Below are 115,343 nucleotides of genomic sequence, written 5' to 3' on the forward strand. Positions count from 1 at the left end.
ATCCTGAGATTGAAGCCTTCAAAAACCGCACTCTGACCCACAGCCACTTCCGCTATCTCTACCTCGATGCCCTTTACATTAAGGTGCGCGAAGAGGGCCGCGTGGTGTCCAAAGCGGTCTACCTAGCCCAAGGGGTCAACGAGGCCAACAAGCGCGAAATCATCGGCTTTTGGGTGTCAGAAGAAGAAAGCAAAGAGGCTTGGCTGACCTTCCTTCAATCCCTACGTGCCCGTGGTTTGAGCCAGCCCACCCTGATTATTTCAGATGCTCATTCTGGCCTCAGAGCAGCCATTCAGCACTGTTTTGTTGGCGTGCCTTGGCAACGTTGCGTCTTTCATTTCTTGTCTAACATTGTCGAGACCATTCCCAGAAAAGGAAGTCTAGAAGCACGCGCTAAGTTGAAGGCCATATTCCAGGCGCCCACCGCTGAACATGCAAGGCGGCTCAAGGAAGCTTTTGAGGCTTCTGTCGCGGATAATCCTCGCTATCAGAAGGCCTTAAAGGTTTTAGACGAGGGCTTTGAAGATGCCGTTCAGTTTATGATGGAGCCTGAGATTTACCATCCCAACTTGCGGACTACTAACTCTGTCGAACGTTTGAACCGTGAAATCAGACGACGAGATAAGGTCATTGGCGTCTACCCTAATGTCGCTTCTGCTGAGCGACTGATTGGCGCCATCCTCATTGATTTAAACGATGCTTGGCAGGCTAACGCACGCCCCTTCCTTGTCAACTTCACCAAACGCAAATAAGCTATAGGACAGCCTACAGATTTTTACACAGGATTTTGGACTTGACTCTGTTTCTGGCATTTTCCCGGGAGCTAGTGGTCCACTCGACGGAGTGGACCACTGGCTCAGGACTTTTCCTGGTTTTTGGCCTGTTTTGGGCGATTTCTGGGGAGCTAGTGGTCCACTCGACGGAGTGGACCACTAGCGCAGGGCTTTTCCTAGTTTGCGGCCTGTTTCTGGCCATTTCCGGGGAGCTAGTGGTCCACTCGACAGAGTGGACCACTGGCGCGGGACTTTTCCTGGTTTTCGGCCTGGTTCCGACGATTTCTTGGGAGCTAGTGGTCCACTCGGCGGAGTGGACCACTGGCGCGGGGATTTCCCTGGTTTTTGCCCTGTTTTGGGCCTTTTCCCGGGGAGCTAGTGGTCCACTCGACAGAGTGGACCACTGGCGCGGGACTCTTCCCAGATTTCGGTCTGTTTTCGGCGGTTGCTTAGAGGGTTTCCTGGCTATGGCGGCTACTTACTTGAGAGGATTTGCTGGTTATTACGGCGACTTATTTGACAGGATTTGCCGGCTAGCTGACTTAGCTACCCTATTTATCTATTACATAGATAAATAGGGTACGAGTTAGCAAAATTACGTGTCCAAAACTAAACAAAAAAGGGGCTGACGCCCCTTTTTCTTCCTATATATATTGATGAGCTTCCAACTGAGTGGCTACTAGCTTAGCCTGGAGGTCGGCACTGGCCTTGCCTTCTAGGCGCGTCAGGGGTTCTTTGGCGAAGTAACGGAGGGAGGCAACTACTTGCCCGCCGTTAACAAAGACTTCTAGCGAGCTGGCATCGAGCCAAAGGTCTAAATGCTTGAGCTCCTCTTCTAGCTGCATATGGCGCCATTCTTGCAGGCCGGTTAGCCAGTTGAAGCGAGCTAAACTTAGGCGGCCTTGAGCGGCCTGGTATTTGACCGTCACGTTATCATCCAAGAAGAGTTCCCAATCTGCTAGAGTCTCAAAATCAACTTGTACTCTTTGCGCCCGACCTGCCAGATCTAGGCGGAAGTCAGCCGAGGTCCAAGCCAGCGACTGGCTAGCTCCTGCCAAGCCCTCTAATTCTGCAATCGGTGTCTGATAGAGTTTGCCGTCTACTAGGCGTAACTGGCGCGGAATGGTCAGGTGATGAATCCAGTCGTCTTGACGGGTTGGGATAGCTGCCTCTTGGTCAGGCCAGGTAATGCCCATCCAAGAGTATTGGATGACCCGGCCATCAGGCGCCACAAAGGATTGAGGCGCATAGTATTCAAAGCCACGGTCACATTCTTTCATATCCGCAAAGTCCGCATTGTCGGGTAGGAAGCGGCCAGTCTGGCTATCCCAGGTCCCGACCAAGTAAGTGGTGTTAAAGATATTATGGTAGCTATCCCCAATTGGGTCGACCCCTTGCGGTGAGAAGATGAAGACAGCCTTATCCTGGCCTGTCACCTCATCTGTCAAGAAGACCATATCCGGGCACTCCCACATATAGCCCAGAGGCTGATCAAATTGGAAGATAGAACCGCGATAGTCCCAGTCTTTGAGGTCTTTAGAGAAGAAGGCTACGGTGTCGCCGGTCTTATCCAAGCGTTGGGCACCTAGCAACATCCACCAACCTTGGACGGTCGCATCATACCAGACCTTAGGATCCCGCACATGACCGGTATAGTCTGGCAACTGCTCAGTCACAGGGCCTAACTTGGTGAAATGAAGGCCGTCTGTCGAAGTCGCAATACATTGGTAGCTGGTCCGGCGACCTGCCTCGTCCTTGGTATTACCGGTATAGAAGAGGTAGAGGGTGTCCTCGTGGACGATGGCGCCACCCGAATAGACCCCGTTCTTATCGAACCAGTCATCAGACTTGAGGGCCACCGGCAACTGCTCATAGGTCACAAAATCCTTGGTCCGGACATGACCCCAGTATTTGGTAGAGTGGTCGGTCGCATACGGGTTATATTGGTAGAAAATATGATAGTAACCCTGGAAATAGCAGAGCCCGTTAGGGTCATTGAGTAGTCCCTGCTCAGGCGTCAGGTGGAAGTGTTGGGCGTAAGGCCCTTTGTTGCGGCTTGACATGGCTGGTCCTCCTTTTTGATTCTTATCTACTTTTATTATAGCACAGCTGCCAGCAGGCACCTATGAAAACAGGACGAGTTGCCCCGTCCTGTCATAAATCATGCTTGTGCTTAAGCTTGTTTGTCTTCTTTGTAACCGAAGGCGTAGGTCAAGCCAAACCCAATCCCGAAGCTGACTACCAGCACCAAGAGGTAAGCAAAGATATTGTTGAGGTAGAGTAAGACCCCTGGTAAAACAGTGACAGACATACCAGTCGCTGCCAATTTGAAGAGGCCTGCTAACCAACCACCCGCAGCCCCGGCAACGAGACCCATCACGAATGGTTTACCATAACGGAGGTTAACCCCGAAGATAGCTGGTTCGGTAATCCCTAGCAAGCAGGAAATACCTGAAGAGTATGCCAAGGCACGAACCTTGTGGTTAACTGTCTTGTAACCTACAGCGAAGGTTGCCCCTGCTTGCCCTGCCATGGCAGCAGTGAAGTAAGCATTCAGTGGGTTAGTCTTGTCGCCGTTAGTCAATAATTGTAACTCTAAGAAGTTGAAGATGTGGTGAATCCCGGTAACCACGATGATTTGTTGAACCCCACCGACGATGAGACCCGCTAAACCAAATGGCAAGGTCAAGATCTGCTTGGTTACGTCCAGTACGACTGTTTCCAAGGAGTGGAAGACTGGCCCAATAGCGAAGAGACCTAAGATAGACATTACCAAGAAGGTTAAGAATGGTGTCACAATCAAGTCGAAGGTATCCTTAACGTGGTCATGGAGCCATTTTTCAAGTTTAGCCCCGATTAAACCGACGAAGAAGGCTGGCAAGACGGTCCCTTGATAACCTACAACTGGAATGAAGCCGAAGAAAGTCAAGGCTTGCGCATCCCCACTTGCTACTGCATAAGCGTTAGGCAAGGCTGGGTTGACCATCATTAAACCAAGGACAATCCCTAAGACAGGGTTCCCGCCGAAGACCTTGAAGCTAGACCAAGCAACTAAGGCTGGTAAGAAGGCAAAGGCAGTATCGGTTAAGATTTGTGTATAAAGCAAGAAGTTTTGGTCGATTTGTTTAGGATCGGTTAAGCCAAAGAGGCCGATTACTTCTGGACGAGTGAGGACACCCCGAACCCCCATAAAGAGACCGGTTGCCACTAAGACAGGGATGATTGGTACGAAGACGTCCCCGAAGGTCCGAATCATACGTTGTAGGACATTCCCTTGTGGTTTAACTTCTTCTTTTTGGTCGGACTTGGTTACAGCGTTAACGCCCAAGGCTGATACTTCTTCATAGACCTTGTTGACCGTACCGGTTCCAAAAATAATTTGGTATTGACCAGAGTTGAAGAAAGCACCCATTACCTTGTCGGTATTTTCGATGGCTTCCTTATCAATCTTGGCTTCGTCTTTGACCATGACACGTAGACGAGTTGCGCAGTGTGCGACGCTAGAGATGTTTTCCTTACCACCTAGGTATTTGACAACATCTTGTGCGATTTCTTTAAATCCCATTTGTGTTCCTCCTTCATTCAGATGAGACTAAAATAATAATTGCCTGTAGAAAAGAAACCGGTTCTCTCCTAAGCCTTATTATACTTGGAATAGAACCGGTGTCAATATCATTAAATGTGAAAATGAAATCGTCGAGCTTTCATCTTAGGTTAGACAGCTGTGACCGACTGTCTAATTACAAGGGAAGTTTCGAGCTTGCGTTTGGTGGCCGTCTCATGGCCCTGGATTCTATCTAGCAGCATCTTGGTAGCAACATAGCCGGCATGACGATAAGGATATTCCACCGTGGTCAAACCAGGATAGATAGAAGAGCCTAGGACATTATTGCCAAAACCCGCAAAGTTAATTTGCTCAGGCACCTGATAGCCCGCCTCTAGGCAAGCCCGCATGGCACCAATGGCAATAATATCGGTCGCCCCCACAATCAGGCGCGGCTTATTGAGCAGCACTTGATCACGCGTCACCTGGTAGCCATCCATGAGGTTGAAGCCACAAGTATACTCGCGGAAGCTGGTATCCCCATACTTGAGGAATTCCTGCTTAATGGCATCCCGGCGCTTAATCCCCACAGCGGGGTCAGTCGTAGTCACCGTCAAGAAGTCCATATCCCGATGGCCCATGGCATAGAGATAGTCGGCCAACTGGCGACCTGCACTCTCCTCGTCGTAGTAGATGGTATTCTCGTCCAGGAATTCTTGGCCAATGGTCACAATGGGCACCTGGACATTCTCCAGTAGTTCAATAATCCGGTTGTCAGTGTGGGACATAAGGAAGATGACCCCGTCCATCTTGTTAACTTGGAAGGTTCTGAGGGCCTCTTCTTCCCGGCTGACCGAGAAATTAGAATTAATAATTAAAACCTGATAGTTATGTTGACGGAAAACTTCGTCAATTTCACTCAGGATACAGTTGGCTGAAAAACTATCAAGCCGCGGTATGATGACGCCAATCATACGGCTCTCCTTGGCTTTCAAGCTTTGGGCAAAAGAATTAGGTACGTAGCCGGTTTGCTTAATCACTGCCTCAATCTTGGCAGCTGTCTTCCGGCTGACGGAACCCCCGTTCAAATGTCTAGAAACCGTACTTTTGGCAACACCTGCTAATTTTGCAATATCATTAATCGTTGTCATTGTTACCCTCCTAGCGATTATCTAGCCTTCGCTGGTAGTGAGTAGCATAGAGCTTATGACAAGTGTGTCTTAGACCGCCCCAAGGGCGTCTAGACTGTATCTTACTAAAAATCTCTTACGCTTGCTTCACTTACATAATTCAACATTATCTTACATTAAATCCAATTAAATCCAAACGGAAAATACAAAAAAATGTCAAAAGATTGTGTATAATGCCCTGCCCACAAACTTTTGACGCCTATTTACCGTGCTTGAATTCGTTTTATGACTTAGAAACCCGCCCACTAGCTCTATGGCTGGTGATCAGATTTGTTCGTTATAAACGCTTCCTTTCATCCACACGCAAGTCCCTGGGGACCAACGTCAAATTCTCACGATTCATCAGTTGCGTCAGCACTCTTCACTTACTAGTTTGCGGTCCTCACCCCTTTAACTTGTGCCGTTTTGGGCCTAAGCGGGCCCTCTCGCTTAATCAGCATATCTATCCGGCGCCACCCCATTGGACTGGGTCACTGTCTGCCATTGGTTGGCCAGACTGGGCAAGTTATCCACTAGCTCACAGGGGTATGGTGCTTGGGATAGACCGGTATTATAACTAACACCGGTCACATCCTCCCCTTCTCGTGATGAGTATTCAAGATATTGCAGTTTCAATTTTGGAACTAGTTCCATCATAAACCGCTATTTTTACACTATTATTATGACATATTTATCTTACTTTTACAAGTATCTTCTCGAGTCAGCTGCCAGACCTTATCCCATCTAAAAAATACGAAGCTAAGTGCCGGCACTTAGCTTCGCAGAGGAGAATGACCCTAATGCTTAGGGATGAAAGCCACCGGTCACCGGGGTGACAAGGGCTGCCGTGGCAGTTTGGGTCGTCCCTTCCACCTGGATGGTGTAGGTCTGCCCGTCTACTAAGTCGACACTCGACATAATGACCGCTTGGAAATCCTTGTTGACTGTCTGACGCGCCACTTCCTTGCCATTGGCATCGAGGATGATAAGGGTTTGGCCTGCCGTCCCTGCTATGTTAGCAGTGATAGAAGCCTGGGTGGATCCTTGGGCGAAACCTTGCAGCATATCGGAGGTCCCTAGGGCCCAGACCGTGCCGCCTGTGATGGTAATGTCGCCCGTTGCATCGAGGGGGCCATTGCCGTCATGGACTGAGCCATTGACGACTAGGCTACCGCCACTAATGCTGACCGTTCCGTTGGAATCAATGCCGTCTCCTTCCGCATCAATGGTAAGGGTCCCACCTGCAAGGATGATTTGTAGGCTTGGGTCACTTTCTTCCTGGCCTCCTGGCGGCATGCCTCCAGGCCCTTGTCCACCTTGTGGTGGGGCTTGGCTAGCAGGTGGTGCTGGCGGTGTTTGGTTCTTGTCCTTGTTGGCTTGGTCGGGCTGACTGGTAGCTGCTGGGTCGGCAGTGGCCTGACTGTCGGGAGCGCTGGCGGTGGCTGAATCACTAGTGGCCTGGCTAGCAGAAGAGCTGGTGTCAGCTGAATTGCTTGTGGCTTGGCTAGCAGAAGGGCTGGTGTCAGCTGAATTGCTTGTGGCTTGGCTAGCAGAAGGGCTGGTGTCAGCTGAATTACTTGTGGCACTAGCTTCGGTAGTCTTGCTTGTAGCGCTCGTGTCTGTGGTCTTGCTAGAAGAACCAGCCGAAGCGTTGACCCCGTCATCGCTACTCTTGATGGTCACATCGCCACCTAGTTGACGGATGACGCGCGCTTCTAGGCCTTCCTCACTTTGGCTAACGGTGATGGTCCCGCCTTTAATGGTCAATTCATTGCCGGCATCCACCCCATCTTCGGTGGCCGCAATACTTAATTGCGTTGGATTGAGCGTCACATTAGCTCGTTCGGTCGTCTCGTCATGCTCAGCATGGAGACCGTCTTTGCCTGCTTCAATGGTCAGAGTGGCTGCCTCAATATCGAGGGCGCCCTCGGCCTTGAAGCCATGGTTGGCGGCTTTGACGGTATAAGTTCCGCCTAACACCTTGAGGTCGTCTTCCACCTCTAAGGCATTCTTGGTAAGGGCCGTGAGGGTCAAGCTGCCTGTCCCGTTCAGGGTCAGAGGCACCTGACTGTGGATGGTGGCTTTAACCTTTTCATCGTCGCTGGCCTGGCTTTCTGTCAAAGCATTCTGACTGCCTTCTGCTAGACTGATGACGACTTCATGGGCCTTGTTAATTTGTAGCAGGGTGCCCTCCCCTTCTAGGGTCAGGTTTTGAAAGACCAAGTGGACCTGGTCAGTGTCGGCAGCCTCTACCACTAGCTTGAGATTCTTGCCGCTACCGGTTAGGACGTAGGTGCCAGCTTGGCTGATGGTTAGCGTTTGGGCGCTGAAGCTGGCGCCTTGCCCTGTGACGGTGGCAGTCTGATCAGCCAAAGTCACCTGAGTAGCCTGGCTCTCATCATAGCTCGTTTGGGCCTGGAAACTGGTCACTGACTGACTTTCCTGCGCGCCCGACTGGGCTAAGGCTGGATAAGCCAGGGACATACTGGCGGTCAAGCTGATTAGGGTGGCGATAGTAAAACTTTTTCTCATGATATGGACCTCCCTTATTGGTCTTGCGTGTAGTAATCTTGGATTGTTTTAATAATGGGTTAAGTGATAGTCAGACGTCCCCTCTACCACTTAACTTGATTTCAGTATAGAGGTCCTAGTTAAAATTTACTTAAAATGCCGAAGGGAATTTTTTAGGTTAGGGAAAATAGGTCGGGCTTGGAAAAATCATTTTCCCTGGTCTTCCCGAGCTAGTGGGCCACTGACGCTTCTTGAACTCCTTGACTTTGGCCATTTTCTGCCTTTTCGCCTCGAGCTAGTGGTCCACTCTTCAAAGTGGACCACTGGCTACCCTTGATTCCCTGGTTTTCGGCCTCTTTCCGAACTTTCGCCCTGAGCTAGTGGTCCACTCTCCAGAGTGGATCACTAGCTACCCTTGAATCCCTGGTTTCCGGCCTCTTTCCGAACTTTCACCCTGAGCTAGTGGTCCACTCTCCAGAGTGGACCACTGGCTTCCCTTGATTCCCTGGTTTGAACCATTTTTCGTCCTTTCGCCCCGAGCTAGTGGTCCACTCTCCAAAGTGGACCACTAGCTATCCTTGAATCCCTTGGTTCTGGCCTCTTTTCGTCCTTTCACCCTGAGCTAGTGGTCCACTCTTCAGAGTGGACCACTGGCTCATAAGAATAGCGGGGCTTTTCAGACTATACAAAAAGCCCTCTTTCAATAGGCTATTGAAAGAGGGAGTAAACTTGATTAATTTGCTCGGCTATGGCGGCCAATCCAAAATGGCAGGTAAACAAGGAGGCCTAGTGCTGCAACGGCTAGCCAAATCAAGAGGCAGAGGCCCAAGTGAGACCAGTTACCCTGAGCTAGAACAGCAACCAAAAGGCTGTAGACCAGCAACTGCAGGACTAGAATCAAGGCCAGTACCGGACGCAAGGCTGGCACTAGGGCCTGCTGGCCAACCGGATAGAGGCGCTCTAGCGGATGGCGCAGAGGCTCTAGAGCTAGAGGCATGAGCTGAACTAGGGTCAAGACTGTGCTCAGCGCACCAGCTGCCACCCAGAGCCAGACTTGTTGACTGCTGACAATGACGAGGCTGAAGAAAATCAGCACCCGCAACCAGATACCGGAATAGGCAATATTGCGTACTAGATGGCGCAGGTAGAGGTAGGCGTAGCGGTTGCCCAGTCGACCAGACAGGCTCTTGAGGACACCATCCAGGTAAGCTCGTCGCTTAATGGGTGGAATCTGTTGGGGCACTTCTGCAAAGAGGGCCAACCAACGGTAGAGGCTGGCGCGACGGGCCTGCTCTTGGGCTACCAGGGCTTCAAACTCAATCCAATGTTGAGGTACTTTCCGGCAAGCCCACCAGATGTAGGCAGCACCCAGTAGGAGGGCCAAGGCCAAGAGGCCCAAAGCCAGGTTAGCCGGCAGCCACAAGCTTCCTGCTCCCAGCCCCGCCAAGGCTAAGGCTAACACCGGACCAGACAGGCCTTTAGGCAACAAGCCGCTATAAAAGCCCAAATAGCCTGCCCAGGCCACTAAAAACTTGGCACCTACCACATAGGCAATCAGGCAAAGGGCCTGGCTCAAAGACCAGCCAAGGGCCAAGCTAATCAGGGGTGCTAGCAGCAAGGTCACAACCGCCAAGACTAGGCTGGGAGCAAGGGCGCCTAGCCAGACGCCCCATTTCCATACAGCATGCCATTGATAACCGCGGGCGAAGAGATAGCTCTTGTCCGGCTCGTAGGTTAGAAGCAAGGGCCGGCCCCAAGCCAGGCCTGCCCACCAGACTAGCAAGCAGACCGCCGTCATCATGAGACCCAAACCTTGGGGCGGCTGGCTTTGCAGGGAGACCAGTAATTGTTGGTAATAGATACTGAAGAAACCAAAGGCCACCAAGAGGATGAGGGCCATGTGATCATTGAGAATGAGCCGGCTGTAGCGACTCATGGTCTTGGCAAAGTCGCGCAAGCGCCCCTGCCAGAGACTGTTCAAATCCTTCATGCCGTCACCTCGCGACTGGCCATTTGGATATAGAGTTGATCCAGACTAGCACCGGGCGCTTCTAAGGCTTCTTGCAAGTCCGTCAGGGTACCCTGAGCATAGAGGCGACCCGCCTGCATCATAAGGTAGGAGTCGGCTAGATTTTCCACCAAGCCTAGGACGTGAGTCGTCAAGAGGATGGCGCAGCCGGCTTGGGCGCGGGCCTGGAGAATGTCCTTGAATTGTTGAATGGCCAAGGGATCTAAGCCCAAGAAAGGCTCGTCAATAATCAGAAATTTGGCATCGGAGACCAGGGCGCAGACAATCATGACCTTTTGCTTCATGCCCTTAGAAAAATGGGTCGGGAACCAATCCAACTGCTTGTCCAAACGGAAGAGCTTGAGCAGGGGTTGGGCCCGTTCCATCACAACCGCCGGGTCCAGGCCGTAGCCCAGTGCCGTCAGTTCAAGGTGCTCGCGCAAGGTCAGGGCCTCATAGAGAATGGGTGTCTCAGGCACATAGGCTAGCTGGCTGGCGAAGGCCTGATGGTTTTCCTGCAGGCTGAGGCCATCCAGGGTGACCGTCCCGGCCTGGGGCTTGAGCAGCCCCAAGATGGTCTTGAGCAGGGTGGATTTGCCCGCCCCATTGAGACCAATCAGGGCCACAATTTGGCCCCACTCAATCTGGAAGTTAATGTCTTGGATGACCGGCACCTGGCGGTAACCACTGGCCAATCCAGATACAGAAATTGTCATAGTGTCTCTTCTCCTTCAGCTAGAATCACTTGCCAGGCAGCCAGGGCTAGGCTGGTCTTGGACTGTTGGGGCAGGAGAACTTCCTGACCCTGAGCCCCCAGGACATAGACCTGGTTCTTGTCAGAGTTGAAGCCGATGGCCGGGTTGGACACATCATTGGCGATGAGCCAGTCGGCCCCTTTTTTACTTAACTTAGCTCGGGCATGTTCTAGCAAATTCTGGGTTTCCGCCGCAAAGCCGATCAGGACTTGCTGGCGCTTGGTTTGGCCTAATTGAGCCAAAATATCTGGGTTTGCGACTAGGTCTAGTTGCCAGTCTGTCTGACCGGCCACCTTCTTAATCTTCTGATCATGGGGATACTTGACCCGATAGTCGCTGACGGCCGCAGCCATGACGACATAGTCCATTTGGTCATAGTGAGAGGTCATGGCCTGGGCCAATTCTTGGGCTGACGCCACCTCTTGGACTTGGACGCCTTCTGGTGGCAGGAGGCTGTGCGTGGTGGAGACCAAGGTGACGGTCGCCCCTAACCAGTCAGCCGCCTGGGCCATGGCATAGCCCATTTTGCCAGAAGAATCGTTGCTAATGTAACGGACTGGGTCAATGCGCTCGCGGGTGCCGCCAGCCGAGACAATGACCTGCTTGCCGGCTAAGCTTTGAGGCAAATGGGTCCGAGCATAGAGGCGCTCCACTTGGGCCACGATGCGATGGAGTTCAGGCAGGCGGCCTTTGCCTTCATAGCCTTCCGCTAAGAAACCTGTGTCAGGCTCCATAATAGTCAGGCCGTCTGCTCGCAGTTGGGCAAGGTTGCGCTGGGTCGCAGGGTTCTCGTACATGTGGACATTCATGGCCGGCACTACCAGAATAGGGGCCGTCACTGCCAAGAGGGTGGTAGTCACCACATCATCTGCCAGGCCGTGCGCCATTTTGGCCAGGCCGTTAGCGGTGGCTGGCACCACCAGGGCTAGGTCGCACCAGTCGGCCATGGCCACATGTTGGACTTGGCTAGGCTCCCGCTCGTCAAAAGTATGGGTGAGGACCGGACGTTTGGTCAGGACCTGCAAGGTCAGCGGCGTCACAAATTCCTGGGCCGACTGAGTCATAGCCACCTGAACTTGGGCGCCCTTTTTGATTAGCTGACGTACCAGCTCTGGCACCTTATAGGCCGCGATGCCCCCCATGACAAAGACACCGATTTTTACTTTTTCTAACACGCGGAGCCACCTCCAATCATTTTCCTTCTTATTTTAGCATATTCCAGCAAAAAAAGAGAGGCCCAGGCCTCTCCACCTTAAACACGACTGGCCATAGACGTCAATCTCCTCAAACGCGACTGGACAAGGTGGCCAGATAGACGTCAATCTCCTCCTGGCTGATATGGCCGATGCCGCCCAGGTTGTACCAAATAGGATTGAGGAAGCCCACATCCTTGAAGGTGCCGGCCATGGTCGTGCCCCGAATGGGGTCGCCAAAGACCTGCTCCAGGTCTTCCGTAGAAGCGGCTGAAGTCGTAAAAATGTAGGTCTTGCGCACCTGGCGGCTGGCTAGGAGGCGTTGATTTTCAGTCTCGAAGGCCGACTTAGGTAGCAGCACCTTATCCAGGAAGCCCCGCATAATGGCGGGCATGTCATACCACCAAATAGGATAGATGAAGATAATTTGTTCTGTCTGGTCCAAAATTTGGACATAGCGCTCTACCTGGGAATCGGTCGTCTTGCCTTCCCCATAGACGGCTAAGTCCGCGGCCGACAGAACCGGATTGAACTGGTCAGCATAGAGGTCGAGTACGGTCACCGGGTGGCCCTTGGCTTCTAGGGTGGCGACTAGGCGCTCCAAAATAGCATGGTTGAGACTGCCCTCATAGGGGTGGGCGTAAACAATGGTCGTTTGCATGGTCATCTTAGCACGTCCTTTCTCTGGGTTTGGTAGGGTTTTCCATATTGTAACATATTTTGGGGCTGATATTAAGTGAGGTGGACAGGTAGGGAGTGCGGTGGCTGGCGGAGCTAGTGGTCCACTCGACCGAGTGGGCCACTGGCTCATGGCTTTTGCACCCTTTTAGTCGCTTTTGGACACTTGACAGATCAGCTAGTGGTCCACTCGACCGAGTGGGCCACTGGCTCACGACTTTTGTGCCCTTTTAGTCGCTTTTAGGCACTCGCCAGCCTAGCTAGTGGTCCACTCTGCCGAGTGGACCACTGGCTCGCGACTTTTCCGTCTTTTTAGTCACTTTTGGGTACTTTCCAGCCTAGCTAGTGGTCCACTTGACGGAGTGGACCACTGGCTCGCGGCTTGGGCTCTTTTCTAATAGATTTTGGGAGCTCGCCGGGCTTGCTAGATTGGCTTTTTAGATACTGCCCCCCATAGCCTTGCTGCCACTCCCCTATTTATCTATTACATAGATAAATAGGGGGCAAGTCTCCCAAATTACGTGTCCAAAAGAGCACAATTTACACAAAAAAGACGAGGACAAGTCCTCGTCTTAAAATTAATTAGCGTTCAAGATCTACACGTTGGCTGACATAGTACATGATGACGGAGCCTAGTGTCAACATCACCAATTCGCTAGTGAAGAGTTGTGTGTAGGCTGCCCAGAAGCCAGCTTCTGCTACGCCTACCACCACCATCTCTAAGGCAATGACAAACATGGATAGGGAGAAGACCAGGGTCAAGACAGCGTAACGTATAATAGTTTGTGTCTTAGCGGATGCCCCTTTGGCAAAAAAGGCCACAACCAAGTCCCCAATCCAGCGTGCTAGCCATAGGAAGAGTAAGGTCTGCAAGGAGCCGACGATCATGTCAACTGGTCCATATTGATAGGCATTGACGATGAAGACCCCTAAGGTCAAGGCGTAGACATAGCGCTTGTTATAGAGACTGGTGAAGTTAAGCGTCTCTGCCAAGCGGAATTGAATCAAGCCAAAAGAATAAGGCAGAGTCAAGAAAGTCAAAACGATATAGAGGCCGGCAACTAAGCCTGCGCGGGTCAGCTCACGGCTGTCCTTCCAGTTGGGCCAGCTTAGCCAACTAGGTTTAAGATGGTTATTCATATAAGTTCCTCCTTTGTAGTCCGGCTCAGGCCGACTAGTACTTACTGCGACCAAAGGATGCTAAGTGTCGCAGGGGGCTGTCCCATCATGACAGCGACCCTATCTAGTCTACCATTTTCTGGTGATTTTGCAATAGCTAATTGACACAATCTCCGTTATAATGAAGGTATCAATGCCCAAGGAGGAGTCATTATGCCCCATCTATACTTTGCCAGCCCCCTCTTCACCGAAATGGAGCGGGCCTTCAACGCCCAAGTGGTCGCTAATCTACGCGCTCAAGTCCCTGGCCTAACCGTCTTCCTACCCCAGGAGCAAGAAGCCATCAACGATAAAAATGCCTACGCCGATTCCCAAATGATTGCCCGCTACGATACGGAAGCCGTCCTCAAGAGCGACGTCCTGGTGGCCGTCCTAGATGGGCAGTTGATTGACCCAGGCGTAGCCTCTGAAATCGGCATTGCCTATCAAGCCGGCATCCCGATTGTGGGCCTCTATACCGATGTCCGCCAACAAGGGGGCAGTCACCCTGAAAAGCTCAAGGCCTTGCAAGAGGTAGCCGAGTCTCAATTTAGCTATGTCAACCTCTACACGACTGGCCTCATTAAGCTAAGAGGCGAGATTGTGACGGCTTCTGCTGATCTGCCAGCTGCTGTCCAACGCCAACTGGCCCAAGTTGCCAAATAAATGAGCCAAGCCCGCTAAAATATGGTATGATAGTAGGGTATGCGTCAAGCTGACTTGACCCAACATGAACCAAGGAGGAAACACTTAAATGATCAACGTTTCAAACGTGAGCTTACTCTTTTCAGATCGTAAATTATTCGACGATGTGAACATTACCTTCACCCCTGGCAACTGCTACGGGGTCATTGGGGCCAACGGGGCAGGTAAATCAACCTTCCTGAAGATCTTGGCCGGCGAAATCGCGCCAACTACTGGGAATGTCTCCATGGATCCCCATGAGCGCCTAGCGGTCCTCAGCCAGAACCACTATGGTTTCGAAGACTTCACCGTTATCGAAACCGTGATGATGGGCCACAAGGAACTCTATGACATTATGAAAGAAAAAGACGCCATCTACGCTAAGGAAGACTTCAGCGATGAAGACGGTGTCCGCGCCGGCGAACTCGAAGCTGCCTTTGCTGAAATGGGCGGTTGGGAAGCCGAAGCCGAAGCTAGCAACATGCTGCAAGGCTTAGGTCTTGGCAAGGATCTTCACTACAGCTACATGCGCGAGCTGATTGAAGCCGACAAGATTAAGGTACTCTTGGCCCAAGCCCTCTTTGGCAAGCCAGACAACTTGCTCTTAGACGAGCCGACCAACGGTTTGGACGCAGCCGCTATCGAATGGCTAAGCGACTTCATCTTGAACTTCCCTAACACCGTCATCGTGGTCTCCCACGACCGTCACTTCTTGAACACGGTCTGCACCCACATGGCTGATGTGGACTTTGGGAAAATCAAGCTCTATGTCGGTAACTACGACTTCTGGCTCCAATCCAGCCAATTGGCTGCTAAGATGGCCGCTGACCAAAACGCTAAGAAGGAAGAGAAGATTAAGGAACTCCAAGCCTTCATCGCCCGCTTCTCAGCTAACGCTTCTAAATCCAAACAAGCAACTTCTCGTAAGAAGATGCTGGATAAGATTACCCTGGATGACATTCAACCATCCTCCCGTCGTTACCCATTCGTAGGCTTCACGCCAGAACGCGAAATCGGGAATGACTTACTACGGGTAGAAGGCCTCAGCAAAACCATCGATGGTGAGAAGGTCTTAGACAACATTACCTTCACCCTCCGTCGTGATGACAAGGTGGCCTTCCTCAGCCGTAACGACATCGCCCTCTCTGCCTTCTTCGACATTATCATGGGCAAGATGGAAGCAGACAGCGGTAGCTTCGAGTGGGGTGTGACCACTAGCCAAACCTACCTACCTAAGAACTCTGGCGACGAATTTGACGGCGTACACTTAAGTATCGTTGACTGGCTCCGTCAATACGCTAGCAAGGAAGAGAGCGACAACACCTTCTTGCGTAGCTTCTTGGGTCGTATGCTCTTCTCTGGTGAAGACGTGATGAAGGAAGTCAATGTCCTATCCGGGGGCGAGAAAGTTCGTTGCATGCTGTCTAAGATGATGCTATCTAAGGCTAACGTCTTGGTATTGGATCAACCAACCAACCACTTGGACTTGGAATCTATTACCGCACTTAACGACGGCCTCATTAAGTTCAAGGGCGCCATCCTCATGGCTTCCCACGACTACGAGGTCCTCAACACCACCTGTAACCGGGTCATCGAGTTGACGCCTAACGGGGCCTTCGACCGCATTGACACCACCTATGAAGAATACTTAGAAAACAAAGACGTGCAACAACGCGTTAATGACTTGTACCAAGGTAAATAAGCAATTTAAAAGAGGGCTGGCATGATGCCAGCCCTCTCCTTTTCCCCACAAAGAAAAGTCCCAATATATCATATATGATATATTGGGACTTTTTATTTCTAACGATAGAAGCCTTGCTCTGGGTCATAAGGGTGCCAGAGATCAGAACGAATCTGGTTGAAGGCCTCATAAACCCGTTGGGACAGGCGGCCTACTTGGTCGAAGCGCGCATCATAGTCATTCCAGGAGTTGGTGTAGACAGCAATGGAATAGCTGCCGTACTGGGTCACGAAGGTGGCCACGTCATTTTGCTCTGGGGCACCAAGACCTGACTTGTTCCAGGAATCTGTCTCATAGAGATAGGTCCGCAGGAAGGAATGGCTGTTGAGTCGCAACTTGTCAATGAGCATGGAATCCCATGGCTCGCCGTTAAGCTCATGGTTGGCGAGTTTGGCGAAAAGCCGGGCCGCATTATCGGGCGTGGTCTGGAAGCGGCCATTGTCGGTCTGGTAGTACTTACCTTCCAGATAGGTATCCAACATACCCAACTCATGGGCGTGCTGGGTCACAATGCCCCCGCCACCCACGGCTTCAATCAGCATATTAGCCGCCGTGTTATCACTATAGATGGCCACATAATCGACCAGCTCGTCCAAGCTATAAACCGTCCCCGCCGGTGACTCATTAATATGACCGGCACCCGGCACAATGTTCGAACCTTCCATGGCCATGGTCTGGCTTGGTTGGAGCTTGCCTTCCTTGTACTGGCGGTAAAGCTCGGTCAAGACATAGATTTTCTGGGTGCTAGCTGGGAAGAAGATTTGATTATCCACATCCACTTGGGCCATGGTCTCATTATCAACGAAGGAAGCCCCCGCCATAATGCCCATGCTATCGATTTCCTCGCGCATGATTTGTTGAACCGTATCAATGAGCTTACGTTCGCTATAGTTGGTTAAGACATAGTCTTGATAGGTCAAATCCTGACGAATCCAACCTAGATCTTGGTAACCGATGGCCACATGGAGCCAGGTCTGGTTATCGACTACGGCTTCCTCAGTCACTTCCATCGGAATATCCGCATACTTGTTGGTATTGGCTAGAAAGTAGGAATTAGGCTGGCCGGGGAAGTTGGACAGTAAGAGCCCATCCCGGCCGCGGTTGAGAATGGAATAACGAATGGACTGGCGGTCCACGTAATACATCGACTCACTCTTAGCCTTGAGGTAGACAAAGCGGGCTTGGTAACTTGGCACGAAGGACTGGATAAAGGTCGCCTCGTCAGCCCGTAGGCGAGCCGTTTCCTTATCGATGGTTGCCTGCTGATCCAAGCGGCCATCCTTATAGTAGGTCCACTCACTACCAGGTTGACCAAACCAACCCGTATAAGGCCGGCCATGGCGATAGAGATATTCCTCCTGCTGCTGGCCCCAATACCAGGCAAAGCCATTGGCATCCGTATCAGTTACCTGACGAACCCGCCGGGCAAAGGAAGTCTCGGTACGCTTATCTAATTCTTGCTTAGTAAAGTACTGGGCGCTAGGCGCTTGGTTTTCCGGTTGAATGTCGACCTGACGCAGGTCCTCAACCAATACCTCCCGCTGGGGATCCAGGTCCACCGTATAGGTATCCACCCAGTTGGCCGCCCGCGCCAAGTGCGAGCGCTCGGTCGATTGCTTCATTTGCGGCATGAGCCAGAGGAAAAAGGCTGCTGCTGCTAGCACCAGACCTGCCACCAAGCCCAGAGCTAATAAGTAGTAACGTTTATAGGAGCCAGGCGTCTGCTCTGTCCGCGTCTTCTTAGGCGCTTTCTGGCCCTTATGATTGGACCGGTACTGAGCTCGTGTTGGTTGACTCAAGCTGGCTGCCCCCCTTCTTGATTAGCCGGCGCAATCACAAAGCGGAAGCGCGGCAGGAAGTGTTGGAAGAGGGCCTCAGTGTAGGCTAAAGTCGGCATCATGACTTGGAAGTCTGGATAGGAGAAGCGTTCCCGCAGAGCAATCTCATCCGCCCCCTGGTTGACCGCACTGGACACGAGATAGGCGTCATAGTCTAACTCGGTCAGGCCGCCCCCTTGGTCAGCATACCACTGGCCAGCTACTAGGCGGAAGATATAGTCTTCCTCTAGGCTTTCCCGAATAGCATCTTGATCAAGCTGGGGATCTTCTTGGTTCATTTCCTTGAGTTGGCTGTAGACCACGGTGGCCATATCTTCAGCATCTAGAACATATTGAGCCGTTTCCGCAATATAAGAGGCTAGGAAAGGCAGGATATGTTGATAGAAGCGGGTCTGGATCTGGCTTTGGCGGAAGAGGTCCATGGCATAGTGCTTAAGATCGGTCAGGTTACTGACCCCTTGTAAGCCCAGTGCTGCCACCTGCTGGTCCGTCAGGTTAGCCTCTGGTTGATCTAGCTCAGGATAGGCCTGCTTGGCGACTTGATGGATAAAGACGCGGGCCACCTCTTCCCAAGAAGGTAAATGGATATCAAAGTAATAGTCTGGCACCTGCAAGGCAGTGATTGGCAGGTAATGACTGACTTGGTTCATGGCTAAGTCTCCTCTGTTCTGAATTCACTTTACCATTGTGGCAAATTTTCCCGGATTTAGCAAGGATTTTTGACTAATAAGGCCGGTCAATCGCCTCATTAAGTGGAGGGAGTAGGACTTGTTTGGCTCCTAGGCCTGCTAGCCCCACAATTTGTGTCGAATGGAGCACGTAATTTTGCTGACTCAGACCCTATTTATCTATGTAATAGATAAATAGGGTAAGCAAAAAACCTAGCCACTCTCAGGCTAGGTTTTACTGGTTAGCTTATTAATGAAGCACCTTATTCAGGAAGCTTTGGGTCCGTTCATGGCTTGGATGGCTGAAGAGTTCTTCAGGTGCACCTTCTTCGACGATAAAGCCACCGTCCATGAAGATAACGCGGTCGGCCACTTCACGGGCGAAGCCCATTTCGTGCGTGACCACAATCATGGTCATACCGTCTTCGGCTAAACGCTTCATAACGTCTAGAACATCGCCGACCATCTCAGGGTCCAGGGCAGAAGTTGGCTCATCGAAGAGCAGGACATCTGGTTGCATGGCCAAGGCCCGGGCGATGGCCACCCGTTGCTTTTGCCCACCAGACAGAGAGTTAGGCGCTACATGAGCCTTGTCGGCCAAGCCAACTGACTCTAAGAGATAGAGGGCTAGGGACTCGGCTTCCACCTTGGATAAGCCCTTTAGCTCCATAGGCGCTAGGGTGATGTTGTCCAAGACACTTAAGTGTGGGAAGAGGTTGAAGTGTTGGAAGACCATGCCGATATTCTGACGGATCTTGTTGATGTCTTCCTTAGGATCGGTAATGTCCACCCCATCTACGAAGACCTTGCCCCCGTTGATTTCTTCCATGCGGTTGAGGCAGCGTAACATGGTAGACTTACCGGAACCGGAAGGGCCGATGACACAGACTACTTCCCCTTGGTTGACGGTTAAATCAATGGACTTAAGCACGACGTTTTCGCCGTATTGTTTCTTGAGTCCGCGAACTAGGACTTTTGGCATTTCTTGGTTGAGTTCTGTCATCTTACTTCCCTCCTTCTAAACGTTTGGATAGGCGTGTTAAGGCCGTAATGACAATCAGGTACATGAGCCCGACAATCAACCACATAGAGCCAGATTGGTAGGTACGGGCGATAATGACGCTCCCGGTTTGAGTCAATTCGACCAAGCCGATAACTGACAGAATCGAGGTATCCTTAAGGGTAATGACGAATTGGTTGATGAAGGATGGAATCATGAGCTTAATGGCTTGAGGCAGGATAATCTTCTGCATGGTCTTACCATAGGAGAGTCCCAGACTGCGGCTGGCTTCCATCTGACCCTTGTCAATGGCTTGAATCCCCCCGCGGACAATTTCCGCCACATAGGCCGCCGCGTTGAGACTCAGGGTGGTAATCCCGGCCACTGCCGAGCTGAAACGCACGCCGGTCATTTGCGGAATCCCGAAGTAGATGAAGAAGGATAGGACAATCAAAGGCACCCCACGCATGAGGTCGACATAGACTGCGGCAATCCCACTCAACCAAGGGTTGGCTTGAACCCGCAAGAGGCCTAGGATAATCCCTAAGATTAGGGCTAGGGCCACTGAGATTAGCGCAATCCACAAGGTGGTGCCTAAACCTGACAAGAGGGCCGGCCCATTCTCAGCCAGTTGACCGAAGAAGGAATTTTGAGCGCTAGCTTCCGCATCCTCCCCAATATACTTATCTAAAATACTTTGGTACTTACCAGAAGATTTGAGGCTAGCCAAGCCACGGTTGAAGGCTGCCAAGAGCTCAGCATTCTTGCCTTTTTTAACCGCGAAACCGGTTTGGCTGGTTTCTAATTTTTCGCCAATGAGCTTAAGGCGGAGGTTACCATTCTTAATAGCATAGGCAATAACAGGCGCGTCTTCAATGGTCGCGTCACTGTTACCCGTTAAGACATCTTCATACATATTAGCCGAATCCTTGAAGGTCACCACGGTGAAGTTGTAATCATCCTTCAGCTTGTTAGCTAAGTCAGCTCCGGCAGTCCCGGTTTTAACCGCGATTTTCTTGCCGCGCAAGCCTTCTAAATCCGTGATCTTGCTGTCAGCGGCTACCGCGAATTGGAGACCGGACTCATAGTAGTTATCAGAGAAGTCGAAGCTGGCCTTGCGGGCATCGGTAATGGTCATACCGGCAATGGCGCCATCTACTTGATCACTCTCTAGGGCCTGAACAGCCGCAGCAAAGCCCAGGGGCTTGATTTCATAGGTGAAGCCTTCTGCTTCCGCAATGGCTGCTAGTAAGTCCATATCAATCCCCACATAATTACCTGAGGAGTCTTGGAATTCGAAGGGCGCAAAGGTTGTATCCGTCGCAATCACATAATGTTCAGCGGCCTTGACACTTGGTACTTGTAGGCCTAAGAAGACCACCAAGACCAGCATGAGCCTTTTAATCATATCTTTCATAAACTGGTTCACTCCTTTTATATACTCCAACAGTATAGAGGACGGTCCCAGACATTGCAAGGAAGAGGTAACAAGTTATGTTAGATTATCTAACATAAGGAGCCGCTTAAAGGTCTTTCTGGAACCAGGCCACATCCTGCCAAGCATCAAACTTATAACCCACCTTCTCGAATAAGGCTACTTGGTGATAGCCTTGCTTGAGGTGGAACTCCACGCTACCCTCACCAGGATAGGCCACACAGGCGGTCACCCGCCGAATGCCCTGCTGGCGCAGGGCTTCTTCTAGGGCCGCATAGAGCTTGGCCCCGATGCCCTGACCCCGGACTGAGCGTTTGAGATAGACGGAGACTTCGGCCACATACTGGTAGGCTGCTCTGGGGTGGAAGGCGGAGCCATAGGCATAGCCCACTACTTCCCCCTCCAATTCCGCCACCAAGTAGGGATAGTGGGCCAGGGTCTGCTTAATCCGCTGACGAAAACCTGACACAGAGGGTACTTCATACTCGAAGGAAATCACCGTCCGCTCCACATAAGGTCGGTAAATGGCCCTCAGGCTTGGGGCATCTTGTGGGTTGGCGGACCGAATAACGATTGACATGGCGGACATCCTCTCTGCGCTCTCTGGCTAAAGTTCCTTCTATTGTGCCATCCAGGCCTCTTAAATGCAAGCCAGGTGGCCTCAGCTTACACAATAGTAACCTGGCTGTAACCAAAAAAGGCTGAGATTTCAATCTCAGCCTTAAAAGCTAGCTTAACGGGCTTGCATCCAGCGTTGGAATTGCTCATCGCTGGCATAGACATAGTGGCCCTCTGCTACTTGATGTTGACTTAGGGGTGCATCGGTTGCCTCATGTTGATAAGGCTGACGTACACGTGTACTCTCACTAATTGGGTCCGGTTGAGGAACCGCTGATAGGAGGGAGCGGGTATAAGGGTGGACAGGGGAATGATAGAGATCGTGGGCTGGGCCTACTTCAACGATTTTACCAGCGTACATCACCGCAATGCGGTCACTAATGTACTTGACCATGGACAGGTCGTGGGCGATGAAGAGATAGGTCAGGCCACGTTCCTTCTGCAGGCGTTTGAGTAAGTTAACCACCTGGGCTTGAATGGACACGTCCAAGGCCGAAATGGGCTCATCGGCAATGATGAAGCGCGGCTTGAGCGCCAAGGCCCGGGCAATCCCTAGCCGTTGGCGTTGGCCCCCTGAAAACTCATGGGCATAACGATTGGCATGCTCGCGATTGAGACCGACCGCTTCCAGTAATTCGGCAATGCGGTCTGCCCGCTCCTGCTTATTGCGATAGAGGCCATGAATATCGAAGCCTTCGGCAATAATTTCTCCAGCGGTCATCCGCGGATTGAGGGAAGCATAAGGGTCTTGGAAGATCATTTGCACATCGCGGGCGAAGGCCTGGCGTTGCGACTGAGACTTGAGGTCTGAAACTGGCTTGCCGTCGAAGATGATTTGGCCGTCTGTGATGTCATAGAGACCGATAATGGAACGCCCCGTCGTGGACTTACCACAACCTGATTCCCCAACCAAGCCTAGGGTCTCCCCTTCGTAGACATCGAAGCTAATGCCGTCAACGGCCTTAATTGGTGCTGACTTCTTGCCAAAGTGTTGGACTAGGTTTTGGACTTCTAATAACTTCTTAGGCATGTGGCACCTCTTCTCTACGCGCTTGATAAGATTCAATCCGGTGGCGAATGACCTCAGGTAGTTCTACCTTAGGCGCCTCAGGATGGAGTAGCCAAGTTTTGGCATAGTGGCCAGGACTCACTTCATAGAAAGGCGGCTCTGCCTTGTAATCAATGGCCAGGGCGTAAGGGTTACGTGGCGCAAAGGCATCCCCTAGTGGCGGATTGATTAAGTTAGGTGGCGCACCTGGAATGGTATAGAGCTCTTCGCTATCTTCACTATCCAAGTCTGGCATAGAGCCCAATAGGCCCCAAGTATAAGGATGTTTAGGATTATAGAAAATGTCATGAGAAGAGCCATACTCGACGATTTGGCCGGCATACATAACCGCCACGCGGTCGGCCACATTGGCTACCACACCCAAGTCGTGGGTGATAAAGATAATGGCATTGCCGTTCTTCTCTTGAATTTTCTTCATGAGTTCCAGGATTTGCGCCTGGATGGTCACGTCTAAGGCGGTAGTTGGTTCATCCGCAATCAGGATTTTAGGCTCAGCGGCCAAAGCAATGGCGATGACCACCCGCTGCCGCATCCCACCAGAAAACTCGTGAGGATACTGCTTAAAGCGACGTTCTGGATCTGGAATTCCTACTTCTGCTAGGAGCTCAATGGCCCGTTGCTTAGCGGCTTCCTTGCTGACCCCTTTCTTGTGGGTCAGAATCACTTCCATGATTTGCTTACCTACTCGCATGGTAGGGTTAAGGGCCGTCATAGGGTCTTGGAAGATCATAGCGATTTCGTTACCACGGATGCTTTCCATTTCCCGTTCAGATAATTTGAGCAGGTCCTTACCCTCAAAGAGGATTTGGCCATCTTCATAACGACCCGCTGGCTGCGGAATAAGGCGCATCAAGGCATTAGAGGTTACACTCTTACCTGAGCCGGACTCCCCTACGATAGCCAGAGTCTCGCCCTTGGCCAAGGTGAAATCCACCCCCCGTACTGCCTGTACCAGGCCGGCATAAGTCTTGAAATTAATGCGGAGATTCTTTACTTCTAACAATGGTTCAGTCATGAGATCTCCCTACTTTCTTAATTTTGGATCCAGGGCATCCCGCAAGCCATCGCCAATGGTATTGAAGGCGAAGATGGTAATGGAGATGAGCAAGGCCGGGAAGATAAGCCGCCATGGCGCCGTTGCCAAGGCTTCGTTCCCTTCGGAGGCCATGGTCCCCCAGCTGGCCATGGGTTGGGTAACCCCCAAACCAAGATAGCTTAGGAAGGACTCGGTGAAGATTGCCCCCGGAATCGATAAGGTCATGGTGACGATGATGCCACCCAAGGCATTTGGAATCAAGTGGCGACGGATTAGGTGCCAAGTGCTAGCCCCCAAAGTCCGAGAAGCTAAGACATACTCCTGGTTCTTAATGGACAGGACTTCCCCCCGCACAATCCGGGCCATACGTACCCAGCCCGTCAAGGATAGGGCCACAATCATTGGCAGCAAGCCCTTGTCTAGGACCACCATAACTAGGACTACGACCAAGAGATAAGGCAAGGCAGTTAAGACGTCGGCAATCCGCATCATGACATCGTCCACACGTCCGCCTAAGACGCCGGCTGTTGCGCCCCAGAGGACGCCGATTACTAGGTCAATGACCGCCGCGATTAAGCCGATGAAGAGGGAGATACGGGCACCTACCCAGACACGGACGAAGACATCCCGTCCCAGGTTGTCGGTCCCGAAGAGATAGGTAGCATTTGGGGCCGTATTGTAAGAGCCGGTTTGATCACTAAAGCTAATTGGCCAGAACATAGGCACGAAAATAGCTAAGAGGGCGATGACCGCTAGCAAGGCCACGCTGAAGAGGGCCAGCTTGTTGCGGGCAAAGGTATGGAAGACTTGACCCCAGAAGGAAGTGGTTTTCTGGCTTAAGACGTCAGTCTGGTCTTCTTTGATCCCGACCAACTCAAAATCTTGGGCTGTATATTCTACTTGGCTCACGCTGACTCGCCTCCTTCTAACTTAATGCGTGGATCAATCCACATATAGACAATATCCACCACTAAGACTGCAAATAAGAGCAGGATGGAATAAAAGACGGTAGTCCCCATAATGACTGTGTAGTCACGGTTGGTAATGGACTTAACGAACTGGCCACCCAAACCTGGAATGGCGAAGATGTTTTCGACAATGAAGGAACCTGTGACAACCCCAGCTAAGAGTGGCCCTAAGTAGGACACAACTGGCAAGAGGGCATTCCGCAAGGTATGCTTGAAGACAATCTTCCACTTGCTAAGGCCTTTGGCCTTAGCTAGCTTGACATACTCGGAAGTATTCTGTTCCAACATACTAGAACGGGTTAATTTGGCAATATTCCCCATGAATCCTAAGCCCAAAGCCAAGGATGGTAGAATGGTGTAGTTGAATCCTTTCCAACCAGACACTGGGAACCAACCTAATTGTACGGCGAATAGGTATTGGATTAAACCTGCCAAGATAAAGGAAGGTACAGAAATCCCTAGCACCGCCACTACGGTCGCGGCATAGTCGCGCACCTTGTTATGGTAGGTAGCAGAAATGACCCCTAAGGTCGTCCCCAAACCAACGGCGATGACCAAGGCTTGCATCCCTAGGGCTAAGGATACTGGGAAACTCGAAAAGATGATATCGTTGGTTGAACGGCCCCGGTACTTCATGGAATAACCGAAGTCGAACTTGAGAATGCCCACTAGGTAATCTCTGAACTGGATATACCAAGGGTTGCTCAGGCCATACTGCTTGTTGAGCTGGGCTTGAATGTTAGCCGGCAAGGCCTTCTCGCTGGCAAATGGGTTCCCTGGTGCAATTCGCATCAGGAAGAAGGTCAAAGTGATAATACAGAATAAGGCAATGACCATATAGATTAGGCGCTTGAAGATATATTTGCGCATGTCTACTCCTCCTCTAATAATTTAAGGGCGGGGGATCAGTATAAACCCGACCTCTTATTTGCTACTTCTATTCTCTCATTAAAATCACGGCTTAAGATTTGTTTTACTAAGCGTGAGGATGACTCTCTGTCAGCTTTTTCGCCCCTCTTGCTGACCAAAAATCAATCGAAAGATTAAAAACACATGAATTAATTTTAATCTTAAATTCACCATTTGTCAATATTTTTTCCGAAAATGAGCGTTTTCATGACATAAAAATATCCCCTTGCTAAGCAAGGGGATGCTAGGAATCAGCCCTAATTCTTGGAGGTTTATTCTACCTCTAAGTATTTCAAATCAATCTTACCAAGTGGCGAAGTTGCTAAGCCCTTGATGTTGTCTTTCTTAACACTTACATGAGTATAGTCATAGATTGGAATAACTGGCATTTCGTCCATTAAGACTTTTTCAGCCTTCTTCAGAATTTCTAAACGTTTGTTAGCGTCTGTTTCTTTGGCTGCTTCTTCTAGGTACTTAGCGTAGTCTGCATTTTCCCAACCAGTGTAGTTGTTACCTGCATCAGCGCTACGGTATTGATCTAAGAAGGTTAAGGCATCGTTGAAGTCACCAGACCAACCTAAACGCGCCACTTGGAAGTCACCGGTCTTGAGACGATCTAAGTAAACTTGGAACTCAGAGTTGTCCAATTCTACCTTGATCCCTAAGTTCTTAGACCAACCTTCCTGGATGTATTGAGCGATAGCTGCGTGAGCTTCATTGGTGTTCATAGAAATCTTAACGGTCAATTCACTTGGGTCCTTGAGACCTAATTCTTGTAACCCTTTAGCCAAGTATTCTTTGGCGCCTTCATAGTCGGCATCCTTGAAGTAGTTAGCGTCTGCTTCGAAGCCAGTAACTGAGGCTGGCACAATCCCCTTAGCAGGTTTTTGTTCAGCCTTGGTAATGTTAGTTACCAAACCTTGACGGTCAATTGCTAAAGCCAAAGCCTTACGGATATTGACATTAGACATTACAGAGTCCTTGGTGTTGATTTTGTAGACGTAGATAGCAGATTGAGGCTCTACATTGAGAATCCCTTGTTTCTTGAAGCCTTCAAAAGAATCTAAAGACAAGGTCCCGAATGGTGCGCTGACAAAGTCAATTTCACCAGATTGGAACATCTTAGTAACCGTTGCATCAGACTCCACGATTTGCGCGTTGACACGGTCAACCTTGACATTGTCCTTATCCCAGTATTGGTCATTCTTCTCTAAGGCGATATCTGAGTTGTGGTTCCATTCAGCTAACTTGAAAGCCCCGTTAGTGACATACTTGTCGCTTAAGTCGTCAGCCCAGTCAGCATTAGCTTCTACCACTTTCTTGTTAACAGGTGCAAATGCATAGAAAGCAGTTAAGCTTAAGAAGTAAGCAGTTGGGTTAACCAACTTCACTTCTAAGGTCGTGTCGTCAACCGCTTTGACCCCAACTTGGTCTGCACTCCCTTTGCCTTCGTTGTAGGCTTGCGCCCCTTCGATAACGAAGAAGAGCCCTGCGTAGTCAGCCCCTGTTTCAGGATTGATGACACGTTTCCAGGCATATTCGAAGTCCCCTGCAGTAACAGGGTCCCCGTTAGACCATTTAGCGTCTGAACGTAGTTTGAAGGTATAGGTCTTGCCATCTTCGCTGACTTGCCAAGATTCGGCCACACCTGGCACTTGGCTCTTGAAGTCTTGCGATTCACGGGTCAAACCTTCGAAGACGTTATGGATGATGTTCCCGCTTGGCGCATCAGACGCTTTGGCTGGGTCGATGCTTGCCATTTCTGAGGAAACAACAGTGTTGACTTCTTTACCTTGAGCGTGTGCAGGCAAAGGTGTTGGTAAGCTTGCAGCCAAGGCTAAAAAGGCAGCGCCGGCTAACAAGGTTTTCTTGAGTACTTGTTTCATAAGTATCCTCCTAGGTTAAATTAAAATCACATGAGTTAATTTTAAGGGAACTCTGAACAAATGTCAATGCTTTTTTAATAGCAAAGATCAAGCCCTCTTGCTAGGCAAGAGGGCTTGATTAGTTATTTGTTAAATGGCGATGGCTCATAGAAAACCTGATGGAGATAAAGTCCCTGTGGCGGTGCCGTTGGCCCTGCTTCCTTGCGGTTCTGAACCTGGATTAAACGCTCAAGTTCATTGACAGGACGCAGCCCATCCCCAATTTGTAGGCTGGTCCCGACCAGAATCCGAATCATATTATAGAGGAACCCTGTCCCCCGGAACTGGAAGACCAGTTCCTGCTGGTCCCTATCTTCCCACACTCGGGCCAGATGAACGGTCCGTACCTTGTCTTCCTTATCGGTCTTGGTCGAACAGAAGCTAGTGAAGTCGTGGGTTCCCACCACTGCCTCCAAGGCTTGATTGATTCGATCTAAGTCATAGCGATAAGGATGGTGGAGACTGTAGAGACGTTTGAAGGGATTGGCATAGGCGCCTATATCCACCCGATAGCGATACTCCTTACCGATGGCATGGTAGCGGGCATGAAAATCATCAGCTACTCGGGCCACTGCTACTACCTTAATCGCCGGATCCAAGAGGGCATTGAGCGCTCTTTGCATGGCTTGTTGAGGCATAGGGGCAGGATAATCAAAATGTACTACCTGGCCCAAGGCATGGACACCTGAATCAGTCCGGCCTGACGCCACCGTAGGAATGGTCACACCTTCTGGGCACTTGGCCATTTTGATTAGAGCCGCGTCTAGATTGGCCTGAATAGAAGGGCCATTGGGCTGAACTTGGTAGCCGACAAAGCGACTACCGTCATAAGCGAGTTGAATGGCATAACGTGGCATAGCCTCACCCCACTGGCCAGAAACGGCTAGCTAATAAGGCTAAGGTCAGGACTAGCAAGGCCCAACGCACTTGTCTATCAGCTGGGCTGTAGGCCAACTGGCGATACTTGGTACGGCCTTCTGCTCCGCGATAGCCCCGCGCCTCCATGGCGGTTGCCATTTCTTCGGCCCGGTTGAAGGCAGAGATGAAAAGGGGCACTAAAATTGGTACGACAGCCTTCATTCTCTGCATGAGACTGCCTTGATCGAACTCTACCCCACGCGAGCGTTGGGCGTTCATAATTTTCTGGGCTTCATCCATGAGGGTTGGCACATAGCGCAAGGCGATAGCCAGCATGAGGGCCAACTCGTGGGCAGGGAAGCCAAAGCGAGCCAGTGGCCGCAAGAGATGTTCAATCCCGTCCGTTAGCTCCAGGGGCGCCGTCGTTAAGGTTAGAATAGTGGACATCATAATAATGAGGACCAGACGCATGAAGATAAAGGCCCCACTCTCCAGCCCTCCAGTCGAGAGGACAAAGGGTCCCCACTGCCAGAAGACATGGCCCCCATTAGTGAAGAGAATCTGGAAGACCACAGTGAAGAGAATCAGCCAAATCATGGGCTTGACCCCATTAATAAAGAACTTAAAGGAAAGACCGGTCAACTTAATAGCCAAGAGGGTAAAGAGCGCCAAAATGGCATACCCCAACCAGGAATCGGCTAAGAAGACCGCAAAAATAAAGTAGAAAGAAGCTAGCAACTTGGTCCGTGGATCCAGTCGATGGACCCAGGAATCCATATTAATATAGCGTCCCAGTAACATTTTATCCAACATGACCGGTCCCCTCCTTAGCTGGAAGATGGGCCATAAGCAAGTCGGCTAAGGCTTCAACGGTCAGGGGGGCCTGGTCAATTTCCAGGGCTTGGTCCCCTAAGCGCTCCTGTAATTTCTCCAGAAACTGCATGGAGCGGGGCACATCCAAGCGCCGTTGCCGTAGCCAATCCGTCTGGCTGAAGACCTGTTCAGGCGTACCTGTCTTAACCACCGTGCCCCCTTCCATGACAATGACATGGTCGGCATAGCGGGCCACGTCATCCATTTGGTGGCTGATTAAGACCAGGGTCAACTTGTCCTCTTTTTGCAGGCGCATGAACATATCCAACATTTGGGCTTGGCCTAGTGGGTCTAGGCCGGCAGTTGGCTCGTCTAAGACCAGCACTTGCGGTTCTAAGGCCAGAACACCGGCAATGGCCACCCGTCGCATTTGGCCCCCACTGAGATCGAAAGGCGAGCGCTCATAGAGGTCGGGACTGATGCCGACTAGAGCTAGTTTCTCCTTAGCTATGGCGAGAGCTTCCTCTTCCGAGACACCGAAATTCAAAGGTCCGAACATGACATCCTTGAGGACTGTCTCTTCGAAGAGCTGGGCTTCCGGGAATTGGAAGACGACACCGACCTGCTTACGCAAGGGCTTGAGGGAAGGTAACTTAGCCGTAGATGTAACCAAGACATCCCCTAGACGTACAGACCCCTTGGTTGGCTTAATCAAAACATTAAGGTGTTGAATCAAAGTCGACTTACCTGAACCCGTATGACCGATGACGGCAGTCACTTGATGGGCTGGAATGGTTAAATTCACGTCGAAGAGGGCCGCTACCTCAAAAGGCGTATTGGCATTGTAATGGTAACTTACTTGGTCAAATACAATGGTGTGATCCATGTCAATAAGGCCTCCTCATCGAGATAGTTATCCGGCACATCCAGTCCGCGGGCAGCTAGAGCGTCCTTAAGTTTCTGTGAAAAAGGTACATCCAAGCCCTGTTCCACTAATTGCTCACCCATTAGGAAGATTTCTTCTGGTTTCTTGTCTTGAACTAGGCGGCCGCCCTGCATCATGAGGATACGGTCAGCCAAGCTAGCTTCGTCCAAATCATGGGTAATGGAAATAACCGTCAGATTAAAGCGTTCCTTAATCTTACGGATGGCAGCAATCACTTCTTGGCGACCGTTAGGGTCCAACATAGAAGTCGCTTCATCCAAGATAATAATGTCAGGTCGTAAAGCCAAGATGCTAGCCAAGGCTACTCGTTGCTTCTGGCCACCCGATAGGCGAGCAGGCTCCTTGGCCTTAAATTCTGACATCCGAACCTCAGCCAGCGCCTCTTCGATCCGGGTGATCATCTCCTGGCGTGGCACTCCATTATTCTCCAAACCGAAGGCCACATCATCTTCTACCGTCGACCCAACAAACTGGTTATCAGGGTTCTGGAAGACCATGCCCACTGAGCGACGCGCTTCCCAAACGGTCTCTTCGTCAATAGTTAAATCCTTAATGGTTACCTGGCCTGCCGCAGGCACGAGGAGGCCATTCATAATTTTGGCTAGGGTAGACTTACCTGAGCCGTTTGGCCCAATAATGGCCACCCATTCGCCTTCCTTGATTTCTAGGGAGACATCGGTCAGGGAATTGACCTCGCTACCATAGTAACGAAAATCGATATGCGATAGTTTTACAACGCTTGCTGCCATGTCTGTTTCATCCTCTCTGCCCCTGGGGCCTCCTTGCTACTTTCATAGCTAAAGCCAGTTTCCTGCCTGGACTTAGCTATGAAAGCAACTCACCCCCTTACTCTACCACCTGGGGGCGTCACTTTCAAGAATTTGAGTATAAGTCCAAAAAAAAATCACTTTTACGATGATAGCTAGCGATTGGGGAAGCAGGGCTCCCCCAATCGTGCTATAGAGCTAGACCCTGTAGTTGGTTAGCAAGGCTACAGAATCGTCACACTCCTCATCATAAAGCGAATTCTCACTCTATTATACTAATTCGATGATTGCCATTGGGGCGCCATCACCACGACGTGGGCCGGTCTTCAAGACACGGGTGTAGCCACCTTGGCGGTCAGCGTAGCGCTCAGCGTACTCACCGAACAAACGAGTCAAGACACGTTCAACAACGACTTGATCCCCTTCAACGGTTGCGCTAGCAATCTCGTTACGCAAGAATGCTGCAGCACGACGGCGTGATGCTAAGTCACCTTTTTTACCTAAGGTAATCATTTGATCAACGAATTTACGTACTTCTTTGGCACGAGTTTCTGTGGTTTCGATACGGCCGTATACGATCACATCAGTAGTTAAGTCACGCAATAATGCGTTACGTTGTGCGCTCTTACGTCCTAATTTGCGGTATGCCATTATTCAGTTTCCTCCTTTGCTTTGAATATGAAATATCCTATACTAGTCGTCTTGGCGTAAGCTCAACTCAAGGTTAGCCAATTTTTGTTTGACTTCCTCTAATGATTTACGGCCAAGGTTACGTACTTTAATCATTTCTGCTTCTGATTTGTTAGTCAACTCTTGAATCGTGTTGATACCCGCGCGTTTCAAACAGTTGTATGAACGAACGGATAAGTCTAACTCTTCAATCGTCATGATTAACATTTTCTCTTTTTCAGCTTCTTCCTTCTCAACCATAATTTCAGTTTGACGCGCTTCATCGTTGAGGTTAACGAAGATATTCAAGTGCTCCGTTAAGATTTTAGCGGCTAAACTTAATGATTTTTCAGGACTAATTGAACCGTCGGTCCAAATATCTAAAGTTAATTTATCATAAACGTTCTTTTGCCCGATACGGGTGTTTTCGACTTGATAGTTTACCTTCTTAATTGGGGTATAGATCGAATCGATTGGTAAGACGCCGATTGGCATGTCTTCCCGTTTGTTGTGTTCACTCCGTACATAACCACGACCGTTGGCTACGTTGAGACGCATCTTCAATTCAGCGCCATCAGCCAGGGTGCAAATGTAGAGCTCAGGGTTGAGGATTTGCACATCGTTATCATGCATAATATCAGCTGCGGTCACAACTTTTGGACCGGTGACGTTTAATTCAATTACTTTTGACTCTTGAGTGTGAAGTTTCAATGCTAATTTCTTCAAGTTCAAGATAATCGTTGGAACATCTTCCACGATACCTTCAACTGTAGCAAATTCATGCAGTACTCCATCAATCTGGATGCTAGTAACAGCGGAACCAGGTAATGAAGATAATAAAATACGACGTAATGAATTTCCAAGGGTTGTTCCATATCCACGTTCAAGTGGTTCAACGACAATTTTACCAAATTTGGCATCGTCACTGACTTCAATCGTTTTAATTTCTGGCTTTTCAATTTCGATCATCGATTATATTCCCCTTTCAAAACGTTAGTCTTGGTAATAACGCGCTTCACAGTTGCTTGAGTCATCTAGATTATACGCGGCGACGTTTTGGAGGACGGCAACCGTTGTGAGGAATAGGGGTAACGTCGCGGATGGCGGTTACTTCTAAACCTGTAGCTTGCAATGAACGAATTGCTGACTCACGACCTGAACCTGGGCCTTTTACTGTTACTTCAACAGTCTTCATCCCGTGATCCATAGCACCTTTAGCAGCCACTTCTGAAGCCATTTGTGCAGCGAATGGGGTAGATTTCTTAGAACCACGGAAACCTAATGAACCTGCGGATGACCATGAAATAGCATTACCATTCACGTCAGTGATCATAACAATAGTGTTGTTGAATGTAGAGCGAATGTGTGCTACACCTTTCTCGACATTTTTTCTAACACGACGGCGACGACGTGCAACTTGTTTTTTCTTTGCCATGAAGTTTATACCTCCTTCATTCTATATTCGAGTATTATTTTTTACCAGTGACCATTTTCTTAGGTCCTTTACGTGTACGAGCGTTGTTCTTGGTGTTTTGACCACGAACTGGCAAGCCACGACGGTGACGTAAGCCACGGTAAGAACCGATTTCTTGGAGACGCTTGATGTTCAAGCTAATTTCACGACGTAAGTCCCCTTCAACTTTGAGGCCGTCAATGATTTCACGGATACGGTCGAGCTCATCGTTTGATAAGTCCTTAACGCGAGTGTCTTCAGAAACGTTTGCTTGTTTTAATACTTGTTGTGCAGTTTTCAAACCAATACCGTAGATGTATGTTAATGAGATTACTACACGTTTTTCACGCGGAATATCTACTCCAGCAATACGAGCCATTTATCTGGCACCTCCTTCTTATTAACCTTGACGTTGTTTATGTTTTGGATTTTCGCAAATTACCATCACATTGCCGTTGCGACGAATGATTTTACATTTTTCGCAAATTGGCTTTACAGATGCTCTAACTTTCATCTTAACTAATTCCCTCCTTAAATTCGAAACGGAACGGTTTACTTAAAGCGGTAGGTAATACGACCACGTGTCAAATCGTAAGGAGATAATTCAATCGTTACCTTATCTCCTGGTAAGATGCGGATGTAGTTCATCCGGATTTTACCTGAAACGTGAGCCAGTATTTCATGCCCATTCTCTAATTCAACCTTAAACATTGCATTTGGTAAAGTTTCAATGACTGTACCTTCAACTTCAATTACATCATCTTTAGCCATTCATACTTCCTCCTCTTACCAACTTACTGTTAGGCTATTGTGCCACTGAGGACAAAATCTGGCGGATATCTTCGTAGACCTTGTCGATGGCTTGTTGACCATCCACTCGGTAAAGAAGCCCACGTTCCTCATAATAATCCAGTATTGGTCGAATTGATTCCATTTGGAGATTGATACGATATGCAACTTTCTCAGGCTTGTCATCTTCACGTTGATAGAAATCACTGGCACCACAATTGTCACAGACCCCTTCAACCTTCGGTGGGTTGTAGAGTTTGTGGTAGGTTGCCCCACAGTTGCGGCAGATGATTCGGCCACTCAAGCGATCCTTGAGGACTTCTGGATCTACATCGATATAGATAACGGCATGGATTGGAGAGTTTAACTCCACCAAGTTTTGATCAAGCGCTTGAGCTTGTGCGCTTGTACGTGGGTAGCCATCCAACATGAAGCCTTGGGCTTTCACGTCGTCTTGGGCTAAACGTTCACGTACAATGGCGTTGGTCACTTCATCAGGAACTAGGTTCCCGTTGTCAGTGTAAGCCTTGGCTTGGAGCCCAAGTGGAGTTTCGTTCTGAATCGCAGCACGGAAAATGTCCCCAGTTGCAATATGTACGATTTGATAATCTTTTACTAGACGTTCACTCTGTGTCCCTTTACCGGCACCAGGCAAACCCATTAATAAAATATTCATCTTGTATCTTCCCTTTACTTCTATTTGACACATGATTATTGAATGAATCCTTGATAACGGCGTTTGATAACGCGCCCTTCGACCTGCTTAGCAGTCTCAATGGCAACCCCGACCACAATCAGCAAGCTGGTCCCGCTGAGTGAGATACGTGACGTTAAGTTCCAGAAGAACCCTGCCACAATCGGTAATACCGCAATCAAAGTCAAGTAAAGTGCGCCTACTCCGCTCAAGCGGTTGATTACTTTTGTTAAGTAAGTTTCGGTATCTTTCCCAGGACGAACGCTTGGGATGTACCCGCTCGACTTCTGCAAGTTCTCGGCAACTTTCTCCGGATTCACTTGAATCAATGAATAGAAATAAGTAAACGCAATTAATAGGACAGTGTAGAAGATTACACCGTAGACTGTTTGGTAGTCGAAGAGTTGTACCAGGAAGTCCATCCATGGATTAGTCCGATCGACTGTCACAAACGAGAATATCATCTGAGGCGTTGTAATGAACGAGCTAGCGAAAATTACTGGAATAACCCCAGCTGAGTTAATCTTAAGCGGGAGGTGAGCTGAGTAGCGCGCCCCTGACGCTTTCTTAGAATAATGGATTGGGATTCGCAATTGTGCCCGTTCCATTAAAACGATAATGACGATTAAGATGACAATGACCAAGATAATAGCTGCTAAAGCCAACATATTAGTCATAGCATGATCTCCACCATTTACCAGATGGCGTTGGAGATAACCCATCAATTCCTTAGGCACTTCTGCAACGATCCCGGCCATGATAATCATGGACAAGCCGTTACCGACACCGCTTCGGGTAATCATCTCACCCAACCAGACCAAGAACATGGAACCCGCTGTTAAGATGAGGGCAATCGTCAGGTAACGCGTTGTCGTCGGGTTGGCAATCAAGCCCAGACGCGCCATCCGGTTAAAACCGAGGGCGATACCGTAAGATTGCACTAAACCAAGGGCAATGGCAACATAAGTGGTCCATTGGTTGAGCTTACGACGCCCAACTTCCCCTTGCTTAGCCCATTCAGTAAACTTAGGCACGATGTCCATTTGTAATAACTGAATGATGATTGAGGCGGTAATGTATGGAGAAACCCCCATGGCGAAGAGCGAGAAGCGCTTCAAGGCCCCGCCACCGAAAGTGTTTAATAAGCCTAAGAGGCCGCTCTCAGCGAAAGTATTAATCGCTGAAACCCGAACCCCAGGTACAGGAATATGTGACCCTAATCGGAATACCGCAAAAACGAAGAGCGTGAAAAAGATGCGACGACGCGTATCTTTATCCGCAAATGCATTTTTAATGAAGGTAAACATTAGATCACCTCGATTGATCCACCAGCTGCAGTAATTGCTTGCTCTGCACCTTTAGAGAATTTGGCTGCTTGAACAGTTAATTTTCTTTCAAGTTGACCATTACCTAAGATTTTTACTCCTGATAATTCTTTCTTAACGACACCTGCTTCAACTAAGAGAGCTGGTGTAACTGTCGTACCGTCTTCGAAGCGGTTGAGAGCTTCCAAGTTAACGACTGCATATTCTTTACGGTTGATGTTGTTGAATCCACGTTTTGGTAAACGACGGAACAATTGAGTTTGTCCACCTTCGAAACCTAAACGTACGCCACCGCCAGAACGGGCTTTTTGACCTTTTTGACCGCGACCAGCAGTTTTACCGTTACCGGAACCTTGACCACGACCGACACGGTTACGTTCTTGACGTGAACCTTCAGCAGGTTTTAATGTATGAAGTTTCATTCCTGTGGCACCTCCTTGTATTAGTCTCTAATTTTTATGCTTCTTTTACTTCAACTAAGTGACTGATCGTATTGATCATCCCACGAACTGCTTCGTTGTCTGGTTTAACAACGGTCTTGTAAGTCTTAGTTAAACCTAAAGCCTTAGCAGTTTGGATTTGATTTTTAGGACGACCGATCAAGCTGCGTTTCAATTGGATTTGTAAGTTCGCCATTTGATTGTCCTCCTTAGCCTAAAATTTCTTCGACTGATTTGCCACGTAAAGCAGCAACTTCTTCAGCTACTTTCAATTGTTTCAAGCCTTCTACAGTCGCACGCACCATGTTGATTGGTGTGTTAGAACCAAGAGACTTACTTGTTACGTCAGCTACCCCTGCTAATTCCATTACGGCACGAACAGGACCACCTGCTGCAACCCCAGAACCGGCTGGTGCTGGTTTGATTAAGACACGACCACCACAGAATTCGCCAATTGCTTCGTGAGGAATTGTGGTTCCGGTCAATGGTACTTCGATTAAGTTTTTCTTCGCATCTTCGATAGCTTTACGGATTGCTTCTGGAACTTCTTGAGCTTTACCAGTACCAAAGCCAACGTGACCGTTCTTATCACCGACAACTACTAAAGCTGAGAAACGTAGACGACGTCCACCCTTAACAACTTTGGTAACACGGTTAATCGTCACAACGCGTTCTTCGATGTTTTCCAAGGTATTTGGATTGATGTGAACCATGAACTAGTATCCTCCTTCTATTAAAATTCTAGGCCGTTTTCACGAGCTGCTTCAGCCAAAGCTTTCACACGACCGTGATATAGGTACCCACCGCGGTCGAAGACAACTTTCTTGAAGCCTTTTGCTACCGCACGTTCAGCAACTAATTTACCTACAGCTGAAGCTTGTTCAACTTTGGTCCCTGTCACTGATTTGTCATTACTAGAGGCACTTGCAAGCGTCACACCCGCTACGTCATCAATTAATTGAGCGTAGATGTGCGTGTTGGAACGGAACACGTTCAAGCGTGGGCACTCAGCAGTACCAGAGATTTTGTTTCTTACGCGAGCATGTCTTTTACGACGTACTTTGTTTTTATCTGGTTTTGTAATCACAATTTTCACCTCTTTAAGTTTAATTTATAGGAGAAGATCAGGACCGGTCTATTACTTACCAGTCTTACCTTCTTTACGACGTACATATTCGTCAGTGTAACGAATCCCTTTACCTTTATATGGTTCTGGTGGACGTACGCCACGGATGTTGGCTGCTAATGCGCCGACTTTCTCTTTATCGTAACCTTCTACGATAATCTTAGTGTTAGAAGGAACTTCAAAGTTAGCACCTTCAACTGGTTCGAATTCAACTGGGTGAGAAAGACCCACGTTCAATACTAATTTGTTACCTTGTTTTTGAGCACGGTAACCGACCCCGATAAGGTCTAATTCTTTCTTGAAGCCATTCGCTACACCTTCAACCATGTTGCTGAAGACAGAACGCATAGTCCCGTGTAATGAACGGTTTTCTTTTGAATCATTTGGACGAGTGAAGACTACTTCATTCTCTTGAACTTCCAACGCAATGTTTGGGTGGAATTCACGTGTCAAAGTACCTTTAGGGCCTTTTACAGTCACTGTATGACCTTTTACTTCGACGGTTACGCCTGCTGGAATCACGACTGGTTTTTTACCGATACGACTCACAGGGCTGCACCTCCTCTTTCTTATTTCTAGTTATCTTAATTATGAGTAGATTAGATTACCAAACGTAAGCTAATACTTCGCCACCGACACCAGCTTGACGAGCTTGTTTGTCAGTCACAACACCGTTAGAAGTTGAGATGATGGCGATCCCTAAGCCGTTTAATACCTTAGGTAGGTCTTCTGATTTGGTGTAGATACGCAAACCAGGTTTTGAAATACGCTTGATGCCAGTGATAACTTTTTCGTTGTTACGGCCGTACTTCAAGAAGATGGTGATTTCACCTTGTTTGTCGTCTTCTGCGACTTCATAGTTTTTGATGAAACCTTCTTGTTTCAAGATTTCAGCAATCGCTACTTTGATTTTTGAAGATGGTGCTGATACAGTCTTGTGACCTACGCTGTTAGCGTTACGGATACGAGTTAAGAAATCAGCAATTGGATCTGTCATAACCATATTGTATTTACCTCCTCTTTGTTCAGTATGGATTACCAGCTGGCTTTCTTCACGCCAGGGATTTGTCCTTTGTAAGCAAGTTCGCGGAAGCAAATACGGCAAAGTTTGAATTTACGATATACGGAGTGTGGACGTCCGCAACGCTCGCAGCGCGTATACTCTTGAACTTTGAATTTAGGTGACCGCTTGTTTTTTGCAATCATTGATTTTTTAGCCAATGTTCATTCGCCTCCTTGTCTTATTTTTGGAAAGGCATGCCTAATTCTTTAAGTAAAGCATGTGCCTCTTCGTCAGATTTCGCAGTTGTGACGATAACGATGTCCATCCCGCGGACTTTATCAACGTTATCATAGTTCACTTCAGGGAAGATAAGTTGTTCTTTGATCCCTAAGGTGTAGTTCCCGCGGCCATCGAAGGCTTTGTTGCTGACACCGTGGAAGTCACGAACACGTGGTAAAGATACAGTGACTAACTTGTCTAAGAAGTCGTACATACGCGCACCACGTAGGGTCACTTTACACCCGATTGGCATACCTTCACGGAGACGGAAGCCCGCGATGGATTTCTTAGCTTTGGTAATCACTGGCTTTTGACCAGATAATAAAGTGAGTTCGTCAACAGCTTTTTCTAAGTTCTTAGCGTTAGCTACTGCGTCACCCACACCCATGTTGATGACGATCTTTTCAACTTTAGGCACTTGCATAACAGAAGTGTAGTTGAATTGTTCGATCAATTTTTTAGTTACTTCGTTTGAGTATTTAGCTTTTAAACGATTTTCCATGTAGTGTTAATCCTCCTCTCGCTATTGATTAGATGGTTTCGTTAGATTTCTTCGCGAAACGGACTTTCTTGCCGTCTTCGAAACGATAACCCACACGTGTTGCTTCCCCTGATTTAGGATCAACGAGTTTAACGTTAGACACGTGGATTGGTGCTGGGAATTCTTCGATCCCGCCTTGACCTGCTTGAGAAGGTTTAACGTGCTTCTTGGCAATGTTCAAGCCTTCTACGACTACGCGGTCTTCTTTTGGTAAAGTACGTAAAACTGTTCCTGTTTTACCTTTATCTTTACCTGCAATTACTTTAACTGTATCGCCTTTTTTGATACGCATGAATAGTTTCCTCCTTCGTTAATATTTCTTATAAAACTTCTGGAGCTAATGAAACAATCTTCATGTAGTTGTTATCACGCAATTCACGTGCAACTGGTCCAAAGATACGCGTACCACGAGGGCTCTTATCGTCACGGATGATGACGCAAGCATTTTCGTCAAACTTGATATAAGAACCATCTTTACGGCGAGCTCCTGATTTAGAACGTACGATTACTGCTTTTACGACGTCACCTTTTTTAACAACTCCACCTGGCGTTGCTTGTTTAACCGTTGCAACGATCACATCCCCGATGTTAGCAGTTTTGCGGTTTGAACCACCTAATACACGGATTGTTAACACTTCACGTGCGCCAGAGTTGTCAGCAACTTTTAATCGACTTTCTGTTTGAATCATTTCGATGTCCTCCTTCCGAGATATACTTGGTTAATTAGATAATGACTGCTTCTTCAACAATCTCTAATAAACGGAAGCGTTTCGTAGCTGATAATGGACGAGTTTCCATAATGCGCACGATGTCGCCTTCTTTTGCACGGTTTTCTTCATCATGTGCTTTATATTTCTTAGAATATTTAACGCGTTTACCGTATTTAGGGTGAGTCTTACGAGTTTCGACTAAAACCGTGATGGTTTTGTCCATTTTGTCGCTCACGACACGACCTTGGTAAACTTTACGTTGGTTGCGTTCTGTCGTCATTGATGTTAGCCTCCTTTGCTGGTTTATTTAGACAATTCTTGCTCGCGTAAAGCAGTTTTGATACGTGCGATAGATTTACGTACAGTGCGTAAACGTGCTGTATCTTCTAATTGTCCTGTTGCTAATTGGAATCGAAGGTTGAAGAGTTCTTTCTTCAACTCAGCTTCACGTTCAAGCAACTCAGCAGTGGATAACCCTTTGATTAACGCTTTAAATTCATTAGTTTTCATTCGATTCACCACCATATTCTTCACGTTTTACGAACTTGGTCTTAACTGGTAGTTTATGCGATGCTAAACGTAATGCTTCACGTGCGATTTCTTCAGATACACCCGCTACTTCAAACATAATCTTGCCACGCTTAACTGGTGCTACCCAACCTTCAGGTGCCCCTTTACCAGAACCCATACGAACCCCGATAGCTTTTGCAGTATATGATTTGTGAGGGAAGATTTTAATCCATACTTTCCCACCACGTTTCATATAACGAGTCATCGCAATACGGGCTGCTTCGATTTGACGGTTTGTGATCCAGTGAGATTCAGTAGCTCGTAAGCCGTATTCACCGAAATCAACTTGTTTACCACCTTTAGCTTCTCCGCGCATTTTACCACGGAATTCACGACGGTGTTTTACACGTTTTGGTACTAACATTGATTAGTTCCCTCCTTTCTCAGAGTTTTTCTTTTGTGGCAATACTTGGCCACGGCAGATCCAAACTTTAACTCCTAACTTACCGTAAGTAGTGTCCGCTTCTTCCCATGCGTAGTCGATGTCGCTACGTAAGGTATGGAGTGGCACAGTACCTTCAGAGTATGCTTCGCTACGCGCAATATCTGCACCGTTCAAACGGCCTGATACCATGGTTTTGATCCCTTGAGCGCCAGCTTTCATAGTACGTTGGATAGCTTGCTTTTGAGCACGGCGGAAAGCCACACGGTTTTCTAATTGACGTGCGATATCTTCAGCAACCAATTTAGCGTCTAAGCTTGGTTCTTTGATTTCTACAACGTTAATAAAGACTTTCTTGCCGGTTAATTTGCTTAATTCCGCACGGACTGCATCGATTTCGGAACCACCTTTACCGATGACCATACCTGGCTTAGCAGTGTGAACAGATACAATCACACGGTTAGCAGCACGTTCGATTTGGATGTTAGAAACTGATGCTTCTTTTAATTTCTTGTATAAGAATTTGCGGATAGCTAAATCTTCGTGTAAGTATTCAGCAAAGTTCTTGTCTGCATACCATTTAGCGTCCCAGTCGCGGATGACGCCGACACGCATACCAATTGGATGTACTTTTTGACCCATTGATTAAGCCTCCTCTTTCTCAGATACCACAACAGTGATGTGGCTTGTACGTTTGTTGATTGGTGAAGCTGAACCTTTCGCACGTGGGCGGAACCGTTTCATGGTTGGGCCTTCGTTAGCGAATGCTTCACTCACGTATAAGTTTTCCAAGTCAAGATCGTAGTTGTGGTCCGCGTTAGCGATCGCAGACATCAACACTTTCTCAACGATTGGGGCACCTGCTTTAGGTGTGAATTTTAAGATGGCAATTGCTTCGCCAACTTTTTTACCTCGGATAAGATCTAAGACTAAGCGAACTTTACGAGGCGCAATGCGAACTGTTCTTGCAACTGCTTTTGCAGATGTAACTTGGTTAGACATCTTGTTTTCCTCCTATAAATTAGCGTTTCTTAGATTTCTTGTCGTCAGCTGCGTGACCTTTATAAGTACGAGTTGGTACGAATTCACCTAATTTGTGACCTACCATATCTTCTTGAACATATACAGGCACGTGCTTGCGGCCATCATAAACGGCAATGGTTAAACCAATGAAGTTAGGGAAGATGGTTGAACGACGTGACCAGGTTTTAATAACTTGTTTCTTTGTGCTTTCTGCTTGCTCTTCCACTTTTTTCATTAAGTGCGCATCACAGAAAGGTCCTTTTTTCAAACTACGACTCACAATGAAGCCTCCCTTCGATTATTTGTTACCGGCGCCTATTATTTTTTACGGCCGCGGATGATTAACTTGCTAGATTTAGCTTTCTTAGAGCGGGTTTTCTTACCAAGTGTTGGTTTACCCCATGGAGACATCGGAGATTTACGCCCGATTGGTGCACGACCTTCACCACCACCGTGTGGGTGATCGTTAGGGTTCATTACGGAACCACGAACTTCAGGACGTTTGCTCATCCAACGTGCACGACCGGCTTTACCGATGTTTACTAATTCGTGTTGTTCGTTACCAACAACCCCGATAGTTGCACGGCAAGTTGATAAGATCATACGAACTTCACCAGAGTTCAAACGAACTAAAGTGTATTTACCTTCGTGACCCAATACTTGAGCACTAGTACCAGCAGAACGGATTAATTGACCGCCTTTGCCTGGTTTTAATTCGATGTTGTGGATTACAGTACCTTCAGGGATGTTTGCTAATGGCAATGCGTTCCCGATTTGGATGTCGGCATGTTCACCAGATTCAATTTTTTGGCCTACCTTCAAGCCTTTTGGTGCCAAGATGTAAGTCTTGATCCCGTCTTCGTAGTGTACCAACGCGATGTTAGCGGTACGGTTTGGATCGTACTCGATTGTTGCGATAGTCCCTACTACGTTGTCTTTGTTACGTTTGAAATCGATGATACGGTAAGCGCGTTTGTTACCGCCACCTTGATGACGAACAGTGATTTTACCTTGGTTGTTACGGCCGGCTTTTTGTTTTTGTGAAGATAACAATGTCTTCTCTGGTTTTGATGCAGTGATTTCGCTGAAATCATAACCAGTCATGTTACGACGACCGTTAGAGGTTGGTTTGTACTTTTTAATCGCCACTCTTATTCCCTCCTACTTACTCATTTTATAGGTGATTATTCAGCTTCGTTAGCGAATAATTCGATGTCTTTTGATTCAGCAGTCAAGGTTACGACTGCTTTCTTGTACTTACGAGTGAAACCAGCGTAACGGCCCATGCGTTTTGCTTTACCGTCAACGTTGATCGTGTTAACTTTCTTAACTTTAACCCCTTCAAACATTGCTTCAACCGCTTGTTTGATGTGAGTTTTGTTAGCACGACGGTCTACTTCGAACGTGTATTTTTTCTCGTCTAAACCAGCAACTGATTGTTCAGTGATGACTGGGCGTAATACTACTTCTGATAATTGCATTATGCTAAAGCCTCCTCTACGGTTGAAAGTGCTGCTTTAGTGATGACAAGTGTGTCGTAGTTTACAACGTCTAATACGTTCACGTTGCCTTCGTCGATCACTTTCACGTTAGCTAAGTTACGTGCTGAGAAGTAAGCGTTGGCGTTAGTCCCTTCTAATACTAAGAGAGTTTTCGCATCTACTTTAAGGTTGTTCAATACTGACTTGAATTCCTTAGTTGATGGAGCTGCAAAGCTGAGTTCATCAACAACTACTAACTTGCCTTCTAATACTTTCTGAGATAATACAGATTGTAACGCTAAGCGGCGTACTTTCTTTGGTAATTTATAACTGTATGAACGAGGTGTTGGACCAAATACGGTACCCCCACCAACCCATTGTGGTGAACGGATAGAACCTTGACGTGCACGGCCAGTCCCTTTTTGTCTCCATGGCTTACGGCCACCACCGCGTACTGCGGAACGGTTCTTCACCGCGTGAGTCCCTTGACGTAAAGATGCACGTTGCATGATTACTGCGTCGAAGATTACGTCTTCGTTAGGTTCAACCCCAAATACAGCTGCATTCAATTCGATTTCGCCGATTTGTGAACCGTCTTGTTTAAATAAACTTACTTTTGTCATTTACTCGTTCCTCCTTCCTCGAATTATTTAACTGTTTTAATTGCTTGTTTGATTTCAACGAGTGATTTCTTGGCACCTGGGACATTACCCTTGATCAAGATTACGTTGTTTTCTACGTCAACCGCTACAACTTCCAAGTTTTGGATGGTTACGCGTTCGCCACCGGTTTGACCTGGAAGGCCTTTACCCTTGAAGACGCGTGATGGGAACGAAGCCCCACCCATCGAACCTGGACGACGGTGGTAACGAGAACCGTGAGCCATTGGACCACGTGATTGGCCATGACGCTTGATTGCACCTTGGAATCCTTTACCCTTGGATGTACCCGTCACATCGACGATGTCGCCAGCTGCGAAAGTTTCCACTGTGATTTCTTGTCCTACTTGATATTCTCCAAGCTCAACTTCGCGGAACTCGCGAATGAAGCGCTTAGGAGTAGCATTTGCTTTTGCTACATGACCTTTAGCAGGTTTGTTTGACAATACTTCACGCAAGTCTTGGAAACCTAATTGAACCGCTTCGTAGCCATCGTTTTCCATGGTTTTAACTTGTAATACCACGTTTGGAGTAGCTTCGATAACAGTTACAGGTACCAATTCACCGTTCTCAGTGAAGAATTGAGTCATCCCTACTTTTTTACCTAAGATTCCTTTGGTCATGAGTACACCTCCATTTTTCTAAAATTATAATTTGATTTCTACGTCTACACCGCTAGGTAAGTCTAATTTCATCAAAGCATCAACTGTTTTGTTAGTTGGTTCTAAGATGTCGATTAAACGTTTGTGTGTACGCATTTCGAATTGTTCGCGAGAGTCTTTGTATTTGTGAGTCGCACGAATCACGGTATATAAAGAACGCTCAGTTGGCAGTGGGATTGGCCCCGCTGTCTTCGCTCCTGTTCTTTGTGCTGATTCTACGATTTTGCTTGCTGCTAAATCCAATGCACGATGCTCGTAAGCCTTCAAGCGAATCCGAATTTTTTTGTTTGCCATTTAGATTTCCTCCTTCGTCAATTTTGATAAAATGACTTGCTCCACAAGAATTTCCAACCTCACCCGCCCGTGGCAAAGCGTCCGGGTGTGTCGCAACCTCTCGCTTCATAGCTGTCTTCCCCGCTTCTAAGAGGGGGCATGTCCTGCGATGGGCACACTGGTACCCATTAAGGCACAATCATTATTATAGCGTAGGAATACTTGTAAATCAAGGCTTTTCTCAAGTTTTTTTGGCCTTTTTGCATGTTTTCGTTTTCATGTCGGATGATGACGATTTCCCTGTTACCCGGCCGATAATAATTCACCTTTTAGGTGATGTTTTGGCCGATTTTTGGGCCTTTTAGACACAAAAATAGCCAAGGCCCTCTCAGGAGCACTTGGCTAAAAAAATAATGGCTATTGCGCAAAATCTACGTCGATGGCCTTAGTCAGGACATCGCAGTAGCTATAGGAGACACACCCTAGGGTGTTGGCCTCTTGCTCTAAATCAACAACGAAGACAGAACGATAGGTTTCTTTCAGGACGCCTCGGCGCGTACGCTTCTTATTACGACCGAGTTGGACGGTGATAATAATTTTTTCGCCGATGTTTTGATCCATGAGGGATTTAATCTCGGCAATTTCTTTTGGCATAAGCCTCACCTCTTTCCTACTATTATAGCACAGTTAGGTATACTAACCTAGGAAAGGTCGGCAACTTATCCTGAAAAAACTGACAACGTTCGCCTTTTGCTAACTTCTAGCCTTTTGCCTTATGAGCCTCAAAGGCAGCCTCTAAGTCCGCGAACTCCATGAGGCTGAGACTTTCAGCCCGGCGGTTAGGCTCGATGCCCGCCTGGTCGAAGACCTGGCGCAAGCTGTCTTCACTAAGAAGGTCTGGCACATAAGCTGACTTGAGGTTATTCCATAAGGTCTTGCGACGTTGCTTGAAGCCCGCTTGGACAAAGGCCTGAAAGGCTTCCTTATCGCTGACTTGAACCAAGGGTGCTGGTCGGCGAGTTAGCTTGAGCACAGCAGAATCCACATTTGGTTTAGGGATAAAGACATTCTTAGGCACAATGAAGGCAATCTCGCTCTCCATCTCCAATTGAATGGCTACAGACAGGGAACCATAGGCCTTGGTGCCCACCGCCGCTGTCATCCGCTCTGCGACTTCCTTTTGCATCATCATCACTAGCGACTGGAAGGGCAGATTGCTCTCAATCAGGCGCATGATGATAGGCGTGGTTATATAATAGGGAAGATTTGCCACTACGACCAGTCGGGACTGATCTTGCAGCCAGGCATATTCGGGGCTAGAGAAATCCACAGACAAGATATCTTGGTGGACCACTTGGACATTATCACAGTCTGCTAGGGTTTCCTGCAGGATGCCCACAAAACGCTGATCAATCTCGAAGGCCAAGACCTGCTTGGCATGGTGAGCCAGGTATTGGGTCAGAGCGCCAATCCCAGGACCAATCTCGATGACTGTGGTATCTGCATCGACTTGGCCAGCTTCAATCATCTTCTCTAACATCCGGGGCTCGATTAGAAAGTTCTGACCCAGACTCTTTTTCATTTGAATATCGAAGCGACGCATAATCTCAACAGTACGGGTCGGCGTCGCAATCGGCCGGAAATCTCTCATTCTCGGGTCCCTCCTTGGGCTTGATCCAGGGCTTGAATGAATTCACCCAAGCTAGCCTGGTCGATGCCATAGCGTTGCAGTTGACGCTGCAATTGCTTGGCGTTGGTATAGCCTAAATTAAAGTGCTGACTGACAGCCTGTCGGCGCTCCTTGGCGCCCGGGCCTGCGGTTAGTCCCCACTGGGCCAGGCTGCCCATGGGAATTAAGGCCACTAAGTCCCCCTCAACAGGGGTCATGACCTGACTTAGGGCTTGGCGAATTTCTTGGGGACTAGCATGTTCCACCCCTAGACTCTTGCCTTGGCCACCAAAGGCTGCCGCCCGGCTAATATGGGCTTGCTTAGCACTTGGCACCGCCTGGGTCACCAGACGTCTCAGACGCTCCCCTTGGTAATCAGGATCTGTTAGGACAATAATGCCATGAGTCCTAGCTGCTTCTACAATTTGTGCCAAGACTGGCGCTTCTAGCGCCGAGCCACCCGTCTCAATGGTTTTAACCGTTGGGCCAAAGGTCTCAATCAGGCGTTTAGTATCATCGCGTCCTTCGACCACTATGATCTCTTGAGGCATAGCTTGACTCATTGGTCCCACCCCTCAGGCCGCCACCGGAAGAGACGGCAGGCATTGCCCGTCGTCAATTTGGCCAGCTCTTCCAGACTCATGTCTCGCACCTGGGCCAGACATTCCGCCACATAGCGAACATAGGCTGGTTCATTTTGCTTACCACGCTTAGGCACGGGCGCCAAATAAGGCGCATCGGTCTCCACCAAGAGACGCTCGGCAGGTACTAAGGCCGCCGCTTGACGGACTGCCTCGGATTTCTTAAAGGTCAAGACCCCACTGAAGCTAATATGCATGCCCAGGTCTACAAAACGCATGGCTTCTTCAGCTGTCCCGCCAAAGCTATGCATTATGCCCCCCGCAGCCGGCAAGCCTTCTTGCTTGAGTATGCGATAGGTGTCTTCGGTTGCCTCACGGTTATGAATGGTAATAGGCAGGCCATGTGACTTGGCAATGGCAATCTGGCGCCGAAAGACCTGGGCCTGCACATCACGAGGGGCAGTATCCCAATAGTAGTCTAAGCCAATCTCGCCTAGCATCTTAACCTTAGGCAATTCTAGCTGTTCCTCCAGGCGACGCTCCACCTGGTCATTGTAGGTGTGGGCCTCAGTCGGGTGCCAACCCACCACCGAAATAATGTTATCGTAGGCCGCACTTAAGGCCAAACTACGCTCAATGGTGGGATCATCAAATCCCACCACTGCTAGATAGCCCACGTCCGCCGCTAGGGCTCGGGCAATATAATCTGCCTCCTGGCCCGCAAATTGCTGGGCGTTCAAGTGCGTGTGCGTATCAAATAAAGGCATCTTGGTCACCTCGGCTAGCCAATCCAAGCGCCATTGGCTGCATTTGGATCTGCTGCTAAGAGATGGAGTTGGCCGTCCTGTTCAGAGGATAAGATCATCCCCTGGCTGACATAGCCCATCATCTTACGCGGCTTGAGGTTAGAGACGATGCAGACCTTACGGCCGATCAATTCTTCCGGATTTGGATAGAATTTAGCAATCCCAGATAGAATTTGACGATGAGCCTTATCACCTGCATCCAGACGGAAGCGCAATAGTTTATTAGATCCCTTGACTGGTTGAACATCTAGGACCTCTGCCACCTTCATCTCAATCTTCAAGAAGTCATCGAATTCAGCTTCGGCTACTTCACGGTGAACCAATTCAGTGGCTTCTGGATCCCAGTTAGGGTCGTCAACCTTGGCTTGGCTAGCACCTGGCTTGCCAGCTGCCATAGCTTCCTGAATATAGGTCACTTCTGCCTCTGCATCCAAGCGTGGGAAGATTGGAGTCCCCTTAGCCACTACGCTTGCGCCTGCTGGGAAGGCCCCATAGACTAATTGCGTGAAGTCTAAATCCATTTGGTCGCTCAAGCCTAATTGCTCGAAAATCTTAGCTGGCGCTTGGGTCATGAATGGACGTGACAAATGGGCCACTAGGCGTAAAGCCTCTGCTAAATGGTTCATGACAGAACGTAGTTGACCTAGGGTCGCTTCTTCCTTAACTAAGACCCAAGGCATGGTTTCATCGATATACTTGTTGGTACGGGACACAATGTCCATGACATGGCTTAAGGCTGCGCTTAGGCTCATAGCATCCATGGCTTGATAGTAGGCCGCTATTTGCTCCTTAACATAAGCATCATAGTCGGCATCCACTGCTGTCGCTTCTAAGCCTTCGGTTGGCACTTGGCCTTGGAAATACTTGTTCATCATAGCAACCGTCCGGTTGAGCAGGTTCCCCAAGTCATTGGCTAATTCTGAGTTGACTAATTGGACAAAGCCTTCTGGCGTGAATACCGCATCGTTACCAACACCCATTTCATGCAAGAGATAGAAACGAGTGGCATCCAAGCCATAACGTTCTACCAAGGTCTCTGGATAGATGACATTCCCCTTAGACTTGGACATCTTACCTTCCTTCATGAGGTACCAGCCGTGAGCGAAAATCTTCTTAGGCAAAGGCAAGCCCAAGGCCATGAGAATGGTTGGCCAGTAAATCATGTGGAAACGGGAAATATCCTTACCAATAACATGGGCATCTGCTGGCCAGTACTTATTGTAACGGCTAGTATCGTCAGAACCGTAACCTAGCGCCGTAATATAGTTCAAGAGCGCGTCAATCCAGACATAGATGACATGCTTAGGATTGGACTTAACCGGCACCCCCCAGGTGAAGGTAGTACGAGACACCGCCAAATCTTCCAAACCTGGTTTGATGAAGTTATTGATCATTTCGGTCTTACGGAAGGCAGGCTCTAAGAAATCAGCATGATCTTCATAGTATTGCACCAGGCGGTCTGCATACTTGCTCATACGGAAGAAGTAAGACTCTTCCTTAACCAAGGTTACTTCGTTACCAGTTGGGGCAACCCCACCTGTCACATTCCCATCTGCATCGCGGTAAACTTCAACCAATTGATTCTCGGTGAAGAATTCTTCGTCGCTGACGGAGTACCAACCGCTATACTCGCCTAGATAGATGTCATCTTGGGCTAGGAGTTGCTCAAAGGCATCTTGCACAGCCTTCTCATGGTAGTCATCCGTAGTCCGAATAAAGTGTGAATAGTCAATATCTAATAGAGCCCAAAGCTTCTTAATGATGTCGGCCATCTCGTCGACATATTGCTTAGGACTCACTCCTAGGCCCTCAGCTGTCCGTTCAATCTTCTGACCGTGCTCATCGGTCCCAGTTAGGAAGAAAGCATCGAAGCCTTGTAGACGCTTATAGCGCGTCATAGCGTCGCAGGCTAAAGTGGAGTAGGAGTTACCGATATGTAACTTACCACTTGGGTAGTAGATCGGCGTTGTAATATAATAGGTAGGTTTTTGCGTGGTCACGAATGAGTGCCCCTTTCTATTTCTTCAAATTACTTCTATTATAACATAATTGTAGATTCCTGACAGTAGGAAAAGGTTTCTGCAATAAATTAAGAAGCCATCTACCTGTGATAGATGACTTCTTTTTTAGATTACGCCTATTTTTCGATGGTGTTTCTTACATAGTTTTGCAGATACCCATAGTAATTGTTTTGATATAGCGTCTTAACTGTGATGAACATTGGAAATTCTATTTTAGAGGTATCACATTGCATCAATTCTGGTCTGCGCTTAGGTTTGAATAGTTTAAATCCTAACTTTTCATAAAACTGTACACTATCATCAACAGCTTCTAAGTAAATAATCTCGACTCCCGCGTAAAAGCTTATAACCGCAACACTTTGAAAAACTTCTCCCATCATAACCTTACCATACCCTTTATGATGGTATTTTTCATCAATTGCAAAATAAGCTAAGTTGACGTACGGTCGCTGAATTAAGCATTGTTCTTCAGTATTTTTAACTTCTAGTTCACCAACAACCAATGTATAGAAGCCTAATAATTCTCGTTTCTTTAATAGCAAAAATGTTGCCGCTCGATTATCTATGTCAAACTGTCTAGCTTGAAAAACCAAAAAGTCATTGATATTCTGATTGCCACAATTAAATCTTCTAAGCTCTTGCTCGTTGATTAATGCAGAACCTATCGGGACCAAATCCAGTTTTTCCATTATCTCTTCACATCAGAATCGCGCTTTACCACGATTTTTCTGCTACCTTCCCCATGAATAACTTGCTCGATATTAATTTTCTCATCTGCAGAAGAAAGCAGTTTTTTTAGTATCGAAAACTCTTTTTTATTTTCCACTTGAACTTTCGCATTCATTACTATCCCTACCATGTTACTTCCTCCTTATAGACTACTAGTATTTAGTATTATATCACTGCTTTAAGATTTCTACAAGATTAATTTGGTGTTTTATAGACAAAAACAAGCCTCCCCTAGGGGAGGCTTGTTTAGGACTCATGTCAGATTAGGCGTCTTGACGCTTTCTGAAGGTCAGGTACCCACCTGCAAGGGTCATGAGGAACCCAGCGAGGATTGCACCGATGTTGGTTACTTCACCAGTTGCTGGCAATTCTGGACCAGGGTTAGCTGGTGGAATTGAGATGGTTGGTGGAGTTGGTGGTGTTTGTGGTGGGGTTGGTGGAGTGTAAGGTTTGACGTACACAATGTTGGTTACTTCAGGTGTGTGGTCAAACTCTACAGTCGCTTTGTTAGGTACATAGCCGTTGTTCGGATCAGCTAAGTATTCCTTACGTGCGCGATCAATGTCAGTAATCGTTGCGTAGATTACAAGACGGATGTTGCGACCTTCTAGGAGTTTCAAGACATACTCGTTGGTGATTTCGAAGGTTACTTGGTTACCTACTACTTTGAGTTCACCTAACTTAGCAATAGACTCATCAGTCAATTCGCCGGTAACTTTGTTACGGTTTTCGATTGCTTCGTTGAAGTCCTTGATTGCTTGGTATTTCTTACCTTTCTCTGCATCAAGTGAGTCTTTCCCATCTTCGTACTCTTTGATTTGTTCTTTGAGTTCTTTGATGAGTTTTTCGAACCCTTTGACGCGTTCAGCAATTTGCTCTGGAGTCTCTTCTTGACCTTCTGGAGTCAATTGACTCGTGATCACAGAGTTATCGCCTGCTACTGCTTGGGCAGCGGCACGAGCAGATTCGAGTTGAGCGGTCAAGCTTTGAACAGCGGCATTAGCTTCTGCTTGAGCAGCTGATGCTGCTTCTACTTGAGCTTGTAAGTTAGCACGAACTTCTGCTTGATCTTCAGGAGTTGCAGCTAATTGTTCGTTCAAGCCAGCGAGAGCTTGCGCTTTTTCTTGTGCTGTTGCTTGAGCAGCAGCTAATTGACCTTCTAGTTCTGCTACACGTGCATTTTGAAGTGCTGGGTCAACGGTAGGCTCTGAAGCAACTGGGGCTGCTGAAGATGATTCGCTAGAAGATGCGGCATCTTCACCTTTCAGTTTCTTGAGTTTCTTCTCGTTGTCTTCCAACTTGTCTTTGAGTTCTTTGAGTTCAGGGAGAGCTTGGTCCATATCCACCTTCTCGCTGTCGATCTTGACGCTTGCACGTTGAACGCCTAATACGGATTCAAGTACGTCAGTAATCTTCATTTGTTTGTGGAAGGAGTTAGCAGGAATGAAATCTTGCTTAGCCTTGACTTCATAACGGAATACTTCGTTTTCTGATTGAAGTTCAAGTCTGTTATCCGCATCAGGAGTTGTACCTGACTCGGTGTAAATTTCCTTCTGACCAGGAGGTGTGGTTGGAGGGCCTGGAGGTGTAACCGGAACGATGTTGGAATCTTTTTGAAGCTTAGGATCGTTGTTGATCATGTAGCTTGCCTTGTTCGGTACACTTGGAGTGCCGCTCGTGTTATATAGAGTGAGGTCTGCACCGTCACGGATCTTCGCTTTGAACTTAATTTGGATTGGCGCGTTGGCGTTAGCCTTCACGAATTCCTTACTAAATTGAACGAAGAGGTATTGACCATCTTGGACAACTTGGTAGTCAGTGTCTGCAAGTGGTGCGAAGTTAGCAGATACTTCTGCTTGACCAACGAATTCCAATACTGGCTCGAGGGTATCACTTACGTTGAAGGCATGAGCGTTCGTAGGAACAGCTGTTGTAATCGTGTAGGTGAATTCTTCGTTAACAGCTTTCAATTGGTATGCGTCTTGGTCGTTGACAGCCTTGGTGATGTTTGGTTCATCTGGCTTGGTTGGTGGTACAACCGGTACTTCGTTAGAATCCTTCACTAAGTCAGGATTGTTGTTGATGATGTATTGAGCCTTGTTCGGTACACGAGGGTCTTCTTGACCAGTCATGTAAGGTGTCAAATCAGCATCTTCTTTAATCTTGGCTTTGAATTCAATGTGTACTGGCTTACCAGCGTTTGAGGTCACTTCTTCTTGAGTCAAGGCAACACGGATGGTTTGACCCATGATCGTGATGTGGCTATTGTCTAAGACTTGACCGTTAAGGGTTGCAACTACTTGATCTTTGTCTACAAACTCAAGGACTGGTTCTAACTTATCGAGGACTGCGAAGGCAGTAGCAGCAGTTGGAACAACTGTGTCTAAGGAGTAAGTGAAGACTTCTTCCTTAGCCGTCAAGTAAGCAGAATCTGCGTCGTTGACTTTCTTCTCTAGATCAGGAGTGGTTGGTGGTGGTGTTACAGGCACTTCGTTAGAATCCTTGCGGATGTTTGGATCGTTGTTGATCATGTAAGACGCCTTGTTAGGAATCTTAATGTTGCCTGGTTCACCTGCATTGCCAACGATGTAAGGGTTGAGGTTAGCCCCCGCCTTAATCTTAGCCTTGAAGGTTACGTTAACTGGCTTGCCGTGAAGGTTAATTGCTTGTTCCTTAGACAAGTTGACAGTTAAGGTTTGACCGCTTGTTTGAACATCGGTAATAGCTTGGCCATCTACCGTTGCAGTTGGCGTATCTACAAATTCGAGTACATCTACCAAGGTATCGGTTACCGTGAAGGCAGTCGCGTTCATTGGTACAGTGGTATCGATGGTGTAGGTGAAGGTTTCGTCATGGGAAGCAAGCATTGCTTCGTAGGCGTTGTTAACCTTCTTCTCGATGTCAGGAGTGGTTGGTGGTGGTGTTACTGTTACAGGTTCAGAATCCTTATGGATCTTAGGATTATTGTCGATGTCGTATGACGCACGGTTAGGTACGCGGACACCATCAGCAGTGATGTGTGGTGTTAAGTCTGCATCGGCCTTAATCTTAGCCTTGAATTCTACTGTGACAGCCTTACCGAACTTGTTGACAACTTGAGTCTTAGCCAAGTTGACTTTCAAGGTTTGACCTTCAATCTTCACGTCGGTAATGGCTTCGCCGTCTACTGTTGCAGTCACGCTGCTTGCGTCGCCTACGAATTCGAGGGCGTCTACCAAGGTATCGGTGATACCGAAGACAGTAGCGTTCTCTGGAACAGTGGTATTGATAGTGTAGGTGAAGACTTCGTCGCTCTTAGCTAGGTCAGCGTGGACTTGGCCGTTAACCTTCTTCTCAATATCAGGCGTGGTTGGTGGTGGTGTTACTGGTACAATGTTCGATTCTTTGCTGATGTTAGGGTTGTTGTTAACCGTGTATTGAGCCTTGTTCGGTACCTTGACGCCATCTTCGGTCAGGTAAGGACTCACGTTCAAGTTAGCATCTGCCTTAATCTTAGCAGTGAATTCAATGTGTACTGGTTTACCGTGGAGTTTGACTGCTTGTTCTTGTGTCAAGTTGACGGTCAAGAGGTCGCCTTCAATCTTCACATCAGTGATTGCTTGATTATCAACAGTTGCCTTAACGCTAGATGCATTACCTGCAAATTCAAGTGCAGGATCCAGTTTATCGGTTACTGTGAAGGCAATCGCGTTATCCGGTACAGTTGTGTCGAGGGTGTAAGTGAAGACTTCGTCGCGTTTGCCGAGGAGTTCTTCAAGCTTGTTGTTAACCTTCTTCTCGATGTCCGGAGTGGTTGGTGGTGGTGTTACCGTTACAGGTTCGGTATCTTTATGAAGTTTTGGATCATTGTTGATATCGTAGCCTGCTTGGTTAGGAACTTTGACGCCATCAGCAGTAATGTGTGGTGTCAAGTCTGCATCGGCTTTAATCTTAGCCTTGAATTCAACCTTGACTGCCTTGCCAAACTTGTTCAATACTTGTTGCTTGTCTAAGTCAACAGACAGTTTTTGCCCTTCAATCTTCACATTGGTGATAGTTTCGCCGTCTACTGTTGCTACGACTGCGGAAGCATCGCCTACGAATTCTAGAGCGTCTACTAGGGTATCAGTAATACCGAAGACAGTTGCGTTCTCTGGAACTGTAGTTTCAATGGTGTAAGTAAACTCTTCGTCACGAGCACCTAAGTCTACATGAGCTTGGCCATTTACTTTCTTAGAAATATCAGGGGTGGTTGGTGGTGGCGTTACTGGTACTTCATTAGAATCCTTGGTGATGTCAGGATTGTTGTTGATCATGTAGTTGGCCTTGTTAGGAATCTTGACGCCATCATTAGTAATGTAGGCAGCAAGGCTCGCGCCAGCTTTGATCTTAGCCTTGAAGGTTACCTTCACGCTCTTGCCTGGGTTCTTGGTTACTTGGTCTTGGGTTAATTTCACTACTAAGCGTTTAGTATCTTGTTCTTCAGAACCAACAGTCTTCTTAGCGTCAACTGTTTCGACACTTGCTTCGCTAGTTACATCTTTACCATCCAATTCAACGGTCGCAGTGCCATCGAATTCCAATACTGGTTCGAGGGTATCGCCGATTTCGAACATGTAGGCATTGTTTGGTACCTGAGTTTCGAGAGTGTAAGTGAAGGACTCTTCGCGTGTTGCTAAGTTAGCGCTGAAGTCGTTGTTAACTTTCTTCTCGATATCTGGTGTGCTTGGTGGTGGGGTAACTGTTACAGTGTTAGAGTCAACATCTGGACGATGGTTGACGCTGTAACGCGCCTTGTTAGGTACACGGGTTACGCCATCAGTTGCATCAATGTATGGAGCTAATTGAGCTGGGGTCAAACCTGCCTTAAGCTTAGCTTGGAAGGTTACTGTTACAGCTTTCTTAGCGTTATTGATTGCTTGTGCTTCGGTCAATTCCACTTTAAGCGTGCTAGTTGCTGCGTCGAAGGTTACTTGACTTGCAGCGATTGCATCGTCACCTAACTTAGCTTCAACTGTGCTTACGTCACCCGCAAGTTCGAGGACAGGATCCAAGGTATCGCTGACTGCAAAGGCAGTTGCGTTAGCTGGAACAACAGTTTGAATCTTATAAGTAAATGGTGATTCTTGAGTTTCAAGAGTTTCTGCTTGCTTATCGTTAACAGTCTTCTCAATCTTCTCTTCGCTTGGTGGTGGTGTTACGGTTACTGGGCTAGACTCTTTCTTGAATTCGTTGTTGATCAAGTATTGAGCCGTGTTAGGCACCTTAATTTCACCGTTAACGATGTAGGCACTGAGGTTAGCCCCTTGTCTGATCTTAGCCTTGAATTCAACATGGACAGCTTGGCCAGGTTTCTTAGATGCTTGATCTTGAGACAAGTTGACAGTCAGTACTTGACCGTTGATTTGTACATCAGTGATTGCTTCGCCACCAACTGTTGCAGTAACAGCGGTTGCGTCGCCCACGAATTCCAACTCAGCCTTGAGTTCATCGGTGATAGTGAAGGTAGCAGCGTTTGTAGGTACTACTGTGTCAATGGTGTAGGTGAATTCAGCTTCTGGCGTTGCCAATTGCTCATCAACCTTACCGTTAACCTTCTTGTCGAGATCTGGTTGAGAAGGTGGTGGTGTGATATGTACGGTGTTAGAGTCTTTCTCTGGTTGATGGTTGACACTGTATTTAGCAGTGTTAGGAACCATGATGACGTTGTTGTCAATGTAGCCAGAGAGGTCTGAGCCTGGGCGAACTTTGGCGTTGAAGCTCAAGTGGAGAACTTTGTCTGCGTTGTTGAGAGCTTCTTCTTCAGTCAAGGTCACAGTCACTTTGCCAGCAGTGTCATCTTTGACAATGTGGTCTGCGCTGAGGTCCTTGCCATCCAAGGTCGCTGTTGCTTCGCCGTCGAATTGTAATTCAGGCACGAGGGTGTCACTTACATAGAAGGCAGTTGCGTTCTTAGGAACCGTTACGTCAACAGTGTAGTTGAAGACTTGGTCAGCCGCATCTAGTTTCTTGTAGTGAGCGCCGTCAACTTTCTTCTCAATGGTTGTTTCAGTTGGCGGTGGAGTTACCGTTACACGGTTAGAATCCTTGTCGAATTCTGGTTTGTTGTTGATGTGGTAGGTTGCCTTGTTAGGTACCTTGATGACGCCATTTTCTACGTAGTTACGTAAGTCAGCATTGTCACGAATCCGTGCTTGGAAGGTGAGTTTAACTGGCTTCTTAGCCATCGCAGCTTGTTCTGGAGTCAAGTTCACAGTCAACAATTGGTCTTGAATCGTGATTTGGCTTGCGTCGATAGCAGTACCGTCTACAGTTGCAGATGGTGTGCCTTCGAATTGCAAGACAGGATCTAATTGGTCGGTGATGTTGAAGACAGTTGCATTTTCAGGAACAGAAGTTTCAACAGTGTAAGTGAAGACTTCGTTTTCTGCATTCAATGTGTAGTCATCAACGTCGTTAACCTTCTTAGTGATGTCAGGACGGGTTGGTGGTGGCGTTACCGTTACTGGCTCAGATTCCTTACGCATGTTAGGTTGGTCGCTGAGGTCGATACGGTAAGCTGCCTTGTTAGGTACGCGAGTCACGCCATCAGTTTGAGAAATGTATGGCTTCAATTCTTCTAAGGTTACGCCTTCTTTGAAGCGAGCCTTGAAGGTGATGCTTACCTTCTTACCAGCTTTAGCTTGTACTTGTTCACGAGACAAGGTCACAGTCAAGAGACGGTCAACCGTTGTCACGTTAGTAATCGCTTCGCCATCAACAGTTGCTTCAACTGGAGTGCTACTGAATTGAAGAACTGGCTCGATTGTATCGGTCACTTCAAATTCAGTTGCGTTTGTAGGAACGAGGGTTTCTACCTTGTAAGTGAATTCTTCTTCTGGCGTTAATACGTCATAGTGAGTTGTGTCATTTACAGTCTTAGTGATTTCTGGCGTTGTAGGTGGTGGTGTTACCGTTACTGGTTTAGACTTCACCTTCAAGTCAGGGTTGTCATTAATATGGTAAGAACCTTCGTTAGGAACCTTGGTGCGGCCATCTGTCTTATCGATGTACTTGTCTAAGTTTGCGTTCTCACGGATCTTAGCCTTGAATTCGATATGGATTGCCTTACCAGCGTTCTTCAAGACTTCTTCTGCAGTGAATTTCACGCTCAAGGTTTGACCTGTCTTGGTGATTTCACCAGCGGTTTGGACGCCGTCGACTGTTGCCACTACGTCGCCTGTACCAAAGTCTAATTCGTCTACTAAAGTATCGGTTACTGTCATAGCCGTAATGTTACGTGGCATTTCAGTATCGAGTTTGTAGGTGAATTCTTCGCCGTCAGCCTTCAATTGATAGCTTTCTGCATCGTTAACAGTTTTCTTCAAGTCTGGCTTGGTTGGCGGAGGAGTTACTGTTACAGTGTTAGATTCAACATCTGGAACGTTAGGAATGTTGACACCATAAGATGCCTTGTTAGGCACGCGTTCAGTGCCGTCTTCTGCGGTCGTGTAGCTAGACAAGTCCGCATCTGCCTTGATAGCAGCTTTGAAGGTTACAACTACTTCTTTTTCAGCTGATTTCAAGACTTCTTCTTGAGTTAAGGCTACCGTTACGACTTGACGGTCGCCGTCAGCTTCGACCTTGATTTGGTCAGCAGCGATTGCCTTGCCATCTAAGGTTGCTGTTACATTGCCTTTAACTTCTAAGACTGGTTCAAGACGGTCAGTTACCTTGAATTCAGTGATGTTGCGTGGAACCTTGGTCTTAACAACATATTCGAATTCTTCAGCCTTGTCATTGAGTTGGGCATGTTCTGCACCATTGACAGTCTTAGTGATTGGTGGAGTGGTTGGTGGTGGCGTTACTGTTACTGGTTCTGATTCCTTGAAGATGTTCGGATCATCGTTAACGATGTACTTCGCGGTGTTAGGAACTTTCTCAGTGTTGTCATCTGCGGTACGATAGTCTGTTAAGTCTGCGTTAGCGCGGATGATTGCCTTAAATTCAACGTGAACTGGTTTGCCAGCTTTAACAGCTTCGTCACGAGTGAATTTGACAGTCAAGGTTTGACCGTTCTTAGTGATTTCACCAGCAGTTTGTACGCCATCTACGGTTGCAATCACGTCGCCAGAACCGAAGTCTAAAACAGGTTTGAGTTCATCAGTTACAGTGAAGGCTGTTGCGTTTTGTGGGATGGTTGTATCAATCTTATAGGTGAATTCTTCGCCGGCAGCTTGTAATTGGTAATGACTTGCATCATTAACCGTCTTAGTGATAGCTGGCGTTGATGGTGGAGGCGTTACAGTGACTGGATCAGATTCAACTTCTGGCTTGTTGTCTACTTGGAAGGAAGCCTTGTTAGGAACCTTAACAGTAGGGTCAGCAGCTGAAGAGTAAGCAGAGAGATCTGCATTGTCCTTGATCTTAGCATTGAATTGTACGTGAACTGGTTTTTCAGCGTTCTTCAATACTTGTTCTTCAGTCAAGGTAACCGTAATCTTCTGACGAGTCTTGCCGTCTACGTCCACATCTTCAATTGTGATTTGGCTTGATGGAATTTCAGTACCATCGATGTTAGCAGTGACTGAACCGTCTACTTGTAAGACATGTTCCAAAGTATCCAATACGCGGAATGCCTTAGCATTACGTGGAACTGTGGTGTCAATCTTATAGGTAAATGGAGTGGTTGCAGTTGCTAATTGATCTGCCGCCTTGTCATTAACTGTCTTCTTGATAGCAGGAGTTGATGGTGGTGGCGTTACGGTAACCGGCTTGGTTTCTTTCTCAAGTTTAGGGTTATCGTTGATTTGGAATTTAGCTGTGTTAGGAACTTTTTCAGTGCCGTCTTCAGCAGAGCGGTAAGCTTCTAAGTTAGCACCGTCAACAATCTTAGCTTGGAATTCTACGTGGACTGGTTTGTCTTGGTAGTCTTTCAATTCTTGTTCGTTGAGGGTTACAGTTAAAGTCTTACCAGATACAGTGATTTGGCTAGCCGCGATTTGGTGGCCGTCAACTGTTGCTGTTGCAGTCCCTACAAATTCGAGAACGTCTTTGAGTTCGTCGGTGATCTTGAAGGCAGTTGCGTTGAACGGAACCTTGGTGTCGATCTTGTAGGTGAATGGCTCTTCTGGAGTTGCTAATTGATAATGCTCTACGTCATTAACTGTCTTCGAAATATCTGGAGTGGTTGGTGGTGGTGTTACAGTTACCGGTGGGGTCGGTGGTGTTTCACGAGGCACCCCGCCATCAGCAGGATTATTATAGTAGACAGTTGCTTGGTTAGGAATCTTCTTATCAGTAACGCCATCTTTTACTTTGGCTGGGATTACTAATTCGATTTCTGTACCAGCTGTCAAGTTAGCGAATTGGCCGGCCTTGACTTCAGCTGTTACGGTGTTGGTTGCTGCATCGTAAGTTACAGTGAACTTGTCAGCATTCGGCCCTTCAATATGAGCTGATTGGCCAGGTTGTAATTCAAGGCGGTTATCTAAGGTATCTTTGAAGCCCCATTGCGTGTAGTTTTCAATGTTACCTGGTAATTTAGCCTTGATGTTGTAAGTGTAGGCATTTTCTTCTGCACTTGGGATCACCAAGTCATCGAGGTTACCATTAATCTTCTTAGTTGGGCCTGATGGTGGTGGTGTTACGGTAACAGGTGGTGTGGTGATTTCTTTTGGATCACCTGTTGCATTTTGCTTGTTGTAAAGCACTGTCGCCGTGTTAGGAATCTTAGCTGAAGTTTCGCCATCCTTAATCTTAGCTGGGATGACTAATTCAACTACAGACTTGCCTGCGATTTGGCCAAAGGCATCAGACTTCATAGTTGCAGTGATGGTGCGAGTTGCTGCATCGTATGCCACGTCGAAGTACTTAGCGTCTTCACCTTTAATAGAAGGTTGTTGACCAGCTTGCAATTCTAAACGCTCATCAAGGACATCCTTAATTACGTAAGTACCATAGTCACGGATGTTACCTGGCAAGGTAGTCTTGATGTTGTAGTTGTATCTGTTTTCTTCCCATGATGGGATGTAGAGGTCGTCTAAGGTATCGTTAATCTTCTTAGCGATTGCTGGCTCGTCCGGAGTAACCGTTACAACTTCTGACTTCTTAGGAGCCTTGTTGTCGAGCGTTACGCTAGCATCGTTAGGAATCTTAACTACGCCGTTAGCATCCTTGAAGCGATCAAGGTTGGCATCTTGGCGGATCTTAGCCTTGATTTGGATGTGGATTTCGGCTGGACCTAGGTTACCCTTGTTAGCACGGTTGATGGTGTTGTTGAGGGTACGTGTAATGTCCGCTTTATTTACCTGCATGGTAACCTTGTTGCCGCTGACTGAGATAAACTTCTCGAGCGCTTTAACTGGTTTACCGTTAACCATTACTTCAATGTCATGACCGTGTGGTTTGGCACCGCTCTTGACTACTTCTAGTTCAGGTACTAATTCATCTTCTACTAAGAACTTGTCAGCAAGGCCTGGCCATGCCACCTTAACATCGTAGTAGTATTCGTCGTCGCGTAATGGTAAGTCATAGTGCTCGGCACCTTGTTCTACCGTTTGGCTAGCGCCACGAACCTTCTTAGTAATAGTCGTTTCGGTTGGTGGTACTACGAAGACGCTGTTAGAACGACGAACGTTGGTACCTTCAGAGTCAGGAGTGTTAGACTCCCCGTTCCACATGATTTGACCTTGGTTCAAGACCCCAAGACCATCGTTTTCTTGAAGGATCTTAATGTATTCCTTCTGGTTAACATCAAATGGATATTGATCGTTGAAGCGCGCCTTGATGTGGAGTTGGTAACGTGCCCACTTGTGGCCACCCCATTCCCCTTCATTGACGCTCTCAGTCTTAATACCTGGCTTCTTAGGAATATCCGCAATAACGGTGGTTCCCATGTTACCTTCTTGGTCGGCTTCTTGAACCTGACGAATCGTGAAGTCGTCGAGACGGTTACCATTCATGTCAGTTACATAAGCTTCTTGTACTAAGAGACGGTAGTTAACACGGTCAACCAAGATTGGGTTTTTCTTGAAGTTCAACGGCGCGTTGTTCATACGGTAAGTAACCGTATATTCGAATGGCTCGTGAACTGTGCCTAAGTTAGCCGCATAGGCTTTCTTATAGGTAATGATTGGGTCATCGATTTGACCTTGGTCATTACTTGCATCGCCATCAGTGATGGTCTTAGAAAGTGATGGGTAACAGTAGGACAGGTCATTAACTTTGACTGTTTGTTTGTCTTTAGAACCAATTTGGGTTGTGCTGTATTCCCCAACAGAGAATTTACCTACCAATTGACCGACTTCACGTTCAACTTCACTTGGTGTATAGTCGTCACCTGGTTCTTCTTCTTCATCTTCATTGGTCGGTGGTGCAGTTTCGGTACGCACTAATTCATAGTCGAATTTGTTAGACCCTGGGTTGAAGGCCGCATCCGGAACAGAAATCTTAACGTTGTTACCTTCCTGCGTTACTGTACCACGGATTTCTTTTTCTTTATCAGTGACTGTTTCTACAATTTTCTTGCCGTTAATGGAGACACTCTTAACCTTGTAGCCATCCGTGATGGTGAAGTCACCTTTTACGTCTTCCTTAACTAAGGCAGCCCCTACCGATTCAAGGACCTTGTTAGCGAAGACATTGATATCATTTTGTTCGTTAACATAGAAGGTAGCATTCTTCCCGTTAACAACTTTGTCTGGTGAGGCCATGCTACGCAAGGTGGTAGAGAAGATTTCTTGTACCGAACGGTTGTCACCGAAGTTAACGTTGGTATGACCAAAACCTTCCTTATAAGTACGCCCATATTGACCGTTCCCGGTGAAGCCTTTTACATCTTCCCAGAAACCAATAACGACTGAACCTTCAGGACCAACTGCTGCTTTGAGTTGTTCCCCAGCGCGCTTTAATTCTTCTGCACGAGCTAAGATATTTTGGCTGGCTTCCATATAGAGCCAGTCTTCTGTCAAGTTCCAGTCACGCATCAATTGATACATGCGGGCACCACTATATTCGATGGCAACTTTACCATTGGCAAGGCGTTTCCCGTTGGCTACCCCGTCAGTGATCAGAAGGAAGACTGTCTTACGACCATTTTCCATCCCACCTTGGGAGGCTTGAACTTGTGAACTATAACGAGTCATGATGTCTTCCAAGGCTGGTACTGTTGGTGTACCACCTTCGGTTACCATATTGTTGATGAAGTCTTGAATTTCACTCGGATTGTTAGACAAGCTTGTGTTATTGATTCGATAGGAGGTTCCATCATATTTTTCGTAGACTGGATTGTCTGTAAAGTTACTATCAGGGTTATAACCCGGATAGGCACGACGCCATGAGTCATAGACGCTGCTAGTATCCCAACGGTCATAAGTGACCTTTCCGTCTAACCCTTGGAAGGTTGCAACCATGACACGGTCAGTGGTCTTAGGGTTGTCAGTGAAGACCAGACGTGGATGATCTGGATCGTATTGGGTCGATGGCACTGGTGTAGTCAATTCGCGCAAGGCGTTTTGGACGCCACCAATGGTGTTCTTGAAGGAACCAGATGTATCCTGCAGAATAACCAAGTCAATTGGCTTCCGTGGTACGGACCATTCGGTATCTTGCGTTTTGTTGATGAAGAGGTCACACCCATCCTGACGAATGGTAGTCTGACTATCTCCTGACTGAATTTCTCGAACATTGTTATTGTTCTGCGCATGCACTACATGCCCTGGTTGAATGAGGCCTTGAAATACCGACAAGACCATCATTAACACGAACAGTATCGAGAAACCCTTTCTAAGATTTTCTTTGTGCTTCATTATTTATATCCCCTCTTTCTAAATATTAGAACATCCTTGCGATGTTATCTAAATTAGTGGGGTCCTTGTCATAATCAACAAGGACTTTTCACTAATTAATGGTCACGAGCCAAAATTAACATCGCTACGTCGTTCTAATGAAGCTACATTAATTTTGTTTGCGGCGGAATAAAGCTACCACTGCGGAGGCAAACATCATCATGATCCCCATGAGGAATGTAACATTTTGAGATTCGCCTGTCTTAGGTAATTTCTTACCTTCGTCTTTCTTGCCAGGTTTCTTACCATTTTGACCTGGGTCATTGCTTGATGTGCTTGATGATGATTCTGAGCTTGATCCATTTGAAGCTACTGAACTTGATGATGAAGATTCAGAGCTTGATGAGCTTGATGCTGCTGAACTTGATGATGAAGACTCAGAGCTTGATGAGCTTGATGCCGCTGAACTTGATGATGAAGACTCAGAGCTTGATGAGCTTGACGCTGCTGAACTTGATGATGAAGACTCAGAGCTTGATGAGCTTGATGCTGCTGAACTTGATGATGAAGATTCTGAGCTTGATGAGCTTGATGCTGCTGAACTTGATGATGAAGACTCAGAGCTTGATGAGCTTGACGCTTCGGAGCTTGATGATGAAGATTCAGAGCTTGATTGGCTTGACGCTTCTTCTTTAGTCCCAACTAAGATTACTTCATCTACTGGTTGAACTGTGGTTTCGCGTTTCACTTCTTTTTCAGAGCCAGCTACTAAGCCATCCTTACCTTCTAGGTATTCATAGGTGATGGTTTCTTGACCTTTGACACCTTGAGTTTCAGTATTGGTCTCGCCCTTAGCCAAAGTTGGATCTTCTTTTCTAACGGTCTTGAAGTCCACTTCCTTAGTTTCAGTACGAGTACGTTTTACTGGTTTTACGCCATGTAAGACAACACGCGCCACAGGTTGAGTGGTAACAGCATCGCCAATCACTTTGCGTGTACCTGGGATTTCAACGCCGTCTTTGTCTGCATACCATTCTTCAGTGATGGTGCGCACCCCTGGTGTCCCTTCGGTCTCAATTTGAGTTTGACCTAGGTCTAATTGGTCGCTATCTTTATTAACGATATCGAAGGCCACTGTTTCAGTGCGGACATTCTCACGACGAGTACGTTCTGGTACTACAGGCTCTTCCTTAGTCCCAATTTCGATGATTTCATCAACTGCTGCCTGAAGGATTTCCGTGTTCTTCACTTGTTTGTTGGTTTGAACGCCGTCAGTGAGGGTGATGGTATAGGTTACCTTCTTCTTACCTTTGACCCCTGGACGCACTGTGTTCTTCACGCCTTTGGCTAAGTTAGCGTTTTGTTGAGTTTGAGTACCATATGGAATCTCTGACTCTTCTGAGATTTCTTGGGTCGTTACAACTGGGCGCGTCCCAACCAAGGTTACTTCTGCCACAGGCTCAACCGTTACTTCGGAGCCTACTAATTCTCTGGTTGCCTCTTCACGCGCACCGTTAATTACTTTATAACGATAAGTTTTAGTGAGGACACCCTTCTTACCTGGCGTTTTGAGTTGTGTCTTACCTTTGTCGAGTTGATCCGTTTCTTCTGTTTTCTTCTCGAATGGAATTTCTTCCACTTCTTTGACGTTTTCTGTCGTTACAACGTCTCTGGTACCGTGGCGTTCAACTTGAGTTACAGGTTCAACTGTACGCTCACGTTTCTTCTCTTTACGAGTATTAGCTTGGCGAACGCCATCGTGATATTCCACGGTGTAAGTGATGGTCAAGGTCCCTTTCTTCCCTGGGACGTCAATCTCGGTCACACCTTTATCTAAATTATCGTCTTTAATTACCTTGGTGCTAAAGTCGATATCCATTGTTTCGGATTCCTCTTTGATTTCAACCTTAGGACCTTGTTGTGGGAAAGGTTCTGGTAATGGAGTTTCACCTAAGAGCTTGGCTACTTCCTTGTTATACAATTCAGTAAGGCGTTGGAGCTCTTTCTTGTTCTTGATAGTTTTGTTGATGATTGGGTTGAGTTTCTTTTGCCCTTCATCTTTGGCGAACTGAGCTGCGTCCTTAGCACCAGCTTCATCTTCACCATCGTTAAGTGCCGCTTGATAAGCATCCTTGATGTCTTTGATGACTTGTTCTGCTGCCTTGATTGCTGCGAGGTCTACTGCATCTGGCAATTCTTCGTCGTCTGGCGCAGATTGATCTTCTTGCGCATAGACTGCTGGAGTTGCTTGATGCTGAAGAACTTCGCTAACTGGGAATGATGCCGCGACTAAACCTGATAAGGCTACGACATTCAATAACTTTTTCTTCAATTCTTGGGTCATTGTGTATCTCTCCTGACTTGTAAAATTGTATTTCCTTCTATTGAATAGAGAACTTTGACAAGTATCTCCCGGCTATAATGCCTGGCGACGCTTGCCGCCCATTTGAACCGCGAACGCCGACTCACGTTTCAAACGGTCTTGATCATAATAAACAGATTGCTTAGCTTGCGCTAACCTAAACGATAACTCGCCCCCCTATTATTGTTTCAGTGCTCGCCATGCTCAGCATGGTCTACTTATTATTACGCAGCTTAGGTCCCCCTATACGGCTTTGCCGCTACGCTACTGCCAATGAATCCCTATCCAATGCTCAAATGCTTGTGTCGGATTTGGCCGGAGCAAGATCCGCAATTTCAAAAAAATAATTTTTTGAGCTCTTTTAAGCATAGATTTGCATTATTAGCTATCCCCTATTTTACCACACAGGGCAAGGATTGTATACATTCTAAGTTGTCTAAATCACAGATTTTTTACGATTTTCTTACGTTTTTGCTCACTTTGATCCCGTTACCATAAAAATTCTCTAAATTCAGCCGCCCTCGTCTTCTTGTTTTTTCTTTATATTTATAATGATTATTCTTTGCATCCTTTCATGAAAATTCGCTTTTGCCACACTTGTGTTACAATATTGAAATATATAATCGAAAAATCCTACCTTATTCATCTTTTTTTCAAGACAGCTCCACATTTTAGCCTTTACGTTCAAGCTTTTTAGCTTAAGAATCGTTCGTATCTTTTATCTACCTGTCACTTAGCTGTTACAGTCTGTTTGTCTGCTCTAAGTCATACTTATCATATAACGCACTAAATTTCCAAACAATGCGCGACGCTTGTCGTCTAGCTTATGACTAGACAATTTATACTTTATTGCTTCCAACCCTGTGGGTCCTTGTGTTTTATTACATGTAATAAGTCTCTGAACCATCCTAAATAGCTTGGGGCCTAAACGTTTGGTCTCATAAAGCCCAAAAAGAGACCAGGAGCAAGTCCCAGTCTCTCGTTTGACTTATTTACTTATTGTATTAATCAGGCTGATTATAGGTGTAGGTAGCCCTTGATTAGGTCTTCAATCTTCTTCATTTCAGTCTTGATGTCTGCATCGTTAACAACGATGTTTTCCAAGGCTAATTCTGAATCAGAGAAGACTTTAGCAGAACCTTCATAGATTGGATCCGTAAAGCCGTACTCTAATTCGTCAGATGCTGCCTTAACAAGTGGGTTTTCTTTGACATAGTTAGTCCAGATTTCTGAGTTAGTCCCAGACTTAGTGATTGGTAGGTAACCAGTCTTAGATGCCCAAGTTGCAGTGTTCTCCGCCTTGAGGAGGAAGGACATGAAGGCTACAGCCCCTGCTTTTTCTTCATCAGAAGCATCTTCGAAGACCCCTAAGTCGTTCCCTGCTAAGAGGGTCATTTGCTTGCCTTGACCGAAGGTTGGGACTGGCGCAGTGGTAATGTTGATACCTGATTCTTGCACACCCTTGACTACGTAAGGTAAGCCCGCAGATGAGCCAATGTAGATTGCAGAACCGCCAGCTGCGAATGGACCTGACATGTACTTGTCTTCACCGGCCAAACGTGCTGAACCGTCTTTGACCATGTCTTTGATAAATTGGATAGGTTCGATGGCTTTGTCAGAAGTGAGGTCAACTGTCTTCAAGTCGTCAGAAACCCAAGTTGCGCCGTTTTGGCGAGCCATAGTTTCCACTTCGATAGATAGACCATTTTCCAAACCTAAGGCTGGCTTATCAACGCCTTTTTCTTTGAGGGCAGCTGCTAATTCTTTGACTTCAGCCCAAGTCTTAGGTACTTCTTTACCTGCTTGTTTGAGCATGTCTTGGTTAACGAACATGAGACGTACAGATTTAGAAAATGGTAATGCGTAAATCTTGTCTTCAACGGTTACGCCTTTTAAGAAACCTGGGTAGATGTCCTTCTTAAGTTCTTCAGTGAAGCCATTGTCAGCAGTTAAGAATTCATCTAATGGAGCTAAGAGCCCTTCTGACTTGAAGCCAGAGAAGCTAGAAGCAGTTAATTGGGTCATGGTTGGTAGGTCGCCAGAAGCAGCCGCCGCCATCACCCCTTGTTGTAGGGCTTTGTAGTTCCCTTGGCTAGTTTCTTCAACTTCATACTTATCTTGAGATTCGTTGAAGGCCTTAACGAGTCGGGTTAATTCCTCAGCGTGAGGACCGTTCATTGCATGCCAGAAAGTTACTTTAACCTTGTCAGCAGCCTGAGCAGATGGTGCGTAAGCACTGAATGCTAAGACTACTGTGAGTAATAATGCGAAAAGCACTTTGATTTTTTTCACTAGATGTTACCTCCAAATAGTTAATGGGAAAGCATTGAGGGGCTAGCCCTTCAAGCCAGAACGTGAAATACCTTGAATAATGTATTTCTGCAACAATAAGTAAATAATCACCATTGGCAAGATTACCAGGGTCGACGCCGCCATCAAGAGTTCGAATTGGGTGCCGGCTTCAGTGGTAAAGGCTTGGAGTCCAACAGGTAAAGTCCGTAATTCAGGCGCCGAGTTGGTGACGATCATTGGCCAGAGGAAGGAGTTCCATGACCCGATGACCTTGAGAATCATCACGGCGATAATGGACGATTTAGACAGGGGCACAACCATTTCCCAGAGGAATTGCCAGTCGCTGGCGCCATCCGTCTTGGCAGCATAGTAGAGCTCGTCTGGAATCGTCTGAATGTTTTGCTTCAAGGTGAAGACCGAGAAGACAGAGGCGAACCAAGGAATAATCAAGGCCCAGTAGGTGTTGACTAATTTCCAACTTGACAAGGTCACGAAGTTTGGAATGGTCATCAATTCCCCTGGCACCATCATGGTTGCCAATAAGAGTAAGAAGAGGATGTCTTTACCCCAGAATTTGAGCTTAGCGAAGGCATAAGCTGCCAAGATTGAGGTGAAGAGTTCCCCGGCGGTCGTCACGGTTGTGACAAAGACCGAGTTAAGGAAGTAGCGGCCGAATGGGGCTTTCTCCAGGGCTTGGCCATAGTTGGAGAAGAGCCAGTTCCGTGGCAGCCAGGTTGGCGGTACGGAGATTGCTTCGGGCCCGGACTTCAGACTGGTCGCCACCATCCAGTAGAATGGCAGGATCATGACCAGCGCGCCCAAGGTCAAGATGACATAGAGCAGAATGGTTTGAATACGTTTTGTGCGTGCCATGTCTTAACCTCCCCGCTTCTCGAAGTATTTGTTGCCTATGTTCTGGAAGACGGTAATAATGAGGACAATGGCGAAGAGGATAATCCCGGTCGCAGCTGCCATCCCGTAGTTAAATTGAACATAGAACTGATCGAAGAGATAGTAGACAACGGTCATGGCTGAACCACCTGGTCCAGGACGCCCATTGAAGAGAGCGAAGACTTCATCGAAGACCTTGAAGCCATTGATGATGCCGACCGTTGACAAGAGGAAGAGGGTTGGCCGCAAGAGCGGCAAGGTAATATTGGTGAATCTCTTCCAGGCATTGGCCCCATCAACTTGAGCTGCCTTGTAGTAGGTCTCGTTAATGTTGCCCAAGCCGACCAAGGTCAGCAGAATATTGAAGCCCAGACTCTTCCAGACTGCCATGATAATGACAGCCGTCATGGCTGTCTTAGGATCATTGAGCCAGTTGATACGGTCAATCCCTACTAAACCTAAGAGATAGTTGAGTAACCCGTACTCTGAGTGATAGAGCCAAGACCAAACCACGGAGATGGCCACCGTTGAGGTAACGAATGGCAAGAAGTAGGCGGTTCGGAAGAGGCCTTTGAGAAAGGGAATCTGATTGAGCAAGACCGCTACTGTAACTGAGATTGTGATGGAACAGAGCACCACCCAGAAAACATAGGTTGCCGTATTTTGTAGCGCTAGGTAGAACTTTTGGTCCGCCAGAATCTTCTGGAAGTTATCCAGAGACCAGACCACTGGCTTGTTCTTAGTAATATTCCGCAACTTGTAGTTCTCGTAGAAACTCATCATGAAGGAGCGGATAATCGGAATAATGGTGAAGGTTGTCATGAACACCAAGGCCGGCGCTAAATAGAGTAGGGCCTGGAGGCTACTCTTGAGAGTAGGTTTGCGGTTCATCTAGCCCTCACGCTCGCTTTCTGACAGAATGCGACGTTGGTCTTCTTGGAAGAAGAGTAGGCGTTCAGCTGGTACTTGCAAGTAGATTTCTTGGTCTACTTCTAAGTCACCTTCTAAGTTGGAAACCACGAAGCGGTCGCCTTCCCATTCCAAGTGAACGGTAATATCCTTACCTACTGCTTCCACACGGACTACTTTCCCGCGGACTAGGTAGTTATCCGCCGTCCCCAGACGGAAGTGCTCGGAACGAACCCCGATGGTCGCCCAGTTCAATTCCGCGAAGGCACTGTTAGGGTTAAGAGCGGCAGAGCTCTTGGCAAAGGTGTTGATAATTGGTGACCCGATGAAGCGTGCCACGAAGAGGTTGCTTGGTGTTTGGTAGAGGCTGACTGGGTCCGCTACTTGTTGAATCTCGCCTTTTTCTAAGACCATGACGCTGTCCGCGATAGACAAAGCTTCTTCTTGGTCGTGGGTAACGAAGACGGTAGTAACACCGGTCTCTTGTTGGATACGGCGAATTTCTTCGCGCATCTCAATCCGGAGGCGAGCGTCTAAGTTAGACAAAGGCTCGTCCATAAGTAGGATGGAAGGTGATTTGGCCATAGCCCGGCTGATGGCCACCCGTTGCTGTTGTCCCCCTGACAACTGGCGTGGGTACTTATCTAGCTGGTCTTGAATTTGCGTTAGTTTTGCCATTTCGATGGCACGTTCACGGCGCTCAGCTTTTGGCATTTTTTCCATTTTGAGCGGGAACATGATGTTTTCCAAGACTGTCAAGTGTGGATAGAGGGCATAGGATTGGAAGACTAAGCCTACCCGACGTTTGACTGGGTCTAATTTAGTTACATCTTTATCGTCGAAGAAAATCTTACCTGATGTTGCGTTCAGTAACCCTGAAATTAAGTATAATGTTGTAGATTTACCACAGCCAGAAGGTCCTAAGAAGGAAATAAGTTGCTGGCTAGGCAATGTAAAATTAATCCGGTCCAAGACAGTCTTCTGTTCAAACTGCATGGTCACGTCTTCAAATCTAACTTGCACGTTGATTCTCCTCATTTTTGTCAGTCTTAATAAGTGCTTGGGAGCTTAATGCTCTAGCATGAATTATAGCATAAATCGCATCATATTTCCCTCAATTTTTGCGTTTTTCATGCTATTCTAATAAAAGCTTTTTTAGTCAGCTAGGCTCTTAATTTGGTCAGCCGAATAAGTGGTATCTAGGCTTGGCAACCATGGGGTCAGCCCTAAATCAACTAAGGCTTCTGCATAACGTTCTGGCTTAAAGCTGTGCCATGGCACAACTAGTTTAGCACCTACCACATAGTTGACCAAGCAGAGGTCTTGAGTAGAAGCGTGGCCAGACACATGGCCATGATAGAATTGCCAACCTGCTTTGACGATGCCTTCCAACCAAGGTTGGTAACGCGCATCATAAGCTCCTAGCGGCACCCCGTTGGAGTGAATGTAGATACCTTCCGATAGGCTGAAGATATAATCATGGTGTTGTTCATAGTCGACTTGGACAGCGTATTGAGCAGGTGCTGCCTGCACTTGGTCCCAGGTCAAGACATCTTGAACTGGCAGCTTGCTGTCGCCATCCCAGTTGATGGTTGCCAAGGCTGCCTCTGGTGCCATGTAAGGCCGCAAGAGACGGTAGTAGTTAGGCTCTAAGACCAGAGTCCGTCCTGCACGATTGAGCGCTTGCGCCATATAGACTAGACGTTCAATATTTTGTGGATAGACGTTAAGCGCCACTAACTGATTGCCAGCTTGCGCAACCACTTGGGTAAAGTCCTTGAGGAACTTGGCTTCGTTGCCTGCTGAAATTGAGGCTACGCGAGCAGCCAAGTCCTCTGGCAGCTGCATCCGATCATCGCGTGATCCTGGGTCAAAGCTGAAGGTCGTCCCTTCAACTAAGAAGAGGTCAGGCTGGAAGTCCCGGGCTTTTTGCGCCCAGTGTAAGACGCGTTCTGGATGGAAACCAGTTAAACGGAAGTCACCAGAGTTAACCACCTTAAGGTCTGGCCCGGTGATGAAGATGCTAGCTGCCCCAATGGTGTCATGGTCGCTGACCACAAACTCAATCGTAAAAGGCCCAAATTGGAAAGGCACCTCTGATTGAACGGCTTGCCAATTGACCTTGAAATCAGGCAACAAGCCGTCGCTTGCTAGACGTTGGTAGAAGGAAACACTGTCTTCTAAGGCATAGATGGGTAGGTCCTCAGGCAACTGACCGAAGCCCCCAATATGGTCTAGATGGAGGTGGGATAGGCAGACGATGGTCTTCATATCGGTCTCCTCATAGCTTGCCAGGTCACTTGCGCCTAGTTGTTGGCGGGTGTAGAGGCCATCAATGGCCGGCAGATGCCCCTTTTCTAGCAGGCTTGGGGTCAAGTCGACTTGCTTCAATTCTTCCAAGCTCGCTCCAAATAAAGCGCCAAAATCTGTCAGAATACGGTAGTTACCCGCTTCTAGACTGACAATATTACCACCTATGGTATCAAGTCCTCCCCAAAATCTTACCTGGGTCGTGATTTCTTGTGTCATGTTGTCTGTCTCCTTCATTGCATTTTGTGCCACAGTCCATCATACCACCAAAAGCCCCCCTGTCGCAAGTCTTGGGGAAAGGTTCTCAGGTTGCGGGCACCAACTTGTTAACAGGTCAGCACTCGGTCGCCTGACACTTAGGAGCATAACAAAACCCCGCCTCCTTCTAGTCAAGGGGCGGGGTTAGATCTTAACTTAATTTTGCCAGTCCTTTGGACTCCACATGCTACCGTCTAACTGGCCTTCTAGCTGGCGCAGACGGTCTTCTTGTTGTTGGTAGAGGTCGCTAGCGACTTGCAGCAAGGCTTGACTAGGATAGTCAGGAGCCTGTGCCTGCCAGTCCTGAACATAGTCTTGATAGGGATTCATCAGAAGCTAATCCTCCTTATTCAGGGCCTGCAGCTCCTGGATTTCATCACGATTTTGACTCAGGTCCTCACGGAACTGGTCATAGACTGCTTGGCTTTCAAGCGATAAGGATAAGTCCAAGTCCGCTAAACGCTCCAAGACAAAGGTCTGCAAGGCTTCGAAGTCATCCACCTTACCCGTCTCAAGGTAGCAAGCGTAATGAACTAGCAGCTGTTTCTTCTGGGGCTCGGTCAGATAGTGGAACTGATGAACCGAGAAATAAGCCAAGGGCACTAAGCCAAAATGCTTAGCCCAGGCATAATAAGGCGACAAGAGCGAAGACAGGCTAAAGCCTTCCCGGCCCCCGACTTGATAGCGGCTAGCCTTAACACCTGCGATGACCACCAAGCCCATTTCCATCTGAGCGAGGCGAGGCATGGCAGCCTGCATGGCCTTGGACATATCGAAGACGCTATCCAACCAGATTTTGAGGATGGCTGGCGCTTGGTACCAGTAGAGTTGGAACTGGAAAACTACCCGGTCATAGCGAGTCAGACGGGCCAATTCCACACTGGCATCGAAGTGCCGGCCATTAACCTCATATTCCGCCTGCAAATCGACATAGCAGACCTCCGTCAGGGCCAAACCTGATTGCTGTAAAAATTGTTGGCTGCTAGAGCCGGCCACATCAGGGTGGGCCAAATAGACGATGGTCTTAGTCACGACAGGCTTCCTTTCTGTAGGGAACTTACTTGTCCTCTGACTTGGCCTTCTTGTTGCCAATTAGGAAAGTCCCCAGATTCTTTTTGCTTTTGTTTGGCGCGGCATCTTGGGCTTGGTCCTGGTCTCCAGACTCCGCTGCTTCTAGCGGCAGGCGGATAATGAAGGTCGAACCCTGGCCGAGCTCACTTTCGACCCGAATAGTGCCACCATGGGCCTCCACTAAGGACTTAACGACCGCTAAGCCAATCCCGGATTCACCGAACTTGGTATTCTTACGGGAAATGTCCACCTTGTAGAATCGCTCCCAGATGTCTTCAATTTGCTTGGCATCAATCCCAATCCCCTGGTCCATAATACGGAGCTCGGTAAAGTTGCCATCTTGGCGCCCCCAGAGGGTGATGTCACTATTCTCTGAGAACTGGATGGCATTGGTCACCAAGTTAATAATAATTTGAACCAGCCGGTCTCGGTCTCCGTAAATCAGAAGGTCCTCAGGCGCATCAATGACTAGGCGATTGCCCTTTTCTTGGGCCTTAGCGGTTAGCTGGGTCCGAATCTGGCAGAGCAAATCATAGGCCTTAAGTGTCTGCTTGTTAAGGCTAATCTGGTTGGTCCGAATTTTTTCGTAGTCCAGATTCTCATTAACTAAGCGAATGAGCCGTTGGGTCTCAGTAGCCAACAATTCTAGGCTACGTTTGCGCTGGGGCTCAGGGAAAATATCATACTGGAGCCCTTCAATCACCCCACTCATGGTGGTCAGCGGCGTCCGCATCTCGTGGGCCGCATCCATCATAAATTGGCGTCTTAAGGTTTCTTGACGCTTAATCTCTTCGCGAGATTTTGCCAAGGAATCCGTCATGACTTGGAAATCATGGGCCAAGTCCCCAAACTCGTCCCGGCTCTTATTACTAATATCAAGCTGGACATCATAGTTACCCGCTGTAATCTGACGAGTGGCTTGTTGCAAGCGCCGAATCTTACGGGTCTGGAAGAGGGCATAGGCCACACTAATAGCCAGACCAATGGCGGTTGCAATCCCGAAGGAGAAGATAATATTGTTGTAGACTTCTTGCTGACGGGTCTCCAGGTTCTCAATCGGCTCGCTCAGGCTAATAAAGCCGGCCGGAAATTGGGCGCTGTCACTAGCCTGGCGATTGAGTGGCAGATAGACGGTGGCTAGACGGGTGATTTTCCCCTTATCTGGACGATAGGTCACACGCAGTGGCAGGTTCTGCCCTTGGCGAATGGCCCGCAATTCACTATCTGTCAGATTGGCCCGGTACTCCTGGCGATAGGTTGGGTAGATGATACTCCCATTGGCCAGGTAGACCTGAATGGAGATATTGTCCGAGGCCAGCAGTTGGTCCACCTTCTTAATATCCTCACGGGAGAAGTTATTACTGACAATGTTGCTACCATAATTCAGTAGGCGCGTCTCGACTTCACTGTGGATTTGCTGATTCATATAATTGCTAATCCGTGAGGCCGATAGGGCCAAGGTCACCAGCATGACCAGCAGAAATCCGGCAATTAATTGCCAGAGAAATCTAAATCGCATTAATGATCACCTGGATCTTCGTACTTGTAGCCAACACCCCAGACAGTCTGAATAATTTGCGGCCCAATCACTTCAATCTTCTGACGTAATTTCTTAATATGGGCATCGACGGTCCGCTCGTCGCCATAGAAAGGATCTTCCCAGAGTTGCTTAAGCAACTGCTCACGGTTGAAGACCCGCTTAGGCGAGCGTACAAAGGTCAGCAACAAATCAAACTCCTTAGGCGTCAGGTTCTCAATCAACTGGTTGTTGTAGTAAGCTTCTCGCGTCACAGTATTAATCTTAACACTCTTGGTCACTACATCGAAGCCTTCTTCTTCTTGAGTTTGACTGTGGTCCGTACCAGGAATTTGACTACGACGGTAGAGGGCCTTCATGCGAGCCATCAAGGTCAAGGGGCTAAAAGGCTTGGTGACATAATCGTCAGCCCCCATTTCCAAGCCAATGACTTGGTCACTCTCTGAATCTTGAGCAGTCAGCATAATAATAGGTGTTTCCTTAGAAATTTTGCGGATATTCCGGCAAATGGTGATACCATCCATAGACGGCAAGTTAATGTCTAGCAAGACAATGTCCCACTTACTTGGAGACTCCGCATAGGCGTTGTAACCTTCTAAGCCATCATGGTAGAAGTGGCCTTGGAATTGCTCCTTCTCGAAAAACATGGACATCATTTCGCAGACAGATTCGTTATCTTCAATCATTAATACGTTCATTCGACGACCTCCTAACTCTTGGTTTCACTCCTATTATATACCAAAAGTTAGCAAATGTAATGGTAGAGCTTACCTAGTCGCAAAATTGTCATAAAGACTGACGCAACTTGAGGTCTTAAGCCTTAAATCCTGCTAGTTGGCGCATGTCCAATTGTTCTTGGCTGGGCACTTCATACTGGCGCCGAATGGCATCGTAGTCTTCCTGGCCCTTAGGAGTGCTGTGATTCTGACCGCTAGCCCTGCCGGCACTACCATTCTTGCTCTCAAGCAGGGTAATATCTTGGACATGGCATTCCAGAATGTAGACTTTTTGGTCTTGATTATTAGTGTAATGACGGGATTCCATCCGCCCTACCACCCCAATGCGGTGGCCCTTTTGGGCGTATTTGACTAAGAGGTCCGCTAGATAGTCCCAAGCCACAATGGGAATGAAGTCGGTCTGCAGCTCACCATTACGGTCGCGATGGCGGCGGGAAACGGCTAGGCAATTATTGACCACCCGATGGTCACCCACCTGACGGTCTTCGACAGGACGAGTTAAACGTCCAACAAGCAACAACTGATTCATAGGTATTCCTCCAGAAAATAATTTGCCTTTCATAGATATATAGGCTTTGGGGCCAGTTTTTTTACGGGTTTTGGCCATAAAATGTTGAAATTTTATGTTGCTTACAAGCTATCCTTGGTTTATCAACCTCGCCTTGCAAAGGGCGTATATAGGATTTTATATATAAAAATAGACTAGCCTCAGCTAGTCCGCAAAAGAAAAGCCCCTATCGCGAGGATAGGGGTAGATTGCTATAAAGCATGACTCTCTGCTAGCTCCACTAACTTACGGAGCCGGTGGTTGACACCTGATTTGGAAATAGGACCACCAGGAATTAGTTGGCCTAACTCACCCAAACTGAGGTCGGGATGATCCAGACGAAATTCCGCCATAATCCGCAACTTATCAGGTAGGCTATCCAGCCCTCGCGTGTCGGCTAGGTAACGAATGGCTTCAATCTGTCGTTGCGAGGCATCGATTTGCTTGTTGAGGTTGGCCGTCTCGCAGTTGACCAGACGGTTCACGGAGTTACGCATGTCACGAACAATGCGAATATCTTCGAAGCGCAACATGGCCCGGTTGGCACCGATAATGGCCAGAAACTCGGCAATTTTCTCAGCTTCCTTAAGGTAGGTGATATAGCCGTTGCGGCGGACAATGGTCCGAGCATTGAGGTGGAAATGATTCATCATCTTGCAGATATCTTCATTGTGCTCCTCATAGTTGGAATAAATTTCCAAGTGATAGCGGCTATTCTCCGGGTTGTTGACGGAACCAGCTGCTAGGAAGGCACCCCGCAAATAAGAGCGTTCCTTCTGCTCATTGTTCATAATGTCAGGCGCGATATGATGGTTAATCATTAAGCCATCGAAGATACCCAAATCTTCCAAGATTTCCCGCACATTTTGGCGACAACGGACGATATAGACATTATTCTTTTTAAGCTTCATCTTGCGTCTGACCATGAGCTCACTCTCAGTGTGATAGAACTGCTTGAGTAGACTGTAGAGGCGGCGGGCAATGGCCGCGTTCTCGCTCTGAACATTGAGGATAAACTTCTGTTGGTAGAGGCTAACTGCCCCATTCATCCGAATCAGGGCCGCAAGTTCCGCCTTGGCGTGTTCCTTGTGGACCTCTAAGAGGGTACATTCCTTCTTAACTTCTGATGCGAAGGTCATGAGAACCCTCCTTTCTGCTTGGACTTAGCTTACCTTAGACTTGTGCCGCCTGATGTTTGAGGCGACGGTTAAGCTTAATAGTTTCCATGAGATGGCGGAGTTCTTCCACCACTAGTTCGGTGTCATGGTAGGCACCGCCATTTTTCATGCTGAGGAAGCTATTGGAAATGACGCGGCAACCCAATTTGCGCATGCCTTCAAAGTCATGGCGGACTTGAAGTAGGTACTCTTCATTAGGTTGATTGTCAATGTAATCCTGAGGCACCTCGGCAATGTTCACGAGGACCGTGTCGATAAAGGCCTGGCCCAAATGTTCATGCAAGACCCGGACATGGTCAGCATCTGAGAATTGCTCGGTCTCCCCTAACTGGGTCATGATGTTACAAATATAGACGACTTCCGCCTGGGTCCGTTTGATGGCCTGACCAATTTCTTCAATCATGAGATTAGGCAGGATGCTGGAATAGAGACTACCTGGCCCCAGAACAATCAAATCTGCCTGCTCAATGGCTTCCACGACATGGGGTGTCGCGTGAATGGCTGGCTCCCCTTGCATGGTGGTCACTAAGACTTGTTGAATCTTCTTCCGATGACGAGCAATCTTAGACTCGCCGACCGCAATGGTCCCGTCCTCGAAGAGGGCGTGCAAGACTAGGGGCTCGGTCGCTGCCGGCAGAATCTGGCCCTGAACCTTCATATAGTTGGACAGAATGTCTAAGGACTCGGTCAAGGAACCTCGCATTTCTTTCAAAGCGGCAATCAGTAAGTTACCGATGGCGTGGCCGGCCAAGAAGTCATCATCCGTGTTAAAACGATACTGGAAAACGTCCAGTAGTAGCTCGTCGGCATCGGATAAGGCCACCATACAGTTACGAATATCGCCCGGAGGGACGACATCAATATAGTCGCGAATGGCGCCTGAGCTACCACCATCATCCGCCACGGTTACAACGGCTGTAATGTCGGCATCAATTCGTTTGAGCCCCCGCAAGATAACAGGCAATCCGGTCCCACCACCGATGACTGCTACCTTATAGCGGTGCGATTTGGTCTCGCTCATGACCGGTTCACGGTCTCTTTCTTCTTCATATAATCACGGTGGGAAATATTAACCGCATAGTTATCTGTCTTAAGGTGGTTGGCAATTCGCTCAGCAATGGCCACGGACCGGTGTTTACCGCCGGTACAACCAATGGCGATGGTCACGCTGGATTTGCCTTCCTTCTTGTAACCTGGCAGGCAGAACTCAATGACATCAATGAGCTTGCTGTAGAAGGCCTGGGTTTCGGGTTGCTTCATGACATAGTCATAAACCGGCGCATCCATCCCAGTCTGCGGGCGCAATTCCGGAATATAGTGCGGGTTAGGTAGGAAGCGCACATCCCAGATAATATCGGCATCAATCGGCACCCCGTACTTGAAGCCAAAGGACATGACTTCCACATGGAAGGTCTGATAATCCTTAGTGGCGAAGTCCTTAATCAGGCGCTCACGCAACTGACGTGGAGAAATATCGGAAGTATCAATGATAATTTGGGCGCGGGTGCGCAAGTCCATGAGCAACTCACGTTCCTTGGCAATCCCTTCTGATACCCGGCCATCTGGGGCCAGTGGGTGATTCCGGCGGGTCTCCTTATAGCGCGATACTAAAACTGAATCACTGGAGTCCAGGAAAATAATGCGGGTCGTCACTAACTGCGTGTTATCTAAAGTCGCAATCAGGCTGTCGACTTCATTAAAGAAATCTCGGCTCCGCAAGTCGATGACAAGCGCAATCCGGCTGATTTTGCCTGATTCTTTGACCAATTCCCAGAAGGTTGGGAGCAGGGTTGGGGGCATGTTATCGATACAGAAGTAGCCCAAATCTTCAAAACTTTGGACCGCAACTGTCTTGCCGGCGCCGCTCATCCCTGTAATAATGACTAGTTCGAGTGTGTCTGCCATATCATCGCCTCTTTCTTTGTGGAATCCTTGCTATTTTCCTCCCTAGTATACCACGCTTAGGCGGGAAAAGCGACCAAGGAGCCGGACGCTTGCTACTGGTGGTTTTGGGGTATTCAAGGAGATTATTAAACTTTCTGGGCACTAGCCTTATACTAAACCCGGACGTTTGCCATAGTGCTATCACTAAATTTTCGCTTCAAATTTCTAGCCCTACTAGTAACCGTCTACATTTCATGGTAGAATATTAGCATAAAGTGAGGAGCCTCTCACTAGGTTTCATTTCTCTTATGACGCAATACTGAAAGGTGGTAATGCTATGACATGGCAAGAAACATTAAACCTCTGGAAAAATTACGACGCCCTTGATCCAGTTCTCAAGGAAGAGTTAGCCAATAACCAAGATGAAGAAGCCTTAAAGGATGCCTTTGGCGCTAATCTCAGCTTCGGGACAGCAGGTATGCGTGGTGTCCTAGGGGCAGGGCCTAACCGCATGAACGTCTACACCGTTCGCCAAGCAACAGAAGGCTTAGCCCAATTAATCGAAGAAGCTGGCCAAGCGGCTAAAGACCGCGGGGTTGCGATTTCCTATGACTCACGGCACTATTCACCTGAATTCGCCATGGAAGCTGCCTTGGTCTTGGGCCGTCACGGCATCAAGAGCTATGTCTTTGAGAGCCTACGACCAACACCTGAATTATCCTTTGCCGTGCGTTACCTCAACACCTACGCTGGGATTATGATTACTGCCAGCCACAACCCTGCCGCCTACAATGGCTACAAGGTTTACGGCGAAGACGGTGGGCAAATGCCACCAGAAGATGCAGATAAATTAACAGAATTTGTTCGCGCAGTGGAAAACCCACTAACCGTTGAAGTAGGCGACAAGACCGAATTATTAGGTAGCGGCGTCGTAGAAATCATCGGTGACCGTGTGGACCAAGCTTACCTAGAAGAAATGAAGGCTGTCACCATCAACCCTGAATTAGTCAAGGAAATGGCGGACCAAGTCAGCATCGTCTTCACGCCACTTCACGGGACCGGTATGTACCTAGGTCTTAAAGCCCTCAACCAAGCAGGCTTCAACACCATTCACGTGGTAGAAGAACAAGCTAAAGCAGACGGCGACTTCCCAACTGTTAAGTCACCTAACCCTGAATCTGCTGCGGCCTTTGACCTAGCAGAGCAATTAGCTAAAAAGGTAGAAGCGGATATCCTCTTAGGAACTGACCCAGACGCTGACCGTCTCGGGGCTAAGGTTCGCACTAGCAAAGGGGACTACCAACTCTTGACTGGGAACCAAATCGCTTCCCTCATGTTGGACTACATCTTAAACGCTAAGTTGGAACTCAACCAACTGCCTAAGAACGGGGTAGCGGTTAAGTCTATCGTATCGACTAACTTTGCTAACGCTATTTTATCTCACTATGGCTTAGAAGCGGTCGAAGTACTGACTGGCTTCAAATTTATCGCTGAGAAGATTCAAGAATATGAAGAAACAGGTTCTAAGACCTTCCTCATGGGCTTTGAAGAATCCTACGGTTATCTCATCAAGCCATTTGTGCGCGACAAGGATGCAATCCAAGCCTTGGTAGTCTTGGCCGAATTGACCGCCTACCACAAGAAAGCGGGCCGTACCTTGGCTGATGTCTTAGAAAGCATGTACGAAAAATACGGCTACTTCTATGAAAAGACTATCGCAGTGGACTTCCCAGGCCTCTCTGGGCAAGCTAAGATGGCAGCCATCATGCAACAAATCCGGACCGAAGGGATCAAGGAAATGGGTGGCCTCAAAGTGGTGAGCGCAGCTGACTACTTAGCTGGCACACGGACTCTGGCTGACGGCACGGTTGAAACCTTGACCTTCCCACCATCTGATGCCCTCAAGTATGTCTTGGAAGACGGCAGCTGGGTGGCTTTCCGTCCAAGTGGTACCGAGCCAAAAATCAAGCTCTATCTAGGCACCCAAGGCGCTTCGCATGAAGAAGTAGAAGCTAAGGCTGCTAAGATTGAAGCAGACATCGCTAAACTAACCGCCTAAGACTAAGGCAAAAGGACTGGGATTAGTGCCCAGTCCTTTTTGTGTGGTTAGCTTGATGGGGAGGTAGTGGCTCTAGCTCTAGGTTTTTGGCTGAGCTAGCTCGGAATCTCATGAAATCTGCCCTGAATCCTATCTTTTGGCCGAGCTAGTGGTCCACTTGCCAGAGTGGACCACTAGCTCGGCGATTTCCCTGACTTTTGACCCGTTTTCGATTTTCTGGGAGCTAGTGGTCCACTCGACGGAGTGGACCACTGGCTCGATGCTTTTCCTAGCTTTTGGCCCGTTTTCGGCCTTTTCCTGGGAGCTAGTGGTCCACTCGACAGAGTGGACCACTGGCTCGATGCTTTTCCTGACTTTTGAGCCGTTTCCGGCCTTTTCCTGGGAGCTAGTGGTCTACTCGACGGAGTGGACCACTGGCTCAAACAAAAGCCCTGCACTGATAGACAGTGCAGGGCTTTTTAACTTAGTCTTTAAGGCTTTCAATGTATTGGTAGGCTTGGAAACCAGCCGTGCCGCCATCGCCGGTGGCTGTTACAATCTGGCGCAGGTGCTTCTGACGCACGTCGCCGGCTGCAAAAACGCCTGGCAAGCTAGTGGCCATATGGTCATCCGTGATGATCCAGCCTTCTGCGTCGGTAATTCCTAAATCTTTAACGGCTTCTGAGTTAGGCACTAAGCCGACGTAGATAAAGACCCCTTGGGCATCCACGCGGCTGGTTTGGCCCGTCTTGACGTTCTTAATTTGCACGCCTTCAACCGCATCCGTCCCTAGAATCTCCTCCACCACGCTATCCCAGATGAATTCAATCTTAGGATTAGCAAAGGCCCGGTCTTGCAGGACTTTCTGCGCTCGGAGCTCGTCACGACGGTGAATAACCGTGACCTTGCTAGCAAATTGAGTCAGATAATGGGCCTCTTCAACGGCTGAGTCCCCCCCGCCGACCACGATAATTTCCTTATCGCGGAAGAAGAAACCGTCACAGACCGCACAGTAGGACACGCCTCGTCCAGCCAATTCTTCTTCCCCTGGCACGCCAAGATGGCGGTGGAAAGAACCGGTCGCCACAATGACGGCCTTGGCCTCATAGACCTTAGAGCTGGTATGCACTCTCTTAAGGTCGCCTGCTACTTCAATATGGCTTACATCGCCGTAGTCGTGGACCGCGTCAAAACGCATAGCCCCTTGGTACATGTGTTGGGCCAATTCTGGGCCAGAAACCAGGGAGAAGCCAGGATAGTTTTCCACATCAGCTGTGTTGTTGACTTCCCCACCGGGAACGCCTTTTTCAATCATATGGGTCTTGAGATTCGCGCGTGAAGCGTAGAGGGCGGCGGTCATACCAGCCGGCCCAGCGCCAATCACGACGACATCTGTTACAATTAATTCTTTTTCCATTCTATCATTCACTCTCTTAATAATGCGCCTGAGACAGGGAGGCTTCTTGCTTGCCGTCGCGCGTCATCAAGCGAAGCAGGCCTTCCTTGACCTGGGCCCCTTCATAAATGAGACCATAGAGGGCCTCGGTAATTGGCATTTCGATACCGGATTCCTTAGCCAGTTCATAGGCTGACTGGCAGGTAGCAATCCCTTCGACTACCATTTGAATTTCTTCTTCGATGGCTTCCTTGCTGTAACCCTTGGCTAGCAGATTTCCTGCCTGCCAGTTACGGGAGTGGGGACTGGTACAGGTGACCACTAGGTCGCCAACCCCACTCAAACCAACGAAAGTCAGCGGGTCCGCCCCCAACTTAATGCCCATACGGGAAATTTCAGCCAGACCACGCGTTACCAGGGCGGCCTTGGCATTGTCGCCGTAGCCAGCACCCGCTAGGACACCGGCCCCTAGGGCAATAATATTCTTGAGGGCCGCGCCCATTTCCACACCTACCACATCGGTATTAGTATAGATACGGAAGTAGTGATTCTTAAAGAGGGCCTGCACCTTCTCAGCTGCTTGCAAATTAGGACAAGCGGCCGTTACAGTCGTCAGGTCATGGCGGGCTACTTCCTCGGCATGGCTTGGACCTGACAAGACAACCAGGTCTTGGTAGTCTTGACGCGGAATTTCCTCTTCAATCATCTGGCTGACCCGCAAATGGGTCCCCTGCTCCAGCCCCTTAGTGGCATGCACTAGGAGGGGTTGGGCATCTGACTGACTGAGATAGCTCGCTACCTGACGGGCAACTGAGCGAATGGCCTTGGTTGGTAAGACGAAGAGCAAGACAGCGGCTTGATCCAAGGCTGCTTTCAAGTCCGTTGTCGCCACAATGGTCGCTGGCAGGTTAATGCCTGGCAGGAAGTGGCTATTGGTATGGGCTTGGTTAATTTCGTCCGCGATGTAGTCTTCACGTCCCCATAAGACCACCTCATGACCATTTTCAGCCAAGACCTGGCCTAGGGCAGTCCCCCAGGAACCTGAACCTAATACGGCAATTTTCATGTCCTTACCTCTTTTCTAATTGGAAATCTGAATAGGCCACACTGTGACCTGCTCGCCGTCTGATGATTATCCAGGCTAGGCCCAGCACTACCATGACGGCGGACACCCCCTGCGAAATGCGCAAGGGACCCAAGTATAAACTATCAGTCCGTAGACCTTCAATGAAGAAGCGCCCTAGACCATACCAGACGAAGTAGCCGGCCGCTAATTCGCCACGTTTGACTAAGCCTTTTTGTCGTCGCAAGACTAAAATTAGGGCCAAGCCCAGTAAGTTCCACAAGGACTCATACAGGAAAGTCGGCTGGTAATAATGGCCTTGAATCTGCATTTGATCAATGAGCCAGGCCGGCAAATGCAGACCTTCTAGAAAGGCGCGGCTGGTTTCTGGTCCATAGGCCTCTTGGTTAACGAAGTTGCCCCAACGTCCGATGGCTTGGGCCAACATAATGCCTGGCGCTGCCACATCCAAGGTCAGGATTAGGTCTTGCTGATAGCGCCTTGCCACATAGATAATGGTGGCTGTCCCTAGCAAGATGGCACCGTAGATGGCACCCCCACCATGCCAAATCTGAATGATTTGGTCGGGATGGGCCAGGTAGTAGTCCAAACGGAAGAGCACATAGTAGGCGCGCGCCCCCAGCAGGCCTAAGATAATGGTCCAGAAGTAAGCATCCGACAGATAATCTTCCGACAGGCCCTTGCGGCGCCCCTCGCGCATGACTAAGAGATAGGATAGGACCATACCTAAGCCAATCAAGAGGCCATACCAATGGACGGGCCAGCCCAGCAAACGGAAGGCAATGGGATCAATGGCTAAAACTGGCATCTAGTCATCAACCCGATTCTTCTTGATAAGGGCGTCTAGTTTACGGTTGAAAGTAGTGGTCGCATCATAACCCATTTGATTAGCCCGAAAGTTCATGGCAGCCGACTCAACAATGGCTGACAAGTTCCGCCCCGTCTTAACTGGAATGCGGATGCGAGGCACATTGACTTCAAAGATTTGTTCATATTCACGTTGTGAGCCTAGACGGTCATATTCGGTTTGACCATCATCTAGCACGAGATTAATAATCAATTCTAGACGCTTGGAGCGACGGATGGCCGCGACCCCGTAAAGAGACATGACATCGATAATGCCTAAACCACGGATTTCTAAGAGGTTTTGGAGAATTTCAGGAGCTTCACCGACTAGGGTTAATTCGTCAATCATAAAGAGTTCAACCCGGTCGTCGGCAATCAGACGGTGGCCGCGTTGGACCAATTCTAGAGCCGTTTCAGACTTACCGACACCGCTCCCCCCGGTTAGGAGGACCCCCATCCCGAATACTTCCACGAAGACGCCGTGCTTAGCCAAACGTTCAGCTAAACGTCCTTCCAAAAAGTTAGTCAAGTTGGCGAGCACCCGAGTGGTCTTAGAGCGTGCCACCAAGATTGGCACATGATATTTATCTGCCACGGTGAAGATATCCTCTGGAACCGCCATATCACGTGCGAAGATGATAGCGGGCGTCTCCTCATTACAGAGGGACTCATAGGCTACAAGGCGCTGCTCCTCTGGCAGACTCGCGAGGTAGAGGAGCTCTGTCCGGCCAATCAGTTGAATACGTTCGAAGGGATAGTCCTCCACAAAGCCTGTCAGGGCCAAACCTGGCCGGGATACTTCACTAGTATATATTTGACGAGAACCATAATCTTCCCCAAAGGCATATTGAATTTTTAAGGTTTTTACGAGTTCATTGACGGTTACACTGCTGGACATGAAAATGTTGCCTCCTCATTGACTTTTACCTCCTAATCTTAACATAGACGGCGGAGAATTCCTATCTTTTCGTTTGCCCGGACAGACCCTTGAAAAGACTGAATTTACCACCCTAAGCAAAAGACCGCAGCCATCCGGTCTGCGGTCTTTTATGAGTCTTAATCATGATAGGGACTGTCCAGGCCAACTAGGCTTTGGCCTAGGGAAAGGGCAACGGCCACCAACATAGCGCTCCAGATAGAGCTAATGGTAAGGCCACCCGGTAACCAGCTAGCTAAAAGCAGGATAAAGCCGGCAATCAACCAGTTGACCAAGCCCAAACTCAAGAAGTTAAGAGGCCAGGCAAAGAATTCTAGGACTGGCTTTACCGTCACGCTTAAGAGGGCGAAGACAAAGGCTGATATTAAGGCTCCGCCAAAGCCCGTAACGTTGACGCCCGGCATAACATGGGCCAAGCCCATAAAGAGTAAGGTATTCAATAAAATCCGACGCATTAGAAATCACTCCAGTCATCCTTAGGCGTCACATCACGTCGCTTAGGCTCTGCCTTAGCATCGCGACCTGCTGCGCCTTTTTGATAGCGGCGTAGGAAGTCGTTGAGTTCCTCTCTTGCCCGGTTAGCCTGTTGGCGATAACGGTCTCTTTCCTGTTCGCGGTGGCTAGAGCGACTGGTAGGGCCATTCGCAACCGTATAGTCACTTGGCAGTATAATCCCCAAGACCAAATAAATGAGGAAAGGGGTCCCCCAACCTGGCCAGATGAGGACAAACCACACTAGGCGAAGGAAGGTAGGGTCAATGCCTAAATATTCTCCCAGCCCCCCGCAGACCCCCATTACTTTACGGTCACGGGTAGATTTATATAGTCGTTTCATGGTCGTTCCTTCTTTCTACCTTACTTAAGCTTAGGCTTCTGGCATGATGAAAGCTGCAATCAAGTAGCCGAACAAGCCCACACCACCTAAGAGCCCGGAAATCACCCAGACTACGCGCACAAGCGTTGGGTCTATGCCAAAATAATCAGCAATCCCGGCACAAACGCCTAAAAACATTCCTTCACGGCTATTACGGGTTAATCGTTTCATGATAAATTCCTCCTATAAATCGGTATCTTTGAGGCGAATGTCGCCTGATACGGTGTTAATTTCTAAATGAACGGGGCGTTCTTGGTTGGTCATCAGCCGTTGGAATTCCAGGCTGTGATGACGGTGAGTTTCAACGTCTAGGTGGCCAATACGGTGTTCCACGTCGCCTGAGCTAGATTGGGCGCTGCCTTCTAGGCTTAAGTTAGCTGGAATGGCGATCTTGACATCGCCACTGACTGTGCTGACCTTCATGGCAGCCGGCGTCTCATCGCGCTTGGTTAAGAGCAGGTCGCCACTAATCAGGCTAGCCGCTACATCGCCAATGGCACCTACCACGCGGCAGTCGCCGTTGGTTGTCTCAAGGTTGAGGCGTTTAACCTCTGCTAGGCGGTAGTCTAGATCTCCATTGGTTGAATGGTAGTCTAATAAGTCAGCTGCCACATCAGAAAGGTCGACATCCCCATTGACAGTCGTCAGATAAATTTCTTTGGCTTGGACACCGTCTAGCTCAATATCCCCTTGGGTGGTCTCAATTCGAACAGTTTCTAAGTCTTGGTCTGGCAGGGTCACTTCAATATCCGCTGACATATGGTCGTCTGTTACTTGCAGGAGCAAGTTGCCGTCGTCCATGGAGAGAATGCTGTGGGCTTGGAAATCTTCTAGGTTAGGATTTGGAATCTTACCGAAGAAGCTAGCCTTGACATTGACTGAGACTTGATCCACATGGGCGCGAGTGACTTTGACATCGCCTCGTGATAACTTAAAGTCTAACATTTTTAGGTCCTTAGCGTCAAAGTTAAAAGTATGCTCCCATTCATTGCCCAAACGGCCGTAGGCCCGAACGCCTACGCGAATGCCTTCACGCGCTGCCTTAAAGGCTGTGCTCACCACTTGACCAATGACCCGGCCCAGGCGGTTGGCTTCATTATCAATACGTTGACCGGCGCGGTCGGCTTTCTGGCCGAATTGATCCGCTGCCCGACTGACGTGGTCGGCTGCTCGTTGGCCGCCTTCATTAACTTGGCGAACGAAGTCGTTGAGTCGTTGGGCGAAGGGCTCTGAAGCAGGGCTTGCTGGCTTGTAGGCCTTGAGTTCTTCTTGGAGCTGGTCAATCTTTTGGCCTCGCTCCAGGACTTCTGCTGCTACTTGAGCTTTTTGAGCTTGGAGTTCTTCACTGAGCTCGTCTAATTCTGCTAGAATCTCGAACTCTCTTAGGCGTTGCTTAGCGATTAGGAGGGCTTGGCCTTCTTTTTCCAGGCTTTCCTCTAATTCTTGGCGCTTGGCTGCCGCTGCTTCTGCCTCTTCCTGGCTGAGTGAAGCTTCAGGTTGAGAGGCTTCGGGTGCTGGCTCTGCTGACTTGCTGTCATCTTGCTTATCTTCTTGTTTGTCATCAAGGCTTTGTTGGACGCTATAGATGATTTCTTGACCAAATTTGAGGCTCTTGTCGATGGCTTCTTGGACGGTAGCCTTGAGTTGTTCCGAATCGAAGCCCGCCTTCTTGCCCTGCTCAGACTCTTGGTCTGCTGGCGCTTCTTGATTGGTTGAGGCTTCCTGGTCCGTCACTTGGTCTTGATCTTGAGCGTCGGCTGGCTCCTCTACTTGGTCCGCTGATTTTGCTTGGGCCGAAGCTTCGAGGAGGCGAAGGGCTTCATCCATGGTAATGACTTGTTGTTTGACTAATTCAATGATTCTTTCTTTCTCATTCATATCTCTCACTCCTTAAATGAGGGCTTGTTTCTTAACTACACCCTTATTATGCCAGTTTTCCACTCGTTTGACATAGGGCCTAGGACCGATATTTGCTCGGACCTAGGGATGAAAAGAGCGACTGACAGGTCTCAGCCGCTCTAAACGCATGACTTATGCTAAGTTATAAGGAAAAATATAAATTATTATATATTGAAGCTTTGACAGTCTGCCTAGTAAAAGCCTATTAAATCAAGCTTTTCCAGCCAAAAGACGAACGTTCTTGTGAAATTCGTCCGACTTTGTGAAAAACGGCTAAGTAAGACCGTAAAAATCATGGTGCCAAACCCTATTTATTAGTGTAACACTAATAAATAGGGAACGTAAAATAAACAAATAAGACTGGGACAAATGTCCCAGTCTTATTTTATTTTTTCAATAATGGTTTGAGGTACTGGCCGGTGAAGGAGCCCTTGACTTTGGCTACTTCTTCCGGTGTCCCGGTGGCGATAATCTGACCACCGCGAACCCCGCCCTCTGGCCCAAGGTCGATGACATAGTCGGCGGTCTTAATGACATCCAGATTATGTTCAATGACCACTACGGTATTGCCCGCTTGGACTAGGCGGTCGATGACCTCTAGCAACTTGCGGATGTCGTGGGCATGAAGCCCGGTCGTTGGTTCATCCAAGACATAGAAGGTGTTGCCTGTCGAAACCCGCTGCAATTCGGCCGCCAACTTCATACGTTGAGCTTCCCCACCTGACAGGGTAGTAGCAGACTGACCCAGGCTAATATAGCCTAAACCAACATCTAGCAAGGTTTGGAGTTTGCGCTTAATTTTTGGAATCGCAGCGAAGAACTCCACCGCTTCTTCAACGGTTAGGTCTAGCACTTCGGTGATGTTGAGGCCCTTGTACTTGATTTCCAGGGTTTCAGAGTTATAGCGACGGCCACCACAGACCTCACAAGGCACGTAGACGTCTGGCAGGAAGTGCATCTCAATCTTGTTAATCCCGCCACCGGCACAGGCTTCACAACGCCCGCCCTTGATATTGAAGCTGAAGCGCCCTTTGTTATAACCGCGCAACTTGGCTTCATTGGTCTGGGCAAAGAGGTCTCGAATATCGTCGAAGACCCCCGTATAGGTCGCTGGGTTACTACGCGGCGTCCGGCCGATTGGGCTCTGATCAATGTCGATAATCTTGTCTAAACTTTCGTAGCCCTTGATCGACTTGAATTTACCTGGACGGGTCTTGGCCTTGGTCAGTTCCTTGAGCAAGGCCTGCTTGAGGATGGCATTGACCAAACTGGATTTACCTGAGCCCGAAACCCCCGTCACTGCGACAAAGCGCCCTAAGGGGAACTTGGCGGTGACATTCTGCAGGTTGTTCTCGTTAGCTCCCGTAACGGTCACCCAACCCTTGTCTTCCTGACGACGGCTGGCTGGCAAGGCGATTTTCTCCTGACCTGACAGGTATTTACCTGTTAAGGAATTTGGATTCTTCATGACCTCTTCTGGTGTCCCACATGCGACCACTTGGCCACCGTGCTCACCAGCACCCGGCCCAATATCAATAATATAGTCGGCTGTCATCATGGTTTCTTCGTCGTGTTCCACCACAATCAGGGTATTGCCCAAGTCCCGCATCTGAGTCAGCGACTGAATGAGACGAGAGTTATCACGTTGGTGGAGACCGATTGAAGGTTCATCCAAGATATAGAGGACCCCACTGAGGTTGGAGCCAATTTGGGTAGCCAGACGAATACGTTGCGCTTCCCCACCTGACAAGGAACCAGCCACCCGGCTCAAGGTCAGATAATCTAACCCCACATTATTAAGGAAGGTCAGGCGATCGGTCACTTCCTTGATAATGGGCTTAGCAATGACTTCATCGGCCGGCCCAAAGGTCAGGCTCTTGAAGTGAGCCAAGGCATCACTAATAGACAATTCGGTGGCTTGGGCGATATTGAGGTCCCCTACCCGAACTGATAAGGCCGTTGGGTTGAGACGTTGGCCCTGGCAGGCTGGGCAGATATGCTCGACCATGTACTGGCGCATGACTTCCTTGGTGTAGTCGGAACCCGTATCGTTGTAGCGGCGTTCCATATTGGTAATAACTCCTTCAAAGACCGTATCCACCGTCCGCGTGCCGTTTCCCGACATTGGGGTATAGGTGAATTTGAAGCTGCGTCCGTCTTTGACCCCATACTTAAGGTCTGCTTGCTGGGACTTTTTGAGCTTCTTATAAGGAACATCCATGGGGATGCCTTCCTGTTCACAGAATTGGCGCATCATGGACATATAGTAGTTGGAACTGATTGGATTCCAAGCGACAAAGGCCCCTTCTTCCAAGGTCAGATTTTCATCGGGAATAGCCAAGGCCTCGTCCACTACTAGACGGGAACCTAAGCCGTCACAGCTTGGGCAGGCACCAAAAGGCGCATTGAAGGAGAAGAGACGGGGCTCCAACTCGCCCATCTGGAAATCGCCATGCGGGCAGGCAAAGTGTTCATTGAAACGCATCTCCTGACCGTCAATGACATCGATAATGACATAGCCTTCAGATAGTTTGAGGGCAGTCTCCATGGAGTCGAAGAGGCGGGAGCGGACGCCATCCTTGATGACGACCCGGTCCACCACGACGTCGATATTGTGCTTGGTATTCTTGGCTAGTTCAGGCACTTCGGTGACATCATAAATCTGGCCATCCACTCGCACCCGGACAAAACCGTCCTTGTTAATCTTCTCCAGGGTCTTCTGATGCTGGCCTTTTTGATTACGAATCAGAGGGGACAGAATTTGGATACGCGTACGCTCAGGTAGGTCTAGGACCTGGTTGACCATCTGTTCAACAGATTGGCGTTGAATAGGAATATGGTGATGGGGACAGTAGGGTACCCCCACACGAGCATAGAGCAAACGCAGGTAGTCGTTAATTTCGGTTACCGTACCGACCGTTGACCGCGGGTTGTGGCTAGTGGTCTTCTGGTCGATGGAAATAGCCGGGCTCAGGCCTTCGATGGAGTCCACATCTGGCTTATCCATTTGACCTAGGAACTGGCGGGCATAGGCCGACAAACTCTCCACATAGCGACGTTGACCCTCCGCATAGAGGGTGTCAAAGGCCAGGGAGCTCTTACCTGACCCGGAAAGCCCCGTCACTACCACCAGCTGGTCACGCGGAATCTCTAGGTTAATATTTTTTAAGTTATGGGAACGTGCCCCTTTGATTACAATTTTATCTTTGGCCATTGTCTTTCTCCTCTGGTTCAATCTTACCTTACCCATTATAGCACACTTAGTCTCCCAGGTGCGAAAATTTGTTCGCAAAAAAAGCGCCGGCCTTCAAGGGCTAGCGCACTGCTTGATAACAGAAACATTCTGGCTCGTGGTCATTGACCATGCCGATGGCTTGGAGATAGGAATAGACCGTCACACTGCCTAGGAATTTAAAGCCCCGCTTCTTGAGGTCCTTGGTTATGCGGTCGCTCAAGTCGCTTCGGGTCAGCCGCTCCCCTGGGGGCGGAAAGACCACCTGGCCCTCCGTAAAGTGCCAGATATAGGCATCGAAGCTGCCCCATTCCGCCTGCACCTTGAGAAAGGCCTGGGCGTTGGCAATGGTCGCTCGAATCTTGCCCCGATGGCGGATAAGGCCCGCATCCTGGGCTAGGCGTTCGACATCCTCTTCCTGATACTGGGCGATACGGCCATAGTCATAGCCTTCCAGGGCCCGGGCAAAGTTAGCCTCCTTGGATAGAACCAAGCGCCAGGACAAGCCCACATGGAAGGATTCCAGGACCAACCATTTGAAAAGGTCTAAATCCTGGTGCTGGGGCACGCCCCAAACCTGGTCATGGTAGGCCTGGTAATAATCTGGCATATTGGTTGCCCAGGCGCAACGTTTTTTACTTGCGTCCATGATCCTTGCCTTTGGCTTGGTCATCCTGGTCATGGTCATCTTCTAAGGCGCTTGGGTCAAAGGCAAATTGGTCGGTAGGATCAACGAATTCCTTCTCTTCTTCATCTAGGACCAGGCCTAATTTGGCCATGGCAGCCTCTAAGTCTTTATCGTTTTTCAATAAGAAATCTTCATCTTTTAATGCCATAAGTCTTCCTCCTCTATTAATCGGTCAGGTCGTGATAGGCCTGATAGACGCTTTGTTTTTTCAGTCCGTAAGTCTTGGCCACTTGTTTAATGGCTTGCTTGGAATTGAGGCCTTCTTGAGCCATGAGGTCTTGGACCAAGGCCTTAAGATCGGTCTCTGCGGTCAGCTCAGGGCCCATCTCGGCCTTACCCCCGCCAGCGACCAAGAGGACACATTCGCCCTTGATTTCCTGGTCAGCTAGGCACATGATCACTTGATGGACATTGCCCCGAATATAGGTCTCATATCGCTTGGTTAACTCCCGCGCTATGACCACAGCTCGATCCGGCCCCAATTCCTGGCGAATGGCCTGGAGAGCCTGCTTGATGCGGTGGGGCGACTCATAGAAAATGGCCGTCGCCTCCTGGCCCGCCACTAGATCTAAGACAGCGACCTGGCCTTTCTTATCCCGTGGGAAGAAGCCGTAATAGGTGAAGGTCTGGCAGGATAAGCCCGAAGCAATCAAGGCTGTCAGGGCCGCATTGGCGCCTGGCAGAGCCACCACCGCTAAGCCCTGACTAAGGGCCGCATCCACCAAGGGATGACCTGGGTCATTAATTAGAGGCATGCCAGCATCTGACACCAAGGCCAAATCCTGACCTTGCGCCAGACGTTCTAACAAGGGCTGGAGGCGGTCAGCCTGGCTATGTTCATGGAAGCTCTGCATAGGCGTCTCAATCTCAAAATGGTTTAAGAGTTTAATGGTATTACGGGTATCCTCCGCCAGAATCAAATCTGCTTCCTTGAGGTGGCGAATAGCCCGGAAGGTCATGTCCTCTAAGTTACCAATCGGCGTTGGCACCAAGTAGAGGGTTCCCCCATTCCAGGACTCAAAGCTCCGTTGTTCCATCTTGCACCTCCAGGGGAATAATTAAGGGTTGGCTAGCCGATAAGGACGTCAAGCCATGGCGGAAGAGATAGTCTTCTTTCTGGGCCCGAGTCAGTCGCTTAAAACGTGCCTCTGCCCGCATGGCCAAAGACCGGCTAGGCCGCTCTTCAGCATAGAGCAGGCGAACTGGCCGGCGCTTGGCTTGTTGGGTATACTTGGCGCCCTTGCCAGCATTATGACTGGCAGTCCGCGCCTCTAAGTCCACCGTATAGCCGGTATAGAGCGTATGGTCTGCGCAGTAGAGCACATAGAAAAAATACTGTTTAGTCGCCATAATAAATTGCCTTCATTTCTGGGGTGTATTGCTGGTCCGGCCCATACATGACAATCGGCGGCTCCACCTTCAGGCCTTGGCGCCCCCCTGCGTAGATGGCTTCAACCAGCACCACCTTGGCCACCTGGTCAGCCTTGCCATAGGCAAATTGCAGGCGATGAACACTAAAGCCCGCCCCTAGCAAGGTCTCCATCAAGTCGTCTAGGCGGTCTGGCCGATAGACACAGAAGAGCTTGCCTCGGGTCCTGAGCTGACGCTTGGCTTGGGCCACCCATTGCTCCAAGGTCAAGTAGACCTCATGCCGGGCAATGGCATGAGAGGTCAGGTGGTGTTGGGTCTGTTTGTTAGTGACCGAGAAATAAGGAGGATTGCAAGTGACAACGTCATAGAGGGGGCGCGCCGCCTCCATGGTTTTAACATCCCCTTGGCGAAAAGTCAGCCGGTCCGTCAGATTATTGAGCTGGCAAGAGCGCTGGGCCATGTCCACTAGGGCCTCTTGCAGTTCAATCGCATCTATGTGACCGGCTGTTTTGGCACTGAGTAGGAAGGGAATGACCCCTGTCCCACTGCAGAGGTCCAGAATTCTGGCCGTCTGGCGTCTTGGCACCTTGGCAAAATGGGCCAAGAGGATGGCATCGACTGAGAAGGCAAAGTAGTCTGGATTTTGTATAATCGATAAGTTCTCGCGGGCTAGATAGTCTAGGCGCTCGCCAGGCTTAAGTAAGTCAGTTGCGTCTGTCATAAGCCCCTCCTAGTGGTTGTCTCGCTGGAAACTATCCAGGAGATTCTGACAGAAGATGCACTCTTCGCCTGGCTCTCGCTTCATACCATAGAAGGTATGGCAGATGTGGATGCCTTCCTGGTAGAAGGTCTGCAATCGCTCGCGTCCTGCCTGTTGCCGTTTGGCTGGCGCCGCCTGACTAGTCTCCTCCTGATGCTTATCTTCTTGCTCTTGGGGTAGATCCGACAGGGGTGGACTGGCTTCGCTAACGACCGATGCTAACTGGGCATTGGCCATGCGAAGGCGGTTATTTTCATGGGAAAGTTCTGTTACCTGGTGCTTGAGTTGCGCCATGGTATCACTTAATTGGCTAAACTGACTATCCATTAGGGCCAGAATCTGGGTCAAGTTTGACTCATCCATTAGCACAACATCCTTTCATTATCAATAAGAGTGAATTGGCTGGCTTAGCGCCCCATCTTAAATCGTAAGACGCACTGTTCTAAAGCCAACTGAGGGGATACATTAGCCAAAATCCGCTGCTTAGCTTCTAACAAGAGCTGGTTGACCCGCAAGAGGTCAGCCTGGCTAGGCAAGCCTTGTTTGGCCAAGTCGGTCAAGAAATGCCCCTGGAAATCATAGGCTGCTGCCTTGGTTAGGAGCTGATGGGTCAGACGCAGGCAATAATCTGCTAGGTCCAAGCCGCCTTGCTGGGTCAGGTCTCCTTTGAGACGGGTCTGCAGGGCCACAAAGGCCATGGGGTCACCCATCACTAGCTGGCGATACCAGCCATTCCAGGTCTTGATGGCCTGCTCAAACTGGGTCGCCTCATAGTCGCTGGTCCAACGGGCCACCGTTTCCTCTCTGAAACCTGCCAGAATCTGGGCATGAACGGGCAAGACGCCGTGAGCCTCCCAGTCCGCTGCCTGGGCTTGGCGGTCTGGCGCCTCCAAATGTAGGACTTGAACCCGTGACAAAATAGTCGGCAGGAGCAAGTTGGCACTGGGACTCCAGAGGAAGAGATAGACATTGTCCACCGGCTCTTCCAAGACGGTCAAGAGGGCATTGGCCGAAGAAGCGTTGAGGCGTTCAGCCTGCTCAATAATAGCAAACTTACCCCGCCCTTCTAGCGGGCTCTGCCCCAACCATTCCTTAAGTTCACGGACCTGGTCGACCTTGAGGGTCTGGCCTTGAGCCTCTAAGTAATAGATATCGGCATACTGGTTATCGGCAATCCGTTGACGGATAGTCCTTGGGTCGCCAGCGCTATCTGCACAGAAATAGTCTTGGGCTAGGGCTGTCATGACGGCTCGCTTGCTAGTCATGTCCCCACCTGTCAGCAGGTAGGCATGGGCTAGGTGGCCTTCCTCAACCTGCTGGGCAAAATAAGCCTTGAGGGCTTCGACGCTATAGGTAGCCATACCAGTCGCCGCCTAGAATTGGTGGAAGCTTTCGATTGGCAAGACGAAGACGGTTGCGCCCCCTACTTCAACTTTAACAGGCAGGTTGACAGCTGAGTCTAGCCCCATATCCAAATGGAGCGGAGCGCTGACATATTGTTCACGCGCCTTAGAACATTGGTCAATAATCTTCAAGACTTCCTCAATCCGTTCTTCTTCAATCCCAATCATAAAGGTAGTGTTGCCGGCCCGTAAGAAACCACCTGTGGTAGATAACTTGGTAGCACGGACATTGGCATCATAGAAAGCGCGGCTCAATTCGTTTTGGTCTTGATCTTGAACAATAGCAATAATTAATTTCATCATGATACTCCTTCTCCTCTCTGTCTCTAGAGGGCATGTTGATGTAGAACGTCAATACAAGCAGCCACAACCTGGTCTAGTGGCGCCTGGCCGTCAATAACCTTAATACGCTCTGGCGAGGCTTGGGCCAAATCTAGGAAGGCCTGGCGGACCCGGTTATGGAAGTCCAAGGATTCTTGGTCTAGGCGGTCATACTGGCGCTGACCACGAGCCTGATGAATGCGGGCTAGGCCCACCTCAGCTGGCACATCGATTAAGAGAGTCAGAGCCGGTAGTTGGTCTTCCACTGCAAACTGGTTAATGGACCAGATCAGATCCACCGGAATATCGCGAGCCATCCCTTGGTAAGCCAAGGACGAATCCACGAAGCGGTCGCAGAGGACGATTTTGCCTTGACGCAAGGCTGGTAGAATTACTTCGACCAAGTGTTGGCGACGGGCTGCCGCAAACAAGAGAGCCTCTGTCCGCGGGTCCATGGCGATGTGATCCACATCTAGAATGACCCGTCTAATTTCTTCCGCGATGGGCACGCCCCCCGGCTCGCGAGTAGTCAGGACTTGATGGCCCTGGCCCTCTAAATAGGCGGTCAACTCCGCAATCACACTGCTCTTGCCGGCCCCATCAGGACCTTCAAGGGTTATAAACTTTCCTGGAAACATGCCTTCTCCTCACTTTGTCTTTCCACTATAATTCACGTCGCCCTTCAATGGCCCGGAAGAGGGTCATCTCATCGGCATATTCAATGTCACTACCTACCGCCAAACCATGGGCTAGGCGAGTCACCTTAATGCCGGCTGGCTTAAGCAAGCGGGCCAAGTACATGGCGGTTGCTTCCCCTTCAGCCGTGGCATTGGTGGCTACAATGACTTCTTCAATCTCCGTCTCCTGCAAACGACGCAGGAGTGAAGGAATATTCAAATCTTCTGGCCCCGTGCCTTCCATGGGTGATAAGACCCCATGAAGGACATGGTAGAGGCCATGATATTCATGCATTCGCTCCATGGACATGACATCCCGGGCATCTTCTACCACCAGGACCGTCTTGCTGTCACGACTTGGATCGGAACAGATGACGCAGAGCTCGCTGTCCGTGATATTGCCGCAAGTCGGGCAGAAGCGCAAGTCGCGTTTGACTTGAATCAGGGCTTGGGCGAACTCGGTCACGTCGGATTCTTTCATGTCAAGGACATAGAAGGCCAACCGAGCCGCTGTCTTGGCTCCAATACCCGGTAATTTGGTAAAACTATTGATTAACTTCGCGATAGGTGCAGGGTATTGCACTGGGTGGCCACCTCCTTTGATGGTTTATAGGCTAGAAGGGCAGGTTCATGCCTTGGGTGTATTTACCTAGGCGAGATTCCGTCGCTTGGTCTACTTGCTTCAAAGCATCGTTCACTGTTGCGATCACTAGATCTTGTAACATCTCGATATCATCTGGATCTACCAAGTCTGGCGCTAGGTCCAACTCTACTAATTCCTTCTTACCGTTGACTTTGACGGTTACTAGTTGGTTAACGTCTTGGGCTTGGAAGATAGTGGCTTCAATGGCCGCTTGCTCCTTGGTCATTTCCTTTTGCATTTTTTGGATTTTTTGCATCATGCCTTGCATGTTGCCCATATTTCCCATTCCACGCATCTTTATATCTCCTTTTAGGGTTGCTTTATTTTTCGTAATCAATGTCGACCACATCTTGACCAAAGAGGGCCAAGGCTTGGCTGACAACAGGTGGGAGGCTGTCCTGATCTGGTGCCTGTGCGAAGACAGGGTCAACCGTCGGCAAGTCCTCCTGGTCCGCTACTGGCTGAGCGGGTTCTGGCGTTTCCATTGGCAGACCAAACAAATCAGTGCCTGGCTCACTTGCTTCTGGCGCCTCTGGTAGGTCCATCATGACTTGTTCCAGGCTTTGGAAGTCGTCTGATGGTGGGCTGGTTTGTTCAGCTTCTAGAGGCTCCGCCTCTAGGGCTAGCCTAATAGGTTCTGCCACGGCGCCAATTTTGATTGGACCGCCCGCTTGATCATAGAGGACCTTATAAGTCTGGCGCACCTGACTCCACTCACTCTGTAAGACAAAGGCCAGAGCGACTGGCCGGTCAAAGTGGCGAGCCAGTTGGCGGCTGAGTTCTTGGACGAAATCAGCATCTTGTTGGACTCGACCACAAAAGTCCTGGCTCTTGAAGGCCAAGAGAATACGTTCAGGACCTGCTGCCTGTACCTCTGCGCCCGTCAAGCGCACGCGGTCTTGTGGTGGCAAGGATTCTAGCCAAGCAGCCCAGCCACTTTTGAGCTGGCTGACGTCTTGACGTGTGGCTTCATTGAGGACGGCATAGATGGCATCCGTGTCCAAATGATAGGCTTGGCGCTGGCCAGCAGGACGCTCGCGCGGTACCCTTGGTTGGTCATCCTCCGCTGGGGCTTGAGGGCTAGGGACAGCTTGAGCAGGAGCCCCTGCACGCAACTGGGCTTCCAATTGGCGAACCTTGGCCTCCAGGGCTTGCACCTGACGCACAAGATCGGCCACGGTGCCTGATTCAAGGCCAGAGGCTACTGGCTCATTGGCGACCTCTTGGGCCAATTCAATGGTGGCTACTTCTACGAAGAGATCGGCCTGTGTAGCAAAACGCATTTGGTTTAAGGCCTGATTCAGTCTTTCAATTAGATTGTAATAAAAGCAGTTGTCCCCAGCTTGACGCAGAGGCTTGAGTTCTGCTTCGGTCAGGAGGGTGAAGTTGTCTTTGGAATTCAAGGTCAACAAGAGGTCCCGGCAGAAGAGAATTAGCTCTTCCACAAAGCGGTTGGCCTGCTTACCTTCTTGAAGACTGGCCTGCAGGATGCTCAAGGCCTTAGGCCCGTCCTGGGCTTGCAGGGCAGTCAGGTAATCGATATAGACGAGCTGAGACAAGGACCCTGTCACTTCCAAGGCAGATTGAACAGTCACCGCTGAGCGATTATAGGAAAGGGCTTGGTCTAACAAACTCAAGCTGTCCCGCATCCCACCATTAGCGGCCCGCGCAATCACTGCTAGGGCTTCCGCTTCAAAGTCAATCCCATCTTGTTCCAGAATGTACTGCATGCGACCGACTAAGTCGGCCTGGCTAATGCGGCCGAAGTCGAAGCGTTGGGTCCGCGAGATAATGGTGGCTGGAATCTTATGAGGTTCCGTCGTCGCTAGGATGAAGAGAACCTGAGCCGGTGGCTCTTCTAAGGTTTTGAGCAGGGCATTAAAGGCCCCGGTGGTCAACATATGGACCTCGTCGATGATATAAACCTTGTAGGTCGCTTGACTCGGCGCATAGCGCACTTTGTCCCGCAGGTCACGGATTTCCTCGACCCCGTTGTTGGAGGCCGCGTCAATCTCAATGACGTCGCTTAATTGGCCAGCTGTAATGGCCTGGCAAAGTTCACACTGGTTGCAGGGATTGCCATCTGTCTGGTGTGGGCAGTTGACCGCCTTGGCCAGAATCTTGGCCGCAGAGGTCTTCCCTGTTCCCCGTGGCCCGGTGAACAAATAGGCGTGGCTTAATTGCTGGTTCTTGACCGCATTTTTCAGGGTTTCAGCGATGAGGGGTTGTCCCACCAACTCGTCAAAACTTTGGGGCCGCCAGACCCGATATAAGGCTTGATAACTCATTGTCCACCCTCCTTTTTGGGCACAGATATTTCCTATCTATTATAGCATACCTCACCCCCTATCCGCTAGGCGGGGACTTAGAAATCTCCATTGGCCTCATGGTCTCCCTATTTATCTATTCTATAGATAAATAGGGTAGAAGTTAGCAAATCTACGGTTATTTTTCTTAACATATTTTCAAATCTAGTTCTTTACGGAGCCCCCTAGCTCAAGCTTCTTCATCCTAGCAAACCAAAAAGGCTGGGACCTAATCCCAGCCTTTGGCTCTAGAGCCATTCATTATAACGTTTGATATAAGCTGCTTTCACTACTGTCACTAAGGCCATGTAGGCGACAATAATCAGCAGTAAGGCGATAAAGTACGGCGCATTCAATGGTGCCAACTTAAGTGCGCCAGCTAATGGCGTATAAGGTAAGATAGTTACGGCGAAAACTGCAAAAAGTGAAGTGACCACTAGGGAGAAAGCCGGTAGGGACTGCACAAAAGGCAATTTTGGTGAGCGTAACATATAGATTACCATGGTTTGCGACCACATGGACTGAATGAACCAACCAGTTTGGAATACCATGAGGAAGTAGGCTGGATCAGCTGACTCAAAATAGCTGGTTCCCGTAATCATGGGCCCAATCAGGAAGAACATCACCATAAAGGTGATAATATCAAAGATAGACGATGTTGGCCCCATCCAAGCCATAAAGCGTGTAATGGATTTTGCTGACCATGCCCGTGGCTCCTTGAGAAATTCAGGATCTACATTGTCAAAAGGTAGGGCAATGCAAGATAAGTCATAGACCAGATTGAGCACAATCAGATGTACAGGTGCCATCGGTAAGAATGGCAGGAAGACCGACGCAAACAAGAGGGAGAAAATATTACCAAAGTTAGAGCTGACCGTCATCTTGATATATTTGGTCATGTTGGCGTAGACCTTACGGCCTTCAATTAAGCCTTTTTCTAAGACCAAGAGGTCCTTGTCTAATAGGATTACATCGGCCACTTCCTTGGCAATATCAACCGCTGTATCAACAGAAATCCCCACATCTGACACGCGTAAGGAAGGCGCATCATTAATGCCATCCCCCATATAGCCGACCTTGTGGCCCTTGGCTTTGAGCAGGCGAATAATACGGGCCTTTTGGTCTGGTGAGAGTTTGGCGAAGATGGTAATATCATCAACCAACTCACCTAATGTCTCATCGGTCATCGTGTCAATATCTGTCCCTAGCAGAATGTGATCAACATCTAATCCTACCTTTTCGCAAACTGTCCGGGCCACCTTCTCGTTGTCCCCAGTCAAAATCTTAGTTGCCACGCCATGCTCGCGTAGGGCCTGGATGGCTGGCGCTGCCGAAGGCTTAGGTGGATCTAAGAAGGCTAGGTAGCCCATAAGAATCATGTCCGATTCATCTTGGACTGTGAAGGCATGGTGGGGATTGTCATAATTCTTGTAGCAGACCCCTAGGACACGTAGCCCTTGGTCATTGAGATTACTCATGGCTTCTAGGACATCAGCGCGAATCTCGTCCGTTAGCGCTATAATCTGGCCGTCATCTTGGACATAATTGGAAATTGACAGCATCTCTTCTAGGGCCCCTTTGGTCACCATGCGGACTTGGCTCCCTTCTTGAACGATAACACTCATACGACGACGTTCAAAGTCAAAGGGGAGCTCGTCAATTTTCTTGTAACGACTGGCTAGGTCCCGTAGGTCCTCATGTTCTAGAGCTTCTTTCTCAGTACGACCAATAATGGCCCGATCCAGAAGATTCTTAAGTCCTGTCTGGAAGTAGGAATTAAGGTAGGCAACCTTAAGGACTCCTAGGTCTAGCTGCGCATGAATGTCCAAGGGATACTCTAGGATAATTTCGTCCTGGGTTAGAGTACCGGTCTTGTCTGTACAGAGAATGTCAATAGCGCCTAAATCCTGAATGGCGTTGAGCTTCTTAATCACGACTTTTTCTTTTGCCATGATAACAGAGCCTTTGGCCAGACTGGCTGTGATAATCATCGGCAGCATCTCAGGTGTCAAACCAACCGCCACACTTAAGGCAAAGACACCTGCTTCTAGCCAGTCCGAATCGGTCAGCCCATTAATAACGAAGACCACCGGTACTAAGACTAGCATCAGACGTATGAGCAGCCAGGAAATGCTGTTCATCTCCTTCTCAAAAGAAGTCGGCTCGTCATAGGTGTTCAGCGTCTTCTCAATCCGCCCAATCAAGGTATGGTTCCCCGTCACCAAGACTAGGGCAGTAGCACTTCCGCTCACTACGTTGGACCCCATAAAGACGAGTTGCTCCGCCTCCAATGGGCTCTTGTTAGCTTGACTAGGGTCAGGCAGGGCATAAGCCTTCTTCTCGACGGAATCACTCTCACCCGTCAGGCTAGATTGTTGGACGAAAAAGTCGCGGGATTCTAATAGCAGGACATCTGCCGGAAGCATGTCGCCGGCGCTTAATTTAACCAGGTCCCCTACAACCAATTCATCAATCGGCACCTCACTCTCTTGCCCATCTCGGATGACCGTAGCAGTGTTAACAATCAGGCTGGATAAATTGCTGGCAGCCTGGTCACTCTTGAGCTCTTGGAAGAAGCGAATAGCACCAGATACCATAACTAAAACAAGGATAATAATAGGGGTGGTCGGATCTTGCTCACCAGGTTCGGCTAAAATGACATTGGTCACTAGGGAGACCAAGGCAATAATCAGCAGAATGACGGTGAAGGGGTTAATAATGGATTCATAAATTTTTTGCCAGAGACTAGCCTGGTTGGCTTTGGTAATGACATTCTCACCATAAGTTTCGCGATTGACTTCAACTTGCTCTGGGCTCAAGCCACGGGGAGAGCTCCCTACTTGGGTTAGGAGTTCAGCCGTTGGTTGCATCATTGCTAATTCTAAACGTTCTTTTGCTGTTAACATGGGTTCACCTCTCTAATTTATAGGGTTACCCAAATAGCCAAACCAGGGCGTGTTCAGCGCCTTGGCTTCGATATTCAGGTTTTGGCCTCAGTATTGGTTCACTATCGGCATTCGGCATGCTGAACACTCCTTTCTTAGTTGATTTTTGCGCAGTAGGCATCAAAAAAGACTTTACCTCGTGATGGCTTAGACCATGACAAGATAAAGTCGTCTCACTTTCTCATTCATCGTCCAAGCTTTAACATCATAGGGCGATGAAATGACGTTAGTCGCCGCCTTCTCGACAGCAACTGCTAACCAACGCGAAGTGTCTCCACTTCTTTGCGGTAGTCATCCGTATCCCTATGGTAGTCTCACCTACCGAATTGCACCCTTAGTATAGCGCTAATATTTGGCTCTGTCAATCAAAAAAATGCCCCCAAATGGGAGGCATTTCGGGCCTTAATGGCCACGATGTTTTTCTCGACGTTTAGCCTGCTTAAGGGCAAATTGGCGCGCTTGGTGCTCGCGTTTATTGGCGCTTTTTTGACGCTTGCCCTTTTGTTGTCGGGTCTCTTGCTGGACCTTCAAGGCAAGCTGAGCCTTGGTACTGGCTACTGGCGCCTCTACTAAGGCGCGTTTGGCTTGGCGCAAGAGACGTTTGGGGTTGAGCCTTTTGTGCGGGTCTAGCTTTTCTTGGTCCACTGCCGGACTCCAAGTCAAGTCTTGCCAGATACTGGGTAGCTTGGCCAAAAGCTGAGGATTAGTCGGTTCTTGGCCGAAGGTGTAGGTCGCCACCCGCATGCGCTTGGCCTCACGCCATTCCAAGCGCCCTAGCCAAAAACTCCCGTCGAAATATACTGTGAGACAGATGCTTTCCGTCATAACAGTCCCTCCTTTTTTGAATTCAAATGAAGGGACAACCCAGGAGGGGCAGGTTACTGCTAGCCAAAGCTAGGACCGGACTACCAACCGATTCATGTGTTTTTATCATTCTACCTTAGTATACAACGTAGCATAAGAAAAAACCATTATATCATATATGATATAATGGGCAGTTTTAATGGTACTCGATAAATAAAAAAATAAGCACATGGCTTTGTCACTTATAGCTGCTACCTTCCGGTCCTGACTCGATTCATGACGCCGCCATTGCCTACTCTTATTCTAGCAAAAGCTGATTCAAAATGCAAGATGCAAGCCACTAGGCCCCCCCTACCTCGCCAATTTCCCCATAAAAAGAAGCTAGGAATGACTTCCTGGCTTGCTTCACTATTAGGCAATGTCGTTGCTACATTGGCCTGTTTCCAGGTAAGACTTGAGGTTATTGAAGCTGGTTTCCACCATGTTCTCTACTGCCTCATCGGTGTAGCTCCCCATGTGAGGGGTTAATAAGACCTTAGGATAGAGGTCAACCAATTTCTTAACCGCAGGATCGCTAATCTTTTGACCGCGCAAGTCCTTGAAGAAGAATTGGCTCTCGTTCTCTAAGACATCTAAGCCTGCCCCAGCCAAATGACCAGATTCGATGGCTTCAATAATGGCATCCACATCCTGCAACTCACCGCGCGCGGTGTTGACCAAAATAGCCCCTGGCTTCATTTTGCTGATAAATTCCTTGGTGATGACCTTGCCATTAGCTGGAATGTAAGGCGCGTGAATGGAAATCACGTCTGACTTAGCTAAGAGCTCATCTAGTTCTACTTGGGTGCAGATATGGTCTACCCCTTCTTTTGGAAAGGCGTCGTAGGCTAAGACATTCGCGCCCAAGCCCTTGAAGAGGGTTGCGGTTGTCAAGCCAATCCGGCCAATCCCAACCACACCAACGGTACAGTTACGGATTTCCTTGGCAAACATTTGATTGTCCACACGGAAATCTTGTTGGCTAGTGCGATTAGTGGTGTAGGCCACGTTACGCAAGAGGGTCATGGCCAAGGTTAGGGCCAATTCAGAAATGGCGTTAGGCGAGTAGAAAGGCACATAAGCCAACTTAAAGCCTAATTCCTTGGCATAGGCCACATCGATATGGTTAACACCAACAGTCCGGGTCAAGACATATTCTACGCCCAATTCCTTGTAGATGTCTAAGACTTCCTTGTTAGCCCAGCAGTTACCACGTAAGATAACCGCTTGGCAACCAGCAGCTTGACGCGCTTCTTCAGGCCCATTCAAGTAGTTGGCTACACAGACTAAGTCATAGCCAAACTTTTGATTGACGGCTTCAAAAATTGGTAGTTCGACGTCACGGACGCCATATGCTAATACTTTCATGATTTGATAATACTCCTTTATAAAAGAGGAAAAGTAGACCGAGGTCGGAACCCCGTCTACTTTGCCTAGTGCTTGTGACTAATTATAAGCCTGCGAAAATCCCTTGTCCTACGACAATCCAGAAGATAATCGCCAAGATGCTGAGCACGGTCGCCAAGAGGGAGACGTTACTTGCTAGAACCGCTTCACGGTCGAATTTAATGGCATAAGCCACCGCAACCGTTGCTGGTGGGGTTGCTAACATGATAATGATCCCCATAGCCGCTTCAAAGCCCATTGGCAAGAAGAAGTTGATGGCGAAGATAAGGGCTACAAAGATAGCAGGGACAAAGAGTAATTTAACGACTGAGTAGTACCAAGCAGCTTTTTCTTTGACGGCATCTGCAATCGAGATGTTACCCAAGGTAATCCCGATAGCTAACCAAGCTAATGGAGAGCTCAAGTCTGCCAAGTAGGTCAGGGCCTTGAAGAGCCATGGCGCAGTTAAGTCAATACGTAGGAAGGCGACGTTCACCATTTCCTTGGTCTTAGGATCCATAACGGATACTTGTGGTAAAGAGCCTTGGAAGAGCCAGATAAGGAGACCTGCGAAGGTCGCAATCACAATAATGTTCCCGAAGATAGACTTAAGGTTCTTCTTCTCGAATTTAGTGCCACTCATGCGGATCAAGCCGTAAGAGTAGAGGAAGACCCGGTAAGCCAAGTTGAAGATATTGGCGTAGAGTACCCCGGTTGCCCCTAGTAAGCCGTTGATGATTGGGATACCGAAGAAGGTGGTTGACCCAAAGGTTGTCAGAACAGATAAGGTGGTCTTGCGGTCTCCCTTTTCCTTAACGAAGAAAAGCTCACCTAGGACAATCAGAATCACGTAGGCTACAAAACCAAAGATAAAGACGTTGAGACCCTTGGTGAAGGTTTCCTTGCTTATTGGCGCCATAAAGGCCTTAAAGGCCAAAGCCGGAATCGCCACTGATAGGACTAGGTTACTAATGACCTTGCCGCTCTTTTCGTCGACAATATTCTTCTTACGAATATAATAGCCGACTAAGATAATAGAAATTGTAGAGAAAATGTTCTCTACAAACTTGGGGTTACTTAAAACCTCAACTAACTTATCAAATACTTGCAATTGATAATGCCTCCTTAAATAATTTTGAGACGGTCCTGGACCGTCAACGTTCCTATTGTACCACAAAGGGAGCGCCTTGTTGACACTTTTTTATGAAAAAGTTCATTTTTGCAAACCAGCTCAAATCCGCCTTCCTAGCCAAGAAAAAAACGCTCAAGACTAGCCCTTAAGAGGGCTGACTTGAGCGTTGATTTTTGTATTAATTAGTCAGCTTGTCCATCCGCTTGCTTGGCTTGCTCTTTGCGCAACTTATTGCGCTTGCGAAGGCCTTGGAAGAAGTTTTTGAGCTTGTCGCTACACTGGGCTTCCAGTACTCCCCTAATGACTTGCGGTTGGTGGTTGAAGCGGCTGTCTTCCAAGAGATTCATGAGACTGCCGGCACAACCGCCCTTGGGGTCACTCGCCCCGTAGACCACCTGATCCACCCGCGATAAGACCAGGGCGCCCGCACACATAGGGCAGGGTTCCAAGGTCACATAGAGGGTGCAGCCCTCTAGGCGCCAGGCGCCCAGGGCTTGGTTGGCGGCCTCAATGGCCAGGAGTTCGGCGTGGGCCGTGGCCTGGTGGTTGACCTCCCGCAGATTGTAGGCTGAAGCCAGGAGGACGCCGTCCTTAACTAAGAGGGCGCCGATGGGCACTTCGCCTAGGGCTTGGGCCTGGTCGGCCAGTTCTAGGGCCTGCTGCATCCAATATTCGTGCTGGGCCAAGTCGGTAGGCGCCAGTTGGCTTGCATCCATCATGGCCTCACCCCTTATGTTCCAGGGCCAGGTAGCTGACAATCAGATCCGTCAGGTGTTGCAGGTTGAGCCCCGTTTCCTTGGTGTATTTGCTGAGACGATAGGTCAAGGTATTGCGATGAATATAGAGTTCATCGGCTGCCTGACTCAGGTTGCCCTGATGTTCAAAGAGGGCTCGCACCGTCGCCGCATAGTCTGGATTGTGCTTGAGGACATCGTGCAGTCGATCCATAAAGGCATACTGCTTGGTCACCTCGCGCCCTACCAGGCGTAAGAGGACTGAGGTTAGGGGCACAATTTCAGGCTCCATAATCTGAGACAGAATACTGTGAACCAGACGCCGCTCATCTTGGAAATGGGCCACATAATCCTGGTCCAACTTGGCTACTAGGCCGACACAGCCCCGGGTCACCGTCTCAAAATCGATGTCCAAGGTCTTAATAATGTCCACCAAGGCGCCAACGTGCTCCATGCCCCGTAGGCAGACTAGCCAGCGATTGGCTTCATCTGGAATGACCACTTCAATGGCTTCCAGAGAATCTTCCAGGGTTTGCTGCCACAAGACAGGGTCGAAGGTCTCTGACTTGGCCTGCATAATCAAATAGATGCAGACCAGACTGCCCCGCATTTGGCCTTCCAGTGGCTGTCCTTCTAGGAGAAAGGCCCGCCAGGCCTGTTGATGTGGCGCTAAATCCACGACCGGCACCTGGGGGGTGGCCTTGGCCAAGCTCATCATAAGCAAGAGTTCTTCTTCCTTGCTAGTCAGGTCAGCCTGAGGAATGGCCAGGCCTTGATCCCCTAATTGGACAATCAGATAGCCGGGCAGCACCGCATCCGGTGCGACTGCTTGGGCCTGGGGATAGAGTCTTTGCAGTTGTTCAAACATGGGCTAGCTCCTGTCTTGAAATTTTCTTAGGCTTTGGCTTTGGGCTTAGCTTTGGCCTTGCTTGAGCCAGCCTCATGGTCCTTAGCGGCAATGTTGATCTTACCGGACCGGCCACCGATCGTGACCGAGTCCCCGGTGACAATGCTGCCGCTAAGCAGCAACTCACTGAGTTGGTCCTCAATTTGTTTTTGAATCGCACGGCGAATTGGACGCGCCCCGTATTCTGGGTCGAAGCCGGCTTCGGCAATAATGTCCACCGCTGTGTCGGTCACCCGAGCCTTGATGGCCAGTTCGCCTAGGCGCTTGATAATATCCTTAGTATGGAGCTTAACGATTTGGCGAATTTCTTCCTTAGTTAAGGAGTGGAAGACCACCGTTTCGTCAATCCGGTTGAGTAATTCTGGGCGGAAAGAACGCTTGAGCTCTTCACGAATACGTTTTTCCATGGCCAGGTGGTCAGCGGTAAACTGCTTAGCCCCAAAACCGACGGATTTCTCATCCCGCAGGGCGGTGGCCCCTAGGTTAGAGGTCATGATAATGATGGTGTTGCGGAAATCGACTTGGCGACCCTTGGAGTCCGTCAAATGCCCGTCGTCAAAGACTTGGAGCAGGATGTTGAAGACATCTGGGTGGGCCTTCTCGATTTCGTCCAGGAGAATGACAGAGTAAGGTTTTTGGCGAACCTTCTCGGTCAACTGGCCGCTTTCTTCATGGCCGACATAACCTGGAGGCGAACCAATCAGGCGAGACACGGTGTGTTTCTCCATGTACTCGGACATGTCGACCCGAATCATATTGTCTTGCGAGCCAAACATAGCTTGGGCCAAGGCCTTGGCCAATTCGGTCTTACCGACCCCAGTTGGTCCCAAGAAGAGGAAGGAACCAATTGGACGGCCTGGCGCCTTGAGGCCAGAACGAGCCCGGCGAATAGCGCGTGACACGGCGGACACGGCTTCTTCCTGGCCGATGACCCGTTGGTGAAGCTCCCGCTCTAGGTTAACTAGGCGTTGGCTTTCCTTCATGGCCATTTGGGTCACGGGGATGCCGGTTGACAGGGCCACCACTTGGGCCACTTGCTCTTCATCCACGACTAAATGCGCTGGCTGGCCGGCCTGAGCTTGGGCTTTCTTGCGGGCCCGGGCTAGACGTTTTTCCAGTTTTTGTTCGGCTTCACGGAGGCTGGCTGCCTCAGGGAACTTGCGGGCTAGCACGGCTTCTTCCTTATCAGCCTGCAACTTGGCCATTTCCTTCTCTAGGGCGAAAAGGGGATCGTGAGAGACAGCTTCTTCAATCCGCACCTTAGCGGCCGCTTCATCGATTAAGTCGATGGCCTTATCAGGCAAGGAGCGTGATGTAATGTAGCGGACACTGAGTTTGACCGCCGCTTCAATGGCTTGATCGGTAATGGTCACGGCGTGGTGAACTTCATATTGGGTCTTGAGCCCTTGCAGAATCTGGATGGTTTCTTCAGGCGTTGGCTCGTCCACTTGCACCTTGGAGAAACGACGTTCCAAGGCCGCGTCTTTTTCAATGTATTTCTGATATTCACTCAGGGTTGTTGCCCCGATGACTTGGATTTCACCCCGCGCCAGGGCTGGCTTAAGGATGTTGGCTGCATCAATAGCCCCTTCAGAGCCGCCGGCCCCAATCAAGGTATGGAGCTCATCAATGAAGAGAATGACTTGGCCGTCAGCCATGACTTCTTCCACAATGCGCTTCATGCGCTCTTCGAACTCACCCCGGTACTTGGTCCCAGCCACCAGGCTCCCCATATCCAGCATCATAAGGCGTTTCTTGGCAATATCGGCTGGCACGTCGCCTGATACGATGTGTTGGGCTAGGCCTTCTGCTAAGGCAGTCTTACCTACCCCAGGGTCCCCAACTAGGACAGGGTTATTCTTCTTACGACGGCTGATGATTTGCAGCATGCGTTGAACTTCCTTCTCGCGGCCCACCACTGGATCCATCTGGCCTTGCTTGGCCATTTGGGTCAGGTTGCGGGCAAAGGAATCCAAGGTTGGTGTCTTACTTGGCGCAGTCTCGCTGGCCTTCTGGGTCCGCGCTTGAGGCTTGCTTTGGCCCATTGGCATCTTATCAATGCCGATGGCTTGGTAGACGGCCTTCTTAAGGGCATCCAAGTCCACGTCTAGGTTGCGTAAGATTAAGGTCGCCAGGATTTCTTGTGGCAGCATGGCTAATAAGAGATGCTCGGTCCCAATTTGGCGTGCACCCAAGCGCTTAGCTGTATTGGAGGCATCCATGATATTTTTCTTGGCGCGTGGCGAATAAGGTAGGGTGACTTCCCCCCGCGGCATAGGTGCTTCTACATCGCCGTGGATGGCCCGTAACTCGTTCAGAATCAGTTCCGGGGTCACGCCAAATTCACGGAGAATGACGCCGGCAATCCCACGTTCTTCGCGGGCTAGACCAATCAAGATATGCTCGGTACCAATGGCAGAATGGCGCAATTGGTAGGTGGCCTCAGCCGCCATGATCATGACTTGATGGGCACTTTCGGTAAATAGTTCTTCAAACATCGCGTCTTCACTCCTTTTCTTAATAGCTGTATTTGAGTTGTTGCAAAAAGGTCTTGAGCAGTTGGGCGCGGGCCGCCTGTTCTTGCTCACTGATTTGATGGAGGACAGATTTTTCAATCACGGACAGGATTAAGGTTCCCTCGCGGTTGGTAATCAGGCCCTTGCCAATCAAATTCTCAATCATATGAATGCCGTTGCGTTGGCTAATCTTATCGCCCACTAATTCAATCAGCTGATCAATCAGGGCTGCCTCGTCGGCCAATTCAATCTTGAGAATGCGGATATAGCCGCCACCCCCTCGCTTACTTTCGACCAGGTAGCCATGCTCCTGGGTAAAGCGCGTCTTGATGACATAGTTAATTTGTGACGGGACACAGTCGAAGTGCTCCGCGATGTCACTACGTTTGATTTCGACATGCTCTTGGTGCTTAAGAAATTCCTTCAAATAGGCCTCAATGATGTCGGTCATATTGCGGCTTGACATGTTACCCCTCCTTACATTGACTTTCTTTGACTATTGTACACCAAATCAGACCTTTTGCCAACCTAATTGCTTGGCCTAGAGCTAAAGAAAAAGGAGCCTGAGGCCCCTTTTTATATAAATGATTATATATTTGCGTTTTCATAAGTGGCCGGGGCCAAATCCCGGTCTGACAGGCTTTGGCCGCCAAAAGACGAACGTTTCCGGCTAATTTCTGACTTTTCCGGTCTGAGACTGCCAAAAAGCCAGAATCTTTGCCCTCTCAAACCCTATTTAATAGTGTAACTATTAAATAGGCTTAAGCCTCTTGGGACAGGTAGGCCACCAAGGCATCCAGGTCGCTACCCAGCTGCTGATCCAGCAGCTGGTGACGAGCCAAGCCCTCATAACCATCCCGGCCTCGTCCTAAGAAGTCGTTGGTTACCAACTGATAAGTGGCCTCAGGGTCCAGGCCTTTGACTGCTTCTTGGACCTCTAAGGGCTGACCTTGACTGTCGATCATACGAGGATAGTGGCCGGATTCTAGCGCCTCCTTGAGGTCGGCACCCGTCACTTCCAGCACCCAGAGCTGACAGCCAAAGGGCAGAATGGCCAGAGCCTCCTCATAGGTCACCGGCCCCTGATCCAGACTTGCGCGGACGCCTCGCCCATTAATGAGGCTAAAGTCCACTTGCCAGCCCTTGGCCCGCGCAGCTGCCGCATAGGCCCGGCAGACCAGTTGGCTGAGATTGGTATGGCCCTGGCTCAAGGCCTCCCGACTGCCATCCAGGGCCTGACGACTTTGGCCGATGACCTGGCTAATCCGCGCCTGGGCCTGGCTCTGCCAGATTTTGAGTTCCTTAGCCACCGGACGGGCCACCTTGGCATAATGACTTAAATCATGTAGTTGGTAGTGGCCGAGCTGGTGGCTGCCATCCGGATGGAGCCAGAGACTGAGTTCGCCTAACAGGCGGCCATAGTAGCCAGCCTGTACCACCAAGGTCTGACCGACCAAGGCAGGTTGCTCTGTCACCGTATGGGTATGGCCCCCGATGATGGCGGCAAAGTCCGGAACTTCTTGGGCCAAAGCCAGGTCCGTCTCATAACCCAGATGGCTTAAGAGGACAAAGTGGCTTGCCCCAGCCTGACGGGCCAAGGCCAGATTCCGTTCTAAGGCCAGACGAGGCTCTTCAAAGCCAATCAGCTCCCCTGGCGAAGAATTATCCAGAGTTTCCAGGGTTGTCGCTGCTAGGACAGCCAGCCGGACACCAGCCGCCAGGTCATAGAGGCGGTAAGGCGCCACTTGTTGCGCCGCCAAATCAGCCAAAGCCGGCTCCCGGCTAAAGTCCAGGTTACTGGACACAAAGGGCACTCGGGCTTGGGCCATATAGGAGGCCAAAAAGCTAGGTCCCAAATCAAATTCATGGTTGCCAAAAGTGACCGCATCATAACCCAACTGGTTCAAGAGGGCAATTTCCGCTTGGCCAGCAAAGAGCTGGAAGTAAGGGCCACCCACAAAGAGGTCCCCAGCCCCCAGCAACAAGCTGGCTTGATACTGCGCGCGCAGGCCTTTAATCAGATGGGCCCGCTGGCCAAATAAATCCAGGTAGGAATGGGTGTCATTAGTATGGAGAATGCCAAGTTTTACAGCTTGCATGAATCAATCGCTTCTTTCTGCCTAGGCCTGCTCTTGTTGGGCGGCCTGGCGTTTGAGTAAGGTCTCGAAGAGGAGGGTTCCGGCCAGGTTGAGCATGAGCCGGGACCGAATCTTCTTACGCGCCTTGGGCGCATCATAAATCTGAATCAGTTGATCACTGAGTTTAGCCAAAGGATGATGGGTCAGGCTGGTAATGGCCACAATATGGGTCCCCTTTTGGCGAGCCTTGAGTAGGGTCTCATTAACCGTCTTGTTGGCCCCACCTAGGGAGAAGACTACGATGACATCTTCTTTGGTCGCAATATCAGGAATGCGTTCAATACTATACTGTTCGAAGAAGTCATTGGCCCAGACATCAATGAGCTTGAGCTTACGGTTAAAGTCGGACATGGGCATATAGCTAGAGCCAATCCCCACGCAGAAGACCCGACGCGCCGCCAAGACCCGGTCGGCCACCGACTCGAAATCAACCTGGTCTAATAGGGCCATGGTCCGTTGGAACTCGTCCGTCAATTGGGCCTTCATCAAGTCAAAATGACTGGCCTCCAGATGATGGGACTCCTGATTGGACTCCTTACTACGGCGCAGGTCATACTTGAGTTCATTGAAGGTAGCATAACCTAACTTCTTACCTGCCCGTACAATGGTCGAAGCCGACAAATGCAGGGCCGACCCAATAGACTTGAGGGTCTGGGCCTCGATATTGTCCTGCTTCATAAGATAGTCGATGACTTCCTGTTCATAGACCGATAATTCTTCATAGTGAGCCTTTAGGTTAACGAAAAACATGTCATCCCTCCTGATCCCCTAAGGGTTTACATTTCTATTGTACCACAGCTGGGAGCCACCACAAAATTTAGAGGTAATTTTACCTCTTGGAGTCAATTTTATCTTCCTTGGGAACTTTTTAGCACATTTAACTAAAGCGTTTGCTTTTTTGCTAGAATAGACTTATCAAATTATGAAGGAGCGACTACAATGAGTCAAAAAAACAAATTTGTTTATGCCTTTGAGCAGTTTGGCCGATCCTTCCTCTTACCTGTTTCGGTCTTGCCAGGGGCCGGGATTATTAAGGGGATTGGGACTGCCTTCTCTAACTCAGATACCTTGAAGATGTTCCCTGTTCTTCAGAACCAAATCTTCCAATTCATTATGAAATTCTTTATTACTTTAGGGGACACAGCCTTCAACCACCTACCTATCATCTTCGCTGTCGGCGTTGCCGTTGGTTTAGCCAAACGCGAAAAAGGTTCTGCTGCCCTATCCGGGGTACTCGGTTTTATCGTCTTACACTCCGTCCTCAACTTCCTCCTAGTCCAAAGCCATAGCTTGGTGGACACCAGCAAGTTATCTAGCGCTGAAGCTAAACTAGCCATGGCCAATGCCATGCAGACTAAGGTTATGGGGATTCAAACCCTGGACCTCAGCGTCTTCGGTGGGATTATCGTCGGAGTCGTGGTTTTCTTCGTTCACCGTTGGGCGGTTAAGAAACAATTACCTGCCCTAATCGGCTTCTTCAGTGGCCCACGTTTCGTACCGATTGTGACCATCGTTGCCATGGCCTTTGTTTCGGTTATCCTCTTCTTCATCTGGCCACCAATCCAACAAGGGATTTCAGTTATGTCCGTCTTCATCCTCAAATCTGGTCCGCTAGGTACCTTCCTCTATGGGCTAGTTGAACGGGCACTCCTACCATTTGGTCTCCACCACGGGCTGAACTGGCCTGTACGTACCACTGAATTAGGTGGGACCTGGACCATCAATGGCGAACGCGTTGTGGGTACCATCAATGCCTACCTAGCGTCACTTGCGGATCCTAACATTACCTCAATCGACCCATCCATTACCCGTTTCAACGGCGGGAAATTCGTTTACTTCATGTTTGGTTTATCTGGGGCTGCCTACGCTATGTACAAGACAGCCGATCCTAAGAAACGCAAAGTTGTCGGCTCTCTGCTCTTCGCAGCTGCTGGTACAGCCTTCTTAACCGGGATTACCGAACCAATTGAATTTACCTTCCTCTTCGTTGCCCCAATCCTCTATATCGCTCATGCCTTCATGGCTGGGACTGCCTTATTGGTAATGCACCTCTTAGGTGCTGGGGTGGCAACACCAACCGGTCACGGTTTTATTAACTTAATTATCTACGGCGTACTGCAAGGACCTAAAACCCACTGGTGGTTAGTCTTCATCGTCGGTGTACCTTGCTTCATCCTCTACTACTATGTCTTCCGCTTGCTCATCCTTAAATTCAACTTGAAGACACCAGGTCGTGAAGATAGCGATGAAGTCAAACTTTCAAGCAAGAAAGAAGCACGGGAAAAACTGGGTGTCACCATTAACCAAGTCGGTCAAGACAACAGCAACAATGACTTACACCCTGAAGACCAAGCCCTGCTAAACTCAGGTACTGCCATGAAGACCATTCCTGACAGTCCCGAAGGCATCTATCAACAAGCCCTAGGCTTGATTGCCGCTCACGGTGGCCCTGACAACATTGAAGAAGTCAATGCCTGCATCACCCGCCTGCGGATTAATGTCAAAGACAAAGCCCAAGTAGATAAAGACACTATCGTTCACCAACTAGGTGCCCTAGGCTTTGCCGAAAACGACATGCAAATGCAATCAATCTATG

110 protein-coding genes, 1 other RNA gene, 1 pseudogene and 1 riboswitch (1 of these 113 cut by a window edge) are annotated in these 115,343 nt (G+C 48.8%); of the genes and pseudogenes, 5 read left to right on the plus strand and 107 right to left on the minus strand.

All coding sequences use genetic code 11. From position 1 onward, the window contains the following. On the plus strand, nucleotides 1-752 hold a 752-nt coding region (locus GCWU000182_RS03745), incomplete at its 5' end, for an IS256 family transposase (protein WP_023391427.1). 665 nt (nucleotides 753-1,417) lie between these two features. On the opposite strand, the gene GCWU000182_RS03755 is transcribed toward GCWU000182_RS03745, so the two are convergent. From GCWU000182_RS03755 to GCWU000182_RS03795, 10 genes and pseudogenes are all read right to left on the minus strand, one after another. Then, on the minus strand, nucleotides 1,418-2,836 hold the full coding sequence (locus GCWU000182_RS03755; RefSeq protein WP_051372921.1) for a glycoside hydrolase family 32 protein: 1,419 nt from the start codon (nucleotides 2,834-2,836) through the stop codon (nucleotides 1,418-1,420). Nucleotides 2,837-2,961: 125 nt separating this feature from the next. Further along, a pseudogene (locus GCWU000182_RS03760) lies at nucleotides 2,962-4,338 on the minus strand (sucrose-specific PTS transporter subunit IIBC); the annotation flags it as partial. A gap of 149 nt (nucleotides 4,339-4,487) precedes the next feature. Then, nucleotides 4,488-5,468: a LacI family DNA-binding transcriptional regulator gene (locus tag GCWU000182_RS03765; RefSeq protein ID WP_023391431.1), complete on the minus strand. Its 981-nt coding sequence runs from the start codon at nucleotides 5,466-5,468 to the stop codon at nucleotides 4,488-4,490. Between the two features lie 468 nt (nucleotides 5,469-5,936). Next, complete coding sequence (locus GCWU000182_RS10165) at nucleotides 5,937-6,077, minus strand: hypothetical protein (protein WP_156905287.1); 141 nt, start codon at nucleotides 6,075-6,077, stop codon at nucleotides 5,937-5,939. Between the two features lie 213 nt (nucleotides 6,078-6,290). Then, the gene (locus GCWU000182_RS03770) at nucleotides 6,291-8,018 is read right to left on the minus strand and encodes a carbohydrate-binding domain-containing protein (RefSeq protein ID WP_023391433.1); all 1,728 of its coding nucleotides are present in this window, start codon (nucleotides 8,016-8,018) and stop codon (nucleotides 6,291-6,293) included. A gap of 712 nt (nucleotides 8,019-8,730) precedes the next feature. Next, nucleotides 8,731-9,987 carry an ABC transporter permease gene (locus GCWU000182_RS03775; protein ID WP_023391435.1) on the minus strand — a complete coding sequence of 419 codons (1,257 nt, stop codon included), beginning with the start codon at nucleotides 9,985-9,987 and terminating at the stop codon, nucleotides 8,731-8,733. Further along, nucleotides 9,984-10,721 (minus strand): ABC transporter ATP-binding protein, encoded by a 738-nt coding sequence (locus GCWU000182_RS03780; protein ID WP_023391436.1) that lies wholly within the window; start codon nucleotides 10,719-10,721, stop codon nucleotides 9,984-9,986. The genes GCWU000182_RS03775 and GCWU000182_RS03780 overlap by 4 nt, the downstream gene beginning before the upstream one ends. Next, nucleotides 10,718-11,935 (minus strand): bifunctional phosphopantothenoylcysteine decarboxylase/phosphopantothenate--cysteine ligase CoaBC, encoded by a 1,218-nt coding sequence (gene coaBC, locus GCWU000182_RS03785; RefSeq protein ID WP_023391437.1) that lies wholly within the window; start codon nucleotides 11,933-11,935, stop codon nucleotides 10,718-10,720. Before coaBC ends, GCWU000182_RS03780 begins: the two co-directional genes overlap by 4 nt. 109 nt (nucleotides 11,936-12,044) lie before the next feature. Further along, nucleotides 12,045-12,620, minus strand: coding sequence for an NAD(P)H-dependent oxidoreductase (locus GCWU000182_RS03790; RefSeq protein WP_023391438.1), 576 nt, complete (start codon nucleotides 12,618-12,620; stop codon nucleotides 12,045-12,047). Between the two features lie 593 nt (nucleotides 12,621-13,213). Beyond that, nucleotides 13,214-13,771, minus strand: coding sequence for a QueT transporter family protein (locus tag GCWU000182_RS03795; RefSeq protein ID WP_023391441.1), 558 nt, complete (start codon nucleotides 13,769-13,771; stop codon nucleotides 13,214-13,216). Between the two features lie 192 nt (nucleotides 13,772-13,963). Between GCWU000182_RS03795 and GCWU000182_RS03800 the strand changes: the two genes are divergently transcribed. Next, nucleotides 13,964-14,455, plus strand: a complete 492-nt coding sequence (locus GCWU000182_RS03800; protein WP_023391442.1) for a nucleoside 2-deoxyribosyltransferase — start codon at nucleotides 13,964-13,966, stop codon at nucleotides 14,453-14,455. Nucleotides 14,456-14,543: 88 nt separating this feature from the next. Beyond that, nucleotides 14,544-16,175, plus strand: a complete 1,632-nt coding sequence (locus GCWU000182_RS03805) for an ABC-F family ATP-binding cassette domain-containing protein (protein ID WP_023391443.1) — start codon at nucleotides 14,544-14,546, stop codon at nucleotides 16,173-16,175. A gap of 98 nt (nucleotides 16,176-16,273) precedes the next feature. Here GCWU000182_RS03805 and GCWU000182_RS03810 read toward each other — a convergent pair whose 3' ends face one another. The 65 genes from GCWU000182_RS03810 to rapZ form a co-directional block, all read right to left on the minus strand. Then, entirely contained in the window at nucleotides 16,274-18,013 is a 1,740-nt protein-coding gene (locus GCWU000182_RS03810) for a serine hydrolase (RefSeq protein WP_023391444.1), read from the minus strand. Then, nucleotides 18,010-18,702, minus strand: a complete 693-nt coding sequence (locus GCWU000182_RS03815) for a hypothetical protein (protein WP_023391445.1) — start codon at nucleotides 18,700-18,702, stop codon at nucleotides 18,010-18,012. Before GCWU000182_RS03815 ends, GCWU000182_RS03810 begins: the two co-directional genes overlap by 4 nt. A gap of 268 nt (nucleotides 18,703-18,970) precedes the next feature. Continuing rightward, nucleotides 18,971-19,702 (minus strand): amino acid ABC transporter ATP-binding protein, encoded by a 732-nt coding sequence (locus GCWU000182_RS03820; protein WP_035364527.1) that lies wholly within the window; start codon nucleotides 19,700-19,702, stop codon nucleotides 18,971-18,973. A 22-nt stretch (nucleotides 19,703-19,724) separates the two neighbouring features. Further along, nucleotides 19,725-21,137, minus strand: a complete 1,413-nt coding sequence (locus GCWU000182_RS03825) for an amino acid ABC transporter substrate-binding protein/permease (protein ID WP_023391447.1) — start codon at nucleotides 21,135-21,137, stop codon at nucleotides 19,725-19,727. A 106-nt stretch (nucleotides 21,138-21,243) separates the two neighbouring features. Beyond that, the gene (locus GCWU000182_RS03830; RefSeq protein ID WP_035364035.1) at nucleotides 21,244-21,735 is read right to left on the minus strand and encodes a GNAT family N-acetyltransferase; all 492 of its coding nucleotides are present in this window, start codon (nucleotides 21,733-21,735) and stop codon (nucleotides 21,244-21,246) included. A gap of 153 nt (nucleotides 21,736-21,888) precedes the next feature. After that, the gene (locus GCWU000182_RS03835) at nucleotides 21,889-22,803 is read right to left on the minus strand and encodes an ABC transporter ATP-binding protein (RefSeq protein ID WP_023391450.1); all 915 of its coding nucleotides are present in this window, start codon (nucleotides 22,801-22,803) and stop codon (nucleotides 21,889-21,891) included. After that, nucleotides 22,796-23,857: an ABC transporter ATP-binding protein gene (locus GCWU000182_RS03840; protein WP_023391451.1), complete on the minus strand. Its 1,062-nt coding sequence runs from the start codon at nucleotides 23,855-23,857 to the stop codon at nucleotides 22,796-22,798. The genes GCWU000182_RS03835 and GCWU000182_RS03840 overlap by 8 nt, the downstream gene beginning before the upstream one ends. Nucleotides 23,858-23,866: 9 nt before the next feature. After that, a complete protein-coding gene (locus GCWU000182_RS03845) occupies nucleotides 23,867-24,787 on the minus strand; it encodes an ABC transporter permease (protein WP_023391452.1) in 921 nt (306 codons plus the stop codon). Next, entirely contained in the window at nucleotides 24,784-25,716 is a 933-nt protein-coding gene (locus GCWU000182_RS03850) for an ABC transporter permease (protein WP_023391453.1), read from the minus strand. The genes GCWU000182_RS03845 and GCWU000182_RS03850 overlap by 4 nt, the downstream gene beginning before the upstream one ends. A gap of 311 nt (nucleotides 25,717-26,027) precedes the next feature. Beyond that, nucleotides 26,028-27,641, minus strand: a complete 1,614-nt coding sequence (locus tag GCWU000182_RS03855; RefSeq protein WP_023391454.1) for a peptide ABC transporter substrate-binding protein — start codon at nucleotides 27,639-27,641, stop codon at nucleotides 26,028-26,030. A gap of 122 nt (nucleotides 27,642-27,763) precedes the next feature. Continuing rightward, entirely contained in the window at nucleotides 27,764-28,537 is a 774-nt protein-coding gene (truA, locus tag GCWU000182_RS03860) for a tRNA pseudouridine(38-40) synthase TruA (RefSeq protein ID WP_023391455.1), read from the minus strand. A gap of 4 nt (nucleotides 28,538-28,541) precedes the next feature. After that, nucleotides 28,542-29,351, minus strand: coding sequence for an energy-coupling factor transporter transmembrane component T family protein (locus GCWU000182_RS03865; protein ID WP_023391456.1), 810 nt, complete (start codon nucleotides 29,349-29,351; stop codon nucleotides 28,542-28,544). Further along, on the minus strand, nucleotides 29,341-30,237 hold the full coding sequence (locus tag GCWU000182_RS03870) for an energy-coupling factor ABC transporter ATP-binding protein (RefSeq protein WP_023391457.1): 897 nt from the start codon (nucleotides 30,235-30,237) through the stop codon (nucleotides 29,341-29,343). The genes GCWU000182_RS03865 and GCWU000182_RS03870 overlap by 11 nt, the downstream gene beginning before the upstream one ends. Beyond that, entirely contained in the window at nucleotides 30,207-31,046 is an 840-nt protein-coding gene (locus GCWU000182_RS03875; protein ID WP_023391458.1) for an energy-coupling factor ABC transporter ATP-binding protein, read from the minus strand. The genes GCWU000182_RS03870 and GCWU000182_RS03875 overlap by 31 nt, the downstream gene beginning before the upstream one ends. Nucleotides 31,047-31,334: 288 nt before the next feature. Continuing rightward, nucleotides 31,335-31,715: a 50S ribosomal protein L17 gene (rplQ, locus tag GCWU000182_RS03880; protein ID WP_023391459.1), complete on the minus strand. Its 381-nt coding sequence runs from the start codon at nucleotides 31,713-31,715 to the stop codon at nucleotides 31,335-31,337. 42 nt (nucleotides 31,716-31,757) lie between these two features. Further along, on the minus strand, nucleotides 31,758-32,702 hold the full coding sequence (locus GCWU000182_RS03885) for a DNA-directed RNA polymerase subunit alpha (protein WP_023391460.1): 945 nt from the start codon (nucleotides 32,700-32,702) through the stop codon (nucleotides 31,758-31,760). A 70-nt stretch (nucleotides 32,703-32,772) separates the two neighbouring features. Then, entirely contained in the window at nucleotides 32,773-33,168 is a 396-nt protein-coding gene (gene rpsK / locus GCWU000182_RS03890) for a 30S ribosomal protein S11 (protein WP_023391461.1), read from the minus strand. Nucleotides 33,169-33,202: 34 nt separating this feature from the next. Next, nucleotides 33,203-33,565: a 30S ribosomal protein S13 gene (gene rpsM, locus GCWU000182_RS03895; protein WP_023391462.1), complete on the minus strand. Its 363-nt coding sequence runs from the start codon at nucleotides 33,563-33,565 to the stop codon at nucleotides 33,203-33,205. A gap of 21 nt (nucleotides 33,566-33,586) precedes the next feature. Then, nucleotides 33,587-33,700: a 50S ribosomal protein L36 gene (gene rpmJ / locus GCWU000182_RS09775; RefSeq protein ID WP_083316295.1), complete on the minus strand. Its 114-nt coding sequence runs from the start codon at nucleotides 33,698-33,700 to the stop codon at nucleotides 33,587-33,589. A gap of 38 nt (nucleotides 33,701-33,738) precedes the next feature. Next, nucleotides 33,739-33,957, minus strand: coding sequence for a translation initiation factor IF-1 (infA, locus tag GCWU000182_RS03900; protein ID WP_023391463.1), 219 nt, complete (start codon nucleotides 33,955-33,957; stop codon nucleotides 33,739-33,741). A gap of 34 nt (nucleotides 33,958-33,991) precedes the next feature. Further along, entirely contained in the window at nucleotides 33,992-34,651 is a 660-nt protein-coding gene (locus tag GCWU000182_RS03905) for an adenylate kinase (protein WP_035364040.1), read from the minus strand. A 35-nt stretch (nucleotides 34,652-34,686) separates the two neighbouring features. Next, nucleotides 34,687-35,976 (minus strand): preprotein translocase subunit SecY, encoded by a 1,290-nt coding sequence (gene secY / locus GCWU000182_RS03910; RefSeq protein ID WP_023391465.1) that lies wholly within the window; start codon nucleotides 35,974-35,976, stop codon nucleotides 34,687-34,689. Continuing rightward, complete coding sequence (rplO, locus tag GCWU000182_RS03915; protein ID WP_023391466.1) at nucleotides 35,976-36,416, minus strand: 50S ribosomal protein L15; 441 nt, start codon at nucleotides 36,414-36,416, stop codon at nucleotides 35,976-35,978. The genes secY and rplO overlap by 1 nt, the downstream gene beginning before the upstream one ends. 34 nt (nucleotides 36,417-36,450) lie before the next feature. Beyond that, nucleotides 36,451-36,630, minus strand: a complete 180-nt coding sequence (rpmD, locus tag GCWU000182_RS03920; RefSeq protein ID WP_023391467.1) for a 50S ribosomal protein L30 — start codon at nucleotides 36,628-36,630, stop codon at nucleotides 36,451-36,453. A gap of 13 nt (nucleotides 36,631-36,643) precedes the next feature. After that, nucleotides 36,644-37,147, minus strand: coding sequence for a 30S ribosomal protein S5 (rpsE, locus tag GCWU000182_RS03925; RefSeq protein WP_023391468.1), 504 nt, complete (start codon nucleotides 37,145-37,147; stop codon nucleotides 36,644-36,646). A gap of 20 nt (nucleotides 37,148-37,167) precedes the next feature. After that, nucleotides 37,168-37,530 (minus strand): 50S ribosomal protein L18, encoded by a 363-nt coding sequence (rplR, locus tag GCWU000182_RS03930; RefSeq protein WP_023391469.1) that lies wholly within the window; start codon nucleotides 37,528-37,530, stop codon nucleotides 37,168-37,170. A 42-nt stretch (nucleotides 37,531-37,572) separates the two neighbouring features. Continuing rightward, nucleotides 37,573-38,109, minus strand: coding sequence for a 50S ribosomal protein L6 (gene rplF / locus GCWU000182_RS03935; RefSeq protein ID WP_023391470.1), 537 nt, complete (start codon nucleotides 38,107-38,109; stop codon nucleotides 37,573-37,575). 55 nt (nucleotides 38,110-38,164) lie between these two features. Continuing rightward, nucleotides 38,165-38,563 (minus strand): 30S ribosomal protein S8, encoded by a 399-nt coding sequence (gene rpsH, locus GCWU000182_RS03940; RefSeq protein WP_023391471.1) that lies wholly within the window; start codon nucleotides 38,561-38,563, stop codon nucleotides 38,165-38,167. Nucleotides 38,564-38,595: 32 nt separating this feature from the next. Continuing rightward, nucleotides 38,596-38,781 carry a type Z 30S ribosomal protein S14 gene (locus GCWU000182_RS09780; protein ID WP_083316294.1) on the minus strand — a complete coding sequence of 62 codons (186 nt, stop codon included), beginning with the start codon at nucleotides 38,779-38,781 and terminating at the stop codon, nucleotides 38,596-38,598. 20 nt (nucleotides 38,782-38,801) lie between these two features. Beyond that, complete coding sequence (gene rplE, locus GCWU000182_RS03945) at nucleotides 38,802-39,344, minus strand: 50S ribosomal protein L5 (RefSeq protein ID WP_023391472.1); 543 nt, start codon at nucleotides 39,342-39,344, stop codon at nucleotides 38,802-38,804. Between the two features lie 28 nt (nucleotides 39,345-39,372). Next, nucleotides 39,373-39,675: a 50S ribosomal protein L24 gene (gene rplX, locus GCWU000182_RS03950; protein ID WP_023391473.1), complete on the minus strand. Its 303-nt coding sequence runs from the start codon at nucleotides 39,673-39,675 to the stop codon at nucleotides 39,373-39,375. 28 nt (nucleotides 39,676-39,703) lie between these two features. After that, nucleotides 39,704-40,072, minus strand: a complete 369-nt coding sequence (rplN, locus tag GCWU000182_RS03955; RefSeq protein WP_023391474.1) for a 50S ribosomal protein L14 — start codon at nucleotides 40,070-40,072, stop codon at nucleotides 39,704-39,706. Nucleotides 40,073-40,106: 34 nt separating this feature from the next. Further along, on the minus strand, nucleotides 40,107-40,373 hold the full coding sequence (gene rpsQ / locus GCWU000182_RS03960; RefSeq protein WP_023391475.1) for a 30S ribosomal protein S17: 267 nt from the start codon (nucleotides 40,371-40,373) through the stop codon (nucleotides 40,107-40,109). Nucleotides 40,374-40,396: 23 nt separating this feature from the next. Then, nucleotides 40,397-40,603, minus strand: coding sequence for a 50S ribosomal protein L29 (gene rpmC, locus GCWU000182_RS03965; RefSeq protein ID WP_023391476.1), 207 nt, complete (start codon nucleotides 40,601-40,603; stop codon nucleotides 40,397-40,399). Then, a complete protein-coding gene (gene rplP, locus GCWU000182_RS03970; RefSeq protein WP_023391477.1) occupies nucleotides 40,593-41,027 on the minus strand; it encodes a 50S ribosomal protein L16 in 435 nt (144 codons plus the stop codon). The genes rpmC and rplP overlap by 11 nt, the downstream gene beginning before the upstream one ends. Before the next feature lie 3 nt (nucleotides 41,028-41,030). After that, nucleotides 41,031-41,687, minus strand: a complete 657-nt coding sequence (rpsC, locus tag GCWU000182_RS03975) for a 30S ribosomal protein S3 (protein WP_023391478.1) — start codon at nucleotides 41,685-41,687, stop codon at nucleotides 41,031-41,033. Between the two features lie 3 nt (nucleotides 41,688-41,690). After that, on the minus strand, nucleotides 41,691-42,047 hold the full coding sequence (gene rplV, locus GCWU000182_RS03980) for a 50S ribosomal protein L22 (protein ID WP_023391479.1): 357 nt from the start codon (nucleotides 42,045-42,047) through the stop codon (nucleotides 41,691-41,693). 19 nt (nucleotides 42,048-42,066) lie between these two features. Further along, the gene (gene rpsS, locus GCWU000182_RS03985) at nucleotides 42,067-42,348 is read right to left on the minus strand and encodes a 30S ribosomal protein S19 (protein ID WP_035364047.1); all 282 of its coding nucleotides are present in this window, start codon (nucleotides 42,346-42,348) and stop codon (nucleotides 42,067-42,069) included. A 38-nt stretch (nucleotides 42,349-42,386) separates the two neighbouring features. After that, complete coding sequence (gene rplB, locus GCWU000182_RS03990) at nucleotides 42,387-43,217, minus strand: 50S ribosomal protein L2 (protein ID WP_035364049.1); 831 nt, start codon at nucleotides 43,215-43,217, stop codon at nucleotides 42,387-42,389. 35 nt (nucleotides 43,218-43,252) lie between these two features. Next, nucleotides 43,253-43,549, minus strand: coding sequence for a 50S ribosomal protein L23 (gene rplW / locus GCWU000182_RS03995; protein WP_023391482.1), 297 nt, complete (start codon nucleotides 43,547-43,549; stop codon nucleotides 43,253-43,255). Beyond that, entirely contained in the window at nucleotides 43,549-44,172 is a 624-nt protein-coding gene (gene rplD / locus GCWU000182_RS04000) for a 50S ribosomal protein L4 (RefSeq protein ID WP_023391483.1), read from the minus strand. Before rplD ends, rplW begins: the two co-directional genes overlap by 1 nt. A gap of 23 nt (nucleotides 44,173-44,195) precedes the next feature. Beyond that, nucleotides 44,196-44,831 carry a 50S ribosomal protein L3 gene (rplC, locus tag GCWU000182_RS04005; RefSeq protein WP_023391484.1) on the minus strand — a complete coding sequence of 212 codons (636 nt, stop codon included), beginning with the start codon at nucleotides 44,829-44,831 and terminating at the stop codon, nucleotides 44,196-44,198. A 24-nt stretch (nucleotides 44,832-44,855) separates the two neighbouring features. Further along, a complete protein-coding gene (gene rpsJ / locus GCWU000182_RS04010; RefSeq protein ID WP_023391485.1) occupies nucleotides 44,856-45,164 on the minus strand; it encodes a 30S ribosomal protein S10 in 309 nt (102 codons plus the stop codon). A 396-nt stretch (nucleotides 45,165-45,560) separates the two neighbouring features. Continuing rightward, a complete protein-coding gene (locus GCWU000182_RS04015) occupies nucleotides 45,561-45,797 on the minus strand; it encodes a Veg family protein (RefSeq protein ID WP_023391487.1) in 237 nt (78 codons plus the stop codon). A gap of 106 nt (nucleotides 45,798-45,903) precedes the next feature. Continuing rightward, on the minus strand, nucleotides 45,904-46,794 hold the full coding sequence (rsmA, locus tag GCWU000182_RS04020; protein WP_023391488.1) for a 16S rRNA (adenine(1518)-N(6)/adenine(1519)-N(6))-dimethyltransferase RsmA: 891 nt from the start codon (nucleotides 46,792-46,794) through the stop codon (nucleotides 45,904-45,906). Continuing rightward, nucleotides 46,791-47,375: a ribonuclease M5 gene (gene rnmV, locus GCWU000182_RS04025; protein WP_023391489.1), complete on the minus strand. Its 585-nt coding sequence runs from the start codon at nucleotides 47,373-47,375 to the stop codon at nucleotides 46,791-46,793. The genes rsmA and rnmV overlap by 4 nt, the downstream gene beginning before the upstream one ends. After that, nucleotides 47,372-48,160 (minus strand): TatD family hydrolase, encoded by a 789-nt coding sequence (locus GCWU000182_RS04030; RefSeq protein WP_035364051.1) that lies wholly within the window; start codon nucleotides 48,158-48,160, stop codon nucleotides 47,372-47,374. Before GCWU000182_RS04030 ends, rnmV begins: the two co-directional genes overlap by 4 nt. A 14-nt stretch (nucleotides 48,161-48,174) precedes the next feature. Beyond that, entirely contained in the window at nucleotides 48,175-50,199 is a 2,025-nt protein-coding gene (gene metG, locus GCWU000182_RS04035) for a methionine--tRNA ligase (protein ID WP_035364054.1), read from the minus strand. Nucleotides 50,200-50,336: 137 nt separating this feature from the next. Continuing rightward, nucleotides 50,337-50,909 (minus strand): GNAT family N-acetyltransferase, encoded by a 573-nt coding sequence (locus tag GCWU000182_RS04040; protein ID WP_023391492.1) that lies wholly within the window; start codon nucleotides 50,907-50,909, stop codon nucleotides 50,337-50,339. Continuing rightward, nucleotides 50,909-51,079: a hypothetical protein gene (locus GCWU000182_RS10170; protein ID WP_023391493.1), complete on the minus strand. Its 171-nt coding sequence runs from the start codon at nucleotides 51,077-51,079 to the stop codon at nucleotides 50,909-50,911. Before GCWU000182_RS10170 ends, GCWU000182_RS04040 begins: the two co-directional genes overlap by 1 nt. A gap of 133 nt (nucleotides 51,080-51,212) precedes the next feature. Next, nucleotides 51,213-63,716 (minus strand): isopeptide-forming domain-containing fimbrial protein, encoded by a 12,504-nt coding sequence (locus GCWU000182_RS10175; RefSeq protein WP_023391494.1) that lies wholly within the window; start codon nucleotides 63,714-63,716, stop codon nucleotides 51,213-51,215. Nucleotides 63,717-63,864: 148 nt separating this feature from the next. Then, nucleotides 63,865-66,039, minus strand: a complete 2,175-nt coding sequence (locus GCWU000182_RS04050) for an LPXTG cell wall anchor domain-containing protein (RefSeq protein WP_023391495.1) — start codon at nucleotides 66,037-66,039, stop codon at nucleotides 63,865-63,867. Nucleotides 66,040-67,074: 1,035 nt separating this feature from the next. Continuing rightward, on the minus strand, nucleotides 67,075-68,349 hold the full coding sequence (locus GCWU000182_RS04055) for an ABC transporter substrate-binding protein (RefSeq protein WP_023391497.1): 1,275 nt from the start codon (nucleotides 68,347-68,349) through the stop codon (nucleotides 67,075-67,077). Nucleotides 68,350-68,391: 42 nt separating this feature from the next. Further along, nucleotides 68,392-69,222, minus strand: a complete 831-nt coding sequence (locus GCWU000182_RS04060; RefSeq protein WP_023391498.1) for a carbohydrate ABC transporter permease — start codon at nucleotides 69,220-69,222, stop codon at nucleotides 68,392-68,394. A 3-nt stretch (nucleotides 69,223-69,225) separates the two neighbouring features. Beyond that, a complete protein-coding gene (locus tag GCWU000182_RS04065) occupies nucleotides 69,226-70,131 on the minus strand; it encodes a carbohydrate ABC transporter permease (protein ID WP_023391499.1) in 906 nt (301 codons plus the stop codon). Beyond that, entirely contained in the window at nucleotides 70,132-71,172 is a 1,041-nt protein-coding gene (locus tag GCWU000182_RS04070; protein WP_035364056.1) for an ABC transporter ATP-binding protein, read from the minus strand. A 132-nt stretch (nucleotides 71,173-71,304) separates the two neighbouring features. After that, nucleotides 71,305-72,678, minus strand: a complete 1,374-nt coding sequence (locus tag GCWU000182_RS04075; protein ID WP_035364057.1) for an MBL fold metallo-hydrolase — start codon at nucleotides 72,676-72,678, stop codon at nucleotides 71,305-71,307. A 195-nt stretch (nucleotides 72,679-72,873) separates the two neighbouring features. Further along, nucleotides 72,874-73,047 (minus strand): hypothetical protein, encoded by a 174-nt coding sequence (locus GCWU000182_RS10250; RefSeq protein WP_023391502.1) that lies wholly within the window; start codon nucleotides 73,045-73,047, stop codon nucleotides 72,874-72,876. 6 nt (nucleotides 73,048-73,053) lie between these two features. Beyond that, nucleotides 73,054-73,749 carry an NAD(P)H-dependent oxidoreductase gene (locus GCWU000182_RS04080; protein WP_023391503.1) on the minus strand — a complete coding sequence of 232 codons (696 nt, stop codon included), beginning with the start codon at nucleotides 73,747-73,749 and terminating at the stop codon, nucleotides 73,054-73,056. Between the two features lie 25 nt (nucleotides 73,750-73,774). Continuing rightward, nucleotides 73,775-75,307, minus strand: coding sequence for a sensor histidine kinase (locus GCWU000182_RS04085; RefSeq protein ID WP_023391504.1), 1,533 nt, complete (start codon nucleotides 75,305-75,307; stop codon nucleotides 73,775-73,777). Then, nucleotides 75,307-76,023 carry a response regulator transcription factor gene (locus tag GCWU000182_RS04090; RefSeq protein ID WP_023391505.1) on the minus strand — a complete coding sequence of 239 codons (717 nt, stop codon included), beginning with the start codon at nucleotides 76,021-76,023 and terminating at the stop codon, nucleotides 75,307-75,309. Before GCWU000182_RS04090 ends, GCWU000182_RS04085 begins: the two co-directional genes overlap by 1 nt. 115 nt (nucleotides 76,024-76,138) lie before the next feature. Then, entirely contained in the window at nucleotides 76,139-76,591 is a 453-nt protein-coding gene (locus GCWU000182_RS04095) for a single-stranded DNA-binding protein (protein ID WP_035364060.1), read from the minus strand. Between the two features lie 230 nt (nucleotides 76,592-76,821). Then, the gene (whiA, locus tag GCWU000182_RS04100; RefSeq protein ID WP_023391507.1) at nucleotides 76,822-77,748 is read right to left on the minus strand and encodes a DNA-binding protein WhiA; all 927 of its coding nucleotides are present in this window, start codon (nucleotides 77,746-77,748) and stop codon (nucleotides 76,822-76,824) included. Between the two features lie 34 nt (nucleotides 77,749-77,782). Beyond that, nucleotides 77,783-78,808, minus strand: a complete 1,026-nt coding sequence (locus GCWU000182_RS04105) for a gluconeogenesis factor YvcK family protein (RefSeq protein WP_023391508.1) — start codon at nucleotides 78,806-78,808, stop codon at nucleotides 77,783-77,785. Continuing rightward, nucleotides 78,805-79,692 carry an RNase adapter RapZ gene (gene rapZ / locus GCWU000182_RS04110; RefSeq protein WP_023391509.1) on the minus strand — a complete coding sequence of 296 codons (888 nt, stop codon included), beginning with the start codon at nucleotides 79,690-79,692 and terminating at the stop codon, nucleotides 78,805-78,807. Before rapZ ends, GCWU000182_RS04105 begins: the two co-directional genes overlap by 4 nt. A 316-nt stretch (nucleotides 79,693-80,008) precedes the next feature. On the opposite strand from rapZ, the gene GCWU000182_RS04115 reads away from it, so the two are divergent. Beyond that, complete coding sequence (locus tag GCWU000182_RS04115; RefSeq protein ID WP_023391510.1) at nucleotides 80,009-81,730, plus strand: phospho-sugar mutase; 1,722 nt, start codon at nucleotides 80,009-80,011, stop codon at nucleotides 81,728-81,730. A gap of 463 nt (nucleotides 81,731-82,193) precedes the next feature. On the opposite strand, the gene trxB is transcribed toward GCWU000182_RS04115, so the two are convergent. From trxB to GCWU000182_RS04275, 32 genes are all read right to left on the minus strand, one after another. Beyond that, nucleotides 82,194-83,126, minus strand: a complete 933-nt coding sequence (gene trxB / locus GCWU000182_RS04125) for a thioredoxin-disulfide reductase (protein WP_023391512.1) — start codon at nucleotides 83,124-83,126, stop codon at nucleotides 82,194-82,196. Nucleotides 83,127-83,142: 16 nt separating this feature from the next. Beyond that, nucleotides 83,143-84,171 carry an NAD(P)H-dependent glycerol-3-phosphate dehydrogenase gene (locus GCWU000182_RS04130; protein ID WP_023391513.1) on the minus strand — a complete coding sequence of 343 codons (1,029 nt, stop codon included), beginning with the start codon at nucleotides 84,169-84,171 and terminating at the stop codon, nucleotides 83,143-83,145. A 4-nt stretch (nucleotides 84,172-84,175) separates the two neighbouring features. Continuing rightward, nucleotides 84,176-84,997, minus strand: a complete 822-nt coding sequence (gene lgt, locus GCWU000182_RS04135; RefSeq protein ID WP_023391514.1) for a prolipoprotein diacylglyceryl transferase — start codon at nucleotides 84,995-84,997, stop codon at nucleotides 84,176-84,178. After that, nucleotides 84,998-85,933: an HPr(Ser) kinase/phosphatase gene (gene hprK, locus GCWU000182_RS04140; protein ID WP_023391515.1), complete on the minus strand. Its 936-nt coding sequence runs from the start codon at nucleotides 85,931-85,933 to the stop codon at nucleotides 84,998-85,000. It lies immediately after the preceding gene. A gap of 158 nt (nucleotides 85,934-86,091) precedes the next feature. Next, nucleotides 86,092-86,427 carry a phage holin family protein gene (locus tag GCWU000182_RS04145; protein ID WP_023391516.1) on the minus strand — a complete coding sequence of 112 codons (336 nt, stop codon included), beginning with the start codon at nucleotides 86,425-86,427 and terminating at the stop codon, nucleotides 86,092-86,094. Next, on the minus strand, nucleotides 86,427-86,807 hold the full coding sequence (locus GCWU000182_RS09840; RefSeq protein WP_023391517.1) for a PspC domain-containing protein: 381 nt from the start codon (nucleotides 86,805-86,807) through the stop codon (nucleotides 86,427-86,429). The genes GCWU000182_RS04145 and GCWU000182_RS09840 overlap by 1 nt, the downstream gene beginning before the upstream one ends. A gap of 30 nt (nucleotides 86,808-86,837) precedes the next feature. Further along, complete coding sequence (locus GCWU000182_RS04155; protein ID WP_156905288.1) at nucleotides 86,838-87,017, minus strand: PspC domain-containing protein; 180 nt, start codon at nucleotides 87,015-87,017, stop codon at nucleotides 86,838-86,840. A 12-nt stretch (nucleotides 87,018-87,029) separates the two neighbouring features. Next, the gene (locus tag GCWU000182_RS04160) at nucleotides 87,030-88,724 is read right to left on the minus strand and encodes a DUF4097 family beta strand repeat-containing protein (protein ID WP_023391519.1); all 1,695 of its coding nucleotides are present in this window, start codon (nucleotides 88,722-88,724) and stop codon (nucleotides 87,030-87,032) included. A 406-nt stretch (nucleotides 88,725-89,130) separates the two neighbouring features. Further along, a complete protein-coding gene (gene uvrA, locus GCWU000182_RS04165; RefSeq protein WP_035364064.1) occupies nucleotides 89,131-91,959 on the minus strand; it encodes an excinuclease ABC subunit UvrA in 2,829 nt (942 codons plus the stop codon). Between the two features lie 100 nt (nucleotides 91,960-92,059). Beyond that, nucleotides 92,060-92,626 (minus strand): DNA-3-methyladenine glycosylase I, encoded by a 567-nt coding sequence (locus tag GCWU000182_RS04170; RefSeq protein WP_023391521.1) that lies wholly within the window; start codon nucleotides 92,624-92,626, stop codon nucleotides 92,060-92,062. Continuing rightward, on the minus strand, nucleotides 92,613-92,813 hold the full coding sequence (locus GCWU000182_RS04175; protein WP_023391522.1) for a hypothetical protein: 201 nt from the start codon (nucleotides 92,811-92,813) through the stop codon (nucleotides 92,613-92,615). Before GCWU000182_RS04175 ends, GCWU000182_RS04170 begins: the two co-directional genes overlap by 14 nt. Before the next feature lie 16 nt (nucleotides 92,814-92,829). Continuing rightward, nucleotides 92,830-93,702, minus strand: coding sequence for a 16S rRNA (cytidine(1402)-2'-O)-methyltransferase (rsmI, locus tag GCWU000182_RS04180; protein ID WP_023391523.1), 873 nt, complete (start codon nucleotides 93,700-93,702; stop codon nucleotides 92,830-92,832). Next, nucleotides 93,683-94,015 (minus strand): GIY-YIG nuclease family protein, encoded by a 333-nt coding sequence (locus GCWU000182_RS04185; protein ID WP_023391524.1) that lies wholly within the window; start codon nucleotides 94,013-94,015, stop codon nucleotides 93,683-93,685. The genes rsmI and GCWU000182_RS04185 overlap by 20 nt, the downstream gene beginning before the upstream one ends. Continuing rightward, nucleotides 94,005-94,757, minus strand: a complete 753-nt coding sequence (locus tag GCWU000182_RS04190) for a tRNA1(Val) (adenine(37)-N6)-methyltransferase (RefSeq protein ID WP_023391525.1) — start codon at nucleotides 94,755-94,757, stop codon at nucleotides 94,005-94,007. The genes GCWU000182_RS04185 and GCWU000182_RS04190 overlap by 11 nt, the downstream gene beginning before the upstream one ends. A 9-nt stretch (nucleotides 94,758-94,766) precedes the next feature. After that, nucleotides 94,767-95,159: an initiation control protein YabA gene (locus GCWU000182_RS04195; protein WP_023391526.1), complete on the minus strand. Its 393-nt coding sequence runs from the start codon at nucleotides 95,157-95,159 to the stop codon at nucleotides 94,767-94,769. Between the two features lie 44 nt (nucleotides 95,160-95,203). Next, nucleotides 95,204-96,157 carry a DNA polymerase III, delta' subunit family protein gene (locus GCWU000182_RS04200; protein WP_023391527.1) on the minus strand — a complete coding sequence of 318 codons (954 nt, stop codon included), beginning with the start codon at nucleotides 96,155-96,157 and terminating at the stop codon, nucleotides 95,204-95,206. A gap of 12 nt (nucleotides 96,158-96,169) precedes the next feature. Beyond that, nucleotides 96,170-96,499, minus strand: coding sequence for a cyclic-di-AMP receptor (locus GCWU000182_RS04205; RefSeq protein WP_035364067.1), 330 nt, complete (start codon nucleotides 96,497-96,499; stop codon nucleotides 96,170-96,172). Between the two features lie 26 nt (nucleotides 96,500-96,525). Then, a complete protein-coding gene (tmk, locus tag GCWU000182_RS04210) occupies nucleotides 96,526-97,158 on the minus strand; it encodes a dTMP kinase (protein WP_023391529.1) in 633 nt (210 codons plus the stop codon). Nucleotides 97,159-97,183: 25 nt separating this feature from the next. Next, the gene (gene recR / locus GCWU000182_RS04215) at nucleotides 97,184-97,780 is read right to left on the minus strand and encodes a recombination mediator RecR (protein WP_023391530.1); all 597 of its coding nucleotides are present in this window, start codon (nucleotides 97,778-97,780) and stop codon (nucleotides 97,184-97,186) included. A 31-nt stretch (nucleotides 97,781-97,811) separates the two neighbouring features. After that, on the minus strand, nucleotides 97,812-98,135 hold the full coding sequence (locus tag GCWU000182_RS04220) for a YbaB/EbfC family nucleoid-associated protein (RefSeq protein WP_211234432.1): 324 nt from the start codon (nucleotides 98,133-98,135) through the stop codon (nucleotides 97,812-97,814). Nucleotides 98,136-98,160: 25 nt separating this feature from the next. After that, complete coding sequence (dnaX, locus tag GCWU000182_RS04225) at nucleotides 98,161-100,128, minus strand: DNA polymerase III subunit gamma/tau (protein WP_023391532.1); 1,968 nt, start codon at nucleotides 100,126-100,128, stop codon at nucleotides 98,161-98,163. Between the two features lie 266 nt (nucleotides 100,129-100,394). Then, nucleotides 100,395-103,052 carry a magnesium-translocating P-type ATPase gene (mgtA, locus tag GCWU000182_RS04230; protein ID WP_023391534.1) on the minus strand — a complete coding sequence of 886 codons (2,658 nt, stop codon included), beginning with the start codon at nucleotides 103,050-103,052 and terminating at the stop codon, nucleotides 100,395-100,397. Between the two features lie 216 nt (nucleotides 103,053-103,268). After that, nucleotides 103,269-103,424, minus strand: a riboswitch (M-box (ykoK) riboswitch). Between the two features lie 69 nt (nucleotides 103,425-103,493). Next, the gene (locus GCWU000182_RS04235; RefSeq protein WP_023391536.1) at nucleotides 103,494-103,916 is read right to left on the minus strand and encodes a YjdF family protein; all 423 of its coding nucleotides are present in this window, start codon (nucleotides 103,914-103,916) and stop codon (nucleotides 103,494-103,496) included. A gap of 191 nt (nucleotides 103,917-104,107) precedes the next feature. After that, an RNA gene (gene ffs / locus GCWU000182_RS09845) (signal recognition particle sRNA small type) lies at nucleotides 104,108-104,197 on the minus strand. Nucleotides 104,198-104,306: 109 nt separating this feature from the next. Further along, entirely contained in the window at nucleotides 104,307-105,302 is a 996-nt protein-coding gene (locus GCWU000182_RS04240; RefSeq protein ID WP_023391537.1) for a 2-hydroxyacid dehydrogenase, read from the minus strand. Between the two features lie 82 nt (nucleotides 105,303-105,384). Continuing rightward, nucleotides 105,385-106,431 carry an AEC family transporter gene (locus GCWU000182_RS04245; protein WP_023391538.1) on the minus strand — a complete coding sequence of 349 codons (1,047 nt, stop codon included), beginning with the start codon at nucleotides 106,429-106,431 and terminating at the stop codon, nucleotides 105,385-105,387. 203 nt (nucleotides 106,432-106,634) lie between these two features. Then, nucleotides 106,635-107,171, minus strand: coding sequence for a tRNA adenosine(34) deaminase TadA (gene tadA, locus GCWU000182_RS04250; protein ID WP_023391539.1), 537 nt, complete (start codon nucleotides 107,169-107,171; stop codon nucleotides 106,635-106,637). A 4-nt stretch (nucleotides 107,172-107,175) separates the two neighbouring features. Beyond that, nucleotides 107,176-108,054 (minus strand): PucR family transcriptional regulator, encoded by an 879-nt coding sequence (locus GCWU000182_RS04255; protein WP_023391540.1) that lies wholly within the window; start codon nucleotides 108,052-108,054, stop codon nucleotides 107,176-107,178. 26 nt (nucleotides 108,055-108,080) lie between these two features. Further along, the gene (locus tag GCWU000182_RS04260; protein WP_023391541.1) at nucleotides 108,081-110,591 is read right to left on the minus strand and encodes an ATP-dependent Clp protease ATP-binding subunit; all 2,511 of its coding nucleotides are present in this window, start codon (nucleotides 110,589-110,591) and stop codon (nucleotides 108,081-108,083) included. Nucleotides 110,592-110,610: 19 nt separating this feature from the next. Continuing rightward, nucleotides 110,611-111,075 carry a CtsR family transcriptional regulator gene (locus GCWU000182_RS04265; protein ID WP_035364070.1) on the minus strand — a complete coding sequence of 155 codons (465 nt, stop codon included), beginning with the start codon at nucleotides 111,073-111,075 and terminating at the stop codon, nucleotides 110,611-110,613. Between the two features lie 295 nt (nucleotides 111,076-111,370). Next, the gene (locus GCWU000182_RS04270) at nucleotides 111,371-112,708 is read right to left on the minus strand and encodes a bifunctional metallophosphatase/5'-nucleotidase (RefSeq protein WP_023391544.1); all 1,338 of its coding nucleotides are present in this window, start codon (nucleotides 112,706-112,708) and stop codon (nucleotides 111,371-111,373) included. Between the two features lie 21 nt (nucleotides 112,709-112,729). Further along, on the minus strand, nucleotides 112,730-113,497 hold the full coding sequence (locus tag GCWU000182_RS04275; protein WP_023391545.1) for a MurR/RpiR family transcriptional regulator: 768 nt from the start codon (nucleotides 113,495-113,497) through the stop codon (nucleotides 112,730-112,732). Between the two features lie 189 nt (nucleotides 113,498-113,686). Here GCWU000182_RS04275 and GCWU000182_RS04280 point away from each other — a divergent pair, with 189 nt between their 5' ends. Next, nucleotides 113,687-115,343, plus strand: the 5' portion of a protein-coding gene (locus tag GCWU000182_RS04280; protein WP_023391546.1) for a PTS transporter subunit EIIC. The gene runs 59 nt beyond the window's last position; only the first 1,657 of its 1,716 coding nucleotides appear in the window; the start codon lies at nucleotides 113,687-113,689; its stop codon lies off the right edge, out of view.

Origin of the sequence: Abiotrophia defectiva ATCC 49176 (genome assembly GCF_000160075.2) — a bacterium.
In the GTDB taxonomy this organism is placed as follows: Bacteria; Bacillota; Bacilli; order Lactobacillales; family Aerococcaceae; genus Abiotrophia; species Abiotrophia defectiva.

Excerpts from the sequence above, each read along its gene's own strand:
- GCWU000182_RS03755 (WP_051372921.1), bottom strand. The coding sequence starts at position 2,836 with ATGTCAAGCCGCAACAAAGGGCCTTACGCCCAACACTTCCACCTGACG.
- GCWU000182_RS03765 (WP_023391431.1), bottom strand. The coding sequence starts at position 5,468 with ATGACAACGATTAATGATATTGCAAAATTAGCAGGTGTTGCCAAAAGT.
- GCWU000182_RS03770 (WP_023391433.1), bottom strand. The coding sequence starts at position 8,018 with ATGAGAAAAAGTTTTACTATCGCCACCCTAATCAGCTTGACCGCCAGT.
- GCWU000182_RS03775 (WP_023391435.1), bottom strand. The coding sequence starts at position 9,987 with ATGAAGGATTTGAACAGTCTCTGGCAGGGGCGCTTGCGCGACTTTGCC.
- GCWU000182_RS03780 (WP_023391436.1), bottom strand. The coding sequence starts at position 10,721 with ATGACAATTTCTGTATCTGGATTGGCCAGTGGTTACCGCCAGGTGCCG.
- GCWU000182_RS03790 (WP_023391438.1), bottom strand. The coding sequence starts at position 12,620 with ATGACCATGCAAACGACCATTGTTTACGCCCACCCCTATGAGGGCAGT.
- GCWU000182_RS03795 (WP_023391441.1), bottom strand. The coding sequence starts at position 13,771 with ATGAATAACCATCTTAAACCTAGTTGGCTAAGCTGGCCCAACTGGAAG.
- GCWU000182_RS03800 (WP_023391442.1), top strand. The coding sequence starts at position 13,964 with ATGCCCCATCTATACTTTGCCAGCCCCCTCTTCACCGAAATGGAGCGG.
- GCWU000182_RS03805 (WP_023391443.1), top strand. The coding sequence starts at position 14,544 with ATGATCAACGTTTCAAACGTGAGCTTACTCTTTTCAGATCGTAAATTA.
- GCWU000182_RS03815 (WP_023391445.1), bottom strand. The coding sequence starts at position 18,702 with ATGAACCAAGTCAGTCATTACCTGCCAATCACTGCCTTGCAGGTGCCA.
- GCWU000182_RS03820 (WP_035364527.1), bottom strand. The coding sequence starts at position 19,702 with ATGCCAAAAGTCCTAGTTCGCGGACTCAAGAAACAATACGGCGAAAAC.
- GCWU000182_RS03825 (WP_023391447.1), bottom strand. The coding sequence starts at position 21,137 with ATGAAAGATATGATTAAAAGGCTCATGCTGGTCTTGGTGGTCTTCTTA.
- GCWU000182_RS03830 (WP_035364035.1), bottom strand. The coding sequence starts at position 21,735 with ATGTCAATCGTTATTCGGTCCGCCAACCCACAAGATGCCCCAAGCCTG.
- GCWU000182_RS03835 (WP_023391450.1), bottom strand. The coding sequence starts at position 22,803 with ATGCCTAAGAAGTTATTAGAAGTCCAAAACCTAGTCCAACACTTTGGC.
- GCWU000182_RS03840 (WP_023391451.1), bottom strand. The coding sequence starts at position 23,857 with ATGACTGAACCATTGTTAGAAGTAAAGAATCTCCGCATTAATTTCAAG.
- GCWU000182_RS03850 (WP_023391453.1), bottom strand. The coding sequence starts at position 25,716 with ATGCGCAAATATATCTTCAAGCGCCTAATCTATATGGTCATTGCCTTA.
- GCWU000182_RS03855 (WP_023391454.1), bottom strand. The coding sequence starts at position 27,641 with ATGAAACAAGTACTCAAGAAAACCTTGTTAGCCGGCGCTGCCTTTTTA.
- truA (WP_023391455.1), bottom strand. The coding sequence starts at position 28,537 with ATGCCACGTTATGCCATTCAACTCGCTTATGACGGTAGTCGCTTTGTC.
- GCWU000182_RS03865 (WP_023391456.1), bottom strand. The coding sequence starts at position 29,351 with ATGTTGGATAAAATGTTACTGGGACGCTATATTAATATGGATTCCTGG.
- GCWU000182_RS03870 (WP_023391457.1), bottom strand. The coding sequence starts at position 30,237 with ATGGATCACACCATTGTATTTGACCAAGTAAGTTACCATTACAATGCC.
- GCWU000182_RS03875 (WP_023391458.1), bottom strand. The coding sequence starts at position 31,046 with ATGGCAGCAAGCGTTGTAAAACTATCGCATATCGATTTTCGTTACTAT.
- rplQ (WP_023391459.1), bottom strand. The coding sequence starts at position 31,715 with ATGGCATACCGCAAATTAGGACGTAAGAGCGCACAACGTAACGCATTA.
- GCWU000182_RS03885 (WP_023391460.1), bottom strand. The coding sequence starts at position 32,702 with ATGATCGAAATTGAAAAGCCAGAAATTAAAACGATTGAAGTCAGTGAC.
- rpsK (WP_023391461.1), bottom strand. The coding sequence starts at position 33,168 with ATGGCAAAGAAAAAACAAGTTGCACGTCGTCGCCGTCGTGTTAGAAAA.
- rpsM (WP_023391462.1), bottom strand. The coding sequence starts at position 33,565 with ATGGCTCGTATTGCTGGAGTAGATATTCCGCGTGAAAAACGTGTAGTA.
- rpmJ (WP_083316295.1), bottom strand. The coding sequence starts at position 33,700 with ATGAAAGTTAGAGCATCTGTAAAGCCAATTTGCGAAAAATGTAAAATC.
- infA (WP_023391463.1), bottom strand. The coding sequence starts at position 33,957 with ATGGCTAAAGATGATGTAATTGAAGTTGAAGGTACAGTCATTGAAACT.
- GCWU000182_RS03905 (WP_035364040.1), bottom strand. The coding sequence starts at position 34,651 with ATGAATATTTTATTAATGGGTTTGCCTGGTGCCGGTAAAGGGACACAG.
- secY (WP_023391465.1), bottom strand. The coding sequence starts at position 35,976 with ATGTTTACCTTCATTAAAAATGCATTTGCGGATAAAGATACGCGTCGT.
- rplO (WP_023391466.1), bottom strand. The coding sequence starts at position 36,416 with ATGAAACTTCATACATTAAAACCTGCTGAAGGTTCACGTCAAGAACGT.
- rpmD (WP_023391467.1), bottom strand. The coding sequence starts at position 36,630 with ATGGCGAACTTACAAATCCAATTGAAACGCAGCTTGATCGGTCGTCCT.
- rpsE (WP_023391468.1), bottom strand. The coding sequence starts at position 37,147 with ATGGTTCACATCAATCCAAATACCTTGGAAAACATCGAAGAACGCGTT.
- rpsH (WP_023391471.1), bottom strand. The coding sequence starts at position 38,563 with ATGGTTATGACAGATCCAATTGCTGATTTCTTAACTCGTATCCGTAAC.
- rplE (WP_023391472.1), bottom strand. The coding sequence starts at position 39,344 with ATGGAAAATCGTTTAAAAGCTAAATACTCAAACGAAGTAACTAAAAAA.
- rplX (WP_023391473.1), bottom strand. The coding sequence starts at position 39,675 with ATGCGTATCAAAAAAGGCGATACAGTTAAAGTAATTGCAGGTAAAGAT.
- rplN (WP_023391474.1), bottom strand. The coding sequence starts at position 40,072 with ATGATTCAAACAGAAAGTCGATTAAAAGTTGCTGACAACTCTGGCGCA.
- rpsQ (WP_023391475.1), bottom strand. The coding sequence starts at position 40,373 with ATGACGACAGAACGCAACCAACGTAAAGTTTACCAAGGTCGTGTCGTG.
- rpmC (WP_023391476.1), bottom strand. The coding sequence starts at position 40,603 with ATGAAAACTAATGAATTTAAAGCGTTAATCAAAGGGTTATCCACTGCT.
- rplP (WP_023391477.1), bottom strand. The coding sequence starts at position 41,027 with ATGTTAGTACCAAAACGTGTAAAACACCGTCGTGAATTCCGTGGTAAA.
- rpsC (WP_023391478.1), bottom strand. The coding sequence starts at position 41,687 with ATGGGTCAAAAAGTACATCCAATTGGTATGCGTGTCGGCGTCATCCGC.
- rplV (WP_023391479.1), bottom strand. The coding sequence starts at position 42,047 with ATGTCTAACCAAGTTACATCTGCAAAAGCAGTTGCAAGAACAGTTCGC.
- rplW (WP_023391482.1), bottom strand. The coding sequence starts at position 43,549 with ATGCAATTATCAGAAGTAGTATTACGCCCAGTCATCACTGAACAATCA.
- rplD (WP_023391483.1), bottom strand. The coding sequence starts at position 44,172 with ATGACAAAAGTAAGTTTATTTAAACAAGACGGTTCACAAATCGGCGAA.
- rplC (WP_023391484.1), bottom strand. The coding sequence starts at position 44,831 with ATGACCAAAGGAATCTTAGGTAAAAAAGTAGGGATGACTCAATTCTTC.
- rpsJ (WP_023391485.1), bottom strand. The coding sequence starts at position 45,164 with ATGGCAAACAAAAAAATTCGGATTCGCTTGAAGGCTTACGAGCATCGT.
- GCWU000182_RS04015 (WP_023391487.1), bottom strand. The coding sequence starts at position 45,797 with ATGCCAAAAGAAATTGCCGAGATTAAATCCCTCATGGATCAAAACATC.
- rsmA (WP_023391488.1), bottom strand. The coding sequence starts at position 46,794 with ATGAGAGATTTCCGGCCGATTGCGACGCCGACCCGTACTGTTGAGATT.
- rnmV (WP_023391489.1), bottom strand. The coding sequence starts at position 47,375 with ATGAGTCAAGCTATGCCTCAAGAGATCATAGTGGTCGAAGGACGCGAT.
- GCWU000182_RS04030 (WP_035364051.1), bottom strand. The coding sequence starts at position 48,160 with ATGCCTTTATTTGATACGCACACGCACTTGAACGCCCAGCAATTTGCG.
- GCWU000182_RS04040 (WP_023391492.1), bottom strand. The coding sequence starts at position 50,909 with ATGGAAAAACTGGATTTGGTCCCGATAGGTTCTGCATTAATCAACGAG.
- GCWU000182_RS10170 (WP_023391493.1), bottom strand. The coding sequence starts at position 51,079 with ATGGTAGGGATAGTAATGAATGCGAAAGTTCAAGTGGAAAATAAAAAA.
- GCWU000182_RS10175 (WP_023391494.1), bottom strand. The coding sequence starts at position 63,716 with ATGAAGCACAAAGAAAATCTTAGAAAGGGTTTCTCGATACTGTTCGTG.
- GCWU000182_RS04050 (WP_023391495.1), bottom strand. The coding sequence starts at position 66,039 with ATGACCCAAGAATTGAAGAAAAAGTTATTGAATGTCGTAGCCTTATCA.
- GCWU000182_RS04060 (WP_023391498.1), bottom strand. The coding sequence starts at position 69,222 with ATGGCACGCACAAAACGTATTCAAACCATTCTGCTCTATGTCATCTTG.
- GCWU000182_RS04065 (WP_023391499.1), bottom strand. The coding sequence starts at position 70,131 with ATGAACCGCAAACCTACTCTCAAGAGTAGCCTCCAGGCCCTACTCTAT.
- GCWU000182_RS04075 (WP_035364057.1), bottom strand. The coding sequence starts at position 72,678 with ATGACACAAGAAATCACGACCCAGGTAAGATTTTGGGGAGGACTTGAT.
- GCWU000182_RS10250 (WP_023391502.1), bottom strand. The coding sequence starts at position 73,047 with ATGAATCCCTATCAAGACTATGTTCAGGACTGGCAGGCACAGGCTCCT.
- GCWU000182_RS04085 (WP_023391504.1), bottom strand. The coding sequence starts at position 75,307 with ATGCGATTTAGATTTCTCTGGCAATTAATTGCCGGATTTCTGCTGGTC.
- GCWU000182_RS04090 (WP_023391505.1), bottom strand. The coding sequence starts at position 76,023 with ATGAACGTATTAATGATTGAAGATAACGAATCTGTCTGCGAAATGATG.
- GCWU000182_RS04095 (WP_035364060.1), bottom strand. The coding sequence starts at position 76,591 with ATGAATCAGTTGTTGCTTGTTGGACGTTTAACTCGTCCTGTCGAAGAC.
- whiA (WP_023391507.1), bottom strand. The coding sequence starts at position 77,748 with ATGACCTTCGCATCAGAAGTTAAGAAGGAATGTACCCTCTTAGAGGTC.
- GCWU000182_RS04105 (WP_023391508.1), bottom strand. The coding sequence starts at position 78,808 with ATGAGCGAGACCAAATCGCACCGCTATAAGGTAGCAGTCATCGGTGGT.
- rapZ (WP_023391509.1), bottom strand. The coding sequence starts at position 79,692 with ATGGCAGACACACTCGAACTAGTCATTATTACAGGGATGAGCGGCGCC.
- GCWU000182_RS04115 (WP_023391510.1), top strand. The coding sequence starts at position 80,009 with ATGACATGGCAAGAAACATTAAACCTCTGGAAAAATTACGACGCCCTT.
- trxB (WP_023391512.1), bottom strand. The coding sequence starts at position 83,126 with ATGGAAAAAGAATTAATTGTAACAGATGTCGTCGTGATTGGCGCTGGG.
- GCWU000182_RS04130 (WP_023391513.1), bottom strand. The coding sequence starts at position 84,171 with ATGAAAATTGCCGTATTAGGTTCAGGTTCCTGGGGGACTGCCCTAGGC.
- lgt (WP_023391514.1), bottom strand. The coding sequence starts at position 84,997 with ATGCCAGTTTTAGCCATTGATCCCATTGCCTTCCGTTTGCTGGGCTGG.
- hprK (WP_023391515.1), bottom strand. The coding sequence starts at position 85,933 with ATGTCCAGCAGTGTAACCGTCAATGAACTCGTAAAAACCTTAAAAATT.
- GCWU000182_RS04145 (WP_023391516.1), bottom strand. The coding sequence starts at position 86,427 with ATGCGTCGGATTTTATTGAATACCTTACTCTTTATGGGCTTGGCCCAT.
- GCWU000182_RS09840 (WP_023391517.1), bottom strand. The coding sequence starts at position 86,807 with ATGAAACGACTATATAAATCTACCCGTGACCGTAAAGTAATGGGGGTC.
- GCWU000182_RS04155 (WP_156905288.1), bottom strand. The coding sequence starts at position 87,017 with ATGAAACGATTAACCCGTAATAGCCGTGAAGGAATGTTTTTAGGCGTT.
- GCWU000182_RS04160 (WP_023391519.1), bottom strand. The coding sequence starts at position 88,724 with ATGAATGAGAAAGAAAGAATCATTGAATTAGTCAAACAACAAGTCATT.
- uvrA (WP_035364064.1), bottom strand. The coding sequence starts at position 91,959 with ATGGCCAAAGATAAAATTGTAATCAAAGGGGCACGTTCCCATAACTTA.
- GCWU000182_RS04170 (WP_023391521.1), bottom strand. The coding sequence starts at position 92,626 with ATGGACGCAAGTAAAAAACGTTGCGCCTGGGCAACCAATATGCCAGAT.
- GCWU000182_RS04175 (WP_023391522.1), bottom strand. The coding sequence starts at position 92,813 with ATGGCATTAAAAGATGAAGATTTCTTATTGAAAAACGATAAAGACTTA.
- rsmI (WP_023391523.1), bottom strand. The coding sequence starts at position 93,702 with ATGGAACAACGGAGCTTTGAGTCCTGGAATGGGGGAACCCTCTACTTG.
- GCWU000182_RS04185 (WP_023391524.1), bottom strand. The coding sequence starts at position 94,015 with ATGGCGACTAAACAGTATTTTTTCTATGTGCTCTACTGCGCAGACCAT.
- GCWU000182_RS04190 (WP_023391525.1), bottom strand. The coding sequence starts at position 94,757 with ATGACAGACGCAACTGACTTACTTAAGCCTGGCGAGCGCCTAGACTAT.
- GCWU000182_RS04195 (WP_023391526.1), bottom strand. The coding sequence starts at position 95,159 with ATGGATGAGTCAAACTTGACCCAGATTCTGGCCCTAATGGATAGTCAG.
- GCWU000182_RS04200 (WP_023391527.1), bottom strand. The coding sequence starts at position 96,157 with ATGGCTACCTATAGCGTCGAAGCCCTCAAGGCTTATTTTGCCCAGCAG.
- GCWU000182_RS04205 (WP_035364067.1), bottom strand. The coding sequence starts at position 96,499 with ATGAAATTAATTATTGCTATTGTTCAAGATCAAGACCAAAACGAATTG.
- tmk (WP_023391529.1), bottom strand. The coding sequence starts at position 97,158 with ATGTTTCCAGGAAAGTTTATAACCCTTGAAGGTCCTGATGGGGCCGGC.
- GCWU000182_RS04220 (WP_211234432.1), bottom strand. The coding sequence starts at position 98,135 with ATGCGTGGAATGGGAAATATGGGCAACATGCAAGGCATGATGCAAAAA.
- dnaX (WP_023391532.1), bottom strand. The coding sequence starts at position 100,128 with ATGAGTTATCAAGCCTTATATCGGGTCTGGCGGCCCCAAAGTTTTGAC.
- mgtA (WP_023391534.1), bottom strand. The coding sequence starts at position 103,052 with ATGTTAACAGCAAAAGAACGTTTAGAATTAGCAATGATGCAACCAACG.
- GCWU000182_RS04235 (WP_023391536.1), bottom strand. The coding sequence starts at position 103,916 with ATGACGGAAAGCATCTGTCTCACAGTATATTTCGACGGGAGTTTTTGG.
- GCWU000182_RS04240 (WP_023391537.1), bottom strand. The coding sequence starts at position 105,302 with ATGAAAGTATTAGCATATGGCGTCCGTGACGTCGAACTACCAATTTTT.
- tadA (WP_023391539.1), bottom strand. The coding sequence starts at position 107,171 with ATGATGGATGCAAGCCAACTGGCGCCTACCGACTTGGCCCAGCACGAA.
- GCWU000182_RS04255 (WP_023391540.1), bottom strand. The coding sequence starts at position 108,054 with ATGTTTGAACAACTGCAAAGACTCTATCCCCAGGCCCAAGCAGTCGCA.
- GCWU000182_RS04260 (WP_023391541.1), bottom strand. The coding sequence starts at position 110,591 with ATGTTTGAAGAACTATTTACCGAAAGTGCCCATCAAGTCATGATCATG.
- GCWU000182_RS04265 (WP_035364070.1), bottom strand. The coding sequence starts at position 111,075 with ATGTCAAGCCGCAATATGACCGACATCATTGAGGCCTATTTGAAGGAA.
- GCWU000182_RS04270 (WP_023391544.1), bottom strand. The coding sequence starts at position 112,708 with ATGCAAGCTGTAAAACTTGGCATTCTCCATACTAATGACACCCATTCC.
- GCWU000182_RS04275 (WP_023391545.1), bottom strand. The coding sequence starts at position 113,497 with ATGTTTTTCGTTAACCTAAAGGCTCACTATGAAGAATTATCGGTCTAT.